105 protein-coding genes and 1 pseudogene are annotated in these 111,566 nt (G+C 67.4%); 44 read left to right on the forward strand and 62 right to left on the reverse strand.

From position 1 onward, the window contains the following. Positions 1-67: 67 nt before the first annotated feature. From A9Z05_RS07860 to A9Z05_RS07870, 3 genes are all read right to left on the reverse strand, one after another. Positions 68-1,288: a DUF1501 domain-containing protein gene (locus A9Z05_RS07860; RefSeq protein ID WP_069617615.1), complete on the reverse strand. Its 1,221-nt coding sequence runs from the start codon at positions 1,286-1,288 to the stop codon at positions 68-70. 67 nt (positions 1,289-1,355) lie between these two features. Then, complete coding sequence (locus A9Z05_RS07865; protein ID WP_069617735.1) at positions 1,356-2,849, reverse strand: DUF1800 family protein; 1,494 nt, start codon at positions 2,847-2,849, stop codon at positions 1,356-1,358. 134 nt (positions 2,850-2,983) lie between these two features. After that, entirely contained in the window at positions 2,984-3,262 is a 279-nt protein-coding gene (locus tag A9Z05_RS07870; RefSeq protein ID WP_006478566.1) for a hypothetical protein, read from the reverse strand. A gap of 258 nt (positions 3,263-3,520) precedes the next feature. On the opposite strand from A9Z05_RS07870, the gene ompR reads away from it, so the two are divergent. From ompR to A9Z05_RS07890, 4 genes are all read left to right on the forward strand, one after another. Beyond that, positions 3,521-4,255 (forward strand): two-component system response regulator OmpR, encoded by a 735-nt coding sequence (ompR, locus tag A9Z05_RS07875; RefSeq protein ID WP_006478565.1) that lies wholly within the window; start codon positions 3,521-3,523, stop codon positions 4,253-4,255. Between the two features lie 41 nt (positions 4,256-4,296). After that, positions 4,297-5,658: an ATP-binding protein gene (locus A9Z05_RS07880; RefSeq protein WP_050013296.1), complete on the forward strand. Its 1,362-nt coding sequence runs from the start codon at positions 4,297-4,299 to the stop codon at positions 5,656-5,658. 189 nt (positions 5,659-5,847) lie between these two features. Next, positions 5,848-6,396, forward strand: coding sequence for a peroxiredoxin (locus tag A9Z05_RS07885; RefSeq protein ID WP_006478563.1), 549 nt, complete (start codon positions 5,848-5,850; stop codon positions 6,394-6,396). A 76-nt stretch (positions 6,397-6,472) separates the two neighbouring features. Continuing rightward, positions 6,473-7,000 carry a carboxymuconolactone decarboxylase family protein gene (locus tag A9Z05_RS07890; protein WP_006478562.1) on the forward strand — a complete coding sequence of 176 codons (528 nt, stop codon included), beginning with the start codon at positions 6,473-6,475 and terminating at the stop codon, positions 6,998-7,000. A gap of 125 nt (positions 7,001-7,125) precedes the next feature. On the opposite strand, the gene ispF is transcribed toward A9Z05_RS07890, so the two are convergent. After that, on the reverse strand, positions 7,126-7,611 hold the full coding sequence (gene ispF / locus A9Z05_RS07895) for a 2-C-methyl-D-erythritol 2,4-cyclodiphosphate synthase (RefSeq protein WP_069617616.1): 486 nt from the start codon (positions 7,609-7,611) through the stop codon (positions 7,126-7,128). A gap of 29 nt (positions 7,612-7,640) precedes the next feature. Beyond that, complete coding sequence (ispD, locus tag A9Z05_RS07900) at positions 7,641-8,351, reverse strand: 2-C-methyl-D-erythritol 4-phosphate cytidylyltransferase (RefSeq protein ID WP_069617617.1); 711 nt, start codon at positions 8,349-8,351, stop codon at positions 7,641-7,643. Between the two features lie 107 nt (positions 8,352-8,458). On the opposite strand from ispD, the gene mfd reads away from it, so the two are divergent. The 4 genes from mfd (at position 8,459) to A9Z05_RS07920 (ending at position 14,911) form a co-directional block, all read left to right on the forward strand. Next, positions 8,459-11,929, forward strand: coding sequence for a transcription-repair coupling factor (gene mfd, locus A9Z05_RS07905; RefSeq protein WP_069617618.1), 3,471 nt, complete (start codon positions 8,459-8,461; stop codon positions 11,927-11,929). Positions 11,930-12,033: 104 nt separating this feature from the next. Beyond that, complete coding sequence (gene argE / locus A9Z05_RS07910; protein WP_069617619.1) at positions 12,034-13,254, forward strand: acetylornithine deacetylase; 1,221 nt, start codon at positions 12,034-12,036, stop codon at positions 13,252-13,254. A 60-nt stretch (positions 13,255-13,314) separates the two neighbouring features. Continuing rightward, entirely contained in the window at positions 13,315-14,334 is a 1,020-nt protein-coding gene (locus A9Z05_RS07915; protein ID WP_069617620.1) for a threonine/serine dehydratase, read from the forward strand. A 142-nt stretch (positions 14,335-14,476) separates the two neighbouring features. Continuing rightward, positions 14,477-14,911, forward strand: a complete 435-nt coding sequence (locus A9Z05_RS07920) for a DUF3574 domain-containing protein (protein ID WP_069617621.1) — start codon at positions 14,477-14,479, stop codon at positions 14,909-14,911. Positions 14,912-14,996: 85 nt separating this feature from the next. On the opposite strand, the gene A9Z05_RS07925 is transcribed toward A9Z05_RS07920, so the two are convergent. Continuing rightward, entirely contained in the window at positions 14,997-17,519 is a 2,523-nt protein-coding gene (locus A9Z05_RS07925) for a penicillin-binding protein 1A (protein WP_069617622.1), read from the reverse strand. A gap of 443 nt (positions 17,520-17,962) precedes the next feature. Between A9Z05_RS07925 and A9Z05_RS07930 the strand changes: the two genes are divergently transcribed. From A9Z05_RS07930 to A9Z05_RS07945, 4 genes are all read left to right on the forward strand, one after another. Then, entirely contained in the window at positions 17,963-18,643 is a 681-nt protein-coding gene (locus A9Z05_RS07930) for a PspA/IM30 family protein (protein ID WP_050013305.1), read from the forward strand. An 88-nt stretch (positions 18,644-18,731) separates the two neighbouring features. Then, positions 18,732-19,910 carry a tetratricopeptide repeat protein gene (locus A9Z05_RS07935; protein WP_069617623.1) on the forward strand — a complete coding sequence of 393 codons (1,179 nt, stop codon included), beginning with the start codon at positions 18,732-18,734 and terminating at the stop codon, positions 19,908-19,910. Between the two features lie 235 nt (positions 19,911-20,145). Beyond that, positions 20,146-20,577, forward strand: a complete 432-nt coding sequence (gene mscL / locus A9Z05_RS07940; RefSeq protein WP_006752022.1) for a large conductance mechanosensitive channel protein MscL — start codon at positions 20,146-20,148, stop codon at positions 20,575-20,577. A gap of 333 nt (positions 20,578-20,910) precedes the next feature. Further along, a complete protein-coding gene (locus A9Z05_RS07945; RefSeq protein WP_006488003.1) occupies positions 20,911-21,357 on the forward strand; it encodes a hypothetical protein in 447 nt (148 codons plus the stop codon). A gap of 66 nt (positions 21,358-21,423) precedes the next feature. Here A9Z05_RS07945 and A9Z05_RS07950 read toward each other — a convergent pair whose 3' ends face one another. Then, entirely contained in the window at positions 21,424-22,317 is an 894-nt protein-coding gene (locus tag A9Z05_RS07950; protein WP_069617624.1) for an NAD(P)-dependent oxidoreductase, read from the reverse strand. 135 nt (positions 22,318-22,452) lie between these two features. Here A9Z05_RS07950 and A9Z05_RS07955 point away from each other — a divergent pair, with 135 nt between their 5' ends. Together A9Z05_RS07955 and A9Z05_RS07960 are read left to right on the forward strand one after the other, a co-directional pair. Further along, positions 22,453-22,662, forward strand: a complete 210-nt coding sequence (locus tag A9Z05_RS07955; RefSeq protein WP_011549586.1) for a dodecin — start codon at positions 22,453-22,455, stop codon at positions 22,660-22,662. A 221-nt stretch (positions 22,663-22,883) separates the two neighbouring features. Next, positions 22,884-23,813, forward strand: a complete 930-nt coding sequence (locus A9Z05_RS07960) for a LysR substrate-binding domain-containing protein (protein ID WP_006478550.1) — start codon at positions 22,884-22,886, stop codon at positions 23,811-23,813. 100 nt (positions 23,814-23,913) lie between these two features. Here the strand turns inward: A9Z05_RS07960 and A9Z05_RS07965 are convergent, their stop codons facing one another. Then, positions 23,914-25,326: an 8-oxoguanine deaminase gene (locus A9Z05_RS07965; RefSeq protein ID WP_069617625.1), complete on the reverse strand. Its 1,413-nt coding sequence runs from the start codon at positions 25,324-25,326 to the stop codon at positions 23,914-23,916. A gap of 508 nt (positions 25,327-25,834) precedes the next feature. Here A9Z05_RS07965 and uraH point away from each other — a divergent pair. Then, the gene (gene uraH, locus A9Z05_RS07970) at positions 25,835-26,188 is read left to right on the forward strand and encodes a hydroxyisourate hydrolase (RefSeq protein ID WP_069617626.1); all 354 of its coding nucleotides are present in this window, start codon (positions 25,835-25,837) and stop codon (positions 26,186-26,188) included. Positions 26,189-26,241: 53 nt separating this feature from the next. Beyond that, on the forward strand, positions 26,242-27,435 hold the full coding sequence (locus A9Z05_RS07975; RefSeq protein ID WP_069617627.1) for a urate hydroxylase PuuD: 1,194 nt from the start codon (positions 26,242-26,244) through the stop codon (positions 27,433-27,435). Positions 27,436-27,537: 102 nt separating this feature from the next. On the opposite strand, the gene A9Z05_RS07980 is transcribed toward A9Z05_RS07975, so the two are convergent. The 3 genes from A9Z05_RS07980 to A9Z05_RS07985 are packed head-to-tail and all read right to left on the reverse strand — an operon-like array spanning position 27,538 to position 28,553. Further along, complete coding sequence (locus A9Z05_RS07980; protein ID WP_069617628.1) at positions 27,538-27,948, reverse strand: ACT domain-containing protein; 411 nt, start codon at positions 27,946-27,948, stop codon at positions 27,538-27,540. 60 nt (positions 27,949-28,008) lie between these two features. Beyond that, positions 28,009-28,152 (reverse strand): hypothetical protein, encoded by a 144-nt coding sequence (locus tag A9Z05_RS36025; RefSeq protein ID WP_256121914.1) that lies wholly within the window; start codon positions 28,150-28,152, stop codon positions 28,009-28,011. After that, positions 28,149-28,553, reverse strand: coding sequence for a RidA family protein (locus tag A9Z05_RS07985; RefSeq protein ID WP_069617629.1), 405 nt, complete (start codon positions 28,551-28,553; stop codon positions 28,149-28,151). The genes A9Z05_RS36025 and A9Z05_RS07985 overlap by 4 nt, the downstream gene beginning before the upstream one ends. Positions 28,554-28,704: 151 nt before the next feature. Between A9Z05_RS07985 and A9Z05_RS07990 the strand changes: the two genes are divergently transcribed. Further along, complete coding sequence (locus tag A9Z05_RS07990; RefSeq protein ID WP_069617630.1) at positions 28,705-29,670, forward strand: LysR family transcriptional regulator; 966 nt, start codon at positions 28,705-28,707, stop codon at positions 29,668-29,670. A gap of 76 nt (positions 29,671-29,746) precedes the next feature. Here the strand turns inward: A9Z05_RS07990 and A9Z05_RS07995 are convergent, their stop codons facing one another. The 11 genes from A9Z05_RS07995 to A9Z05_RS08045 all read right to left on the reverse strand — a co-directional run bounded on the left by A9Z05_RS07995 (position 29,747) and on the right by A9Z05_RS08045 (position 39,966). Beyond that, positions 29,747-30,259: an ureidoglycolate lyase gene (locus tag A9Z05_RS07995; RefSeq protein WP_069617631.1), complete on the reverse strand. Its 513-nt coding sequence runs from the start codon at positions 30,257-30,259 to the stop codon at positions 29,747-29,749. Next, complete coding sequence (gene alc, locus A9Z05_RS08000; RefSeq protein ID WP_069617632.1) at positions 30,256-31,269, reverse strand: allantoicase; 1,014 nt, start codon at positions 31,267-31,269, stop codon at positions 30,256-30,258. The genes A9Z05_RS07995 and alc overlap by 4 nt, the downstream gene beginning before the upstream one ends. Positions 31,270-31,330: 61 nt before the next feature. Beyond that, positions 31,331-31,852: a 2-oxo-4-hydroxy-4-carboxy-5-ureidoimidazoline decarboxylase gene (gene uraD / locus A9Z05_RS08005; protein WP_069617633.1), complete on the reverse strand. Its 522-nt coding sequence runs from the start codon at positions 31,850-31,852 to the stop codon at positions 31,331-31,333. Beyond that, entirely contained in the window at positions 31,849-32,802 is a 954-nt protein-coding gene (gene puuE / locus A9Z05_RS08010; RefSeq protein WP_034207577.1) for an allantoinase PuuE, read from the reverse strand. Before puuE ends, uraD begins: the two co-directional genes overlap by 4 nt. 186 nt (positions 32,803-32,988) lie before the next feature. Next, positions 32,989-33,780 carry an aspartate/glutamate racemase family protein gene (locus A9Z05_RS08015; RefSeq protein ID WP_069617634.1) on the reverse strand — a complete coding sequence of 264 codons (792 nt, stop codon included), beginning with the start codon at positions 33,778-33,780 and terminating at the stop codon, positions 32,989-32,991. A 10-nt stretch (positions 33,781-33,790) separates the two neighbouring features. Continuing rightward, positions 33,791-35,275 carry an NCS1 family nucleobase:cation symporter-1 gene (locus A9Z05_RS08020; protein WP_069617635.1) on the reverse strand — a complete coding sequence of 495 codons (1,485 nt, stop codon included), beginning with the start codon at positions 35,273-35,275 and terminating at the stop codon, positions 33,791-33,793. Positions 35,276-35,424: 149 nt separating this feature from the next. Further along, a complete protein-coding gene (locus A9Z05_RS08025) occupies positions 35,425-36,129 on the reverse strand; it encodes a GntR family transcriptional regulator (RefSeq protein WP_069617636.1) in 705 nt (234 codons plus the stop codon). Positions 36,130-36,438: 309 nt separating this feature from the next. Next, complete coding sequence (ldcA, locus tag A9Z05_RS08030; RefSeq protein ID WP_069617637.1) at positions 36,439-37,377, reverse strand: muramoyltetrapeptide carboxypeptidase; 939 nt, start codon at positions 37,375-37,377, stop codon at positions 36,439-36,441. 94 nt (positions 37,378-37,471) lie between these two features. Beyond that, positions 37,472-38,068: a tRNA adenosine(34) deaminase TadA gene (tadA, locus tag A9Z05_RS08035; protein WP_069617638.1), complete on the reverse strand. Its 597-nt coding sequence runs from the start codon at positions 38,066-38,068 to the stop codon at positions 37,472-37,474. Continuing rightward, positions 38,065-38,466, reverse strand: coding sequence for a DnaJ family domain-containing protein (locus A9Z05_RS08040; protein WP_027784729.1), 402 nt, complete (start codon positions 38,464-38,466; stop codon positions 38,065-38,067). The genes tadA and A9Z05_RS08040 overlap by 4 nt, the downstream gene beginning before the upstream one ends. 276 nt (positions 38,467-38,742) lie before the next feature. Next, the gene (locus tag A9Z05_RS08045) at positions 38,743-39,966 is read right to left on the reverse strand and encodes an MFS transporter (RefSeq protein WP_069617639.1); all 1,224 of its coding nucleotides are present in this window, start codon (positions 39,964-39,966) and stop codon (positions 38,743-38,745) included. A gap of 296 nt (positions 39,967-40,262) precedes the next feature. On the opposite strand from A9Z05_RS08045, the gene A9Z05_RS08050 reads away from it, so the two are divergent. The 9 genes and pseudogenes from A9Z05_RS08050 (at position 40,263) to A9Z05_RS08085 (ending at position 46,485) form a co-directional block, all read left to right on the forward strand. Continuing rightward, the gene (locus A9Z05_RS08050; protein WP_069617640.1) at positions 40,263-41,033 is read left to right on the forward strand and encodes a GntR family transcriptional regulator; all 771 of its coding nucleotides are present in this window, start codon (positions 40,263-40,265) and stop codon (positions 41,031-41,033) included. Beyond that, positions 41,030-42,769 carry a fumarate reductase/succinate dehydrogenase flavoprotein subunit gene (locus tag A9Z05_RS08055; protein WP_069617641.1) on the forward strand — a complete coding sequence of 580 codons (1,740 nt, stop codon included), beginning with the start codon at positions 41,030-41,032 and terminating at the stop codon, positions 42,767-42,769. The genes A9Z05_RS08050 and A9Z05_RS08055 overlap by 4 nt, the downstream gene beginning before the upstream one ends. Before the next feature lie 11 nt (positions 42,770-42,780). Continuing rightward, on the forward strand, positions 42,781-43,026 hold the full coding sequence (locus tag A9Z05_RS08060; protein WP_006490846.1) for a ferredoxin family protein: 246 nt from the start codon (positions 42,781-42,783) through the stop codon (positions 43,024-43,026). A gap of 6 nt (positions 43,027-43,032) precedes the next feature. Next, positions 43,033-43,122, forward strand: a pseudogene (locus A9Z05_RS38360) (ABC transporter ATP-binding protein); the annotation flags it as partial. 39 nt (positions 43,123-43,161) lie between these two features. Beyond that, complete coding sequence (locus A9Z05_RS08065) at positions 43,162-44,157, forward strand: HEAT repeat domain-containing protein (RefSeq protein WP_069617642.1); 996 nt, start codon at positions 43,162-43,164, stop codon at positions 44,155-44,157. Continuing rightward, a complete protein-coding gene (locus tag A9Z05_RS08070; RefSeq protein ID WP_069617643.1) occupies positions 44,154-44,432 on the forward strand; it encodes a gamma-butyrobetaine hydroxylase-like domain-containing protein in 279 nt (92 codons plus the stop codon). Before A9Z05_RS08065 ends, A9Z05_RS08070 begins: the two co-directional genes overlap by 4 nt. Continuing rightward, a complete protein-coding gene (locus A9Z05_RS08075; protein ID WP_371090745.1) occupies positions 44,386-45,423 on the forward strand; it encodes an NAD(P)-dependent oxidoreductase in 1,038 nt (345 codons plus the stop codon). Before A9Z05_RS08070 ends, A9Z05_RS08075 begins: the two co-directional genes overlap by 47 nt. A gap of 49 nt (positions 45,424-45,472) precedes the next feature. Beyond that, positions 45,473-45,946, forward strand: coding sequence for an NUDIX hydrolase (locus A9Z05_RS08080; RefSeq protein ID WP_084044163.1), 474 nt, complete (start codon positions 45,473-45,475; stop codon positions 45,944-45,946). Positions 45,947-46,035: 89 nt separating this feature from the next. Continuing rightward, positions 46,036-46,485: an acetyltransferase gene (locus A9Z05_RS08085; protein ID WP_069617646.1), complete on the forward strand. Its 450-nt coding sequence runs from the start codon at positions 46,036-46,038 to the stop codon at positions 46,483-46,485. Positions 46,486-46,567: 82 nt separating this feature from the next. Here A9Z05_RS08085 and A9Z05_RS08090 read toward each other — a convergent pair whose 3' ends face one another. Continuing rightward, on the reverse strand, positions 46,568-47,155 hold the full coding sequence (locus A9Z05_RS08090; protein WP_069617647.1) for a 2'-5' RNA ligase family protein: 588 nt from the start codon (positions 47,153-47,155) through the stop codon (positions 46,568-46,570). 154 nt (positions 47,156-47,309) lie between these two features. Here A9Z05_RS08090 and A9Z05_RS08095 point away from each other — a divergent pair, with 154 nt between their 5' ends. Further along, positions 47,310-47,927: a PolC-type DNA polymerase III gene (locus tag A9Z05_RS08095; RefSeq protein WP_069617648.1), complete on the forward strand. Its 618-nt coding sequence runs from the start codon at positions 47,310-47,312 to the stop codon at positions 47,925-47,927. A gap of 214 nt (positions 47,928-48,141) precedes the next feature. On the opposite strand, the gene guaA is transcribed toward A9Z05_RS08095, so the two are convergent. The 5 genes from guaA to A9Z05_RS08120 form a co-directional block, all read right to left on the reverse strand. Further along, positions 48,142-49,761, reverse strand: coding sequence for a glutamine-hydrolyzing GMP synthase (gene guaA / locus A9Z05_RS08100; protein WP_069617649.1), 1,620 nt, complete (start codon positions 49,759-49,761; stop codon positions 48,142-48,144). Positions 49,762-49,868: 107 nt separating this feature from the next. Then, the gene (locus A9Z05_RS08105; RefSeq protein ID WP_069617650.1) at positions 49,869-50,468 is read right to left on the reverse strand and encodes a hypothetical protein; all 600 of its coding nucleotides are present in this window, start codon (positions 50,466-50,468) and stop codon (positions 49,869-49,871) included. A gap of 6 nt (positions 50,469-50,474) precedes the next feature. After that, positions 50,475-51,935 carry an IMP dehydrogenase gene (gene guaB / locus A9Z05_RS08110; protein ID WP_006488752.1) on the reverse strand — a complete coding sequence of 487 codons (1,461 nt, stop codon included), beginning with the start codon at positions 51,933-51,935 and terminating at the stop codon, positions 50,475-50,477. A 277-nt stretch (positions 51,936-52,212) separates the two neighbouring features. Then, positions 52,213-53,046 (reverse strand): DUF2182 domain-containing protein, encoded by an 834-nt coding sequence (locus A9Z05_RS08115; RefSeq protein ID WP_069617651.1) that lies wholly within the window; start codon positions 53,044-53,046, stop codon positions 52,213-52,215. 28 nt (positions 53,047-53,074) lie between these two features. Further along, positions 53,075-53,839 carry a DUF899 domain-containing protein gene (locus A9Z05_RS08120; RefSeq protein ID WP_069617652.1) on the reverse strand — a complete coding sequence of 255 codons (765 nt, stop codon included), beginning with the start codon at positions 53,837-53,839 and terminating at the stop codon, positions 53,075-53,077. Between the two features lie 114 nt (positions 53,840-53,953). Here A9Z05_RS08120 and A9Z05_RS08125 point away from each other — a divergent pair, with 114 nt between their 5' ends. The 3 genes from A9Z05_RS08125 (at position 53,954) to A9Z05_RS08135 (ending at position 56,973) form a co-directional block, all read left to right on the forward strand. After that, positions 53,954-55,174 (forward strand): DNA-binding protein, encoded by a 1,221-nt coding sequence (locus tag A9Z05_RS08125; protein ID WP_069617653.1) that lies wholly within the window; start codon positions 53,954-53,956, stop codon positions 55,172-55,174. A gap of 31 nt (positions 55,175-55,205) precedes the next feature. Further along, complete coding sequence (locus tag A9Z05_RS08130) at positions 55,206-55,892, forward strand: glutaminyl-peptide cyclotransferase (RefSeq protein WP_069617654.1); 687 nt, start codon at positions 55,206-55,208, stop codon at positions 55,890-55,892. Between the two features lie 115 nt (positions 55,893-56,007). After that, positions 56,008-56,973, forward strand: a complete 966-nt coding sequence (locus A9Z05_RS08135; RefSeq protein WP_069617655.1) for a DMT family transporter — start codon at positions 56,008-56,010, stop codon at positions 56,971-56,973. 41 nt (positions 56,974-57,014) lie between these two features. On the opposite strand, the gene A9Z05_RS08140 is transcribed toward A9Z05_RS08135, so the two are convergent. Both A9Z05_RS08140 and A9Z05_RS08145 read right to left on the reverse strand, forming a co-directional pair. Then, positions 57,015-57,338, reverse strand: a complete 324-nt coding sequence (locus A9Z05_RS08140) for an RnfH family protein (protein WP_034207647.1) — start codon at positions 57,336-57,338, stop codon at positions 57,015-57,017. A gap of 4 nt (positions 57,339-57,342) precedes the next feature. Then, positions 57,343-57,780, reverse strand: coding sequence for a type II toxin-antitoxin system RatA family toxin (locus A9Z05_RS08145; RefSeq protein WP_006478512.1), 438 nt, complete (start codon positions 57,778-57,780; stop codon positions 57,343-57,345). Between the two features lie 99 nt (positions 57,781-57,879). On the opposite strand from A9Z05_RS08145, the gene smpB reads away from it, so the two are divergent. Continuing rightward, positions 57,880-58,326: an SsrA-binding protein SmpB gene (gene smpB / locus A9Z05_RS08150; RefSeq protein WP_006478511.1), complete on the forward strand. Its 447-nt coding sequence runs from the start codon at positions 57,880-57,882 to the stop codon at positions 58,324-58,326. Between the two features lie 157 nt (positions 58,327-58,483). Here smpB and A9Z05_RS08155 read toward each other — a convergent pair whose 3' ends face one another. The 3 genes from A9Z05_RS08155 to ppsA all read right to left on the reverse strand — a co-directional run bounded on the left by A9Z05_RS08155 (position 58,484) and on the right by ppsA (position 62,495). Continuing rightward, complete coding sequence (locus tag A9Z05_RS08155; RefSeq protein ID WP_059573709.1) at positions 58,484-59,419, reverse strand: SPFH domain-containing protein; 936 nt, start codon at positions 59,417-59,419, stop codon at positions 58,484-58,486. A gap of 33 nt (positions 59,420-59,452) precedes the next feature. Further along, positions 59,453-59,887, reverse strand: coding sequence for an NfeD family protein (locus tag A9Z05_RS08160; RefSeq protein WP_069617656.1), 435 nt, complete (start codon positions 59,885-59,887; stop codon positions 59,453-59,455). Between the two features lie 208 nt (positions 59,888-60,095). After that, positions 60,096-62,495: a phosphoenolpyruvate synthase gene (gene ppsA, locus A9Z05_RS08165; RefSeq protein ID WP_069617657.1), complete on the reverse strand. Its 2,400-nt coding sequence runs from the start codon at positions 62,493-62,495 to the stop codon at positions 60,096-60,098. A 375-nt stretch (positions 62,496-62,870) separates the two neighbouring features. Between ppsA and A9Z05_RS08170 the strand changes: the two genes are divergently transcribed. Next, a complete protein-coding gene (locus tag A9Z05_RS08170; protein WP_006483812.1) occupies positions 62,871-63,686 on the forward strand; it encodes a pyruvate, water dikinase regulatory protein in 816 nt (271 codons plus the stop codon). A 100-nt stretch (positions 63,687-63,786) separates the two neighbouring features. On the opposite strand, the gene A9Z05_RS08175 is transcribed toward A9Z05_RS08170, so the two are convergent. The 16 genes from A9Z05_RS08175 to rpsB all read right to left on the reverse strand — a co-directional run bounded on the left by A9Z05_RS08175 (position 63,787) and on the right by rpsB (position 79,425). After that, positions 63,787-64,569: an RNA methyltransferase gene (locus A9Z05_RS08175; RefSeq protein ID WP_069617658.1), complete on the reverse strand. Its 783-nt coding sequence runs from the start codon at positions 64,567-64,569 to the stop codon at positions 63,787-63,789. Continuing rightward, the gene (gene rnhB / locus A9Z05_RS08180) at positions 64,566-65,210 is read right to left on the reverse strand and encodes a ribonuclease HII (RefSeq protein ID WP_069617659.1); all 645 of its coding nucleotides are present in this window, start codon (positions 65,208-65,210) and stop codon (positions 64,566-64,568) included. The genes A9Z05_RS08175 and rnhB overlap by 4 nt, the downstream gene beginning before the upstream one ends. Beyond that, positions 65,207-66,376, reverse strand: coding sequence for a lipid-A-disaccharide synthase (gene lpxB, locus A9Z05_RS08185; RefSeq protein WP_069617660.1), 1,170 nt, complete (start codon positions 66,374-66,376; stop codon positions 65,207-65,209). The genes rnhB and lpxB overlap by 4 nt, the downstream gene beginning before the upstream one ends. 3 nt (positions 66,377-66,379) lie before the next feature. After that, complete coding sequence (gene lpxA / locus A9Z05_RS08190; protein ID WP_050012895.1) at positions 66,380-67,168, reverse strand: acyl-ACP--UDP-N-acetylglucosamine O-acyltransferase; 789 nt, start codon at positions 67,166-67,168, stop codon at positions 66,380-66,382. Between the two features lie 67 nt (positions 67,169-67,235). Further along, the gene (fabZ, locus tag A9Z05_RS08195; protein WP_006495559.1) at positions 67,236-67,703 is read right to left on the reverse strand and encodes a 3-hydroxyacyl-ACP dehydratase FabZ; all 468 of its coding nucleotides are present in this window, start codon (positions 67,701-67,703) and stop codon (positions 67,236-67,238) included. Between the two features lie 129 nt (positions 67,704-67,832). Next, positions 67,833-68,912 (reverse strand): UDP-3-O-(3-hydroxymyristoyl)glucosamine N-acyltransferase, encoded by a 1,080-nt coding sequence (lpxD, locus tag A9Z05_RS08200; protein WP_069617661.1) that lies wholly within the window; start codon positions 68,910-68,912, stop codon positions 67,833-67,835. Between the two features lie 16 nt (positions 68,913-68,928). Then, on the reverse strand, positions 68,929-69,426 hold the full coding sequence (locus tag A9Z05_RS08205) for an OmpH family outer membrane protein (protein WP_048248617.1): 498 nt from the start codon (positions 69,424-69,426) through the stop codon (positions 68,929-68,931). Positions 69,427-69,490: 64 nt separating this feature from the next. Beyond that, positions 69,491-71,800, reverse strand: a complete 2,310-nt coding sequence (gene bamA / locus A9Z05_RS08210) for an outer membrane protein assembly factor BamA (protein ID WP_069617662.1) — start codon at positions 71,798-71,800, stop codon at positions 69,491-69,493. 61 nt (positions 71,801-71,861) lie between these two features. Beyond that, entirely contained in the window at positions 71,862-73,235 is a 1,374-nt protein-coding gene (gene rseP / locus A9Z05_RS08215; protein ID WP_069617663.1) for an RIP metalloprotease RseP, read from the reverse strand. Between the two features lie 11 nt (positions 73,236-73,246). Continuing rightward, positions 73,247-74,443: a 1-deoxy-D-xylulose-5-phosphate reductoisomerase gene (locus A9Z05_RS08220; protein ID WP_069617664.1), complete on the reverse strand. Its 1,197-nt coding sequence runs from the start codon at positions 74,441-74,443 to the stop codon at positions 73,247-73,249. A 15-nt stretch (positions 74,444-74,458) separates the two neighbouring features. Next, the gene (locus A9Z05_RS08225; RefSeq protein WP_069617665.1) at positions 74,459-75,280 is read right to left on the reverse strand and encodes a phosphatidate cytidylyltransferase; all 822 of its coding nucleotides are present in this window, start codon (positions 75,278-75,280) and stop codon (positions 74,459-74,461) included. Next, a complete protein-coding gene (gene uppS, locus A9Z05_RS08230; protein ID WP_034188847.1) occupies positions 75,274-76,056 on the reverse strand; it encodes a polyprenyl diphosphate synthase in 783 nt (260 codons plus the stop codon). Before uppS ends, A9Z05_RS08225 begins: the two co-directional genes overlap by 7 nt. A 49-nt stretch (positions 76,057-76,105) precedes the next feature. Next, positions 76,106-76,666, reverse strand: a complete 561-nt coding sequence (frr, locus tag A9Z05_RS08235; RefSeq protein WP_006478492.1) for a ribosome recycling factor — start codon at positions 76,664-76,666, stop codon at positions 76,106-76,108. Positions 76,667-76,770: 104 nt separating this feature from the next. Beyond that, complete coding sequence (gene pyrH / locus A9Z05_RS08240; RefSeq protein ID WP_006402648.1) at positions 76,771-77,484, reverse strand: UMP kinase; 714 nt, start codon at positions 77,482-77,484, stop codon at positions 76,771-76,773. Positions 77,485-77,640: 156 nt separating this feature from the next. After that, a complete protein-coding gene (tsf, locus tag A9Z05_RS08245) occupies positions 77,641-78,522 on the reverse strand; it encodes a translation elongation factor Ts (protein ID WP_021159104.1) in 882 nt (293 codons plus the stop codon). Positions 78,523-78,684: 162 nt separating this feature from the next. Beyond that, positions 78,685-79,425, reverse strand: coding sequence for a 30S ribosomal protein S2 (gene rpsB / locus A9Z05_RS08250; protein ID WP_069617666.1), 741 nt, complete (start codon positions 79,423-79,425; stop codon positions 78,685-78,687). A gap of 380 nt (positions 79,426-79,805) precedes the next feature. Here rpsB and map point away from each other — a divergent pair, with 380 nt between their 5' ends. Genes map through A9Z05_RS34320 form a run of 3 tightly spaced genes read left to right on the forward strand, consistent with a single transcriptional unit; the run spans position 79,806 to position 85,012 of the window. Next, positions 79,806-80,621 carry a type I methionyl aminopeptidase gene (map, locus tag A9Z05_RS08255; RefSeq protein ID WP_069617667.1) on the forward strand — a complete coding sequence of 272 codons (816 nt, stop codon included), beginning with the start codon at positions 79,806-79,808 and terminating at the stop codon, positions 80,619-80,621. Between the two features lie 46 nt (positions 80,622-80,667). Further along, positions 80,668-83,244 carry a [protein-PII] uridylyltransferase gene (locus tag A9Z05_RS08260; RefSeq protein ID WP_069617668.1) on the forward strand — a complete coding sequence of 859 codons (2,577 nt, stop codon included), beginning with the start codon at positions 80,668-80,670 and terminating at the stop codon, positions 83,242-83,244. 16 nt (positions 83,245-83,260) lie between these two features. Further along, positions 83,261-85,012: a pseudouridine synthase gene (locus tag A9Z05_RS34320; protein ID WP_084044164.1), complete on the forward strand. Its 1,752-nt coding sequence runs from the start codon at positions 83,261-83,263 to the stop codon at positions 85,010-85,012. An 80-nt stretch (positions 85,013-85,092) separates the two neighbouring features. On the opposite strand, the gene def is transcribed toward A9Z05_RS34320, so the two are convergent. From def to A9Z05_RS08290, 5 genes are all read right to left on the reverse strand, one after another. Further along, positions 85,093-85,626: a peptide deformylase gene (gene def, locus A9Z05_RS08270; protein WP_069617669.1), complete on the reverse strand. Its 534-nt coding sequence runs from the start codon at positions 85,624-85,626 to the stop codon at positions 85,093-85,095. Next, a complete protein-coding gene (gene ligA, locus A9Z05_RS08275; RefSeq protein ID WP_069617670.1) occupies positions 85,623-87,698 on the reverse strand; it encodes an NAD-dependent DNA ligase LigA in 2,076 nt (691 codons plus the stop codon). The genes def and ligA overlap by 4 nt, the downstream gene beginning before the upstream one ends. A gap of 165 nt (positions 87,699-87,863) precedes the next feature. Further along, positions 87,864-89,150, reverse strand: coding sequence for a cell division protein ZipA C-terminal FtsZ-binding domain-containing protein (locus tag A9Z05_RS08280; RefSeq protein ID WP_069617671.1), 1,287 nt, complete (start codon positions 89,148-89,150; stop codon positions 87,864-87,866). 85 nt (positions 89,151-89,235) lie between these two features. Next, positions 89,236-92,748, reverse strand: a complete 3,513-nt coding sequence (gene smc / locus A9Z05_RS08285; RefSeq protein WP_069617672.1) for a chromosome segregation protein SMC — start codon at positions 92,746-92,748, stop codon at positions 89,236-89,238. Positions 92,749-92,887: 139 nt separating this feature from the next. Further along, positions 92,888-93,829 carry a DMT family transporter gene (locus A9Z05_RS08290; RefSeq protein WP_069617673.1) on the reverse strand — a complete coding sequence of 314 codons (942 nt, stop codon included), beginning with the start codon at positions 93,827-93,829 and terminating at the stop codon, positions 92,888-92,890. A 158-nt stretch (positions 93,830-93,987) separates the two neighbouring features. Here A9Z05_RS08290 and dapC point away from each other — a divergent pair, with 158 nt between their 5' ends. The 6 genes from dapC to cls all read left to right on the forward strand — a co-directional run bounded on the left by dapC (position 93,988) and on the right by cls (position 100,204). Further along, positions 93,988-95,220 (forward strand): succinyldiaminopimelate transaminase, encoded by a 1,233-nt coding sequence (gene dapC, locus A9Z05_RS08295; RefSeq protein WP_069617674.1) that lies wholly within the window; start codon positions 93,988-93,990, stop codon positions 95,218-95,220. A gap of 45 nt (positions 95,221-95,265) precedes the next feature. Then, positions 95,266-96,093: a 2,3,4,5-tetrahydropyridine-2,6-dicarboxylate N-succinyltransferase gene (gene dapD, locus A9Z05_RS08300; RefSeq protein ID WP_006478479.1), complete on the forward strand. Its 828-nt coding sequence runs from the start codon at positions 95,266-95,268 to the stop codon at positions 96,091-96,093. Further along, complete coding sequence (locus A9Z05_RS08305; RefSeq protein WP_069617675.1) at positions 96,093-96,461, forward strand: ArsC family reductase; 369 nt, start codon at positions 96,093-96,095, stop codon at positions 96,459-96,461. Before dapD ends, A9Z05_RS08305 begins: the two co-directional genes overlap by 1 nt. An 88-nt stretch (positions 96,462-96,549) precedes the next feature. After that, positions 96,550-97,689 (forward strand): succinyl-diaminopimelate desuccinylase, encoded by a 1,140-nt coding sequence (gene dapE / locus A9Z05_RS08310; protein ID WP_069617676.1) that lies wholly within the window; start codon positions 96,550-96,552, stop codon positions 97,687-97,689. 11 nt (positions 97,690-97,700) lie between these two features. Continuing rightward, positions 97,701-98,609 carry a 50S ribosomal protein L3 N(5)-glutamine methyltransferase gene (gene prmB / locus A9Z05_RS08315; RefSeq protein ID WP_069617677.1) on the forward strand — a complete coding sequence of 303 codons (909 nt, stop codon included), beginning with the start codon at positions 97,701-97,703 and terminating at the stop codon, positions 98,607-98,609. 155 nt (positions 98,610-98,764) lie between these two features. Further along, positions 98,765-100,204, forward strand: a complete 1,440-nt coding sequence (gene cls / locus A9Z05_RS08320; RefSeq protein WP_069617678.1) for a cardiolipin synthase — start codon at positions 98,765-98,767, stop codon at positions 100,202-100,204. Between the two features lie 57 nt (positions 100,205-100,261). Here cls and A9Z05_RS08325 read toward each other — a convergent pair whose 3' ends face one another. Further along, positions 100,262-100,741, reverse strand: a complete 480-nt coding sequence (locus A9Z05_RS08325) for a glutathione peroxidase (protein WP_069617679.1) — start codon at positions 100,739-100,741, stop codon at positions 100,262-100,264. Between the two features lie 136 nt (positions 100,742-100,877). Between A9Z05_RS08325 and A9Z05_RS08330 the strand changes: the two genes are divergently transcribed. Further along, positions 100,878-102,809 (forward strand): ATP-binding cassette domain-containing protein, encoded by a 1,932-nt coding sequence (locus tag A9Z05_RS08330; protein ID WP_069617680.1) that lies wholly within the window; start codon positions 100,878-100,880, stop codon positions 102,807-102,809. Positions 102,810-103,004: 195 nt separating this feature from the next. Here A9Z05_RS08330 and A9Z05_RS08335 read toward each other — a convergent pair whose 3' ends face one another. The 3 genes from A9Z05_RS08335 to alr all read right to left on the reverse strand — a co-directional run bounded on the left by A9Z05_RS08335 (position 103,005) and on the right by alr (position 105,878). Then, positions 103,005-103,271 carry a DUF2866 domain-containing protein gene (locus A9Z05_RS08335; protein WP_050012917.1) on the reverse strand — a complete coding sequence of 89 codons (267 nt, stop codon included), beginning with the start codon at positions 103,269-103,271 and terminating at the stop codon, positions 103,005-103,007. 148 nt (positions 103,272-103,419) lie between these two features. After that, on the reverse strand, positions 103,420-104,796 hold the full coding sequence (radA, locus tag A9Z05_RS08340) for a DNA repair protein RadA (RefSeq protein WP_069617681.1): 1,377 nt from the start codon (positions 104,794-104,796) through the stop codon (positions 103,420-103,422). An 11-nt stretch (positions 104,797-104,807) separates the two neighbouring features. After that, positions 104,808-105,878 (reverse strand): alanine racemase, encoded by a 1,071-nt coding sequence (gene alr, locus A9Z05_RS08345; protein ID WP_069617682.1) that lies wholly within the window; start codon positions 105,876-105,878, stop codon positions 104,808-104,810. Positions 105,879-106,096: 218 nt separating this feature from the next. On the opposite strand from alr, the gene lplT reads away from it, so the two are divergent. Together lplT and thiD are read left to right on the forward strand one after the other, a co-directional pair. After that, positions 106,097-107,404, forward strand: coding sequence for a lysophospholipid transporter LplT (lplT, locus tag A9Z05_RS08350; RefSeq protein ID WP_069617683.1), 1,308 nt, complete (start codon positions 106,097-106,099; stop codon positions 107,402-107,404). Between the two features lie 58 nt (positions 107,405-107,462). Further along, a complete protein-coding gene (gene thiD / locus A9Z05_RS08355; RefSeq protein WP_069617684.1) occupies positions 107,463-108,272 on the forward strand; it encodes a bifunctional hydroxymethylpyrimidine kinase/phosphomethylpyrimidine kinase in 810 nt (269 codons plus the stop codon). A gap of 18 nt (positions 108,273-108,290) precedes the next feature. On the opposite strand, the gene A9Z05_RS08360 is transcribed toward thiD, so the two are convergent. The 4 genes from A9Z05_RS08360 to tsaB are packed head-to-tail and all read right to left on the reverse strand — an operon-like array spanning position 108,291 to position 111,544. After that, on the reverse strand, positions 108,291-109,256 hold the full coding sequence (locus tag A9Z05_RS08360) for a DUF1853 family protein (protein ID WP_069617685.1): 966 nt from the start codon (positions 109,254-109,256) through the stop codon (positions 108,291-108,293). Beyond that, complete coding sequence (locus A9Z05_RS08365; protein ID WP_069617737.1) at positions 109,253-110,293, reverse strand: uracil-DNA glycosylase; 1,041 nt, start codon at positions 110,291-110,293, stop codon at positions 109,253-109,255. Before A9Z05_RS08365 ends, A9Z05_RS08360 begins: the two co-directional genes overlap by 4 nt. Beyond that, positions 110,280-110,780 (reverse strand): ribosomal protein S18-alanine N-acetyltransferase, encoded by a 501-nt coding sequence (rimI, locus tag A9Z05_RS08370; RefSeq protein WP_069617686.1) that lies wholly within the window; start codon positions 110,778-110,780, stop codon positions 110,280-110,282. The genes A9Z05_RS08365 and rimI overlap by 14 nt, the downstream gene beginning before the upstream one ends. Beyond that, on the reverse strand, positions 110,777-111,544 hold the full coding sequence (tsaB, locus tag A9Z05_RS08375; RefSeq protein WP_069617687.1) for a tRNA (adenosine(37)-N6)-threonylcarbamoyltransferase complex dimerization subunit type 1 TsaB: 768 nt from the start codon (positions 111,542-111,544) through the stop codon (positions 110,777-110,779). Before tsaB ends, rimI begins: the two co-directional genes overlap by 4 nt. Positions 111,545-111,566: the final 22 nt, after the last annotated feature.

Consider the following 111,566-nt stretch of genomic DNA (forward strand, 5'->3'; position numbering starts at 1 on the left):
GCGCTGACGCCGATCCGCAAGCTGTGGATCGCGTGGCGCGCGGCGCGCCGTCGCTAAGCCGCGCGCATCACGCCTTCAGCAGCGGCAGCGTGTCGAAACGCTGCTGCAGCACGCGCGTCGCATCGAGCCCCCACCAGGGCCCAAGCACGGTCGCGTAAAGCTGGCGGAAATCGACGGCCACCGGCAGGTTACCGTTGCCGTCGAGCCGCCCGAGCGCCGGCGGTGCGCCGTACAGACCGCCCGCCACGCGGCCGCCCATCACGAAATGCGGCGCGGCCGTGCCATGATCGGTGCCGTTGCTCTGGTTCTCGCGCACGCGCCGCCCGAATTCCGCATATGTCATCACGAGCGTCTCGTTCCAGCGCCCGAGTTCGATCAATGCCGCGCGCATCGCGCCCATCCCTTCCGCGAACTGCTTGAGCAGCGCGGCGTGCTGCCCCGGCTGGTTCTGGTGCGTGTCGAAGCCGTTGAGCGTCAGGCGCAGCACCGCGACACCGTCCTGCGCGCCGGGCCCGGACGCTTCGCACGCGGCCAGCACCTGCATCGCGGTCTTGACCGACGTGCCGAACGCGCCGGCCGGAAAGGCCGTCCTGAATTCGCGCATCCCGCCGCGCGGACGCAGCCGGTCGGCCGCCTTCACGATGTCGTTCTCGACGTCGATGATGTGCGCGAGCGCCGGGTTCTGCTCGCGCAGCGACGACGGTTCGGCGAGCCGGGCCGCACGGATGAACTGCGCGGGATTGACGAGCGCGATCGCGCGCGCGCCGTTCGACAGCGGCCCCATCTCGGCGCTGCCGAGCACGACGCCGTCCGCCGCGAAACCGGGCGGCACGGGCGCCTGCGCGAACGTGCGCGTGAGCCAGCCTTCGTGCAGGTACTGATCCGAGCGCGACGCGGTGTCCCAGATCTCGATGGAACGAAAATGCGACAGGTTCGGCTGCGGATAGCCGACACCCTGCACGACCGCGACCTGACCGTCCCGCCACAGCGGCATCAGCGGCGCGAGCGACGGGTGCAGCCCCGTCTGCGCGTCGAGCTGCAGCACCTGGTCTCGCTTGATGCCGATGCTTCGCCGGAGCGGGTAATACAGCGGATCGGCATACGGCACCACCGTGTTGAGGCCGTCGTTGCCGCCCTTCAGCTCGACGAGGATCAGCACGTTCGCATACCCGGTTGCGGGCTTGCGCCCAGCCTGCGTCGCGGCAGCCGCCATCGCGGGCGCTTGCCACATCGACACGCCGGCAGCCGCCGCGGCGCCTGCGAGCGTCAGAAAATCACGTCGGTTCATCGCACATCCTTTGGTTCGCCGCCCGGCGTCCTTGCCGCGGCGGCTGCCCGCTTCGTCGTCGTTCGCATCATTTCAGTTGATAGGCCGGATCCATCAGCAGCGCCTCGAGATACGCGCTGCCGGTCGAATCGGTGTCGATCGCCGCGACCGGCGAAAGCTGCAGCACCGCGTGCTGCAGCTGCAGTTCGGTCGACAATCCCGCGATCGCCTGCGGCCGTGCACGATACTGGGCGAGCCAGCGTTCGAGGTCGAAACGCAGGCCGCCGCGCGCCGGCTTCGCCGGCATGCCGGCGGCGGACGCCGTGTCGACCACCGGCATCGCCTGCGTACGCGCGTTCGGCGGCGGCGCGATCGCACGGGCAGGCGGCCGCATGCCGACCGTCTCGGTCGCGCGGAACAGCTGCTCGACGAACTGCTTGCGCGACAGCAGCGTGGTGCTGTTGATCCACAGCGCGCCGCCCGGCCAGCCCTTCACGTTCGGCGGATAGAACAGGTTCTGCCCGAGCGTGCGCACGGTGTCCGCGAGCCTCTGCGGATCGCCGTACGCGACGTCGAACAGCCGCACCGAGCCGACGACGAACTCCGCTGGCGACTTGACGAGCACGCCGCGGTTGCGCGGATCCCAGAATGCGTCGGTCGACCACAGCGCGGCAAGCGCCGCGCGAATGTCGTAGCCGCTCGCGCGAAACCGCTCGGCGACCGCATCGAGCGTGCCCGGCTCCGGCGTATCGGACACGAACTCGCGCCACAGCTTGCCGACGATGAAGCGCGCGGTGCCCGGCCGCTTCAGCAGGATGTCGAGAAAACCGTCGCCGTCGAACGGCCCGGTTTCGCCGAGAATCGTCTTGTCGCCGGCATCGTGCCAGTCGGGCCGCACCGCGAAGCGCAGCGTATCGGGATCGACCGTCCAGCCCGTCATCGCGCGCGCGGCTTCCGTCACGTCGTATTGCGTGTAGTGCCCTTCGCCGAGCGTGAACAGCTCCATCACCTCGCGCGCGAAATTCTCGTTCGGCCGCCCCTTGCGATTGCTCGCGCCGTCGAGATACTGCAGCATCGCCGGATCTTTCGCGACCGCATGCAGCAGCGTGCCGAAGTTGCCGAGCGCCTCGCGGCGAAACAGCGCGTTCTGCGCGGCCATCGTCTGCGGGTAAGGCACCTTGTCCTGTCCGGACGTGAAATGCCCATGCCAGAACAGCGTCATGCGTTCGGTCAGCGGCGACGGCGTCGCGACCATCTCGTTGACCCAGGCCGCCCGCAACGCGTCGTAGCGGCGATTGCGCTCGCGCTGCTCGTCGCGCCGCATGTCGGGCGTCAGCGCCTGGCGCTGCGCGCGCGTCGGCGGCGGCTCGGCGAGCCAGTCGGGCCATGTCGTGACGGGCTCGTGTCGCGCACTGCCGAGCGTGTCGGCCACGACCTGCGCGCGCGTCATGCCGACGATGCGCGCGACCTCGGCGGGCGCGGGAGAGAAACCAGTGCGGCTCAAGAAAAACAGCGCGTCGTCGGCATCGAGCGGCGACTGCATGGCAGGCGACGGCGCCGGTGCGGCAGCGTTCGCTTTCATCGTCATGGACTCCGGGAACGCACCGGCGGTGCGGATGCCCGTACAACGGCATTCGGCAGCGGAAAGTTGACGGAAAAAGTGCTACGAATTCTTTCCGCGCGGACATTTCCGCGCAAGGAGAACGACGGCACGCCTCAGCGCTTGTACAGCTCGCGAACGGCGTCTTCGATGTGCTGGCGCAACAGGTGTCGCTCTTCGGGCGTCATGTGCCCGTCGCGGCGGCGCTGTTCGAGATCGGGAGGCACGGCGGAACGGACCGTCATATCGGCGGCGCGATCGGGTTGCGGCGCTTTGCCGCGCGGCAGCTTGCGCGACGATGCGCCCTGCTCGGGGCGCTGCGCATACGCGAAGTTCGACGCATACGGACCGGCAAGCGCGATCGTCAGCATCAGTGCAATCCGGGCAGATCGCATGACCGTCCTCGCTTCTTTGGTCGATTTGTTCCCTTCGTCACGCGGCAACCGGTTACCTCTGGTACTTGAAAAACCCTGCGGAATTCGGGTGTGCAAAGATGAAAGATGGAGTGCAGGGGAGTATCTACCGAATTTCGGCTTCGAGTAAAGGAATCTCTATAGCCTGCCTTTACTCGGCGCGACACTACGGGTAAATTTTGTAACCGACTGTAACGCACGAAAATCCCCGGCCGTGCGTCAATTCCCATTCGCGATAAGATGCCGATCATGGAAACGAAAAACCCCTCCAAGATTCTCGTCGTCGACGACGACCCTCGCCTGCGCGATCTGCTGCGCCGCTATCTCGGCGAACAGGGTTTCAACGTCTACGTCGCGGAAAACGCAACGGCGATGAACAAGCTCTGGGTACGCGAGCGCTTCGACCTGCTCGTGCTCGACCTGATGCTGCCGGGCGAAGACGGCCTGTCGATCTGCCGCCGGCTGCGCGGCAGCAACGACCGCACGCCGATCATCATGCTCACCGCGAAGGGCGAAGACGTCGATCGCATCGTCGGCCTCGAGATGGGCGCCGACGATTACCTGCCGAAGCCGTTCAATCCGCGCGAACTGGTCGCGCGCATTCACGCGGTGCTGCGCCGCCAGGCGCCGGCCGAACTGCCGGGCGCGCCGTCGGAAACCACCGAGGTGTTCGAGTTCGGCGAATTCTCGCTGAACCTCGCCACGCGCACGCTGACGAAGTCCGGCCAGGAAATTCCGCTGACGACCGGCGAATTCTCGGTGCTGAAGGTGTTCGCGCGTCATCCGCGCCAGCCGCTGTCGCGTGAAAAGCTGATGGAACTCGCGCGCGGCCGCGAATACGAAGTGTTCGACCGCAGCCTCGACGTGCAAATCTCGCGCCTGCGCAAGCTGATCGAACCGGATCCGGGCAGCCCGCGCTTCATCCAGACCGTCTGGGGCCTCGGCTACGTGTTCATCCCCGACGGCGCCGCCTGAGCTTTTTCCTTCCCGGTTTCGCCCCGCCCACGGCCCGTCCCATGCGTATCGACCGGCGCCTTTTGCAGCTCGCGTTCGGCGGGCTGTTCTGGCGCACCTTCCTGCTGATCGCGCTGCTGATCTCGGTCAGTCTCGCCGCGTGGTTCCAGAGCTTTCGCGTGATCGAGCGCGAGCCGCGTGCGCAGCGCGTCGCGCTCCAGCTCGTCGCGGTCGTGAAGCTCACGCGCACCGCCCTGCTCTATTCCGATCCCGACTTGCGGCGCGCGCTGCTGCAGGATCTCGAGAGCAACGAGGGCGTGCGCGTGTACCCGCGCGAGAAAACCGACAAGTTCAAGCTGCAGCCCGACGAATCGCTGAACCGCCTGATCGAACACGACATCCGCAGCCGCCTCGGCGACGATACCGTGATCGCGCAGTCGGTCAACGACATTCCCGGCGTGTGGATCAGCTTCAAGATCGACGACGACGATTACTGGGTCGCGCTCGACCGCGACCAGCTCGACAACGTCACGGGCCTGCAGTGGGCCGGCTGGGGGCTGTTCGCGCTCGCGCTGTCGCTGTTCGGCTCCGCGTTCATCACGAGTCTCGTGAACCGGCCGTTCTCGCGACTCGCGCTCGCCGCGCGCCAGGTCGGTTCGGGCCAGGCGCCCGAGCCACTGCCCGAGCGCGGGATGGGCGTCGCGGCCGACACCAACCGCAGCTTCAACCAGATGGTGCGCGACCTCGAACAGCTCGAGGCCGATCGCGCGCTGATGCTCGCGGGCATCTCGCACGACCTGCGCACGCCGCTCGCGCGGCTGCGGCTCGAAACCGAGATGAGCCCGTCCGACCAGGCGACCAAGGACGCGATGGTCGACGACATCGAACAGATGGACCGCATCATCGCGGCCTTCATCGACTACGCGCGCCCGTCGCAGCGCAAGCCCGAGCCCGTCGACCTGTCGTCGGTCGCGCACGAAGTCGCCGCACGCGTGTCGGGCGAGGACGGCGTCGAGATCCGCACGCGACTCGCGCCGAGCGCGATCATCGAAGCCGACGAGACCGACATGCGGCGCGTGATCGGCAATCTCGTCGAGAACGCGCGCAAGTACGGCCAGAGCAAGCAGGACGGCATTTCGCGCATCACGCTTGAGACGCGCGTGTCGCATGCGCGCGTCGAGCTGTCGGTGAGCGACGAGGGCCCCGGTATCCCCGAGGATCAACTGCCGCTCGTGATGCGGCCGTTCTACCGCGTCGACACCGCGCGCACCAAGGCGGACGGCACGGGCCTCGGGATGGCGATCGTGCTGCGGCTCGTCGGCCGCTATCGCGGCGCGCTGCGCCTGCGCAACCGCCACCCGGAAGCCGGCCTCGAAGTCACGCTGGAATTCCCGGGCGCCGGCAAGGCGCGTGCGACCGCGTGACACGCTCGCGCACGCATCTTGCGCGTCACACTATTGACCCGGTTGACAAAAGCTATGAGGGTCGTTAGCCAAAATCTATTGAAGCAACTTACTAATAGTGTTATAGTTTTCCCCATGCTGTCACATCATCGTTGCAGCACCGAGGTAGCTTGACTCAGTCTTCTTCCCAACTCACACAGGAGTATCCGCATGAAAACCGTGGGCGATAAACTCGAAGCTTTCACCGTCGTAGCCGCGAAGCCGGGCTTCAATAATCACGAGGAAAACGGCCAGTCGGCGTTCGAGACCGTCACCGAAGCGTCGTTCCCGGGCAAGTGGAAGATCATCTACTTCTATCCGAAGGATTTCACGTTCGTGTGCCCGACGGAAATCGTCGAATTCGCGAAGCTCACGAAGCAGTTCGAAGAGCGCGACGCCGTCCTGCTCGGCGGCAGCTCGGACAACGAATTCGTCAAGCTCGCATGGCGCCGTGAACACAAGGACCTCGACAAGCTGAACCACTACTCGTTCGGCGACGTCAAGGGCGAACTGATCGACCAGCTCGGCGTGCGCGACAAGGAAGCAGGCGTGGCCCTGCGTGCAACGTTCATCGTCGATCCGGACAACACGATCCAGCACGTGTCGGTGAACAACCTGAACGTCGGCCGCAGCCCGGAAGAAGTCCTGCGCATTCTGGACGGCCTGCAAACGGACGAACTGTGCCCGTGCAACCGCGCAGTCGGCGGCGCAACGCTGTAAGCGTAGCAATGCACGAAGCCCGCGGCGCACGTCCTGCCTGCGGGCTTTTTTAACGGCCAACCCATAGGAGATATCAATGGAATTCATCGACTCGATTAAGGCACGTATCCCCGACTACGCGAAAGACATTCGCCTGAACCTCGACGGCACGATCTCGCGCTCGTCGCTCGAAGGCACCGACGCAGTCGGCGTGGCGCTGGCGGCGGCCATCGCGGCGAAGAGCACGGTGCTCGTGAAGACGATCCGCGAAGCCGGCGTGCTGTCGCCCGAAGAGACGAACGCCGTGCTGACGGCGGCCGCGCTGATGGGGATGAACAACACCTGGTATCCGTATGTCGAGATGGCCGACGACGCCGACCTGAAGACGCAGCGCGCCGAATTGCGGATGGGCGCGTATGCGACGCACGGCGGCGTCGACAAGCGCAAGTTCGAGATGTACGCGCTCGCCGCGTCGATCGTCGGCAAGTGCCACTTCTGCGTGAAGTCGCACTATGCGCTGCTGAAGAACGAGCAAGGGATGACCGTCACGCAACTGCGCGACGTCGGCCGCATCGCGTCGGTGATCAACGCCGCCGCGCAGGTGATCGCCGCCGAAGGCGAATAAGCGGTTGCACAGGGCGCGGCCGTGAGCCGCGCCCGCTCCAAACGAAAATGCCACGCATTCGCGTGGCATTTTTCATTTCGGCGGCGCGACGTGCGGCGCGAACCCCACGCCGCTACGGCCGGACGTCAACCGCCCTGCTTGATCAGCAGCGCAGCCGCCTGCGCTTCGATCCCCTCGCCGCGGCCCAGATAGCCGAGCTTCTCGTTGGTCTTCGCCTTCACGTTCACGCGATCGAGCGGCAGCCCGAGGTCGGCGGCGATGTTCGCGCGCATCCCGTCGATATGCGGCGCGAGCTTCGGCGCCTGCGCGATCACGGTGCTGTCGACGTTCTGGATCGTGAAGCCGGCCGCCTTCACGCGCTCGGCGCACGCGCGCAGCAGCACGCGGCTGTCCGCACCCTTGAACGCCGCGTCGGCGTCGGAGAAATGGCGGCCGATGTCGCCGAGCGCCGCCGCGCCGAACAGCGCGTCGGTGATCGCGTGCAGCAGCACGTCCGCATCCGAGTGGCCGAGCAGGCCGCGCTCGTACGGAATCGTCACGCCGCCGATGATGAGGGGGCGCCCTTCGACGAGCTGGTGCACGTCGTAGCCTTGTCCGATTCTGAAATCCATGCGTAATCCGGTTTGAGATGAGGTGAAAGTCAGGAAGCGTTCGCGGGGCGCGCGAGGATCGCCTCCGCAAGCGCGAAATCTTCCGGGTACGTGACCTTGAAGTTGCGCAGGCTGCCCTGCACGACGCGCGGCGTGTGGCCGGCCCATTCGATCGCGCTGGCCTCGTCGGTCAGGTCGTGCCCTTCGCGCTGCGCCTGCAGGATCGCGTCGCGCAGCATGCCGATGCGGAACATCTGCGGCGTCTGCGCCTGCCACAGCGCGTCGCGCGACTCGGTGCGCGCGATCGCGTCGCCGCCGGCCGGCACGCGCTTGAGCGTATCGGCCACCGGCAGCGCGACGATCCCGCCGACCGGGTCGTCCTTCAGCGTCGCGACCAGTGTGCGGATCAGCGCCGGCGTGATGCCCGGGCGCGCGGCGTCGTGCACGAGCACCCAGTCGTGGTCGGTCGCGCCGAATTCGGCCAGCTCCATCAACCCGTTCAGCACCGACGCCTGCCGCGAGCCGCCGCCGCAGCGGCGCACCGCGAAGCGCAGGCCCGCGAAGCGGCGCGCGTCGAAATGGGAATCGTCGGGCGCGAGCACGACGAGCGTCTGCGCGAACTCGCTGCACGCGTCGAACGCGGCGAGCGTGTAGTGCAGCAGCGCGCGGCCGGCCAGCGTGCGGTATTGCTTCGGCACGGCCGAACCGGAGCGGCTGCCCGTGCCGGCGCAAGGAATCAGGGCGAAAAGTCGGGGAGTCACGAAGGGAAACGCCGGAAAGATGAAATCGAGAAGCGGATTTTATAATAGGTCTTTCGTCTCGACCGGCGCACCGCGCTGCGCCCGTGCACGCCACCCCTGTCGTCCCTATGCCAGATAACGCTTCCACCCCGTTCGCTTCACCCGTTGCCCGCGTCAAGCCCGGCCAGCGTTTCGCCTTCGACGGCGCGCACGGCTCCGCCGACGCGCTCGCCATCGCCCGTTATCTCGCCGACAACCGCCAGGACGTGCCGCTCCTCGCGGTAATCTGCGCGAACGCGGTCGACGCGCAGCGGCTGTCGCAGGAAATCCGCTATTTCTCGCCCGACGCGCGCGTGCGCCTGCTGCCCGACTGGGAAACGCTGCCGTACGACACGTTCTCGCCGCACCAGGACCTCGTGTCCGAGCGGCTGGCCACGCTGCACGACCTGGGCGAGGGCCGCTGCGACATCCTGCTCGTGCCCGCGACCACCGCGCTGTACCGGATGCCGCCCGCATCGTTCATGGCCGCTTACACGTTCGCGTTCGCGCAGGGCGAGCGGCTCGACGAGGCGAAGCTGAAGGCGCAGCTCACGCTGGCCGGCTACGAGCACGTGAGCCAGGTCGTGCGGCCGGGCGAATACTGCGTGCGCGGCTCGCTGATCGACCTGTACCCGATGGGCTCGCCGCTGCCGTACCGGATCGACCTGTTCGACGATCAGGTCGATTCGATCCGCGCGTTCGATCCCGACACGCAGCGCAGCCTGTATCCGGTGCGCGACGTGCGCCTGCTGCCCGGCCGCGAGTTCCCGTTCGACGAAGCCGCGCGCACGGCCTTCCGCAGCCGCTGGCGCGAAACCTTCGAAGGCGACCCGAGCCGCGCGCCGATCTACAAGGACATCGGCAACGGCGTGCCGTCGGCCGGTATCGAGTATTACCTGCCGCTGTTCTTCGACGAGACGGCCACGCTGTTCCACTACCTGCCGCAGGACGCGCACCTCGTGTTCACCGGCGATCTCGAAGCGTCGATCCGCCGCTTCACGGCCGATACGAAGCAGCGCCATGCGTTCCTCGCGCACGATCGCGAGCGGCCGATCCTCGAGCCGCAGCGGCTGTTCCTGTCCGACGAGGATTTCTTCGCGTTCGCGAAGCCGTTCGCACGCGTCGTGCTGCCCGCGCAGCCGGCCGGCGGCTGGGCGACCGCGCTACCCGAACTGACCGTCGACCGCCATGCGGACGATCCGCTCGCATCGCTGCGCACGTTCGTCGAATCGTCGGGCAAGCGCGTGCTGCTGACGGTCGAATCGGCCGGGCGCCGCGAGACGATCCTGCAACTGCTGGCCGAACACCACCTGCGCCCCGCGTCGAACGACGACTTCGCGGGCTGGCTCGCGAGCGACGAACGCTTCGCGCTCGGCGTCGCGCCGCTCGCGAACGGCTTCGCGGTGCCGGGCGAAGGCTATGCGATCGTCACCGAGACCGAGCTGTACGGCGCGCTCGGGCGCCGCGCGGGCCGCCGCCGGCAGGAACAGGCGAGCAACGTCGACGCGATGGTGCGCGACCTGTCGGAGCTGAAGGTCGGCGACCCGGTCGTCCACGCGCAGCACGGCATCGGCCGCTACATGGGCCTCGTGTCGATGGATCTCGGCGAAGGCGAAACCGAATTCCTGCATCTCGAATACTCGGGCGACAGCAAGCTCTACGTGCCCGTCGCGCAACTGCACGTGATCTCGCGCTACAGCGGCGCCGATCCCGACAGCGCGCCGCTGCACGCGCTCGGCTCCGGCCAGTGGGAGCGCGCGAAACGCAAGGCCGCGCAACAGATCCGCGATACGGCCGCCGAGCTGCTGAACCTGTACGCACGCCGCGCGGCGCGCGAAGGCCACGCTTTCTCCCTCGACCCGCGCGACTACGTGAAATTCGCGGAAAGCTTCGGCTTCGAGGAAACGCCCGACCAGGCCGCGGCGATCGCGGCCGTGATCGGCGACATGACGAGCGGCAAGCCGATGGACCGCCTCGTGTGCGGCGACGTCGGCTTCGGCAAGACCGAGGTCGCGCTGCGCGCGGCGTTCATCGCGGTGCTCGGCGGCAAGCAGGTCGCGCTGCTGTCGCCGACCACGCTGCTCGCCGAGCAGCACACGCAGACCTTCGCCGACCGCTTCGCGGACTGGCCGGTGCGCATCGTCGAGCTGTCGCGCTTCAAGACCGCGAAGGAAGTGAATGCGGCGATCGCGCAGATCAACGAAGGCAGCGTCGACATCGTGATCGGCACGCACAAGCTGCTGTCGTCGGACGTGCAGTTCAAGCGCCTCGGCCTCGTGATCATCGACGAGGAACACCGCTTCGGCGTGCGCCAGAAGGAAGCGCTGAAGGCGCTGCGCGCGGAAGTCGACGTGCTGACGCTCACTGCGACGCCGATCCCGCGTACGCTCGGGATGGCGCTCGAAGGGCTGCGCGATTTCTCGGTGATCGCGACCGCGCCGCAGAAGCGGCTCGCGATCAAGACCTTCGTGCGCCGCGAGGAGGAAAGCGTGATCCGCGAGGCGATGCTGCGCGAGCTGAAGCGCGGCGGCCAGGTGTACTTCCTGCACAACGAGGTCGAGACGATCGAGAACCGCAAGGCGATGCTCGAGGCGCTCGTGCCGGAGGCGCGCATCGTGATCGCGCACGGCCAGATGCACGAGCGCGAGCTCGAACGCGTGATGCGCGATTTCGTCGCGCAGCGCGCGAACGTGCTGCTGTGCACGACCATCATCGAGACCGGCATCGACGTGCCGAGCGCGAACACGATCATCATGCACCGCGCGGACAAGTTCGGCCTCGCGCAGCTTCACCAGTTGCGCGGCCGCGTGGGCCGCTCGCACCACCAGGCCTATGCGTACCTGCTGGTCCACGATCCGCAGTCGCTGACCAAGCAGGCGCAGCGCCGGCTGGAAGCGATTCAGCAGATGGAGGAACTGGGCTCGGGCTTCTATCTCGCGATGCACGACCTCGAGATCCGCGGCACCGGCGAGGTGCTCGGCGACAAGCAGTCGGGCGAAATCCACGAGATCGGCTTCCAGCTCTATACGGACATGCTGAACGACGCGGTGAAGGCGCTGAAGAACGGCAAGGAGCCCGACCTCACCGCCCCGCTCGCCGCGACGACCGAAATCAACCTGCATGCACCCGCGATCCTGCCGGCCGACTACTGCGCGGACGTGCAGGAACGGCTGTCGCTGTACAAGCGGCTCGCGAACTGCGAGCACGGCGACGCGATCGACGGCATCCAGGAGGAGCTGATCGACCGCTTCGGCAAGCTGCCGCCGCAGGCGCACGCGCTCGTCGAGACGCACCGGCTGCGGATCGCCGCGAAACCGCTCGGCATCGTGAAGATCGACGCGAGCGAGGTTGCGATCGGCCTGCAGTTCGAGCCGAATCCGCCGATCGACCCGATGCGGATCATCGAGATGGTGCAGAAGCATCGCCACATCAAGCTCGCGGGCCAGGACAAGCTGCGCATCGAGACGCGCTCGCCCGATCTCGCGATCCGCGTATCGACGATCAAGGAAACGCTGCGCGCACTCGGCCCGAAACAGGGCGCGGCCGTCGCGGCTCGGTGACGCAATCCTGACGGGCGCGACGTTGCTGCACCGCACCGCGCCCGGCGAAGGCGGGCCGGCGCGTTTTTGAGTATGATTTCCCATTCATCAGACGGAGTTTTGCCATGTCCACTCTCGACACGACGGCGCCGTCCGCCGCCACCGAAGGCGACGCATCGCTCGTCAGCCTGCCCTGGGTCAAGCAGCTCGTGTCGATGGACACGACGAGCCGCGTGCCGAACCTCGGCCTGATCGAAACGGTACGCGACGCGCTCGCCGCAAAGGGCATCGCGTCGACGATCACGCACGATGCGCGCGAGGGCTGGGCGAACCTGTTTGCCACCGTGCCCGCGCACGACGGTTCGACCAACGGCGGCATCGTGCTGTCTGGCCACACCGACGTCGTGCCGGTCGACGGCCAGCAATGGGACAGCAACCCGTTCGCGCCGGAAATCCGCGACGGCCGCCTGTACGGCCGCGGCACCTGCGACATGAAGGGCTTCATCGGCGCGGCGCTCGCGCTGCTGCCCGAGATGCAGGCGACCAAGCTTGCGAAGCCGATCCATTTCGCGCTGTCCTACGACGAGGAGATCGGCTGCGCGGGCGCGCCGCTGATGATCGCCGATCTCGTGAAGCGCGGCGTGCAGCCGTCGGGCTGCATCGTCGGCGAGCCGACCAGCATGCGGCCGATCATCGCGCACAAGGGCATCAACGCGTACCGCTGCTGCGTGCGCGGCCACGCCGCGCATTCGTCGCTGACGCCGAAGGGGCTCAACGCGATCGAGTATGCGGCGCGCCTCATCTGCCACATCCGCGACATCGCCGAGCGCTTTCGCGCCGAAGGCCCGTTCGACGAACTGTACGACGTGCCGTTCACGACCGCGCAGACGAGTACGATCCAGGGCGGCAACGCGATCAACACGGTGCCGGCCGAGTGCCGCTTCGACTTCGAATTCCGCAACCTGCCGACGCTCGATCCCGAGCAGATCTTCACGCGCATCGAAGCGTATGCGCAGGAAACGCTGCTGCCGCAGATGCTGCGCGAACATCCGAACGCCGCGATCGAATTCTCGAAGATCGCCGCGGCGCCCGGCCTCGACGCGACCGAACAGGCGGCGATCACGCAGCTCGTGCGCGCGCTGACGGCCGACCAGGACAAGCGCAAGGTCGCGTACGGCACCGAGGCCGGGCTGTTCGCCCGCGCGGGTATCCCGAGCGTCGTGTGCGGGCCCGGCAACATCGAGCAGGCGCACAAGCCGAACGAATATGTCGAGCTCGCGCAGCTCGCCGGCTGCGAGCAGTTCCTGCGCAAGTTCATCCGCAGCATGTCGGTCGACGCGCACTGACTGCCTCCCGCCACGCCGGCCCGCGTGTGCGGGCCGGCCCACTCCGCCACCCGCCACGTCATGTCGACTGAACAACAGGGCACAGCCCATACGACGATCGACGGCGAGCCGATTCCGACGCTCGACGAGATTGCCGCCCAGCATTTCGCGTTGTCGCCGTGGGTCGCGCGCACGCCCGTGTTCGAGCGCGCCGACCTGCCTTCGCTCGAAGGCACGCACGTCAACTTCAAGTTCGAGCTGCTGCAAGCGAGCGGCAGCTTCAAGGCGCGCGGCGCGTTCACGCACCTGCTCGCGCTCGACGAAGCCCGCAAGAACGCCGGCGTCACATGCGTGTCGGCCGGCAATCATGCGGCGGCCGTCGCGTATGCGGCGATGCGGCTCGGCAGCAGCGCGAAGGTCGTGATGTTCCATACCGCGAGCCCGACACGCATCGCGCAGTGCAAGCAGTACCGCGCGGAGGTCGTGCTGGCCGGCAGCGCGTCGCAGGCGTTCGATCTCGTGCGGCGCATCGAGGCCGAGGAAGGCCGCTTCTTCATTCATCCGTTCAACGGCTATCACACGATCCTCGGCACCGCGACGCTCGGCTACGAATGGGCGACGCAGACGCCGGACCTCGACGCGGTGATCGTGCCGATCGGCGGCGGCGGGCTCGCGGCCGGCATGGCGACCGCGCTGCGGCTCGCGAACCCGCGCGTGTACGTGTATGGCGTGGAGCCGGAAGGCGCCGACGCGATGAGCCGCAGCTTCGCGGCCAATCACACGATCAAGATGAGCGCGATGCAGACCATCGCCGATTCGCTGATGGCGCCGCACACCGAGGAATACAGCTATCAGCTGTGCCGGCGCCACCTCGATCGCATCGTCACCGTCTCCGACGACGCGCTGCGCGCCGCGATGCTGTTCCTGTTCTCGCACCTGAAACTGTCGGTCGAGCCGGCCTGCGCGGCCGCGCTCGCCGCGCTGCTCGGCCCGCTGCGCGAAACGCTGCAGGGCAAACGCGTCGGCGTACTGCTGTCGGGCACGAACACCGACCCCGCCACGCTCGGCATGCATCTCGCGCACGCGCAACTGCAGCACTGATCGCGCATCGCGCGTGTGCGGACCCTAGGGTTATCCCCAGATTATGTTGACAGCCCTGTTGATAACCCGCCGGACCCGCACGCAAGTGGTTGAGCGCGCAGCGTTTTGCGCGCGCGAAGGTCGATCGTCACGAAATGGGCAAATGCGGCGGGTAGCCGCATGCGCGACGGCGCTCGCGCTGCTCGCCGGATGTGCGGCACCGCCCTCGTCCCCCTCCAGCACGCAACCGGCGGCCTGCACGCATCCGGGCGAAAGCCGCATGCTGCAGGCCGACCTGCTGTTCGGGCGCGACATCGCCGGGCGCGGCCCCGTCACCGATGCCGAACGCGCGGCATTCCTCGCCGATACGGTCACGCCGCGCTTCCCCGACGGCCTCACCTACTGGGACACGCACGGCCAGTGGCGCGACCGCTCGACCGGCGCGATCACGCGCGAAGACAGCTTCGTGATCCGTATCATCGCCGACGATACGCGCGACACGCGCACACGGCTCGCCGCGATCCGGCAAGCGTACGTCGAGCGATTTCACCAGCAATCGGTCGGCATGACCGTCGTGCCGGCCTGCGCGTCGTTCTGATTCGCCGTCTTCCGCTGCCGGCCGCACGCAAAAAAACGGGCGCCCGAAGGCGCCCGTCCATGGATGAAGCACAGCGTCGTACCGCTTACTTGCTCTCGAACATGTCCATGATCTGCTGCTTCTCCTGCGGCGTGACGGGCGGCGGCGCCAGCCCGGCCGCGCCGGCCGAACCGAGTGCGTCGTTCGCGCTGATCGCGTTCTCGGCCGGATTGATGTCGACGTTCGCGACGAAGCCATTGCCCGGCGTGCGATCCGCGTAGTACAGCTCGCCGTCGATCGTCGTCAGGCCGTCCGGCATCGGCATCTGCTGCTCGGGCACGCCGTTCAGCGCGGTACGCATATAGTTCACCCAGATCGGCAATGCGAGTTGCGCGCCGAATTCGCGGCTGCCGAGGCTCTTCGGCTGGTCGAAGCCCATCCATGCGACCGCGACGAGCGATTGCTGATAGCCGGCGAACCAGCCGTCCTTCGCGTCGTTCGTGGTACCCGTCTTGCCCTGCAGGTCGTTGCGGCCCAGCGCATTGGTGCCCGCGCCCGTGCCGCCCGTCGCGACCGAATGCAGCAGGCTGTTCATCACGTACGCGTTGCGGCCTTCGATCGTGCGCGGCGCGGTGCCGCCCGCGACCACCGGCTGCGACTTCTGCAGCGGCTGGCCGCGTGCGTCGTCGACTTCGGCGATCAGGTACGGATCGACCTTGTAACCGCCGTTCGCGAACACCGCGTAGCCGGTCGCAAGCTGCAGCGGCGTCACGAGGCCCGCGCCGAGCGCCATCGGCAGGTACGGCGGAGTCTTCGCCGGATCGAAGCCGAAGCGCTGCGTCACGTACTGCTGCGCATACTGCGTGCCGATCGACGCGAGGATCCGGATCGACACCAGGTTCTTCGAACGCTGCAGGCCGGTGCGCATCGTCATCGGGCCGTCCGGCTGGTCGTCGTCCTTCGGCTCCCACGCGGTGCCGCCCGGCACGCTCGGCGGGAAGTACAGCGGCGCGTCGTTGATCATCGTCGCCGGCCCGAGCCCCTTGTCGAGCGACGCCGAGTAGATGAACGGCTTGAACGACGAACCCGGCTGCCGCCACGCCTGCGTCACGTGGTTGAACTTGCTCTTGTTGAAGTCGAAGCCGCCGACGAGCGAGCGGATCGCGCCGTCCTGCGGCGCGATCGCGACGAGCGCGCCTTCGACCTGCGGCAGCTGCACGACCTGCCAGCCCGTCTTGCCGTCCTTCAGCACGCGCACGACCGAGCCCGGCTTGATGCGCAGCGCGTTGTTCGCGCGGGCCCCGAGCGCGGCCGACACGAAGCGCAGGCCGGCCGGGCCGATCGTCGTGGTCGCGCCGCCGACGAACTGCACCTCGACGGCGTTCGGCGATGCCGACAGCACGACCGCCGATTGCAGGTCGCCGTTGTCCGGGTGGTCGGCGAGCGCGTCGTCGATCGCCTCGTCGCGCTCGTCGCCGGCCGCGGGCAGGTTGATCGACGCTTCGGGGCCGCGATAGCCGTGACGGCGCTCGTAGTCGAGAATGCCGCGACGCACGGCCTGATACGCGGCTTCCTGGTCGGCCGAGTTGATCGTCGTCGTGACGGTCAGCCCGCGCGTGTAGGTTTCGTCCTTGTATTGCTCGTACATCATCTGCCGCACCATCTCGGCGACGTACTCGCCGTGCACCGCGTACTGGTTGCCGGGCGTGCGCACGTGAATCTCTTCCTTGATCGCCTGGTCGTACTGCGGCTGCGTGATGTAGCCGATGTCGAGCATCCGCTTCAGGATGTATTCCTGACGCACCTTCGCGCGCTTCGGATTGACGACCGGGTTGTACGCGGACGGCGCCTTCGGCAGCCCCGCGAGCATCGCCGCTTCCGCGAGCGTGATGTCCTTCAGGTCCTTGCCGAAGTACACGCGCGCCGCGGCCGCGAAGCCGTACGAGCGCTGGCCGAGATAGATCTGGTTCATGTACAGCTCGAGAATCTGGTCCTTCGTCAGGGCCTTCTCGATCTTGTACGCGAGCAGCATCTCGTAGATCTTGCGCGTGTAGGTCTTCTCGCTCGACAGGAAGAAGTTGCGCGCGACCTGCATCGTGATCGTGCTCGCGCCCTGGCGCGCGCCGCCGTGCATCAGGTCGGCCACGCCCGCGCGCAAGATGCCGAGGAAATCGACGCCGCCGTGCTCGTAGAAGCGGTAGTCCTCGATCGCCAGCACGGCCTTCTTCATCACGTCGGGAATGTCCTGGAAGCGCACGAGGCTGCGGCGCTCCTCGCCGAACTCGCCGATCAGCACGTGGTCGGCGGTGAACACGCGCAACGGCACCTTCGGCTGGTAATGGGTCAGCGCATCGAGCGACGGCAGTTGCGGCGCCATCACGACCAGCGCGTAGCCGACGATCAGCGCGCCGACGACCGCCAGCGTCGCGAACAGGCCGACGAACCACAGCGCGACGCGCGAGCCGAACGTGCGGCGGCGCCCTCCGCCACCGCCACTGCGCTGCTGCGCGCGGCGGCCGTCGTCGCGATCGTCGTCATCGGGGTAATAGGCTCCGGACGGCGAACGGCGCAGCGTGTAGTGGGGTTCGTTCCTGTCGGAAGAAGAAGGCGGTCGTTTGATAATTGGCATGTCGGAATGGCGGGCGGTCGTGGCGCCCTCGGACGCATGCGGAAATGCAAGCGGATGATTCAGAGTGGGTGCATCGAGATACGGCTGTCACGTCGACAGACCCCGCCGCGCGGCGATCCGTTCCCGCGACGTGACAGCGCATTTTAATGAAATCGCCCGGGTGCCTTCGCGATTTTTTGTAAAAATTCCCGCAATGCCGTGATTTCCGGCGCGTATTGTCGGCATCCTCGGCCTATGATGGACACGCGATACCGCGCACGCGGGCGATTTTCTTTCAGCCGCGAAAGGTTGGGCGTCCTGATGCGCGAGCCGCTTGAACGCGCGCGTTTAAGCCGTATTTAAGTGAACCGGTGGTGTAATATCCGCCGGCTCACGCGAGCCGGAACCGGCTCGCGACGGGCATTGCCGCGGTCACGCGGCGCCTTTCAACCACGGAGGATTTCATGTCGCTTTTCGACTCTATTTCGCGCACGATCAAAGGCCTGCTGAACGATGCGGCCGATTCGGTACAGGATCCGTCGCGCGACGCACGGCAGATCGTGCGGGAGCTCGACGACAGCATCGGCCGTGCCGAGAATTCGCTGATCGAGATCGAGGCACAGGTCGCCACCCAGCGCAGCAAGCGCGATGCGGCCGACGACAAGGTGAAGAAGTATGAAGACGGCGCGAAGCGCGCGCTGCAGGGCGGCGACGAAGCGCTCGCCCGCGAGGCGCTCGCGGCCCAGTCGAACGCGGAAGCGGAGCGCGATGCGCTCGCGGCCGAGCTAGCGACGCTCGAGCCGTCGGTCGACAAGCTGAAGGGGCAGATCGCCGACATGCGCCAGCGCCGCAACGACCTGAATGCGCGCTCGAACATCCTGCAGGCCAAGCAGGAAATCGCGCAGGCGAAGGACGTGGCCGCCAGCGCGCTGGGCGGCATCGGCGGCAAGAACCTGTCCGAGGATTTTCAGAAGCTCGAGGACAAGGTCGCGCTGCAGAACGCCCGCTCGGACGCGCGCCTCAATTCGGCCGACACGTCGAGCGGCAAGGCGCTCGACGACAAGCTCGCCGCGCTGAACAAGGGCCCGTCGGTCGAGGATCGCCTCGCCGCGCTGAAGAAGCAGCTCGATACGCCTGCGCAGTAACCGCCGCCGGGCCACCGCGCCGCGCCCCGGCCCGGGCGCGCGGCGCGAACCGATCGTCAGGAGACGGGCGCATGCGCCCGGTTCGACCATGAAGAAATCTCTCGCCGCACTCGGCCTCTCGCTGATGTTGCTGTCGTCCGCCGCGTTTGCGGTCCCGTCGCTGCAGCAGGTCGAGCAGTCGATCGCGCAGCGCAACTGGCAGCAAGCCGACACGCAGCTGTCGCAAGTCATCGACGCCCATCCGAACAACGCGCACGCGCGCTACCTGTATGCGCAGGTGCTTGACCGCGAAGGCCGCGCGTCCGACGCGCTCGCGCAACTGCAGCGCGCGAAATCGCTCGATCCGCAACTGCGCTTCACCGATGCGTCGCGCTTCGCGCAGACGGAGTCGCGCATTCGCGCCGACGCCGCGCGCGTCAGCGGCAACACGCCGTCGGCCACGCAGGCCGGCACGCTGCAGCCGGGGCTCGCCCCCGCCGTCGCGCCGGCCGAAAAACACGGCCCGTCCACCAGCATGTGGATCGGCCTCGGGCTGATCGCCGCCGTGATCGCGCTGGTGCTGCGCTGGACGCTGCGGCGCGCGCGCACGGCGGACGACGGCCGCGCCGACGATGAACGCCGTACGCAGCTCAAGCGCGCGACCGACGTGCTGAACGACATCCGGCCGCTGAAGCTCGACGCGAAACTGTCGACGGCGCCCGGCGCCGCGGCGCTGACCGGCGAACTCGAAGCGATCGAGAACGACGCGCGCACGCTCGTCGAGACGCTGTCGAACGGCAAGAATCCGGTGCCGCCGTATCGCGTCGATGAACTCGAACAGCGCCACGCCAGCGTGAAGGCGCGTGTCGAAGGCCGCCCCGACCCGGCCGCGCAGCCCACGGCGCCGGCGAACGGCAGCGGCTCCGTTTATGCGCAGGAAGCCGACCGCATGACGGGCGCCCAAGGCCAGCCGTATCAGCAGCAGCCCTACCCGCCGCAACAACCGTATCCGCAACAGCAGCCGCCCGTCGTGATCCAGCAAGGCGGCGGTTTCGGCGGCGGAATGGGCGGGCTCCTGACCGGCGTGCTGCTCGGCGAAGCGATGTCCGGCGGCCGCGAGCGCGTGGTCGAACGCGACGTGATCGTCGACGGCGAGCACCGCCGGCAGGACGCCGACCCGGGCTTCGACCTGGGCCGCGGCGACGATTCGAACTGGAGCGACGGCAACAGCGGCGGCGGGATGGATCTCGGCAGCAACGACGACGGCTGGACCGACGACAACACCTGAGTACCCGCGCACCGGGCGTCGCCCGCATGTCGACGCCCGGCCACGCACGCCAGGCCCTGCCGCATGAGCGGCCGCGTCGACGCCCGGATTTGTCAATCATTTCAAGATGGGCTACCGGCAACGGGACGCGTTCGTTATCATGCGGCCATCGGCGTGCCACCGACCCTTATTCGACGCAAAGCAATCCTGCGCGTCGCGGCACGCCTCCCCCGCCCCACACAGGAGAAAGCCGCTCATGAGCATCATCAAGGAATTCAAGGAGTTCGCCGTCAAGGGCAACGTGATGGATCTCGCCGTCGGCGTGATCATCGGTGGCGCGTTCTCGAAGATCGTCGACTCGGTCGTGAAGGACCTCATCATGCCGGTCATCGGCGTGCTGACCGGCGGCCTGGATTTCTCGAACAAGTTCGTTCTGCTCGGCACCATCCCGCCGTCGTTCAAGGGTAATCCCGATTCGTTCAAGGACCTGCAGGCCGCCGGCGTCGCCGCATTCGGCTACGGCTCGTTCATCACCGTGGCGATCAATTTCGTGATCCTTGCGTTCATCATCTTCCTGATGGTGAAATTCATCAACAAGCTGCGCAAGCCGGAAGAGGCCGCACCGGCCGCGACGCCGGAAGACATCGTGCTGCTGCGCGAGATCCGCGATTCGCTCAAGCAGCGCTGATCTGGACACGCTCCGCCAGCCAGGCCCGCCCCGCGCGGGCCTTTTTATTGCGCATGCGATACACCGCCGCATGCGGCCCATCTCACTTTTTTGTGACGAGCGAATGCACGCGCGGGAAAAGCAGGTCTATGATGGAGACTAAACGACAGTACGGGCGCCAAGACGCTGGCTGTGTCGATCATGGCGAGCAGGTCGACGGGAGACATTGATCGTCGTACTGCACGAATGCAGCATTTTCGTGTGCTATAAAGGATCGACATGCGGCGTACATAGCCGGGAGTGGGTCGCATGAAAGTGCCGCATTTCTTGCAATTGTTTTTGAGGCGAGTGTTTATGTCCTTCCCGAAAAAACGTCGGCGTGCGCCGCAGGATGGCCAGGAGTCGTTCCTCGCGGTCTTGCGCCACTCGAAACCGTTTGCCCAGCTCGACACCAAGATTGCCCGCGCCCGCGCGCAGGACGAACCCGTCCTCTATGCGCACGTGCTGCCCGGGCTCGACGTGCTTCTGTGCAGCGTACGCGGCGCGCAGCCGCCCTATCCGGCCATCGCCGAGCTGCGCAAGCGCTGCATCGAATCGATCGCCAACGCGCTCGAGCAGCCGCTCGACGGCCTCGAGAACGGCGGATACTGGTACGAAGCGAACGGCTTCGGCTTCCTCGTGTTCGCCAGCCGGGCGCGTGCGCGCATCCTGCCCGAGTTTGGTGCAGGCACGAAGGCGAGCCTGCGCGGCGGCCTCGGCCGCCAGAACGCGGGCGACACCACACCCCGCTCGCTCGGCTGAACCGCCAGTCATTCGATGGGCCGCCTCCAGGCGGCCCATCTGCCATTTACGCGTCCCGCTTGCCCGTCACGATGCCTGCCCACGGCCGTTGTTCGGCCGCACGATGTCGATGAATGCGGCGAAATCGGCGCCGGCGAGCCCCTGCGCGGCGCCGAGCCTCAGCACCTGCTGCACGGTGGCCGATACGGGCATCGCCGCGCCCGTGTCGCGCGCGGCGTCGGCGATTGCGTCGACATCCTTCTGGAACGTACTGAGCGCGCCGATCGGCGGGTGACCACCCGACGTCATGCGCGGCACGAACGTCTGCAGCAGCACCGAATCGGCCCAGCCGCCGGCGAGCGCCTCGGCCAGACGCGCGGCCTCGATGCCGCTCGCCTGTGCGAGGCCGACCGCCTCGGCGATCGCGGTGACCGTCGCGGTGACGATCGCCTGGTTGCACAGCTTCGCCGTCTGGCCGGCGCCCGCGTCGCCCATGTGCGTGATGCGCGACGCGTACGTATCGATCAGCGCGCGCACCGCGTCGAGATCGGCCACGCGGCCGCCGGCCATCACCGCGAGCGTGCCGGCCTGCGCGCCCGGCACGCCGCCGGACACCGGCGCATCGACCCAGCCGACCTCGAGCACGGCCGCGCGCGCCGCATAGTCGCGCGTGGCGGCGGGCGGAATGCTCGAATGATCGACGATGCGCCGCAGGCGGCGCGTGCTCGCGTCACCGGAAAGCAGCCCGTGCTCGCCGAACACGACGTCGCCGACCGCCCGGCCGTCGAGCACGCACACGAACACCGTCTCGACGCGCTCGGCCAGCTCGCGCGGCGTGCCGACCACCTGCGCGCCGTCCTTCACCAGCGCGTCGGCCTTGTCGCGCGAGCGATTCCATACACTGACGCGATGCCCGGCCGTCAGCAAATGCCGAATCATCGGCGCGCCCATCAATCCCGGTCCGCAAAATCCGACTTCCACGATGCGCCTCGTCTCCGATATGGGTTGCAGTTGCCGCCCATCATACCTATCACTCAAGAAGCCGGGCATGCACGGAACCGTAGCGGGACCGCGGTTTGCCCCGCCAACACAGACCGATATCCCAGGGAGCGCATCATGAGCGACCACGTGTACAAGCTGATCGAACTGACAGGTTCGTCGCAACAATCGAGCGACGACGCGATCCGCAACGCAATCTCGAAAGCCGGCAAGACGCTGCACAACCTGCACTGGTTCCAGGTGACCGAAACGCGCGGCCACATCGAAGGCGACCAGGTCGTGCACTGGCAGGTCACGCTGAAGGTCGGCATGCGTATCGACGACTGACGCGCCGTACGCGTCACGCGACGCCCCACCGCGGGATGCGTGCAATGCGCATCCGCGCGGCGCCGTGCTCGCCCGCATTTCGCTCCGTTCGGGCCCCTTGTCGACGCGCGGCCGGCCGGTAGCCGCGGGTATCCATCTCTTGACGCTGATTTTCGTTCATATTAAAAACGATATACCCACCCCATCCCTCGATCAGCCCAGCCATATAAACCGGAGATAACATGAGCCAGCAACGCGAGGCGATCGACACGTACCTCTTGCGCGTCTTGCACACCTTGTTGATGGAGCGCAGCGTCACACGCGCGGCCGTCAAACTGAACCAGTCGCAACCGGCGATCAGCGCCGCGCTGCGGCGCCTGCGCGACATCACCGGCGATCCGCTGCTGGTGCGCGGCAAATCCGGCATGGTCCCGACCGAATACGGGCTGCGCCTGCTCGAGCCCGTGCAGAACGCGCTGCGCGAAATCGAGCGCATCAAGTTCCAGCAGCACAACTTCGACCCGGCCACGTCGATCCGCTGCTACCGGATCGGCTGCCCCGACTACCTGAACGTGCTGTTCGTGCCGACCGTCGTCGAACGCTTCCGCCTGGCCGCGCCGAACGCGACGCTCGAGTTCCACTCGCTCGGCCCCGCGTTCGACTACGAGCTCGCGCTGGAAGACGGCAAGCTCGACATCGTCGTCGGCAACTGGCCCGAGCCGCCCGAGCAGCTGCACCTGTCGAACCTGTTCGTCGACGAAATCGTCTGCCTGATGAGCAACACGCACCCGTTCGCCAAGCGCGGCGGGCTCACGCTCGACCAGTACCTGAACGCGCCGCATCTCGCGCCGACGCCGTACTCGGTCGGCCAGCGCGGCGCGATCGACGTGCATCTCGCGCGCGAACGGCTCAAGCGCCACGTGGTCGTCACGCTGCCGTACTTCAACCTCGCGCCTTACGTGCTCGTGAAGTCGGACCTGATCTTCACGACCACGCGGCTGTTCGCCGATCACTACGCGAAGTTCCTGCCGCTGTCGGTCGTGCCGGCGCCGCTCGACTTCCCGCCGATGCAGTACTACCAGCTGTGGCACGAGCGCTGCCATTACTCCGACGAAGTGCGCTGGCTGCGCAGCCTCGTCGCCGAAGCCACTCGCACGCTGATCGAGGCGTAAGCGCATACGGCGCGCCACGCGCGCGCCGGTCACGCCGTTGCGCGGCAGGTGGTGGCGGCAACGGCCGCGCCCCGTGCGGCGCGGCCTCCCCGCCGACGCGTCAGCGCGACGCCTCCACGAGCGCGTGCGCCAGCGCGTTGTGACGCTCGATCACCGGCGGCAGATCGAGCGTCGCGAGCCGCCCTTCCCGCACCACCACCTTCCCGTTCACCACCGTGTACGCCGTCTGCGATGGCGCGCAGAACACGAGCGCCGCGACGGGATCGTGCAGCGCGCCCGCGAACAACGGCTGACGCAGGTCGAACGCGGCGAAATCCGCGGCCATGCCGGGCTTCAGCGCGCCGATGTCGTCGCGGTTCAGCACCTTTGCACCGCCGAGCGTCGCGATCTCGAGCGCTTCGCGCGCGGTCATCGCATCGGGCCCGAAACCGACCCGCTGCAGCAGCAGCGCCTGGCGTACCTCCGCCACCATCTGCGCGCCGTCGTTCGATGCGGAACCGTCGACGCCAAGCCCGACCGGCACGCCCGCGAGCCGCATCTTCTTCACCGGCGCGATGCCGGACGCCAACCGCATGTTCGAGCACGGGCAATGCGCGACACCCGTGCCGGTGCGCGCGAACAGGCCGATGCCCGCATCGTCGAGCTGCACGCAGTGCGCATGCCACACGTCGTGGCCCACCCAGCCGAGATCTTCCGCATATTCGGCGGGCGTCATCCCGAACTTCTCGCGGCTGTACGCGATGTCGTTGACGTTCTCCGCGAGGTGCGTGTGCAGCGACACGCCGTATTCGCGCGCGAGCACGGCCGCATCGCGCATCAGCCCGCGGCTCACCGAGAACGGCGAGCACGGCGCGACCACCACGCGCAGCATCGCGTAGCGGCCTTCGTCGTGATAGGTCTCGATCAGGCGCTGCGCGTCGCGCAGGATGTCGGGTTCGCGCTCGACGACCGAGTCGGGCGGCAACCCGCCGTCGCGCTGGCCGACGCTCATCGCGCCGCGGCTCGCATGAAAGCGCATGCCGATCCGCCGCGCGGCGCCGATGCTGTCGTCGAGCCGGCTGCCGTTCGGGTAGATGTACAGATGGTCGCTCGACGTCGTGCAGCCCGACTGCAGCAGCTCGGCCATCGCGGTCAGCGTGGACACCTCGATCATCTCGGGCGTCAGGTGCGCCCAGATCCGGTACAGGTTCGTGAGCCAGCCGAACAGTTCGGCGTTCTGCGCGGCCGGCACCGCGCGCGTGAGGCTCTGGTACATGTGGTGATGCGTGTTCACGAGCCCCGGGATCACGAGGTGGCCGCGCAGGTCGAGCACTTCGTCGGCCGTGTCGGGCAGCTCGGCGCTCGGTCCGACCGCGACGATCCGGTTGTCTTCGATGTAGAGTCCCGCGTCGCGCAGCTCGCGGCGCGTGTCGTCCATGGTCACGAGCACGTCGGCGTGCTTGACCAGCAGGGTCGTCGGGCGGGATGAGGAAGGGGTCGGCGCGCGTGCGCCGGCGTGCTGCTCGAGATTCATGCGTTCTCCGCGTCGGTCTGCCTCCAGGGGGCTGCCCTGGAAGCGGTCACACAGCCGTTCGAACGCTGAATCGCGGCACGCCCCGGCGCCTGCGTCCGTTCGAACGCCCTGGCCCGGTTACCCGGCGTGCTCGCCGTCTTCGGGGTGCGCCCGGCCACCGGCCGACGCGCACGGCGGGAGGATCGCCCAAGTGCGCGCCGCGCACAATACGCGATCCCGAATACCCTGCTTCAGGGATCCGGTATGGTACGCCGCCCGATGCCCCGCCGCGTGCCCGACACCGGCGCGCTCAGCCCTGTCCGGCGGGCCGTCGACAGCCGCTCATGCGCGGCGCATTATCTTCGATATCGCGTACGTATTTGCACGGGGAACCTTTTTACAATGCCTGCACGGCGCTCGCTTCACTCTCGCCGACGGGTATGTAGCCACGTGACGTGGAGCCTCGATCCGCCGCACGGTCAATGGATCGAGTCGCCGCCGAACCTCGCATTCACACAAGGAACAACGAATGGGAAAGCTCACTACCCACGTACTCGATACGGCGCACGGCCGTCCCGGCGCCGCCATCAAGGTGGACCTCTACGCGCTGGACGGCGAATCGCGCCGCGCGATCAAGACCGTGCTCACCAATAGCGACGGCCGCTGCGACGAACCGCTGCTCGAAGGCGCGGCGCTCGCCGCCGGCGAATACGAACTCGTGTTCCATGCCGGCGACTACTTCGCGGCGCTCGGCGTGAAGGTGCCCGAACCCCGCTTCGTCGACCGCGTCGTGCTGCGCTTCGGCATCGCCGACGCCGGGTCGCACTACCACGTGCCGCTGCTCGTGTCGCCGTGGTCGTACAGCACCTATCGCGGCAGCTGACAGACGAATCAGCGCCTGCATCAAGACAAACGATCTGAGTCTGGAGGAGTTTCATGGAAGGCTTCATCACCGACTGGCTGAACCTCGCGCTGCGATGGCTGCACGTCATCGTCGCCATTGCGTGGATCGGCGAGTCGTTCTATTTCGTCGCGCTCGACAACAGCCTGAAGCCGCCGACCGACCCGAACCAGCGCAAGCGCGGGGTGTTCGGCGAGCTGTGGCACGTCCACGGCGGCGGTTTCTACAACATGCAGAAGTACACGGTCGCACCGCCGGAAATGCCCGATGACCTGCACTGGTCGAAGTGGCCGTCGTACACGACGTGGCTGTCCGGCTTCACGCTGTTCTTCGTGCTGTACCTGCTTGCCCCGAACACGTACCTGATCGACAAGAACGTGCTCGACATGGGCCCGGTGGTCGCCGTCGCGTCCGCACTCGGCTTCCTCGCGGCCGGCTGGATCGTCTACGACTCGCTGTGCCGCCTGCTCGGCACCAACGACCGCGTGCTCGGCATCTGCGTCGGCCTGTACGTCGTCGTCGCCGCGTACCTCGCGTGCCACATCTTCTCGGGCCGGGCCGCCTACCTGATCGTCGGCGCGATGCTCGCGACGATCATGTCGGCGAACGTGTTCTTCGTGATCATCCCGGGCCAGCGCAAGATGGTCGACAAGATGCTCAAGGGCGAAGAACCGAACCCGATCTACGGCAAGCGCGGCAAGCAGCGTTCGGTGCACAACACGTACTTCACGCTGCCGGTCGTATTCGCGATGCTGTCGAACCACTATGCGATGACGTACACGAACAAGTTCAACTGGGTCGTGCTCGTGCTGATCATGCTGGCCGGCGCGCTGATCCGCCAGTTCTTCGTGATGCGTCACCGCGGCAAGCAGCTGTGGTACCTGCCGATCGGCGGCGTCGCGCTGCTGTCGGGCGCGCTGGTGTGGACGATGCCGAAGCCGGTCGCGCCGGAAGCGCAAGCGGCCAACGCACCGAAGATCGCGATCCACGACATCATGCCGATCCTGCAGCAGCGCTGCGTCGAATGCCACTCGGCGAAGCCGACGCTGATGGGCAGCGCGCCCGCGGGCGTGATGTTCGATACGCCGGACGAAGTGTCGAAGAACGCGCAGCGGATCTACGACCAGGCCGTGCGCCTGAAGGCGATGCCGATCGGCAACGTCACGCACATGACCGACGACGAGCGGACCAAGCTCGCCGCCTGGTTCGAGGGTGGCGCGGTCAGGTAAGCCGCCGCGCGCCGGACGTCATTCGCCGGCGCCATGCTCTCCGTTCGCGGGCCCGGTGACGGGCCCGTTTTTTTGCCCGCGCGGCGGAATGCCGTTCGCGCGTCAGCCGCGCATCGCGTCCCGCTGCAGTGCGATGAGTGCGTCGCGTGCGTGCGGGCCGTCGTCGAACGGCACGAAGATGTGATCGTGGTACGCGGCGGCCATCACGTTGCAGCTGATGCCGGCCGCGCCGAGCGCCCGCGCGAACGCGGCCGTGAGGCCGACGGCCGCGAGGTCGGAATGGACGGTCAGCGTGATCCATGCGGCCCGGAACAGCACCGGCCAGCCGCGACGCGCGGCCGTCTCCTCGTCGACCACGACCGTCAGCCCTTCCGCTTCGCGGAACGTCGCGATCACTTCGGATAACGATACGTCCGCGTCGTGCGGCAGCGCGATGAATGCGAATGCGCCCGGATGCAGTTCGGGCTGCATCGTGCGCAGCAGGACCGCGAGGTCGTTTTCAGGCTGGCTCATCGGAAGATCATGCCCGGAACCGGGCGTCGTGTGGTGGCGATGCGGGCACGATAGCACGCGCTACGCGCACACCATCGCGACTTCGTCCGCGAGCCAGTCGCGGCGCGGATCGTCCTGCATGTGCCGCGGATATACAACGTGATACGCGAGCGCGGGCGCCGCGTCGACGCTCACGTCGAACGGTCGCACGAAGCGTCCGGTCACGCGTCGACCGTCTCCGGCAACCGCGCGATCGCCTTGATCTCGAACTGAAACCCGTACAGCCAGGTCACGCCGACGGCGGTCAGCGTCGGATGCGGTGCGTCGCCCCAGTATTCGGGCACGATCTCCCAGACCCGCTCGAACGTCGCTTCGGGATCGACGAGGAACACCGTCACGTCGACGACATCGTCGAACGTGCAGCCGGCCGCGCGCAGCACCGCATTCAGGTTCTCGAACGCGCGGCGGACCTGCGCGCCCAGTTCGGGCTCGGGCGAGCCGTCCTCGCGGCTGCCGACCTGCCCGGATACGAACAGGAAGCCGTTCGAGCGCAGCGCCGGCGAATAACGGTTGCGGTCGTACAGCGCCTGGCGACCCGGCGGAAAAACTACGCTACGCTTTGCCATTCGACACCTCCATCGGTCTTGTCGGGCGACGTGCCCTTGCATCCACGATGGAGGCACTTTAAGGACCGTTGCGCGACGGATAAACCGGCAACCCTGTCCAACACTGTTTGCGCACTCCAAACAATCTGCGACCGACGCGGAGCCCCGACCGATGGATCGATTCGACGCAATGCAGGCGTTCGCCCGCGTGGTGGAAGCCGGCAGCTTCACGAAGGCAGCCGAAACGCTGCACATGAGCCGCACCACCGTCACGCAACTGGTGCAGCAGCTCGAAGCGCGGCTGCGCGTGAAGCTGTTCAACCGCACGACCCGCAAGGTCGTCGTCACCGCCGACGGCGCCGCCTACTACGAGCGCGTCGTACGACTGCTGGCCGACATGGACGATGCCGAAACGAGCCTGTCGGCCGCGTCGGCGTCGCCGCGAGGGCGGCTGCGCGTGGACGTGCCGACTCCGTTCGCGCGCCTGATCCTGATCCCCGCGCTGCCCGCGTTCCATGCGCGCTATCCGGACATCCAGCTCGACATGGGCGTGAGCGATCGTGTGGTCGACGTGATCGGCGAGAACGTCGATTGCGTCGTGCGCGGCGGCGAACCGACCGACCGCGCACTGGTCGCGCGCCGCATCGGCGACCTGCGGCTCGGCGTGTACGCATCGCCCGCCTATCTCGCGCGCGCCGGCACGCCGTCGCATCCGGCCGAACTCGAGGACACGCATCACCGGGTCGTCGGCTTTCTGTGGGCGCGCACCGGCAAGACGCTGCCGTTCGCGATGGAACGCGACGGCGAGCAGGTCAATGTGCGCGGGCGCTACGTGCTCGCGGTCGACGATGGCAATGCATACCTCGAAGCCGGCCTCGCGGGCCTCGGCATCCTGTGGCTGCCCGACTACATAGCCGCCGCGTATCGCGCGAGCGGCGAGCTGGTGCCGCTGTTCGAACAATGGCAACTCGAACCGATGCCGATGTATGTCGCGTTCCCGCCGAACCGGCATGTCAGCGCGAAGCTGCGCGTGTTCGTCGACTGGGTCGCCGAGCTGATGGCCCGGCATGCGCCGGTTGCGAACCGGCGGCGCGGCGGCAACGGTTCGCGCGATACGCGCAAGGCCGCGTCAACCTGATTCGCGCGCCAGCGAGCGCACATAAAAAAACCCGCGCAGGTTGCGCGGGTGTCGACAGACGAACGATCGGCCTGACTCAGGCCGTCACCGCATCCAGCGCATCCTCCGTGAGCCACAGCGACTCCTGCAGATCCTGCTCGTTCAGGTTCAGCCCGTCGCCGCCGCGATCGACGACGATGAAATCGCTGACGCCACCCAACGCGATCAGCGGGTGATGCCACACGCCCTTCGCATAGTTCACGCCCTGCCAGCCGCTCGTCACGAACGCGCGGATCTTCGCCGGATCGAGCTCGCCCGCGGGTGCGACGACGACGAGATACGGCTGGTCGTTCAGCGGCACGAACGCCTGGCTGCCGAGCGGATGCCGCTCCAGCATCTTCACCTCGAACGGCAGCGTGCGCGGCTGGCCGCGGAACAGGTTGACGAGCGGGCGGCCGCCTTCATCGGTCACGTCGACTTTCGCGAGATCGTGAAAGCGGATCGTCGTGCCGAGGTTGATCGGGATCTGCTTCACCCCTTCCGTTTCGATCACGTCGCCGAACGGCGCAAACGCCTCCCTGGTCAGCGGTTCGATGGCAAGCGTCTTCATTTGTCGAGCGTCCCCCACAGACGCAGGCGCGACACGCCGCCGTCCGGAATGATGTTCAGTCGCACGTGCGTGACGGGGCCGAGCGACGCGATCTCCTGTTCGAAGTAGTGCTGCTTGTCCATCTGCAGCTTCTGTTCGCCGAGCAGCACCGGCCAGAACATCGACTGCGTGATCAGCGAGCTGTCCGTGCCGCCCGACACATACGCGGCCTGGATCGAGCAGCGATCCGGGTAGTTGCCCTTGAAGAACGCGGTATCGACTTCGATCTTGCGGATCACGCCCGGCTGCGCGAGCGCGATGATCGCCCAGTCGTTGCCCGGCTCGCGGCGGCGGCGGGTTTCCCAGCCGTCGCCCATGTTCACGCCGCGGCCCGGCAGCAGAAGGTTCGACGCGACGCCGAAGTGCTGGTTGTTCGCCGCCACCACGTAACCGCCGTTTTCCATCGCCGCGAGGTCGAACTGCTCGGTCGCGCTCGCGCCGGCCCAGTCGAGCTGCGGCTGGCCGTACACGCGCAGGCGCGCGATGCCGCCGTCCGGGTAGATGTTCACGCGCAGATGCGTGAACGCGCGCGCGTCGCCCGCTTCGACGTAGTGATGACTGTTGCCTTGCAGCGTCGTCGACGGGACGATCTCGACCCACTCGGTCGCGTGCGTCGGCGCGCCGTCGGCCACGAACGCGGCCTCGATCGACGCGGCCGGCGGGAAGTTGCCGGTAAAGTGGCTCGTGTCGATGTCGAAGCCCTTGATCACGCCCGGGCGCGCGAGCTTGACGATGCACCAGTCATAGCCGGTCGTGCGCTTGCGGCGCGTTTCCCAGCCGTCCATCCATTTGCCGTGATCGTCATACTTGCCGGGGATGAAGACGGCCGGCTCGGGGTTCAGCATCCGGTCCTTCGGCGCGAAGAAATCGTCGCTCGCCTCGAGCGCCTGCGCACCGAGACGCGGGTCGGCAAGATTCACGTAGCGCCGCGTGAAATCGGGCGCGTTCGGATCGAGAAGCGGAACAGCCATGATGTTTCCTTGTTTCAGTGAGACGATCGGCCGCTGCGACGCAGCGGGCCGTATTGCGGTGTCAGGCGTCGATCAGGTCGTCGAGGCGAAAGCGCGCGATCCGGTAGATCTGGTCGAGGCTCGCGCGCAGTTCCTCGTCGCGCGAATGATTCACGCGTGACTCGAAGTTCGCGATGATGCCGTGGCGGTCATAGCCGCGCACCGCGAGAATGAACGGGAAGCCGAATTTCTCGCGATACGTGCGGTTCAGCGTCAGCAGCTTGTCGAATTCTTCCTGCGTGCACTGGTCGAGGCCCGCACCGCTCTGCTCGCGGGTCGACTCGGCCGTCAGCTCGCCGCGCACGGCGGCCTTGCCGGCCAGCTCCGGGTGAGCGTTGATCAGCGCGAGCTGGCGCGCTTCGCCGCCGGTTTCCACCGCTTCCGACATCGTCTCGTGCAGCGCGTCGATGCTCGCGAACGGCCGCTTGCCCGCGGCGACCTCGGCCACCCACGGCGAATGTTCGAAAATCCCCGACAGCGCCGCGACGAATGCGCTCGGCGCCATCGTGTTCAGTTGTTCCAACGTGTAGCGCATCGCCTTCATGCTTTCCCTTCGTTTCGATGATTGGGCTGATACGGATGATGTTCACGCCAGTGACGCGCGATATCGACACGGCGCGTCACCCACACGCGATCGTGCTTCTCGATGTGATCGAGGAACCGCTGCAGCCCGCGGAACCGGCCCGGCCGGCCGAGCAGCCGGCAATGCATGCCGATCGACAGCATCTTCGGCGCCTCGTCGCCCTCCGCGTACAGCACGTCGAACGCGTCGCGCAGGTAGTGGAAGAAGTGGTCGCCGGTGTTGAAGCCCTGCGGCGTCGCGAAGCGCATGTCGTTCGTGTCGAGCGTGTACGGCACGATCAGTTGTGGCGACGTGCGCCCGCCCGACACCTCGACGTCCATCCAGAACGGCAGGTCGTCGCCGTAGTTGTCGGAGTCGTACAGGAAGCCGCCGTATTCGGCGACGAGGCGATGCGTGTTGGGGCTGTCGCGGCCCGTATACCAGCCGAGCGGACGCTCGCCCGTCACGCGCTCGATCGCTTCCATCCCGAGGCGCATGTGCTCGGCTTCGAGCTCCGGCGTCATGCTCTGGTAGTGGATCCAGCGCCAGCCGTGGCATGCGATTTCATGGCCAAGCTCGACGAATGCACGCGCGAGCTCCGGATGCCGCTCGATCGCCATGCCGACGCCGAATACCGTCAGCGGCAGCCCGCGCTTCTCGAATTCGCGCAGGATGCGCCACACGCCGGCCCGCGACCCGTATTCGTAGATCGACTCCATGCTCATGTGGCGGTCCGGATACGCGGCCGCGCCGACGATCTCGGACAGGAACTGCTCGGAGCCCGGATCGCCGTGCAGCACGCAATTCTCGCCGCCCTCCTCGTAGTTCAGCACGAATTGCACGGCGACGCGGGCGCGCCCCGGCCAGTTCGCCTGCACGGGATGGCGGCCGTAGCCGATCAGGTCGCGAGGATAGTTGGGATCGAGTGACATGGTTCGAAGTGCGGCGAAAACAGGCTGAATGAGCAGGCTGAATGAGCAGGCCGGATGAGCGGGCTCGAATAACGGGTTCGCATCGACTGCGCGGTGCCGGCGGCCGGCCGCGCGAGCCGATGCGATGACGGCCCAGTGTAGCGAAAACGTTGATACGCGCCCATACAGCGGCGCAGATAGTGCATGTCAGACGGTGTGTATGTGCGGTTGCGGCAAATTCGGCGGAGGTTCGGCCGCCTCCCCGTCCGGCGGGCTGAAGCGGGCGAACGCGCCGTCGTAGCGCTTCGCCAGCGGCCGCGCGTAGTCGCCGCGCTTCGCGGTCGCGAGGCGCAGCGCGACGAGCGCCTCGGCCCACTTCACGGCCGCCGTGACGCCCTCGACCACCGGCGCGCCGATCTGCTGCTCGATCTCGTGCGCGAATTCCGCCATCCCCGCGCAGCCGAGCACGATCGCGTCGGCGCCGTCCTCGTCGAGCGCGCGCCGGCATTCGTCGACGATGATCCGGCGCGCGGCCGAGCCGGGCCGGTCGAGTTCGAGCACCGCGACGTCGGTCGCGCGCACGTTGCGGCAGAACCGCTTCATCCCGTAGCGCTCCGCGAGGTGCCACGCCATCCCGCAGGTCCGCGCGAGCGTCGTGACGACCGAGAAGCCCGGCGCGAGCACGCTGGCCGCATGCATCGCGGCCTCGGCGATGCCGATCACCGGCCCGCGCGCAAGCTCGCGCGCCGCGTACAGGCCCGGATCGCCGAAACATGCGATCACGTACGCGTCGCAGCCGTCGCGCTCGCCCCGCGCGACTTCGGCGAGCAGGCCCGGCGTCGCGAGTGCCTCGTCGTAATAGCCTTCGATCGACGGCGGCCCCATCGGCGGGCTCACGGCCACGACCTCCGTGCCGGCAGCCGCGACCTCGCGCGCGCAGCGGCCCATCGCGTCGGTCATCCGCTGCGTCGTATTCGGATTGATCAGTCGGATCTTCATCGCACGCTCCTTACGCGTTCGCGCTCGCGAGCAGCCGATAGAACGCGAAGCCGAGCCCCGCGCCGATGAACCACGAGAAATTCGCGAGGGCCTGCCAGCCCGGCACCATCACGCAGACGACCGCGATCACCGCCGCCGGCAGCAGCGCGGCCAGCGCGCGGCGGTTCACGCCGCCCGTATACCAGTAGGCGCCGCTTTCGGACATCGTGTACAGGTCGTCGCGCACGAGACGGCCGCGCTTGACGAGGTAGAAGTCGGCGATCAGCACGCCGTACAGCGGGCCGATGAACGCGCCGAGCACGTCGAGCGTGTAGTGGATCACGGCCGGGTTGTTGAACAGGTTCCACGGCGTGATGAAAATCGACGCGACGGCCGCGAGCATCCCGCCCGCGCGCCAGCTGATCAGGCGCGGCGCGACGTTCGAGAAGTCGAACGCCGGCGACACGAAGTTCGCGACGATGTTGATGCCGATCGTCGCGATCGTGAAGGTCAGCGCGCCGAGGATCACCGCGGTCGGATGGTCGATGCGGCCGACCGTCGCGACCGGGTCGGTGATCAGTTCGCCGAACACCGGCAGCGTCGCGGCGGTGGTGATCACCGTGACGAGCGAGAACGCGAGGAAGTTGACGGGCAGCCCCCAGAAATTGCCGCGTTTCACGTCGCCGAACGAGCGGCAATAGCGCGAGAAATCGCCGAAGTTCAGCATCGGCCCGGAGAAGTACGACACGACGAGCGACACGGCGGTGATCATCACCGGAATCACTTCCGCGCCGTGATACTTGACGCCGCCGAGGTTGATGCCGATGTTGCGCCAGCCCGCGCGCCACACCATGTAGCCGGCGAGGATGAACATCACGACATAGACGGCCGGGCCCGCGAAGTCGATGAACTTCTTGATCGTCTCCATCCCGTTCCAGAACACGAACGCCTGGAGCACCCACAGCAGCATGAAGCCGGCCCAGCCGACCGCCGACAGCCCGAGGAAGCCGTAGCGATGAACGTCCGCATACGGCAGCCATTGCGGGAAGAATTTCAGCACGACGATCACGAGCGCGCTCGATGCGAGATAGGTCTGGATGCCGTACCACGCGATCGCGATCAGCCCGCGGATCACCGCCGGCACGTTCGCGCCAAGCACGCCGAACGTCGCGCGGCACGCGACCGGATACGGTACGCCGATCTGCTGGCTCGGCCGCGCGATCAGGTTGCACAGCGCGTTCACGAGGCCGATGCCGACGATCAGCGCGATCAGCACCTGCCAGCTCGTCAGCCCGAGCGCGAAGAGGCTGCCCGCGAATACGTAGCCGCCGACGCTGTGCACGTCGGACATCCAGAACGCAAAGATGTTGTACGAACCCCATGTCTGATTTTTAAGGGGTGCCAAATCTTCGTTGTACAGACGTTCGCTGTAACCATCCCGCAGTGCGGGACCGCCGCCCTCGCCGCCTTCTTCCGCCGGATAGGCGCTGTCGTGCGCCACACTGAACTGAGCCATGACTTCTCCTTGACGCGGCCGACAGGCCGCTCCACCGTCATCGATATCGCTCCGGATCATCGCCCGGAGTCGGACCCGCGGCCCGCGGCAAACACCGCAGGCCTGCATTGCGCTCGTCGTGTGGCGCGCGGCCGGGTTCGCGTCGCCGCTCAGGCGCCGCCGAACACTTCGCGCAAATCGACCTGCCCTTGCGCGGGCCGGTCCAGCATCTTCAGTTCGACATGCTGCAGGTGGCGCGCCATCAGCGTCACCGCCTGCTTAGGATCGCCCGCCTCCAGCGCGGCGAGGATCTCGTCGTGGTCGTCGCACGAGCACGGGCTGCGCCCGTGCGATTCGTACAGCGCCGACATCAGTGTCGAGCGTGCGACGAGCCCTTCGAGGCACTCGCTGAGCGTCGCATTGCCCATCAGCGTCGCGAGCGCCGTATGGAATTCGCCCGACAGCCGGATCCACGCCGCGAAGTCGTGCCGCTCGAACGCCTTGCGTTCCTTGTCGATCAGCGCCGCGACGCCCTTCAGCCGCCTGGCGCCGGGGCCGGTCGCGAGCCGCTCGACGACGGCAAGCTCGATGATCCGGCGCATCTCGAACACTTCGTGCACGTCCTGCAGCGTCGGGCTCGCGACGAATGCGCCACGGTTCGGCTCGAGGTCGACCAGCTTGTCGGTCGCGAGCTGAGCGAGCGCCTGGCGGATCGTCCCGCGCTTCACGCCGAACACGTCGCAGAGCTGCGCCTCCGTCAGCTTCGCGCCGGGCGCGAGCCGATGCTCGAGGATCGCGGTGCGGATCCGCTCGGCGATCGCTTCGGGGCTGGTCGCACCGGACGGGGAGGAATCGGGCTCGTTCATGATCTGCATCGTGTGATGGTCCTCATCCTAGGGTGGACATAAAGATTGTCAACAATTCTTTTGAAGTATTTCGCACAATCGATGTGCGCGAGCGGTGTTCCTATTCGGTGCAATGCGCACAACATCCAAGCAATACAAGCCTGACAGGCAAGATGGAGGCCCCTCTCGTCGTATGCCCGCCCGCTTATTTTGTTGACAAAATTGGTGCAAAAACGGGCGAAGCGCCCGTAGGCGCCAACGAAAAATATTGACCGTTAGTTGCGTATATGAATAAAGAAAAAGGCGGGAAACCCCGCCTTTCGATCGATCGCGCCGGCATCAGCCGAGATGCGGATAGTCGGACAGCGTGAGCCGGAATCCGTGCGCATTCGCGACCAGTTGCGCGTGGGCGCCGAACGGCAGCGTCAGCAGATCTGGCACATGGCCGAACTGGAGCCCCGTGACGACCGGGATGCCGACCACCGCGCGCACCTGGTCGATCATCGCCTGCATGTCGTAGCCGTTGTCGTACTCGAACGGCCGTGCGCCGGTGAACTGGCCGAGCACGAGCGCCTGCTGCCGCGCGAGCAGCCCCGACAGGTGCAGTTGATAGATCATCCGCTCGATCCGGAACGGCTGCTCGTTGACGTCTTCGATGAACAGGATCCCGCCTTCGATATCGGGCATGTACGGCGTGCCGACCAGCGACGTGAGGATCGCGAGGTTGCCGCCCCACAGCGTGCCGGTCACGTTCACCGCCTGCACCTGCGGTGCGTCGGCGACGATCGTCGTGCTCGACTGCGTCAGCGTCTGCCAGAAATGCTGCATCGTGAAGTCGCTCGGCGTTTGAGCGCCGAAGTCGGCCGACAGCATCGGGCCGCCGAACGTCTTGATGCGCGCCTTCGCGTAGAGCGCCAGTTGAATCGCCGTGAAGTCGCTGTGACCCACGAGCGCGACCGGCTGGTCGCGCAACCGGCGTTCGAGCCCGCGATAGTCGAGGCCGTGCAGGATGCGCGCGGCGCCGTAGCCGCCGCGCACTGCGAGCGCGATGTCCGGCAGCGGCCGCTCGGGATCGGCGAGCCGGTTCAGGTCGCCTGCCCGCTCGCCGTCGGTGCCGCCGAAACGCTGGAAGCGCCGCTGCGTCGCCTCGATGTTCTCGATGCGTTGCTGCGCGGTGCTGAGGCGCTCGAGCGCGCGGTTGATCGCGTCGGGGTCGTGCGGATAGCCGGACGGCGCCAGCAGGCGGATGGTGTAGGACGCGGCGGGCTGGAAGGACATGGCGAAGGGTGTCGGGGTCGTCAAACCTGCTTAGAGGGCCTGAACCGTGTCCGGTTCACGAAAACCGTGCACGCCGGGCGCGGCGGGACGCAGCCTATGACGCGCCGGATTCGGCGTCGCGGGCGAGCCGCGCGTCGCGCAGCGCGCGACGGCGCTCGGCGAAGAACGACTTCAGCGCGGCGCCGCATTCGTCGGCGAGCACGCCGCCGGTCACTGCGGTGTGGTGATTCAGCTGCGGATTCGCGAATGCGTCGATCACGCTGCCGCACGCGCCCGTCTTCGGGTCGGCCGCGCCGTAGACGACCCGCGCGATGCGGGCGTGCATGATCGCGCCTGCGCACATCAGGCACGGCTCGAGCGTCACGTACAGTTCGCAGCCGGGCATCCGGTAATTCTGCAGATGCTGCGCGGCCATGCGCAACGCGGCCATTTCGGCATGCGCGGACGGGTCGTGTCCGCCGATCGGATGGTTGAAGCCGCGGGCGATCACTTCGTCGCCGCGCACGAGCACCGCGCCGACCGGCACTTCACCGGCCGCGCGCGCCTCTTCGGCGGCGGCCTGCGCAAGACGCATGAAATGCAGGTCCCGCGCCGAGACGGGCGCGGTTTCGGGAACGGGAGAATCGGCGGCGGGGTCAGCGGCCGCGGCGGCTGCCGAGCGTGCTGCGTCGTGCAGCGCGTCAGACGTCACATCGTCCCCGCTTCGGCGGGCGCGTCGTCGAGCCCGCGCTCGCACAGGCGCTCCGCGATGCGTCGGCAGTAATCGCGCGGCATCACCATCGGGCCGCCGCGCAACGATTCGAGCGCCATGTCGAGCGCAAGGATCTTCGCCTGCAGCCGGCAGCGCGCGGCACGGTCGCTGACCGCCTGCACTTCGTCGTGCAGGTTGCGCAGCGCGCGCAGTTGCTCGACGGCTGGCGGCACGAAGCCCGCGTTCTTCAGGATACGGTTGGCCACGCGCACCTCCTCGGGCACGAGCAGGTCGTCATCCAGCGCCTGTGGCGCGCCGGTACCCGGCAAATCGTCGAACTCGCCCCGCGCGGCGGCGGCGGCAATACGTTGTTCGACCAGGGCGTCAAGCAATCTCATCAGTCAATCGGAACAATGCGGCAGGCCGAATTCTAGCAGGGTGACGCCGGTATGACAGGCCCTTCGAATACATGCTCGATATTGTGTTTTTAGGGGCCGAATCGCCGCGCATGCGTGCCGATCGCCGTCAGTTGCCGCTCTGCTGCGCCGCAGCAGGCTGAGCGCGGTTTGGACGCGTGCAAATGGAACGCGTATCCGGACCCATTTCTTATCCCGCCGATGCAGCCGACCGCTGTCGACGCGGTGAAAACGCCATGCGCATCCCCCGCTGCCCGATCACGCAGCCGCCGTTTCCGGCCGCGCCTTCGCGAACGGGCGGAACATCGTCGCGATCAGGAACGCGCCGATCCCGATCACGAACGAGCCGAGGTACAGCCAGCCGTAACTGCCGAACGCATCGACGATCAGCCCGCCGGCAACCGGGCCCGTGGCCATCCCGAGGCTGCCGGCCATCGCGCAGCCGCCGATCACGGTACCCATCATCCGCAGCGGGAAATTCTCGCGCGCGAGCACCGAATACAACGGCATCACGCCCGCATAGATGAAACCGAACAGCGTCGCGACCGCGTAGAAGCCGTCGAGCGTGCGCACGAAGTAGTAGCCGAGCGCGCCCAGCGCTTGCGCGAGCAGCCCCGCCACCAGCATGCGCTTCGCGCCGAGCCGATCGCCGAGGATCCCGAACGCGATCCGGCCGCCCATGCCCGCGAGCCCTTCGACGCTATAGATCGACACGGCGACGATCAGCGGAATCCCGCAAGTTACCGCGTAGCTGACCGTATGGAAGATCGGGCCCGAATGCGTCGCGCAGCAGAAGAAGTTGGTCAGCACGAGCACCATGAACTGCGGCGAGCGCAGCGCATCCGCGACCGACATCGCGGCGGGCGCGGCGGCAGACGCAGGCGCAGCCGCCGCGTGCATGGATCCAGCATCGAGCGCGGGCGCCCGGCGCACGAGCAGCGATACCGGAATCATCACGACGGCCGCCAGCGCGGCGATCAGCAGCATCGACGTGCGCCAGTCGCGAACCGACACGAGCCACGCGGCCAGCGGCGCCATCGTCATCGGCGCCATCCCCATGCCGGCCGACACGAGCGACACCGCGAGGCTGCGGTGCGTATCGAACCAGCCGGTCACGCACGCCATCATCGGCGCGAATATCGCGGCCGTCGCGCTGCCGACGGCCAGGCCGAAGGTCAACTGGAACACGAGCAGCGACGGCGCGCGGCTCGCCAGCGCGAGGCTCGCCGACAGCAGCACGGCGCCCGCGATGACCACCGGCCGCGTGCCGACGCGGTCCGACAGGCTGCCCCACGCCATGCTTGCGAACGCCATCGCGATGAAACCAAGCGTCATCGCGGCGGAAATGCCGGTCATCGACCAGCCCGTATCGCGCGCGATAGACCGTAGAAACACCGGCAACGAAAACATCGCGCCGATCGCGACGCAGCCCATCAGGCCGCCCGCGGCGACGATCACCCAGCGGTATCGGGAATCCGGCATGTGGCGTGTCATGTGGCCTCTCCTGGTTCGTTGCGCCATTTGCGGAAACCGGCTGCCGGCCGCATGGCGCGGCACACTGCCCGGTCGATATCGATACGACGGGCGACGCATCGGGAAATCGACATGCGAGGCGCGTGGTCCGCGGATTTTTATTGTCGGCGATTGCGCGCGGCTCGCAAGGGTCGGATCGCGCGCCCCACTTTTCCTCAACGGGAAATTCGAAATCAGAAATCGTTGGTTGGGGCACGCACTCGTGCTGGCTACACTCGCCCCATCTTGTTATAACAAGTTGACCGATGAACCCGCCCAACGTCGTGCCGCTGTCCGCGGCCCCGCTCTACGTGCAGATCAAGGACACGCTGCGCGCGCGCATACTCGACGGCACCTACGCGCCGCACAGCCGGATGCCGTCCGAGCACGCGCTCTGCGCGATGTTCGACGTGAGCCGCATCACGGTGCGCCAGGCGCTCGGCGATCTGCAGAAGGAAGGCCTGCTGTTCAAGCTGCACGGCAAGGGCACGTTCGTGTCGAAGCCGAAGGCGTTCCAGAACGTGACGTCGCTGCAGGGCTTCGCCGAGGCGATGTCGTCGATGGGCTACGAGATCGTCAACCAGTTGCGCAGCCTGCGCACCGTGAAGGCCGATCGCCATCTCGCGACGAAGCTGAACGTGCCCGAAGGCGCGCCGCTCGTCGAGATCCATCGCGTGCGGCTGCTGAACCGCGAACCCGTGTCGCTCGAACAGACCTGGGTGCCGGAGGCGCTCGGCAAGCGCCTCGCCGGCGCCGATCTCGCCACCCGCGACATCTTCCTGATCCTGGAGAACGACTGCGGCATCCCGCTCGGTCATGCCGACGTGTCGATCGACGCGATCCTCGCGGACGACGAAATCGTCGACGCGCTGCACGTCGAGGAAAGCAGCCCCGTGCTGCGCATCGAGCGCCTCACGCACGACGCGTCGGGCGCGCCGATCGACTACGAATACCTCTACTTCCGCGGCGACGCCTTCCAGTACCGGTTGCGCGTCGACCGGCAAAAGGCGCGCAAACCTGCAAGGAACCCGCGATGAATACCCATGTGCACGAATACGACATCGTCGTGGTCGGCGGCGGCACGGCCGGCCCGATGGCGGCCATCAAGGCGAAAGAGCGCGATCCGTCCCTGCGCGTGCTGCTGCTCGAGAAGGCCAACGTCAAACGCAGCGGCGCGATCTCGATGGGGATGGACGGCCTGAACAACGCGGTGATCCCCGGTCATGCGACGCCCGAGCAGTACACGCGCGAGATCACGATCGCCAACGACGGGATCGTCGACCAGGAAGCCGTGTACGCGTACGCGACGCACAGCTTCGCGACGATCGAGCAACTCGACCGCTGGGGCGTGAAGTTCGAGAAGGACGGCACCGGCGACTATGCGGTGAAGAAGGTCCACCACATGGGCTCGTACGTGCTGCCGATGCCGGAAGGCCACGACATCAAGAAGGTGCTGTACCGGCAACTGAAGCGCGCCCGCATCGCGATCACGAACCGGATCGTCGCGACGCGCGTGCTGACCGACGCGCAGGGCCGCGCGAGCGGCGTGCTCGGCTTCGACTGCCGCACCGCCGATTTCCACGTGATCCGTGCGAAGGCCGTCATCCTCTGCTGCGGCGCGGCCGGCCGCCTCGGCCTCCCGGCGTCGGGCTACCTGATGGGCACGTACGAGAACCCGACCAACGCGGGCGACGGCTACGCGATGGCCTATCACGCGGGCGCCGCGCTCGCGAACCTCGAATGCTTCCAGATCAATCCATTGATCAAGGACTACAACGGCCCGGCGTGCGCATACGTGACGGGGCCCCTGGGCGGCTTCACCGCGAACGGCAAGGGCGAACGCTTCATCGAATGCGACTACTGGAGCGGCCAGATGATGTGGGAGTTCTACCAGGAACTGCAGAGCGGCAACGGCCCCGTGTTCCTGAAGCTCGACCATCTCGCTGAAGAAACGATCCGCACCATCGAGCAGATCCTGCATACGAACGAACGGCCGAGCCGCGGCCGCTTCCATGCGGGGCGCGGCACCGACTACCGCAGCCAGATGGTCGAGATGCACATCTCCGAGATCGGTTTCTGCAGCGGCCACAGCGCATCGGGCGTGTACGTGAATGCGCGCGCGGAGACGACCGTGCCGGGGCTGTACGCCGCCGGCGACATGGCGGCCGTCCCGCACAACTACATGCTCGGTGCGTTCACGTACGGCTGGTTCGCCGGACAAAACGCGGCCGACTACGTAGCCGGCCGCGAGCACGCACCAGTGGACGATGAACAGGTCGATGCCGAACGCACCCGCGTGCTCGCGCCGCTGCAGCGCGAGCGCGGCCTCGCGCCGGCTCAGGTCGAGTACAAGCTGCGCCGGATGGTGAACGACTACCTGCAACCGCCGAAGGTGACGCGCAAGATGGAAATCGGGCTGCAACGTTTTGACGGCATTACTGAGGACATCAAAGAAATAAAGGCGAACAATCCGCACGAACTGATGCGTGCGGCCGAAGTGCGCGCGATCCGCGACTGCGCGGAAATGGCTGCGCGCGCGTCGCTGTTCCGCACCGAGAGCCGCTGGGGGCTGTACCACCATCGCGTCGATTTTCCGCACCGCGACGATGCCGAATGGTTCTGCCACACGTGGCTGCGCAAGGATGCCGCGGGCGCGATGCGCAGCGAGAAGCGGCCGGTCGAACCCTACGTCGTGCCGCTCGCCGACGACGAACGCGGCGCCTACGCGCAGTTGCGCATCCGCGAACCGGCCGCGCTCGCGGCCGCCCTGTAAGGAACCTTGCCATGCCCCATACCCCGCACGACATCTTCCAGCGCAGCAGCGCGCCCGTGACGATCGACGAGTCGCTGTGCATCGCCGACAAGGGCTGCACCGTGTGCGTCGACGTGTGCCCGCTCGACCTGCTTGCGATCGACGTCACCAAGGGCAAGGCGTACATGCAGTTCGACGAATGCTGGTACTGCATGCCGTGCGAACGCGACTGCCCGACCGGCGCGGTCAAGGTCGATATTCCGTACCTGCTGCGCTGACACGGCGCGCGGCCCGGCACCGACGACAGCACGACCGAGCCCGTATTCATCGACATCAAGCGCCGCTGTCTCGCGCTGTTGCGCAACGCCGCCTGAGCGCGCGTACTGGCCCATTCACCGCACCGACTTTGCTCCATGACCGCTTCTTCCCCCGCTTTCCCGTCGCCCGGCGTGCCGGCCGCCGATCAGGCCGCGCTCGTCGCGCGCCTCGCCGCAGCCGATGCGTCGGTGCGCCGCATCGCACTGCTCGAACTCGCCGATCTCGAAGCGCCCGAACTCGTGCCGTCGTTCGTCGCGGCGCTGCGCGACGACCCGTCGACCGACGTGCGCAGCGAGGCCGCACGCGTGCTCGGCGCATGGGAGCAACCCGATGTGGTCGACGCGCTGTGCCACGCGCTGCTCGATCCCGACGACGGCGTGCGCGCGACCGCCGCGCACAGCCTGTCCGATCTGAAGGACGCGGCATCGGGCGCCCTGCTGTGCCGGTGGGCCGACCGACCCGAGCCGTTCGTGCGCGCCGCCGTGCTGCGCGGCTTGCGCGAGTTGCGCGACCCCGACGCGTTCGCGCCCGCGCTGCGCGCGCTCGACGCGAGCGCCGCTGCCGTACGCGCGGAAGCGGTCGTCGTGCTCGGCTGGCTCAAGGACGGCCGCGCGCTGTCGCCGCTCGCGCGCATCGCGACCACGGATGCCGATGCCGACGTGCGGCGCGCGGCGGTCGGCGCAATCGGATTTGCATCGGCGGGCGATGCGGCCGTCGTCACCGCGTTGCTCGCGGCGCTGCACGACGCCGAATGGCAGGTGCGCGAGGAAGCGGCGGCCACGCTCGGCAAGCTGCGCGCCGCCGTTGCGCGCGACCCGCTCGTCGCCGCGCTCGACGACGATTACTGGCAAGTGCGCGTGCGCGCCGTGCGTGCGCTCGGACAATTGCGCGATGCGGCCGCGGCATCGGCCGTCGTCGCGCTGCTCCCGCATGCGATCAGCAATCTGCGCAAGGAAGCCGCCCTCGCGCTCGGCGAATTGCGCGACCGGGCGACGCTGCCCGCGCTGCACGACGCACTCGGCGATCGCGACCCCGAAGTCCGCAAGGCCGTGCGGATCGCGATCGGACAGATCGACGACGCATCGCGATGATCGCGCCGACCGACATCGCACTCGATCACCCGGCGCACGCACTGACGCTGCGCTGGCCCGACGGCGCCACGCAACGTATCGGCTATGCGCGGTTGCGCAGCGACTGCCCGTGTGCGGAATGCCGAAAGGTCCGGCTCGACGGCGGCCATATCGACGCGCGGCCGGGCCTGACACTGGACGGCGTGGAAGCGCTCGGCTACGGCGTGCGCTTCCTGTTCGGCGACGGTCATGCACGCGGCATTTATCCGTGGCCGTATCTGGCGAACCTTGCGTAGCGGCGATGACGCGGCTTCCCCGCTCGCGTGGGCCACATGGCAAGCATGCGAAAACGCTGCGATACTGACTTCCACGATCGTCACCAGCTACCGTGGGAGCAGCACCATGCAAACCGCAGTCGGATTCATCGGTCTCGGCGTGATGGGCACGCCGATGGCGCTCAATCTCGCGCGGGCCGGCACGCCGCTCGTCGTGTGGAGCCGTTCGCACGGCAACGACGATGCACTGCGCGACGCCGGCGCGCGCGTGGCCGGGGACATCGACGACGTATTCGGGTCCTGCCGCACCGTGATTTTGATGCTCGCGAACGACGCGGCGATCGATGCCGTCCTCGCGCGCGGCACGCCCGGTTTTGCCGCCCGGGTCGACGGACACACGATCGTCAACATGGGCACGAATGCGCCCGAATACTCGCGCGCGCTCGCCGATGACATCGCCGCCGCGTCGGGCCGCTACGTCGAGGCGCCGGTGTCGGGCTCGCGCAAGCCGGCCGAAGCCGGGCAGCTCGTCGTGATGCTGGCCGGCGCGCCAGACGACGTCGATGCCGTCCGCGCGCTCGTGAAGCCGCTGTGCCGCGACAGCTTCGTGTGCGGCGACGTGCCGTCGGCGCTGACGATGAAGCTCGCCGTCAACCTGTTCCTGATCACGATGGTCACCGGTCTCGCCGAAGCCACGCATTTCGCGCAACGTCACGGTATCGACCTCGCGCGCTTCGCCGACGTGCTGAATGCCGGCCCGATGGCCAGCGACGTGTCGCGCGTGAAGCTCGGCAAGCTCGTCGCGGACGATTTCTCGGTGCAGGCCGCGATTACCGACGTGCTGAAGAATGCGCGTCTCGTCGCCGAATCCGCGCGCGGCATCGGCATCGCGTCGCCGCTGCTCGACATCTGCCACGCGCTTTACGGCGAGACCGAGCAAGCCGGACACGGCGCGGCCGACATGGTCGCCGTGATTCGTGCGATCGAACGGCGTACCGGGGACGCGCGATGAGCGGTGTGCACGTGCACGCGTTCGTTCCCATCGACGGGTAGGAGCGACCATGTCCGCAACCGACAACGCTGCTTGCTTGCGCCCCGTTCCCGCCGTGATCGGCATCGTGCTGCGCGAACGCGACGTGCTGCTCGTGCGCCGCGCGAATCCGCCCGACGCAGGCTGCTGGGGCTTTCCCGGCGGCAAGATCGAACCGGGCGAGCCGCTCGCGGATGCGGTCGTGCGCGAGATCGCCGAAGAAACGACGATCGACGTCGAGGCGCTCGACACCTTTACCGCGCTGGATGCGTTCGATTACGATGCGCACGGCGCCGTGCGCCAGCATTTCGTCATGATCGCGGTGCTGTGCAGATGGCTGCGCGGCACGCCGGCCGCCGGCGACGATGCGCTCGACGCGCGCTGGTTCGGCATCGACGAACTCGACCGCGACGATTTGCCGATGAGCGCGGGTGTGCGGGAGGTCGCGCGACGGGCGATGGAGCGGGCTGCAGCGCTGGCGCACGCGCGGCGGCCATCCGACTGATACATCGCCGTCGCTTGCGCATCCCGCGACGCGTTCGCTCCGTCATGGAGCCGCCACCCGCCGAGCACCGAATCATCACGCATCGAACCATGATCAGAATTCGACAATCCACCGAGGCCGACGGCACACGCGTGCTGGATATCTGGCGCCATGCCGTCGACGCCACGCATCACTTCCTGAGCGATGACGACCGTCGCACGATCGAATCCGAAGTCGTCGCGTTTCTGCCCGGCGCGCCGCTCGATGTGGCCGTCGACGAGCGCGATCGTCCGATCGGCTTCATGCTGCTCGACGGCAGCCACATGGAAGCGCTGTTCGTCGATCCCGCCCACCATCGCGCGGGTGTCGGGCGGTTGCTCGTCGAAGAGGCGCTCAAGCGCCACCCCGGCCTGTCGACCGACGTCAACGAACAGAACGACGCGGCGGCGAGATTTTATGAACGACTCGGATTCGAGCGCTGCGGGCGATCGGAGCGGGATGGACAAGGGCGGCCTTATCCGCTGATTCACCTTCGTTATCGCGGGCGTGGTCGGGACTGAGCCGGAGGCCGGGCAGGAACGGAACACCGGCACCGGGCAGGCCTGGATGCGCTGAAACGACACCGCCCTTGCGGTATCGCGGTTATCCCGCGGCGTTGCCGGCCGTCAACGGCCAGCGCCCCAACACGTCGTAGTGCGACTTGCCGAGCCAGCTATCGATCAGGACGAAGTCGAACACAGTCCAAGTAATCGGCTCGATCCGATACTCGTCGGGCCTCTGTGCGCCATACAGCAGCGTCACGTGCGGGGTAAAACTCGACGGAAAAACGGGCACACCTGCCCGTTTCAACGCGTCTCGCAACTGCCGTCGAAAATCGATCAAGTCTTCCAGACCGGCCTTCCCCGTCAGGACCAGCGGCTGACGACCGGACCGCCTGTTGAAGCTGATGATCTTGTCGAACCTCACGGAGAAAGACGGTACATCCATGCGATCCGCGACCGCGCGGGCCCGCGCAAGCTTAGCGTCGGGAACATAAGCGAAGTCCCCCAGAGAACCCAGCGTGATGTGCAGACGCTCGGTGCTCACCGAGCTGTCCTTCTCCAGAAGCATGCTTTCGGCAAGGCCAGTAATGCGCGCCGCCGTGGCCGGGTCCGGCATTACGGCGAAAAAGAAGCGGTGCACGGGAACCGGCGGCGGTACGTCGAAGCCGGGTAGCGTCAGTTGAGTCACGACAGCATGTCCGACAGGCCTGGAGCGGAATTTTCATTATCGTCAATGGGAAGCCTGTTCGCTCGCCGCGCGACGAATCCGCCGTTCGCGCGCCCGAAGATGCTACCCTCTCGGCCACACTCGACATCCTCTGATGAAGCCCCCGAATTCAACCATGCAAACCGTCGCGGTACTCGACTTCGAAACAACCGGGCTGTCGCCGAATCTGGGCGACCGCGCAACCGAAATTGCCGTCATCCTGCTGCGCGACGGGCAGGTCGTCGACCGTTTCCAGAGCTTGATGAATGCCGGCCGACGCATCCCGTCCGATGTCGTTGCGCTCACCGGTATCACGAACGACATGATCGCGGCAGCGCCGCCCGCGTCCGAAGTCATGAAGGAAGCGGCGGCGTTCGTCGGCAAACATGCGGTCGTCGCCCACAACGCCGGCTTCGACAAGCGCTTCTGGCAGTCGGAACTGGGGATGCTCGGCATGTCGGCCGACCATGCGTTCGCGTGCACGATGCTGGTGGCGAGACGGATCTACCCGGACGCGCGGAGTCACCGCCTGTCGAGCCTCGCCGAGATGCTGCGGTTGCCGCAAACGGGCCGTGCGCACCGCGCGATGGTCGATGCCGAGATGGCCGGGCATCTGTGGTGCCGGTTGCAGCAGGATATTTCGCGGACTTATGGGCTGGATCGGATCGATCACGCGTTGATGTCGCGGGTGCAGGCGACGACCAAGGCGAAGGTGCCGATGTATTTGCGGTCGCTTGGGCGGGCGCATGCATGACGTATCCGGTCCCGGAACGGGAAACACGGCGCGCGCTGACTGACTGCACGCGTTAACGCAAAACGGCCGGGCAATGAATTGCCAGGCCGCTTCTTGCTCCCGCGTGAGCCGGGGCAGCAAGCCAACCGAACCGACAATCCGCTTGCGAACTATCGCGACATCGACCGATGCGCGACGACACAAGCGGAATCGAACGCCGATTCAGCGGGAATGCTCACTCCCACTCGATCGTCGCCGGCGGCTTCCCCGAGATGTCGTACACGACCCGATTGATCCCACGCACTTCGTTGATGATCCGGTTCGACGCGCGGCCGAGCAGCGCATACGGCAGATGCGCCCAGTGCGCGGTCATGAAGTCGGTCGTCTGCACCGCGCGCAGCGACGTCACATAGTCGTACGTGCGGCCATCGCCCATCACGCCGACCGACTTCACCGGCAGGAACACCGCGAACGCCTGGCTCGTCAGGTCGTACCAGCTCTTGCCGACATCGGCCTCGCCGCACAGGCCGGCCGCCGCATCCTGCGCGGTCGCGACCGTGCCGCGCAGTTCCTCGATGAAGATCGCGTCCGCGCGGCGCAGCAGGTCCGCGTACTCGCGCTTCACTTCGCCGAGAATCCGCACGCCGAGGCCCGGGCCCGGGAACGGATGGCGGTACACCATCTCCGGCGGCAGGCCGAGCGCGACGCCCAGCTCGCGCACTTCGTCCTTGAACAGGTCGCGCAGCGGCTCGAGCAACTTCAGGCCGAGCGTTTCCGGCAGGCCGCCGACGTTGTGGTGGCTCTTGATCGTCGTCGCCTTCTTCGTCTTCGTGCCGCCCGACTCGACCACGTCCGGGTAGATCGTGCCCTGCGCGAGCCACTTCGCCTTCGACAGCTTCTTCGCCTCGGCCTGGAATACCTCGACGAACTCGCGGCCGATGATCTTGCGCTTCGCTTCCGGATCGGTCACGCCGGCCAGGTGGCCAAGGAACTGCTCGGACGCGTCGACGTGCACGACCTTCGCATGCAGGCGGCCCTCGAACATGTCGAGCACCATCTTGCCTTCGTTCAGGCGCAGCAGGCCGTGATCGACGAACACGCAGGTCAGCTGATCGCCGATCGCGCGATGGATCAGCGCGGCCGCGACGCTCGAATCGACGCCGCCCGACAGGCCGAGAATCACTTCCTCGTCACCAACCTGCTCGCGGATCTTCGCGACGGCTTCCTCGATGTGGTTCTTCATGATCCAGTCGGGCTTCGCGCCGGCGATCTGCAGCACGAAGCGTTCGATGATCTGGCGGCCCTTCACCGTGTGCGTGACTTCCGGGTGGAACTGCACCGCGTAGTAGCCGCGCGCCTCGTCGGCCATGCCGGCGATCGGGCAGCTCGGGGTCGACGCCATCAGCGCGAAGCCCGGCGGCAGCTCGGCCACCTTGTCGCCGTGGCTCATCCAGACCTTCAGCATGCCGTGGCCTTCGGCCGTCGTGAAATCCTCGATGCCGTCGAGCAGGCGCGTATGGCCGTGCGCACGCATTTCCGCGTAGCCGAATTCGCGGTGGTCGCTCCACTCGACCTTGCCGCCGAGCTGCACGGCCATCGTCTGCATGCCGTAGCAGATGCCGAGCACCGGCACGCTGAGATCCCACACGGCCTGCGGCGCGCGCAGTTGATGGTCTTCGTACGTGCTCGCGTGGCTGCCCGACAGGATCACCGCCTTCGGCGCGAACTCGCGGACGAAGTCGTCGGACACATCGTTCGGATGAATTTCGCAGTAGACGTGCGCTTCACGCACGCGGCGCGCGATCAGTTGGGTGACTTGCGAACCGAAGTCGAGAATCAGGATTTTGTCGTGCATGGCTGCGGACGGGATGAAGAGAATAAGAAAAGCAGCGCACGAAGCGCTGCGTCAAAAGCATGGACAGCGGCGTCGGGCGGCAGGCGGCTCGCGCGACGCATTGCCGGTCAATCCTGCGACGGCGGGCGCGCGTCGAACGCGACGCTGCCTGACGCGCGCTCGGAAACGGCCGATGGGGCTGCCGCGGCCGGCGCCGAAGGCGCCACCGGACGGCTGACGACCGGCTCGACCCGCGGCTGCACTGCGGAGGCCGGCGCCGGTTCGACCGGACGCTGCGCGTCCCGGCCCTCGAGCGCCTGCGCTTTCTCGCGCCGGCGCACGGCCGATGCGAGGCGCACGCCGCCGAGGCCGAGCAGGATCAACGCGACCCCGGCCACCGCCGACAACACCCGGCCGGCGGCCGCGAGCGCGGGCCCGCTGCCGGTACCGATCGACCACACGACGGTCAGCACGCCGGTCAGCCAGTACACGTGGCCGACCGCCCGTGCGACGGGCGCCGTGAGGTCGCCGTTGAACGCCGCATGAAACGCGAGCCACGCGAGCCCGAGCAGCGCGATGCCGAACGCCTGGCCGAGCATCGCCGGCTGGATGTTCGCCAGTTGCAGCGCGTTGAACAGCGCCTGCCAGGGCGTCAGCACGAACAGCACGCCGAACGCCAGCAGCAGCACGGCATCGACGATCAGCACGGCTCGCAGCAGCGGTTTCATCGGCGATCAGTCCACGTGGTAGTTCGGCGCTTCCTTCGTGATCTGCACGTCGTGCACGTGCGACTCGCGCATGCCCGCCGCGGTGATCTGGACGAATTCGGCCTTCTCGTGCAGCTCGTCGATCGTCTTGCAGCCGCAGTAGCCCATGCTCGCGCGCACGCCGCCGACCAGCTGGAACAGGATCGCGTTGACCGAACCCTTGTACGCGACGCGGCCTTCGATGCCTTCAGGCACGAGCTTGTCGATGTTCGCCGAGTTGTCCTGGAAGTAGCGGTCTGCCGCGCCGTCCTTCATCGCACCGACCGAACCCATGCCGCGATACGACTTGTACTGGCGGCCCTGATACAGGAACACGTCGCCCGGCGCCTCTTCGGTGCCCGCGAACATGCTGCCCATCATCACCGCGTTCGCGCCGGCCGCGAGGGCCTTCGACACGTCGCCCGAGAAGCGCACGCCGCCGTCGGCGATGCACGGCACGCCGGTGCCCTTCAGCGCTTCCGCGACGTTCGCGATCGCGCTGATCTGCGGCACGCCGACACCCGCGACGATCCGCGTCGTGCAGATCGAGCCCGGGCCGATACCGACCTTGACCGCGTCCGCGCCGTATTCGACGAGCGCCTTCGCGGCGGCGGCCGTCGCGATGTTGCCGCCGATCACCTCGACGTGCGGGAAGTTCTGCTTGACCCAGCGCACGCGCTCGAGCACGCCCTTGCTGTGACCGTGCGCGGTATCGACGACGATCACGTCGACGCCGGCCTGCACCAGCAGCTCGACGCGCTCTTCGTTGTCCGGGCCGACGCCGACCGCCGCGCCTGCGCGCAGCTTGCCGTGTTCGTCCTTGCACGCGTCCGGGTGCTCGGTCTGCTTCGTGATGTCCTTGACGGTCATCAGGCCGCGCAGTTCGAACGCGTCGTTGACGACCAGCACGCGCTCGAGGCGGTGGCTGTGCATCAGCGCCTTCGCTTCGGCGAGCGGCGTGCCTTCCTTGACCGTGACGAGGCGCTCGCGCGGCGTCATGATCGACTTGACCGGCTCGTCGAGGCGCGTTTCGAAACGCAGGTCGCGGTTCGTGACGATGCCGACGAGCTGCGGACCTTCGACGACCGGGAAGCCCGAGATGCCATGCTGGCGCGACAGCGCGATCACGTCGCGCACCTTCATTTGCGGCGGCACGGTGATCGGGTCGCGGACGACGCCCGACTCGAAACGCTTGACCTTCGCGACTTCGCGGGCCTGCTCGGCCGGCGTGAGGTTCTTGTGGACGATACCGACGCCACCCTGCTGCGCCATCGCGATCGCGAGGCGACCTTCGGTGACCGTGTCCATCGCGGCGGACACGAGCGGCATGTTCAGGGAGATGTTGCGGGTCAGCTTGGTCTTGAGGCTGGTGTCGCGCGGGAGAACGTCGGAGAAGGCGGGAACGAGGAGCACGTCATCGAAAGTGAGTGCTTTTTGGATCAGACGCATGGCAAATCCTATGGGCGCAAAAGCGAATTATACGCGAAGCGCCGTGAATTTTCACAACACGAACAACGGCTTAGCCGGTTTCGGCCGTTCGGGGGCCGAATCGTTCGGATCGCCGTTCGGTTCGTTTTCGATCGCTTTTCGTTTCACGGCCGCGTCGAACCATTCGCGCAAGGGCTGGCCGGGCGGCACGTGCGCGTGTCGCGCCGAGGCCACACGGGCGCGACGACAGCGGCCGCGCACGGCCCGGCGCCACACAGCCGAAGCGGCTCTGCCCGCCTCACGCCAGCCCGGCCGCGCGGGCGACCATCGCGATGCCTGCCACCACCACGCCGCACCCGACGATCCGCGCGACGCGCCCGCCGGCCGGCGCCAGGCGTTCGGCGGCGATCGCCCCCGCGACGGCGGCCATCACGCGCAGATCCATCATGCCGGCCGCCAGCGCGACCGCCATCAGGTTTCCGCAACACGCGCCGCATCGGATCGCGGCATGCACGCCGTACCGCCATGCCGTGGCGGCCGCCGCCCGCGGCCGGTGTCCGCCTTGCACCGCCGCGTGTCGGCAGCACGCGAGCTGGCGCGCCTTCCACCCGGAGAATTGCAGCCCGCCCGCGGCCAGCACGACGGCGCCGGTCGCGAACGGCATCGTCCGGGCGAGCGCCGGCAGCCGCGCGGCGGCCGTCGTCAGCGCGGCGCCGGCCGGAAACACCAACGCGCCGAGCGCGATCCAGACCGAGAAGTAGCCGGCCCCCGCGACGACGACGAGCCAGGCCGGCCGCACCGCCGCATAGGGGCCGATGCGCTGCCGGTAATACCAGAGCTGCGGCGCGAGCACGGGCAGCATCATCGTCACCGTCATCGCGCCCCACATTCCGGCGAACGCGGCGAATGCGCGTCCGGCGCCCTGCCCGCACGGTCGCAGCCAGGCGGCCGACGCGATCCAGCCGCCGGGCATCGGTTCGCCGCCCATCTCCGCCATCGACGCGTGCTGCGCCAGCAACGCCATCGCGGCGACCGCGAACACGGCCGCGATCGCCGCGCCGAACACCCGCGGATCGGGGGCTGTCTCGCCGGTTACCGGCCCGGTTTTCAGCCCGGTCGTCGTTCGTGTCATTGCGCATGCCCACCCGTCGCCGGCCCGCTCAGCCGCGCGCGTACTCGTCGTGACGACGCCACCACGGGCCGGCCTCGTTGCGCCCGCGCGGCGCGCGATCGAGCCACTGGTACATCCCCCACAAGCCGTCGAGGCCGCGTGCGTAGGTCGAATACGTGTGATAGACGGCGCCGTCCTCGCGCACGAACGCGCTCATCCCCGGCCGGTCGAGCGAATACGTGAGCGCGTCGGTGCCGCACGTGGCCGCGAACTGCACGACGGGCGCCGGCGGCGGATCCATGTCCATCGCGTGGCCGGCCCGCGCATAGTTGTATTCGACGTCGCCCGCGCGCTGCTGCGTTTCGGTGAACGACACATTGAAGTCGAAGTTGAAATCGCTGCCGACCGACGACGCCCACGGGAACGTCCACCCCATCCGCTGCCGGTATGCGAGCAGTTTCGCGAGCGGCGCGCGCGACACGGCCGCGAGCGTCACGTCGTGGTGCGCCAGATGCACGGCGAAGCCGTCGAAGCCGTCGGCGAGCGCCGAGCACGACGGGCAGCCGGCCTTGTAGTCGGGGCCGAACATGAAGTGATAGACGAGCAGTTGCGAACGGCCGCGAAACAGGTCGTCGAGCGTCGTCTGGCCGTCCTCGGTATCGAACCGGTAAGTCTTGTCGACGCGCACCCACGGCAGCGCCTGGCGCCGCCGCGCGAGTTCGTCGCTTTGCCGCGTCAACGCCTTTTCCGCGTCGAGCAGCGCGCGGCGTTCGGCCAGCCATTCGTCGCGGGTTCCGGTGAGATGGGTCGTCATTGCAGGTTCCTCCTTCCGATGGGTATCCGGGCACGGCATCCGGAGCCGTGTGCGTGGTGCTAGATTAGTGGCCGGCATCGGACCGCAGGGAGTGACAAGTGTGTCGGGATTCGGATGGATTCGCTGATCACGGCGGCCGCGCGCGCGCTCGCGGCCGGTGACGCGCTCGGCGCGTTGAACCGCGTCGCGCTGCGCGACGATGCGCCGGCGCTCGCGCTGCGCGGCATCGCGCTCGCGCAGCTCGGCGATTTCGAACGCGCGCGTTCGCTCGTGCGCGGCGCCGCACGCGCATTCGGCGCGAAGGAAGCGGTCGCGCGGGCGCGCTGCGTCGTCGCGGAAGCCGAGATCGCGCTCGCGTCGCGCGACCTGCATTGGCCGACGCGCGCGCTCGATGCTGCCTGCGCGACGCTCGACGCGCACGGTGACCGTGCGAACGCCGCGCATGCACGCTATCTCGGCGTTCGCCGCTTGCTGCTGATCGGCCATCTCGACGAGGCCGAGCGGCTGCTCGCGCATCTCGATCCCGCGCCGCTGCCGCCCGCATCGCGCGCCGCCCATGAATTGATCGCGGCCGGCATCGCGATGCGCCGCATCCGTACGCACGCGGCCCGTGCGGCGCTCGACCGTGCGCGGACAGCCGCCCGCGCCGCCGGCATCGCCGCGCTGACGGCCGAGGTCGACACCGCCGCGCGCGTGCTCGACGCGCCGGCCGCTCGGCTCATCGCGCGCGGCACGTCGCGGCTCGTGCCGCTCGACGAAGTCGAGACGCTGTTCGAGTCGAATGCGCTGGTCGTCGACGCATGCCGCCACACGGTGCGCGATGCGCGCACGACCGTGTCGCTCGCGCGGCGTCCGGTGCTGTTCGTGCTCGCCCGTGCGCTCGGCGAAGCGTGGCCGGCCGACGTGTCGAGAAACGCGCTCGTCGCCGCCGCGTTCCGCGCGAAACAGGCCGACGAATCGCATCGTGCGCGGCTGCGTGTGGAGATCGGCCGGCTGCGCGCGGTGCTGCGCCCGCTCGCGAACGTCGTCGCGACGCCGCGCGGCTTCGCGCTCGAACCGCTCGGCGTGCGCGAAACCGTCGTCCTCGCGCGCCCGGTCGACGATCGGCACGCGGCCGTGCTCGCGCTCCTCGCCGACGGCGAAGCGTGGTCGAGCTCCGCGCTGGCGCTCGCGCTCGGCGCCAGCCAGCGCACCGTGCAGCGCGCGCTGGATGCGCTCGCGGAAACCGGCAAGGTGCAGGCGCTCGGCCGCGCACGCGCGCGCCGCTGGATGACGCCGCCGCTGCCCGGATTCGCGACGACCTTGTTACTCCCGGTTGCGCTGCCGGGCGATTAGGATGGCCTCATCGAACGACGAGGTAACGAACATGAAACGCTCCACTGCAGACATCCTTCACGAGTACGGCCCGTTTCCGGGCGTCGACGGCGTGCACGGCGTCACGTTCGACGGGCAGCACGTGTGGTACGCGTCCGGCGACAAGCTGAATGCGCTCGACCCCGAGCGCGGCACGATCGTCCGTTCGCTCGACGTCGCCGCGCACGCGGGCACCGCGTTCGACGGCCACCACCTGTTCCAGATCGTCGAGGACCGCATCGAGAAGATCGACCCCGAATCGGGCCGCGTGCTCGCGACGATCCCGGCGCCCGGCGGCGGCGCCGATTCGGGGCTCGCGTGGGCGGAAGGCACGCTGTGGGTCGGCCAGTACAGCGAACGCAAGATTCATCAGGTGGATCCGCAGTCGGGCGCCGTGCTGCGCACGATCGAATCGAACCGCTTCGTCACGGGCGTGACGTGGGTCGACGGCGAGCTGTGGCACGGCACGTGGGAAGCCGACCGGAGCGACCTGCGGCGCATCGATCCGCGCACGGGGGAAGTACTCGAGCAGATCGACATGCCGGCCGGTGTCGGCGTGTCGGGGCTCGAATCCGACGGTCACGACCGCTTCTACTGCGGCGGCGGCAACAGCGGCAAGCTGCGTACCGTGCGGCGCCCGGCGCGCACGCGTGCCGCCGGTGACGGCGCGGCGGCGACACCCGATTCGGCAAAGGACTGATTCGCCGCCCGTCGAAACCGCTCGACGCCATGCCCCGAGTGCAGGAATGAACAAGACGCCGCCGCGACGGCATCGCTAACATGCGCCCACTTCAGTCATTCGTTCGGAGCGGTCGATGCAGCGCGGCGTGGTGTACGGTGTCCTGGCAGGCGCCCTGTGGGGCATGGTGTTTCTCGTGCCGCGGCTGCTGACCGATTTCTCGCCGCTGCTGCTGAGCGCCGGCCGCTACACGATGTACGGCCTCGTGTCGCTCGTGGCCGCCTTGCCGGCCGCGCGCTCGCTGCTCGCCCGGCTGACCCGCGAGGATCTCGTCGCCCTCGTGAGGCTCGCCGTCATCGGCAACGTCGCGTACTACATGCTGCTGTCCGGCGCCGTGCACCTGATCGGCATCGCGCCCAGCTCGCTGATCGTCGGCGTGCTGCCCGTGACCGTCACGCTCGCGGGCCTCGGCGACCACGGCGCCATGCCGCTGCGGCGGCTTGCCGCCCCGCTCGTGCTGGTGATCGCGGGCATCGTCTGCATCAACGTCGATCTGTTTACGTCCGAAGCCGCGCACGCGACGACGCTCGCCCAGAAGCTCGCGGGCATCGCCTGTGCGGTGGGCGCGCTCGCGAGCTGGACCTGGTATGCGGTGGCGAACACACGCTACCTGCAGCGCCATCACCACTTCGGCGGCAACGAATGGTCGGTGCTGTGGGGTGTCGTGACGGGCCTGATCGGCGGGCTCTGCTGGCTGGCGATCCTCGCGCTGCCGGCCGGCACCGTGCAGGCGGCCGTGCCCGCATCGCGCTGGCAGTTGTTCTGGCTGCTGAACCTCGTGCTCGCGATCGGCGCGTCGTGGCTCGGCAACGGGCTGTGGAACGCCGCGTCGAAGCGGCTGCCGCTGACGCTATCGGGTCAGTTGATCGTGTTCGAAACCGTGTTCGCGATGCTGTACGCGTTCGTGTACGACCGGCGGATGCCGCATGCGCTCGAGATCGCCGCGCTCGTGCTGCTGCTCGCCGGCGTATACGGCTCCGTGCGAAAGCATGGCGACACGCCGGGCGGCGCGCCGACAAACGCAAACGCCGCGGCCCACTGAGCGCCGCGGCGTTTGACCGCCCCGTCAGCGCGAACGACGCGTCAGCGCGCGTCCTTGTGCATCCACTTGCGGCCCTCGATCGAACCGTCGCGGCGGGACTTGTCGACGCGCCGCTGGCGCGCGAGCTTCGGATCGACGATCAGCGGACGGTAGATCTCGACGCGATCGTGGTCGACGAGCGGCGTATCGAGCGGCGCGAGCTTGCCGTACACGCCCGTCTTCGCGTGCGCGAGATCGATCTCCGGGTGCAGCGCGAGCACGCCGCTCGCGTCGATGGCCGAGCGCACGGTCGCCCCTTCGGGCAGCGACAGCGGAATCAGCGTCTGGCGATCCGGCAGTGCATAGCAGACTTCGATCGACAGCATCGCGTCACCCCTTTCCGTAGCGCTGGTCCGCGCGCTTCACGAACGAATCGACGAACGTGTTCGCGATGTGGCTGAACACCGGCCCGATGATCTTCTCGAGCAGGATGCTCGAAAACTCGTAGTGCAGCGCGAATTCGATCTTGCACGCATCGGCGCGCAGCGGGATGAAGCGCCACGAACCCGTGAACTTCTTGAACGGCCCGTCCGCGAACTCCATGTCGATGCGTGTCGGACGCTGCTGCGTGTTGCGCGTCGCGAAATGCTGCTTGATACCCTTGAAGTTGATGTCGATGCGCGCTTCCATCCCGCTCTCGTCCTGACGGCGAACCTCGACACCGCCGCACCAGGGCAGGAAATTGGGGTAGTCGGCCACGTCGGTGACGAGGTCGAACATCTGTTCCGCCGAGTGGCGGATCAATACGGTTTTCTGGACATCTGCCATAAATCGCGCGGCATCGCTGAAAGGGGGAACGCCAAGCCGGGCGATTCCCGCCCCGCTTTGCTAAAATCGTGATTTTAAACGAGTTGGCCCGATCCTTTCATGAGCATCATCGACAACAGGAAAGCGCACTTCGATTATCACATCGAGGAACGCTACGAGGCGGGGCTCGTGCTCGAGGGCTGGGAAGTCAAGGCGCTGCGCGCCGGACGCGGCCAGATCAAGGAAGGCTACGTCGTGGTGAAGAACGCCGAGATCTTCCTGATCGGGACCCATATCAGCCCGCTGCCCGAAGCCTCGACGCACATCAAGCCCGACCCGGTCCGCACGCGCAAGCTGCTGCTGCACCGCGAGGAAATCAAGAAGCTGATCGGCAAGGTCGAGCAGCGCGGCTATACGCTCGTGCCGCTGAACTTCCACTACAAGGGCGGCCGCGTGAAATGCGACATCGCGCTCGCGAAGGGCAAGAAGCTGCACGACAAGCGCGAAACCGAGAAGAAACGCGACTGGGAACGCGAGAAGGCGCGCATCATGCGCGCCGGCACCTGACGCGCACGCCATCATCGCAAACGACACGGCCCGCTCGAAGCGGGCCGTGTTGCTTTGGACTACCTGAATCGCGCGTGCCGTTTGCCCGGCTGCGCGACGATTCGCCGCATGACGAGCGCAACGGGCGACCGCGCTGGCATCGGGCGGACCGTCGGGCTCAGCCCTTAGCGCCGGACGCCGCCCCCGCGCTCTTGACGATCGTCAGCGCCGACGAGATCGCGGTGCCGAGATCCGACAGGTTCGACGGCACGATCAGCGTGTTGCCTTGCTTCGCGAGATTCGCGAATGCGCCGACATACTGCTCGGCGACCTTCAGGTTCACCGCGTCCATCCCGCCCTGCGACTGGATCGCGCTCGCGATCTTCTGGATCGCCTGCGCGTTCGCCTCGGCCACCGCCAGAATCGCGGCGGCTTCGCCCTGCGCCTGGTTGATCGCGGCCTGCCGCTCGCCTTCGGACTTCTGGATCGCGGCTTCGCGCGCACCCGACGCGAGATTGATCTGTTCCTGCTTGCGGCCTTCGGATGCGGCGATCAGCGCGCGCTTTTCGCGCTCCGCGGTGATCTGCGCCTGCATCGCGTGCAGGATCTCCTTCGGCGGCGTCAGGTCCTTGATCTCGTAGCGCAGCACTTTCACGCCCCAGTTCGCCGCCGCCTGGTCGAGCGCCGACACGATGTTGTGGTTGATGAAATCACGCTCCTCGAACGTCTTGTCGAGTTCGAGCTTGCCGACCACGGAGCGCAGCGTGGTTTGCGCGAGCTGGGTGATCGCCAGCACGAAGTTGCTCGATCCGTAGGACGCCTTCATCGGATCGGTTACCTGGAAGTACAGCACGCCGTCGACCTGCAACTGCGTGTTGTCGCGCGTGATACAGACCTGGCTCGGCACGTCGAGCGGAATTTCCTTCAGCACGTGCCGGTACGCGATGCGATCGACGAACGGCAGCACGATATTGAGACCGGGAGACAACGTCGCGTGGTAGCGCCCGAAGCGCTCGAGCACCCATGCATGCTGCTGCGGCACGATCTTCACCGTCTTCGACACGATCACGATCGCGATGACGAGCAGGACAACCCAGATGATCAGCGAATCCATGAAATATTCCCTCCTTGTTGTATCAGCGGACAATCAGCCCGCGGGTTTCGCCACGACCACGAGGCAATTGCCCCGCACGGCGCTGACCTGGTACACGTGCGCATCGTCGCGCTCGCCGTGCGCGAGCTCGACGTCCCAGTCGGCCCCGCGATACTGCACGCGCGCGCGGCCGTCACGCCACGCGTCGACCGTGACGGTCGAGCCGATATCGAGATTGACGTCGGGATTCGTCGACGTGTCGCGCTTCTGCTTGCGGCCGAGCCCCGAGCGGCGCAGTACGATCATCGCGACGATCGCGACCGCGGCCGCCGCGCCGAACTGCACGTGCGGCGCGAAACCGGCCAGTTGCAACAGTCCGCCCGCGAGAAAGCCGAGCGCGATCATCAGCAGGTAGAACGTGCCCGTCAGCAACTCCGCGACGACCAGCACGCCCACCCCGACCCACCAGAACAGATGCCCCGACATCATTGTGGTCTCCAGAAAAACGTCTCCGATGCTCACTCTATTCGCTGCGTGCACAACTGTACGAAGCGGTCGGCACGCTGGAGATCGCCGCGCGTACCGACGAAAAAAAACACCCCGGTGCTTACCGGGGTGTTTATAGCACGAACCTTGCATTTTGCCTTCAACGAAAGCACGGCGGACCGCCCTTTCGCCGAAGTTGCATGACCGACCGTTACTTGCGGTTGGCGAGCGCCTGCCACGTATCGATGATCGTGTCGGGGTTCAGCGAGATCGACACGATGCCTTCGTCGGTCAGCCATTGCGCGAAGTCCGGATGATCGGACGGGCCCTGGCCACAGATCCCGACGTACTTGCCCATCTTGCGGCAGGTATCGATCGCACGCTTCAACAGGAACTTGACGGCCGGATCGCGTTCGTCGAAGTCGACGGCCAGCAGTTCCATGCCCGAATCGCGGTCGAGGCCGAGCGTGAGCTGCGTGAGGTCGTTCGAGCCGATCGAGAAACCGTCGAAGTGTTCCAGGAACTCTTCGGCGAGGATCGCGTTGGTCGGGACTTCGCACATCATCACGAGGCGCAGGCCGTTTTCGCCGCGCTTCAGGCCGAACTTCTCGAGCAGGCCGACGACGCGCTCCGCCTGCTTCACGGTCCGCACGAACGGCACCATGATCTCGACGTTGGTCAGGCCCATCTCGTCACGCACGCGCTTCAGTGCACGGCATTCCATCTCGAACGCCTGCGCGAAGTCCTCGGCGATGTAGCGCGACGCGCCGCGGAAGCCCAGCATCGGGTTTTCCTCGTCCGGCTCGTAACGCGAACCGCCGATCAGCTTCTTGTACTCGTTCGACTTGAAGTCGGACAGACGCACGATCACGGGCTTCGGATAGAACGCCGCCGCGATCGTCGCGACGCCTTCCGTCAGCTTGTCGACGTAGAACTGACGCGGCGACGCGTGACCGCGCGCGACGCTCTCGACCGCCTTCTTCAGGTCCTGGTCGATGTTCGGATACTCGAGAATCGCCTTCGGGTGAACGCCGATGTTGTTGTTGATGATGAACTCGAGACGCGCGAGACCCACGCCGCCGTTCGGCAGTTGCGAGAAGTCGAACGCGAGCTGCGGGTTGCCGACGTTCATCATGATCTTGACCGGGATTTCCGGCAGTTCGCCGCGCTGCACCTCCGTGACTTCCGTCTCGAGCAGCCCGTCGTAGATCTTGCCTTCGTCGCCTTCCGCGCACGACACGGTGACGAGCGCGCCGTCCTTCAGCACGTCCGTTGCATCGCCGCAGCCGACGACTGCCGGCACGCCCAACTCACGCGCGATGATCGCCGCGTGGCAGGTACGGCCGCCACGGTTCGTGACGATCGCCGCCGCCCGCTTCATCACCGGCTCCCAGTTCGGGTCGGTCATGTCGGCCACCAGCACGTCGCCCGGCTGCACGCGTTCCATTTCCGACGGATCCTGGATCACGCGCACGGGGCCCGCGCCGATCTTCTGGCCGATCGCACGCCCCGTCGCGAGCACCTGCGACTGGCCCTTCAGCTTGAAGCGCTGCTCGGCCTTGCCGCTCGCCTGGCTCTTCACCGTTTCCGGACGCGCCTGCAGGATGAAGATCTTGCCGTCGCGGCCGTCCTTGCCCCACTCGATGTCCATCGGACGCTGGTAGTGCTTCTCGATGATGACCGCGTACTTCGCCAGCTCGATCACGTCTTCGTCGGTGATCGAATAGCGGTTGCGCTGCTCGTGCGGCACGTCGACCGTCTTCACGCGGCCCGGCTCGCCCGGCTGCGTGAATTCCATCTTGATCAGCTTCGAGCCGATCGAGCGACGGATGATCGGGTACTTGTCCTGCGCGAGCGTCGTCTTGAACACGTAGAACTCGTCCGGGTTCACCGCGCCCTGCACGACGGTTTCGCCCAGGCCGTAGCTCGACGTGATGAACACGGCGTCCTTGAAGCCCGATTCGGTATCGATCGTGAACATCACGCCGGCCGCGCCGACGTCCGAGCGGACCATGCGCTGCACACCGGCCGACAGCGCGACTTCGGCGTGCGTGAAGCCCTTGTGCACGCGGTACGAGATCGCGCGGTCGTTGTACAGCGACGCGAACACGTGCTTCATGCGGTCGAGCACGTCGTCGATGCCGACGACGTTCAGATACGACTCCTGCTGGCCGGCGAACGACGCGTCGGGCAGGTCTTCCGCGGTCGCGGACGAGCGCACGGCGAACGACAGTTCGTTCGGCGAGCCGTTCTTCAGCACGTCGAACTGCGCGCGGATTTCCTGCTCGAGGCGCGCCTGCAGCGGCGCGTCGACGATCCACTTGCGGATTTCGGCACCGGCTTCGGCGAGCGCCTTCACGTCGTCGATGTCGAGCGACTCGAGACGCTTGGCGATGCGATCGGTGAGGTCGTTGTGCTTGAGGAAATCGCGGAATGCGAGCGCGGTCGTGGCGAAACCGGTGGGTACGCGAACGCCTGCTTCGGAAAGCTGGCTGATCATCTCGCCGAGCGACGCATTCTTGCCGCCCACGATCTCCACATCGGTCATCCGCAACTGCTCGAACGGAATTACATACGCCTGGTCCTTTGCGACGTTTGCTGCGTTAGTCATACAAGCCCCTAAGTGTGAAAAAAATGCTCGATCGCGCAAGTGGGCTCGGACGCGGGCGCTTGCAAAAAGGCGCGGCGCGTCTTGCGCAACCTGTTAGATAAACACTCGCAGCGGCGAAAATCTTCCGACCCGATTTGCAAAAATCCCGGCAGAAGGGCGATATTTGCAGACAAATCGCCAGACTTGCCGGGAATTCTCGAATCTCGCGGCCAAGTCGCGGGCACCGTTCGCGCCCCGCCCCCGCAATTGCTTATCCAACAGGTTGCCGCTATTCTACCGTGCCGGCTGCCGGATGTGGCGCGACCTTGTCACTGGGTGTGGAGGCGTGCCTCCAGCCGCCCGCGCAACTGCCCTTCACGCTCGACGTCCAGATTCATGCTGCCTACCGTATTCATCGTCTCCGACGGCACCGGGATCACTGCCGAAACCTTCGCGCACTCGATCCTCTCCCAGTTCGACCAGAAATTCCGCCTCGTGCGCGTGCCGTTCGTCGACTCGCTCGACAAGGCCTATGCGACCGTCGAGAAGATCAACGAGGCCGCCGTGCACGACGGCCGCCGCGCGATCGTGTTCACGACGCTCGTCGACAGCGAGTCGAACGACATCGTCAAGCGCTCGAACGCGCTCGTGCTCGACATGTTCCAGCGCTTCGTCGAACCGCTCGAGCAGGAGCTGGAGCTCAAGTCGAGCCACGCGATGGGCCGCGGCCACCAGAATGCGGACACCGAGGAGTACAAGACGCGGATCGAGGCGATCAACTTCTCGCTCGCGCACGACGACGGCCAGTCGAACCGCAACCTGTCGGAAGCCGACGTGATCCTGGTCGGCGTGTCGCGCAGCGGCAAGACGCCGACGAGCCTGTACCTCGCGATGCAGTACGGCGTGAAGGCCGCCAACTATCCGCTGATTCCGGAGGATTTCGAACGCGGCAAGCTGCCGTCGGCGCTGTCGCCGTACAGCGAGAAGCTGTTCGGGCTGTCGATCGACCCGCAGCGCCTGTCGGAGATCCGCAACGAGCGCCGGCCGGGCAGCAAGTACGCGGCGCCCGAGAACTGCCGCTACGAGATCAACGAGGCCGAGGCGATGATGCGCCGCGAAGGGATCAAGTGGCTGTCGTCGACGCACAAGTCGATCGAGGAAATCGCGACGACGATCCTGCAGGAAATCCGCCTCGACCGGCAGTCGTACTGAGCGCGAGAGCGCAGGCGGCCGTCCGGCCGTCGCCGAAAACAACAAGGCCGCGTCGAACGCGGCCTTGTTTCGTTTTACCGCACATGCAACGCGTGCGGCGTCACGCCGGCCGCTGCTGCCGTACCTGCTCGAACAGGCACACCGCTGCCGCAGCAGCAACGTTCAGCGACTCCATCCCGCCCGGTTGCGGAATCGTCACCCGATGCGTGGCCGCGTCGCGCCAGAACGCCGACACGCCGGCGCCTTCGTTACCGAACACCCACGCGACGGGCCCCGACAGGTCGCAGTCGTAGACGGCCTGCGCGCCGTGCGAGTCGGTCAGCGCGACCGGTACGTCGAGGCGTTCGGCCAGCGCCGCCGCTTCGACGTCCTCATGGATCGACAACAGGAAATGCGCGCCCATGCCCGAACGCAGCACCTTCGACGACCACGCATGGGCCGTCCCCGGTGCGCAGAACACGTGACGCACGCCGGCCGCCGCCGCGCTGCGCAGGATCGAGCCGACGTTGCCGGCATCCTGCACGCCGTCGAGCACGACCGACGTATGCGTGACGCGCCCGGGCAGCGGTTGCGCCGGCCGGTCGACCAGCAGCAGGAAGCCGACGCCGTTGACGACGTTCGACAACTGCCCGAACAACGCGTCCGGCAGCGTGACGATCCGCTGCGCGTCGATGCGCGCGACGATCGCCTGCGCCTCCGCGTGGCCGAGCGCGCCTTCGGTCGTCACGCACAGTTCGGGCGCCGCACCCGTATCGAGGTACGCGCTCGCGAGGTGGAAACCTTCGAGCAGCGCCTGGCCGCTGCGGCGCTGATGGGGCGTCGAACCCGCGAGCGCCTTCAGGCGCTTGTACAGCGGGTTGTCGCGGGAAGTGATGCTTTTCATCGAATCAGGTCGAGCGCCTCGCGCACGGGGGCAAACGAGCGCCGATGCACTTCGCACGGGCCGTGCTCGCGCAGCGCGGCAAGATGTTTCGGCGTGCCGTACCCGGCATGCACGTTGAAGCCATATACGGGGAAGCGCTCATGCAGGTCGACCAGCATGCGGTCGCGCGTGACCTTCGCGAGGATCGACGCGGCCGAGATGCTCGGCACGAGCGCGTCGCCGCTGACGATCGCCTCGGCACGTACCATCAACGTCGGGCAACGGTTGCCGTCGATCTGCGCGAGCGTCGGCAGCACCGACAGCCCTTCGACCGCCCGTTTCATCGCGAGCATCGTCGCATGCAGGATGTTCAGCGTATCGATCTCGTCGACGCTCGCCGACGCGACGCAGTACGCGCGCGAACGCGCGACGATCAGGTCGTACAGCATGTCGCGCTTTTTCGCGGACAGCGCTTTCGAATCGTCGAGCCCGTCGATCGGCTGCGCCGGATCGAGAATCACCGCGGCGGCCACCACCGGCCCGGCGAGCGGGCCTCGGCCCGCTTCGTCGACGCCGCAGACGATCTCGTCCGGGCGGCTGAAGTCGAAACCGCCCTGCACGTCGCTCGGCGCGCGGCGGCGCGGTGCACGGACGGCGGTCATGCGCCCCCCTTGCGTTGTTCGAGCACGCGCACGACGGCCTCGGCCGCCTTCGCGGCCGTATTCTGCCGCAGCGACAGATGCATTTCGGTAAACACTTCGGTCAGCGTGCGGCGGTTCGCGTCGTCGCGCAGCTGTGTGAGCGTCGCATCGGCGAGCGCCTCGGGCGTCGCGAAATGCTGCAGCAGCTCCGGCACGACGAAGCGCCCCGCCAGGATGTTCGGCAAGCCGACATACGGCAGGTAGCCCTGCCGACGCATGATCTGCCCGGTCAGCCAGGGCACCTTGTACGAGATCACCATCGGCTTTTTCAGCAGCGCGGCTTCCAGCGTGACGGTGCCGCTCTTCACGAGGATCGCGTCGGCGGCCGTCATCGCGACCTGCGAACGGCCGTCGGTGATCGTCAGCGCGAGCTGCGGATGGGCGTCGACGAGCGGCTGCAGCAGTTCGCGCAGCGCGGGCGTCGCCGCCGGCATCACGAACCGCACACCGGGCTCGCGCTGCTGCATCAGCGCCATCGCCGCGAAGAACGTCGGGCCGATCAGCGCGATCTCCGAGCGCCGGCTGCCCGGCAGCACCGCGATCACGGGGCCGTCGGCCGGCAGACCCAGCGCGATGCGCGCGCCGTGCGTGTCGGGTTCGAGCGGAATGTCGTCGGCCAGCGGATGACCGACGTACGTCGATGCGACGCCAGCCTTGTCGAGGATCGCCGGTTCGAACGGGAACAGGCACAGCATGTGATCGACGGACTTCGCGATCTTCTTGATCCTGCCGCCGCGCCACGCCCAGATCGACGGGCACACGAAGTGGATCGACGGGATGCCCGCGTCGCGCGCCGCCTGTTCGACGCTGAAGTTGAAATCGGGCGCGTCGACGCCGATGAACGCATCCGGCCGCTCGGCGAGCAGCTGGCGCTTGAGTTCGCCGCGAATCCGCAGGATCTCGGGAATCTGGCCCAGCGCCTCGACATAGCCGCGCACGGTCAGCTTGTCCATCTGCCAGTGCGAGTCGAAGCCCTGCGCGATCATGCGCGGCCCGCCGATCCCGTAATACCGGGCCGCTTCGGGCAGTCGCTCGCGCAGCCCGCCGAGCAGCGACGCCGCGAGCAGGTCGCCCGACGGCTCGCCGGCCACCATCGCGAGCCGGAGCTGATGGGTCGTGAGCGGCATCGCTTAGCGGATGATGCCGCGTTGCGACGCGTCGATGAACTCGACGAGCGCCTTCACCGGTGCATCGCCGTCGCCGCCCGCTTCCGCGAGCTCGCGCAATTGCACCTTCGCTTCCTCGAGCGACAGGCCGTTCTTGTACAGCAAGCGGTACGCGCTGCGCAGCGCCGAGATCGCGTCGGCCGAGAAGCCGCGCCGGCGCAGCCCTTCGACGTTGATCCCGTGCGGCTCGGCCTTGTTGCCCGCCGCGATCACGAACGGCGGGATGTCCTGCACGAGCGCCGACGCGCCGCCCAGCATCGAATGCGCGCCGATGCGCACGAACTGGTGCACGCCCGACATGCCGCCGACGATCGCGAAATCGCCGATCTCGACGTGGCCGGCCATCTGCGCGTTGCTCGACAGGATCACGTTGTTGCCGACGCGGCAGTCATGACCGATATGCACGTAGGCCATGATCCAGTTGTCGTCGCCGAGCGTCGTCACGCCGACGTCCTGCACGGTGCCCGTGTGGATCGTCGTGAATTCGCGGATCGTGTTGCGGTTGCCGATCACGAGCTTCGTCGGCTCGTCCTTGTACTTCATGTCCTGCGGACGGCCGCCGACCGACGCGTAATGGCCGATGCGGTTGTCCTCGCCGAGCGTCGTATGGCCCTCGATCACGCTGTGCGAGCCGATCGTCGTGCGCGCGCCGATCGTGACGTGCGGGCCGACGATCGCGTACGGGCCGATCTCGACCGATTCGTCGATCTGCGCGCCCGGCTCGACGATCGCGGTAGGATGAATCCTGGTCATGCGCCGTTGCCTCTCGATATGATGTGTCGCGTTGCTCGCGTTATGTTATCCATGCGTGCCGCGTCGCTCAGGGCGCCGCGTCGGCCGTCTTGACCGTGCACATCAGTTCGGCTTCCGCCGCCACCTTGCCGTCCACTTCCGCCACCGCCTTGAATTTCCAGATGCCGCGGATGTAGCGCTCGAACGTCACGTTCAGGATCAGCTGGTCGCCCGGTTCGACCACGCGCTTGAAGCGGGCGCCGTCGATCCCGACGAAGTAGTACAGCGTGTTCTCCGGATCCTTCGGCTGCTCTTCCGCGAACGTCAGCAGCGCCGCGGCTTGTGCGAGCGCCTCGAGGATCAGCACGCCCGGCATCACCGGCCGCTTCGGGAAGTGCCCCTGGAAGAACGGCTCGTTGATCGACACGTTCTTCAGCGCTTTGATCCCTTTGTGCGGTTCGAGTTCGAGCACGCGGTCGACGAGCAGAATCGGGTAGCGATGCGGCAGCAGCGTGAGGATCTTGTGGATGTCGAGATTGATTTTTTCAGTGCTCATGATGGTTCGTCTCACGCAGAGGCTGCGCGGTGGTGATGCAAAGGCTGAAGCGGGCCGCCGCGCGGCCCAGTCTGGCAAACCGGGCCGGTTGCGCTGGCCGTGCCCGGTTCGTGGTCTCGCATGACGCGCTCAGGCGCCCGCGCCGCCCTGGGCGGCGAGCGCGGCTTCGAGCGCCTTGATGCGCTCGCGCAGCTTGTCGAGGTTGCGCACGAGCGCGGCGCTCTTGTTCCATTCGCCGTGGTCGACGGCCGGGAACGCGCTGGTATAGATGCCGGCCTTCGGCAGCGACTTCGATACGCCCGACTTCGCGGTAATGATGACGTAGTCGCCGAGCGTCACGTGGCCGGCGATCCCGGCCGCGCCGCCGATCATGCAATGGCGGCCGATCGTCGTACTGCCCGCGATGCCGGCGCTGCCGGCGATCACCGTGTACGCGCCGATCCGGCAGTTGTGGCCGATCTGCACCTGGTTGTCGATCTTCACGCATTCCTCGATGACGGTATCCGCCATCGCGCCGCGGTCGATCGTCGTGTTCGCGCCGATTTCGACGTCCGGGCCGATCGTCACGCCGCCGACCTGCGGGATCTTGACCCAGCTGCCGGTGCGCGCGTCGCCGTCGCCGACGAAATCCGGTGCGAAGCCGAAGCCGTCGGAGCCGATCACGGCGCCCGAATGGACGATCGCGCGCGGGCCGATCTTGCAGCCGTGGTACACCGATGCGTTCGGATAGAAATGCGAGCCGGCGCCGATCGTCGTGCCGCGGCCGACGAAGACGTTCGCGTCGAGCTGCACGCCGTCTTCGATCACCGCGCCGGCTTCGACCGTCACGTGCGGGCCGATCACCGCGGTCGCGGCGACCTGCGCGGCCGGATCGATCGTCGCGCTCGGATGCACGCCGGCCGCGCGCGGCGGCGTGGCGAGATCGATGAACATCTGCGCGACGCGCGCGAAATACGCGTACGGATTCGGCGTCACGATGAAATTGCGACCCTTCGCGGCCGCGCCCAGCTTTTCCAGATCCTTCGGCGCGATCAGCACCGCGCCGGCGCGGGTCGTGTCGACCTGCGACAGGTACTTCGGGTTCGCGAGGAACGCGAGCTGCTGAGGGCCTGCCTGATCGAGCGGCGCGAGGCCGCTGACCGTGCACTGGGCGTCGCCGGCGATCTCGCCGCCGAACCGCTTTACGAGTGCCTCAAGCGTCAATGCCATTCGTCGTCTGCTCCGTTCAGTTCGTCGAGCCGGACGCGAGCGCCTTGAGCACCTTGTCGGTGATGTCGATGCGCGGGCTGACGTACACGGCTTCCTGCACGATCAGGTCGTAATTCTGCTGCTCGGCGATCTGCTTGATGACCTTGTTCGCCCTTTCCAGCACGGCCGCCAGCTCTTCGTTGCGACGCTGGTTCAGGTCTTCGCGGAACTCGCGCTGCTTGCGCTGGAAGTCGGTGTCGAGCTGCGCGAGATCGCGCTGCTTCTGCGCGCGATCGGCCGCCGACAGCGACGTGCCGTTCTTGTCCAGCGAATCGGACATCGACTTCAGGCGCGCCGCCAGGTCCTGCAGATCCTTGTCACGCTTCGCGAACTCGGCTTCGAGCTTCGTCTGCGCCGCCTTCGCGGGCGCCGACTCGCGCAGGATCCGATCCGAATTGACCGCCGCGATGCGGGCGACGTCCTGTGCGTGCACCGTTGCCGCGCCCAAGGCCAGCGCAACGGTCAACGCGCACATCACTCGTTTCGAAAACTTACCGGTTAGCAAAATTACCCTCTCGTTGCTGTTGTCATGCGTTCGGTCAGAACGCCGTCCCGATCTGGAACTGGAATTTCTGGTACTGGTCGCCTTCGTGCTTCTGCAGCGGGAAGCCGAGGCTCAGCTTCAGCGGGCCGATCGGCGAGATCCACGCGAGACCCACGCCGTAGCCGTAGCGCAGGCCGTTGGCGCCCGTACTCGTGCCGCCCGGCGCGTTACCCCACACGTTACCGCCGTCGAGGAACGTGAACACGCGCAGCGTGCGGTCGTAGCCGGTACCCGGCAGCGGGAACGTCAGCTCGATGTTGCCGACCAGCATCTTCGAACCGCCGATCGGGTCGTTCGTCTTCGTGTCGCGCGGGCCCAGCGAGCTCGGCTCGTAGCCCCGCACGGAGCCGATACCGCCCGCGTAGTAGTTCTTGAAGATCGGGTACGGGTTGCCGATACCGTTACCGTAGCCGCCTTGCAGGTTCAGGCCCAGGATGAAGCCGCGCGAGAACGAATAGTAGTACTGCGCCTGCAGGTCCGCCTTGTAGTACTGGATCTTGCCGACCGGCACGCCGTACTCCATGTTCGCCTGCGTGAAGTAGCCGCGGCTCGGAATCAGCGCGCTGTCACGCGCGTCGCGCGACCATGCGACCGTCAGCGGCACCGTGTTCGACACGCGGCCGAACTGGTTCACGTAATCCTGGTAGCTCTGCGGCGTGTTCGAATCGACGTCGAGGCGGTTCTGCTCGAAGCCCGCGCCGAAGTAGACGGTGTCGACTTCCGAGAACGGAATGCCGAACTTCAGGTTGCCGCCCGCGCTGATGATCCGGAAGCTCGAGCTCGTCGAATAGTAAAGCGGCTGGTACGTGCGGTAGAACACGTCGGTGATCCGCTTGATGCCGTCGACCGTGAAGTACGGATCGACCTGCGTGACGGTCAGCGTGCGGTAGCTCTTCGCGGTGTTGACGTTCACCGACAGGCTCGTGCCCGAACCGAACACGTTGTCCTGCGACACGCCGGCCGACAGCACGACCTTGTCCGTCGACGAGAAGCCGGCGCCCAGCGTGATCGCGCCGGTCGGCTTTTCGTCGACCTTCACGTTCACGTCGACCTGGTCGTTCGTGCCTTCGACCGGCACCGTCGTCACGTCGACGTTGGTGAAGTAGCCGAGGCGGTTCACGCGGTCCTTCGACAGCGCGAGGCGGTTCGAGTCGAACCACGAGCTTTCGAGCTGGCGCATTTCGCGGCGCACCACTTCGTCGCGCGTGCGCGTATTGCCGACCACGTTGATGCGGCGCACGTACACGCGGCGGCTCGGATCGACGACGAGGTTCAGGTTCACCTTGTGGTTCGCCTGGTCGATGTCCGGCTGCGCGTTGACGGTCGCGAATGCGTAGCCGTATTCGCCGAGCTTGTCGACGATCGACTTGGTGGTCTGCTGCAGCTTTTCGGCCGAGAAGCGGTCGCCCGGCTTGATCTTGATCAGCTTGTTGAGTTCGGCCTCGCGATCGAGCAGGTTGCCCGACAGCTTGATGCCCGACACCGTGTACGGCTCGCCTTCATGCAGCGTGACCGTCAGGTACATGTCCTTCTTGTCCGGCGAGATCGACACCTGGGTCGACTCGATGTTGAACTCGAGGTAGCCGCGGTTCAGGTAGTACGAGCGCACGGCCTCGAGGTCGCCCGTGAGCTTTTCCTTCGAGTACAGGTCGTTCTTCGTGTACCAGGAGAACCAGTTCGGCGTCGACAACTGCATCTCGTCGCGCAGCGTGCTGGTGCTGAATGCCTTGTTGCCGATGAAGTTGATCTGGCGGATCTTCGCGCTCGGGCCTTCGGCGACCGCGAACAGGATCGACACGCGGTTCGCGTCGACCGGCGTGACCGTCGTCTTGACCTCGGCCGCATAGAAGCCGCGCGTCAGGTACTGGCGCTTGAGCTCCTGCTCCGCCTTGTCGACGAGCGCCTTGTCGTAGTAGCGGCCATCGGCCAGGCCGACCGCGCGCAGCGCCTTCGTCAGGTTGTCCTTGTCGAATTCCTTCGTGCCGGTGAAGTCGATCGACGCGATGGCCGGACGCTCCTGCACCTGCACGATCACGACGTTGCCCTGCGTGGCGATGCGCACGTCGTTGAAAAAGCCCGTCGCGTACAACGCGCGGATTGCTTCGGATGCCTTGTCGTCCGTGAAGGTATCGCCCTGCTTGATCGGCAGATAGGCGAACACCGAACCCGCTTCGACGCGCTGCAGCCCCTCGATCTTGATGTCTTGCACCACGAACGGTGCCGCTGCATGCGCCGCGAGGCCGTACGCGGCGAGCGCGGCCGCTGCAACTGTCTTAGGTACAAAGCGATGAGGTTTGAACAACATGCATCCCCAATATTTAGCTGCATCAAATCAGGCGGCTGACCACCGGCCGCCGCCTGACGCTTCAGAAATGGATTAACCGAGCCAGATCATTGAACAGCGCGATCGCCGACAACGCGACGATGCAGATCAACCCGGCTCTTTGCAGAATCAGCTGCCAGCGCTCCGAGACGGCTTTCCCGGTCGCGGCTTCAACCGCATAATATAACAGATGCCCCCCGTCCAAAACGGGAATCGGCAACAAGTTCAGGACGCCAAGGCTAATGCTGACAAGGGCGAGGAACGACAGGAAGGCCGACGGACCGAGCCGCGCGCTCTTGCCCGCGTAGTCGGCGATCGTCACCGGGCCGGACAGGTTCTTCAGCGACGCGTTGCCCGTGATCATCCGCCCGAACATCTTCAGCGAATACACGGAAATGTCCCACGTGCGATGCGCGCCGAGCCGCAGGCTCTCGATCGGCCCGTAGCGCACGTCCACCGATGGCGCGTGCATCGACAGCGCCGCGCCGATCCGGCCGACCTGCTGCCCCGATTCGTCGTCGCGCTGCATCTGCGGCACGATCGGCACCGTCTGCGCGGCGCCGTTGCGCTCGATCCGCAGCTCGAGCGGCTGGCCCGCACGGTGCTTCACCGCATCGATGAAGCGCGACGCGCCGCCGATCGGCTTGCCGTCGAGCGCGACCAGCTTGTCGCCGACCTTCAGGCCGGCCTGCTCCGCCGCGCTGCCCGGCTGCACCGACGCGACCGACAACGTGCCGCCGCCGGCCTCGAAACCCAGATGGGCCATGAAGTCGTCGTCGAGCTGGCTGTCGGGGACGTTGCGAAGGTCGACGCGGAAATCGAAGGTCGCATTGCCGTCACGCGCGCCGAGCACGACCTCGCGATGGTCGAACGCGGCCGACAGCAGCTTCCAGCGCAGGTCCGACCACGATCGCACCGGCTCGGACTCGCCGCCCTGCGCATTGCGGATCGACACGACCGTCTCGCTGCCGTCGAAGCCCGCACGGGCCGCCGCCGTGCCGGCGGCCGGCGGCGCGACGATCGCGGCCGGCTCGGTCACGCCGGTGGCGAATACCAGGGAAAACAGCGCGATTGCCAGCAGGAAGTTCGCAATCGGGCCGGCCGCGACGATCGCGATGCGCTTGTAGACCGACTGGCGATTGAATGCCTGGCCGAGCTCGTCGGGCGGAATGCCACCCGGGCCCGGATCGCGCTCATCGAGCATCTTCACGTAGCCGCCGAGCGGCAGCGCGGACAGCGTCCACTCGGTGCCCGTCCTGCGGCTGACCCAGCGCGCGACAGGCTGGCCGAAGCCGATCGAGAAACGCAGCACCTTCACGCCGCACCAGCGCGCGACGCGATAGTGTCCGTACTCATGCACGACGACCAGTACCCCGATCGCCACCGCAAACGCGACCAGTTCGACCAGCACGTTCATGAGCACCTCATTCAGACCGTACGCTCCACGCGTGGCGCAGGCGCTTTTGCAATGATCGCGGCGGCGAGGCGGCGAGCCTCGGCATCCGCCGCGAGGACGTCGTCGAGCCCGTCGGGCGCGCGGTTCGGCAGCGCGTTGAGCACCGCATCGACCGTCGCCGCGATCGCCATGAAGCCGATCCGGCGCTCGAGAAATGCTTCGACTGCCACTTCGTTCGCCGCGTTCAATGCGGCGCTCGCGATACCGCCCTCCTCGAGCGCCTTCAGCGCGAGCGCGAGGCACGGGAAGCGCGCGTAATCGGGCTTCTCGAACGACAGCTGGGCGATCTGCGCGAGATCGAGCTGGTCGACGCCCGCGTCGACGCGCTCGGGGAACGCGAGTGCATGTGCGATCGGCGTGCGCATGTCGGGGTTGCCGAGCTGCGCGAGCACCGAGCCGTCGCGGTACGACACGAGCGAATGGATCACGCTCTGCGGATGGATCAGCACGTCGATGCGGTCGCCCGGCAGCCCGAAGATCCAGTGCGCCTCGATCACCTCGAGGCCCTTGTTCATCATCGTCGCGGAATCGACCGAGATCTTGCGGCCCATCACCCAGTTCGGGTGCTTGCACGCCTCGTCCGGCGTCACGTCGACGAGCGTGGCCGGTTCGCGCGTGCGGAACGGGCCACCCGATGCGGTCAGGATGATCTTCGAGATCCCGCCGTGCTCGGCCGCGTCGCGCGGCATGCACTGGAAGATCGCGTTGTGTTCGCTGTCGACCGGCAGCAGGATCGCGCCATGGTCGCGCACGGCGTCCATGAAGATCGCACCCGACATCACGAGCGCTTCCTTGTTCGCGAGCAGGATCCGCTTGCCGGCGCGGGCGGCCGCCAGGCTCGGCGCAAGGCCGGCCGCGCCGACGATCGCCGCGACCACCGTGTCGCAGCCGTTGCTCTTCGACACGTCGACGAGCGCCTGCGGGCCGTGCAGCACGACCGTCTTGCTGCCCGCCGCGCGCAGTTTCGCGTCGACGTGCGCGGCCGTCGCGGCATCGCCGACCACCGCCACTTCAGGCGCGAAGCGCAGACACTGCTCGACGAGCTTGTCGCCGTTGCGGTGCGCGGTCAGCGCGTAGACCGAGAAGCGCTCGGGATGGCGCGCCACCACGTCGAGCGTGCTGTCTCCGATCGAGCCCGTGGAACCGAGCAATGTCAGACGTTTTTGCATAACAGAAATAATGGTTTAACCAAGCAGCAGCATCGCGAGCGGCAGCACCGGCAGCAGCGCGTCGACACGATCGAGCACGCCGCCGTGGCCCGGCAGCAGTCCGCTCGAATCCTTCACGCCCGCCTGCCGCTTCAGCAGCGACTCGAACAGGTCCCCGATCACGCTGTACGCGACCAGCAGCGTCAGCGCGGCCCACGCGCCGGGCATCCCGTAGCGCGCGGCGAATGCAGAAAACAGGGTCGGTTCGAACGCATGCATGGCCATCGCGACACCGCCGACGACCATCACCGCGAACCAGCCGCCGATCGCGCCTTCCCAGCTCTTGCCGGGGCTGATCGTGATGGCCAGTTTACGCTTTCCGAAGGCCTTGCCCGCGAAGTATGCGCCGATATCGGCCAGCCAGACGACCAGAAGCAGTGACAGCACGAACGGCACGCCCTGCGCGCGGGCTGCAACGAGCGCGTGCCAGCAGGCGGCGAACACGACAAGGCCGGCGGCCAGCAGGAACGGCCGCCAGACGCCGCCCGCGAGCGTGGGCTTGCGCCGCAGCGCGAACGGGCCGACCAGCAGCCAGAACACGCCGGCCGCCATGAAAAGGGGACGGGACGAAGCCGCATCGACGCCGAACGGGGCGGTGGCCCCGAGCGCGAGCGCCGCGACGCCCGCATAGACGATCGGAGCGGCACCACCGAGCTTCAGCAGGCGCGCCCACTCCCACGCGGCGAACACGAGAACGACGCCGATCAGCGCGCCAAACCCGGCGAGCGGCGCGAACAGCGTCACCGGCAGCAGCACCGCCAGCATCACGATCGCCGTGATCACACGGGTTTTCAGCATGAAAGGGAGTCGGCGTTCTGCGATTGCGGTTCGAGCTGTGCACTCGTGCGCCCGAAACGGCGCTCGCGCTCGGTATACGACGCCAGCGCGTCGGCCAGTGCCGCGCCGTCGAAATCCGGCCAGTACTTGTCGGTGAAATAGAATTCGGCGTACGCGAGCTGCCACAGCAGGAAGTTGCTGACGCGCTGCTCGCCGCCGGTACGGATGAAGAGATCGGGCTCCGGCGCGTAAGCCATTGCCAGGTGCGGCGCGAATGCGTCCTCGGTCACTTCGACCTCGCGACCTTCGCGCACCGCCTGCTCGACGAGTTTCTTCGTCGCCTGCAGGATGTCCCACCGGCCGCCGTAGTTGGCCGCGATGGTAAGCGTCAGACGGGTATTGCGCGCCGTCTTGGTCTCGGCGCGACGAATCAGCTCGCGGATGCGCGGCTCGAAACGGTCGAGATCGCCGACGACGCGCAGGCGGATCCCGTTCGCATGCAGCTTGCCCACTTCGCGCTCGAGCGCGGTGATGAACAGCCGCATCAGGAACGACACTTCGTCGTTCGGCCGACGCCAGTTTTCCGAACTGAACGCGAACAGCGTCAGGTATTCGACGCCGGCGCGCGCGCAGCCTTCGACCACCGCCCGCACGGCATCGACGCCGCGGGTGTGCCCCGCGACGCGCGGCAAGCGGCGTTCGGTCGCCCAACGGCCGTTGCCGTCCATGATGATCGCGATGTGACGCGGCACGACGCCGACGTCAGGCACGCGAACGGTAGAGCTGGTATAGGTCATGGCCGTTGAGACAGTAATGCGGGAAGAAGACGGCGCGCGAGGACGGTCGTCAGACCGTCATGATCTCGGCTTCCTTGGTCTGCACGAGCTTGTCGATTTCGGCAACGTGCTTGTCGGTCAGCTTCTGCACGTCGTCGCTCGCGCGGCGCTCGTCGTCTTCCGAGATTTCCTTGTCCTTCACGAGCTTCTTCAGCGCTTCGTTCGCGTCGCGGCGCAGGTTGCGGATCGCGACCTTGGCCGTTTCGCCTTCGCTCTTCACGACCTTGGTCAGCTCGCGGCGGCGCTCTTCCGTCAGCGCGGGCATCGGCACGCGGATCAGGTCGCCGGTCGTCGCCGGATTCAGGCCCAGATCGGCTTCGCGGATGGCCTTCTCGACCTTCGCGACCATGTTCTTTTCCCACGGCTGCACGCCGATCGTGCGCGCGTCGACGAGCGTCAGGTTCGCGACCTGCGAGATCGGCACCATCGAGCCGTAGTAGTCGACCTGCACGTGATCGAGCAGACCGGTGTGTGCACGGCCCGTACGGATCTTGGCCAGATCGTTCTTGAACGCTTCGATCGAGCGCTGCATCTTTTGCTCGACGCCCTTCTTCACATCAGCGACACTCATTTCAACCTCCGAACCTTCAAACCTTCAAAGAACGCGGGCCCCGCCCGACGCACGTCGCGCGCCGCGGCCGGCAACCCGCGCCGGTCGCCCGCATCCGCGGGAGTTTACACGTGGACGAGCGTACCTTCGTCCTCGCCCAGCACGATGCGCTTGAGCGCGCCCGGCTTGTTGATCGAAAACACGCGAATCGGCAGCTTCTGGTCGCGGCACAGCGCAAACGCCGTCGCGTCCATCACCTGCAGGTTGCGGCTGATCGCCTCGTCGAAGCTGATCGTCGTGTAGCGCGTGGCCGACGGATCCTTCTTCGGATCGGCAGAATATACGCCATCGACCTTGGTCGCCTTCAGCACGACTTCGGCGCCCACTTCCGAGCCGCGCAGCGCGGCGGCGGTATCCGTCGTGAAGAACGGGTTGCCGGTGCCGGCCGCGAAGATCACGACGCGGCCTTCCTCGAGCTGACGGATCGCGCGGGGCCGGATGTACGGCTCGACGACCTGGTCCATGCGCAGCGCGGACTGCACGCGCGCCTCGATGCCGGCGTGGCGCATCGCGTCCTGCAGTGCCAGCGCGTTCATCATCGTCGCCAGCATCCCCATGTAGTCGGCCGTCGCGCGATCCATGCCGGCCGCGCCGCCCGCGACGCCGCGGAAAATATTACCGCCACCGATCACGACCGCGAGCTGCGTCCCGAGACGCACGACTTCGGCGATATCGGCCACCATCCGTTCGATCGTCGCGCGATTGATGCCGAAGGCATCGTCGCCCATCAGCGCTTCGCCGGAGAGTTTGAGGAGGACGCGTTTATAGGCATTGGACATAGGGGCTTCCGAGCGACGAGAGGATGACAACCACGAACTGTAGGGGCGAAATACTGATTCGGGCAAGCGCCGACGACCGGACCGGGGTTCCCGGCCGGCCGGCGGCGCCGCCGGCCGCGGCGGAGCGGACGCCCCGCCGCGGATACTGCGAACTGCTTACTGCTGCTTGGCTGCTGCGACTTGCGCGGCCACTTCGGCGGCGAAGTCGTCCTGGCGCTTCTCGATGCCTTCGCCGACGACGAACAGCGCGAACTTCTGCACTGCCGCATTCGCCGCCTTCAGCATCTGCTCGATCGTCTGCTTGTCGTTCTTCACGAACGTCTGGTTCAGCAGCGACACTTCCTTCAGGTACTTCTGGACGCTGCCGTCGACCATCTTCGCGACGATTTCAGCCGGCTTGCCCGATTCGGCAGCCTTCTGCTCGGCGACGCGGCGTTCCGTCTCGATCAGTTCCGCCGGCACGTCGGCCGACGACAGCGCGACCGGCTTCATCGCGGCGATGTGCATCGCGACGTCCTTGCCGACCTGCTCTTCCGCGCCCGTGTACTCGACGATCACGCCGATACGCGCGCCGTGCAGGTACGTCGCGATCTTGTTCGCGGTTTCGAAACGGACGAAACGGCGGATCGACACGTTCTCGCCGATCTTGCCGATCAGCGCCAGACGCACTGCGTCGACGGTCGAGCCTTCGAGCGGCAGCGCCGACAGCGCGGCCACGTCGGCCGGGTTCTGCGTCGCGACGAGTTCTGCCACCGTCTTCGAGAACGCGAGGAAGTCGTCGTTCTTCGCGACGAAGTCGGTTTCGCAGTTCAGCTCGACCAGCGCGCCTGCGTTGCCGCCGACGAACGATGCGACGACGCCTTCTGCCGTCACGCGCGATGCGGCCTTGCTCGCCTTGTTGCCGAGCTTCACGCGCAGCAGTTCTTCAGCCTTGGCCAGATCGCCGTCGGCTTCCGTCAGCGCCTTCTTGCACTCCATCATCGGTGCGTCGGTCTTCGCGCGCAGTTCTGCCACCATGCTTGCGGTAATTGCCGCCATCATTCGCTCCTTGAGTCTGTATTCACAACGCCGCCCGCTTGGACGCGAACGGCCGAGATTCGTTTCCGGACCCGCGCCGATTCGGCGCGATCAGGTCCGGCGCACAAGCTTAAAAAAAGGGGGCCTGTTGAGAGCCCCCTTTTTGCGCCGGCTCGGGGCCAGTTACGCGTTTTCCTCGACGTATTCGTCGTCGCCGCGTGCGGCCTGGACCACTTCGTTGACCGCGTTCGCACGGCCTTCGAGGATCGCGTCGGCCACGCCTTCGGCGTACAGCGCGACTGCCTTGCTCGAGTCGTCGTTACCCGGGATCACGTAATCCACGCCTTCCGGCGAGTGGTTCGTATCGACCACGGCGATGACCGGCACACCCAGCTTGTTCGCTTCCGTGACGGCAATCTTGTGGTAGCCGACGTCGATGACGAAGATCGCGTCCGGAATGCCGCCCATGTCCTTCACGCCGCCGATCGACTTCTGCAGCTTGGCGATTTCGCGTTCGAACAGCAGCGCTTCCTTCTTGCTCATCTTCTCGGTTTCGCCCGCTTCGACGGCCGCTTCCATGTCCTTCAGGCGCTTGATCGACACCTTCAGCGTCTTGAAGTTGGTCATCATGCCGCCGAGCCAGCGTGCGTTGACGTACGGCATGCCCGCACGTTGCGCTTCCTGGGCGATCGTGTCACGCGACTGGCGCTTCGTGCCGACGAACAGGATCGTGCCGCGGTTCGCTGCCAGCTGACGCACGTACTTCTGTGCGTCCGTGAACATCGGCAGCGTCTTTTCGAGGTTGATGATGTGAATCTTGTTGCGGTGACCGAAAATGAACGGTGCCATCTTCGGGTTCCAGAAGCGCGTCTGGTGACCGAAGTGGACACCCGCTTCCAGCATTTGGCGCATCGTAACTGCCATGTAAATTCTCCACGAGGGTTGGGTCTTAAGCCGGCTGCCGTACCGCCGCGCGAACCCGCCTTGAAAGGGCGGGGATTCCGCACGGACGGCACCCTGGTTGCGCCGGCTTGCGATTCGGCACGTGCAAAACGCCCGTGCCGTAAGCCTTTCACCGCGATGCCGCCCCAAGATGGGGCACGACGGCAAATTTGGATGTCGACTTAGCCAAAGAGTATAGCACGCGGATTTGTCGGCTCTCAAGTCGCACGGCACTTTCGCTTGCCGCGCGGCCGCGGGCCGGACAATCCTCGAAAACCCGCATCCGCGCGGCCCGCAGGGGCTGCGAGGCCCGCCATAAGGTGCGATAATCCGTCAATTCACCGCATTCCAGGCATACCTCGATGGCTATTACGCTCAAAAACGAACACGATATCGCGGAGATGCGCGTCGCCTGCCGTCTCGCCAGCGAAGTGCTCGACTTCATCACGCCGCACGTCGTCGCGGGCGTCACGACCGCCGAACTCGACCGCCTCTGCCACGAGTTCATGCTCAACGAGCAAGGCACGATCCCCGCGCCGCTGAACTATCAGCCGCCCGGCTACCCGCCGTACCCGAAGGCCACCTGCATTTCGGTCAACGACGTGATCTGCCACGGCATTCCCGGCGAGAAGGTGCTCAAGAACGGCGACGCGCTGAACATCGACATCACCGTGATCAAGAACGGCTATTTCGGCGACACCAGCCGGATGTTCATCGTCGGCGAGGGTTCGATCCTCGCGAAGCGTCTCGTGCAGACCACCTACGAATGCATGTGGCTCGGCATCGACCAGGTCAAGCCCGGCGCGCACCTCGGCGACATCGGCTACGCGATCCAGAAGCACGCGGAGGCGCAGGGCTACAGCGTCGTGCGCGAATACTGCGGCCACGGCATCGGCACGGTGTTCCACGAGGATCCGCAGGTCGTCCACTACGGCCGCCCGGGCACCGGCATCGAACTGAAGGCCGGGATGATCTTCACGATCGAGCCGATGATCAACGCCGGCAAGCGCGACATCCGCACGATGCCCGACCAGTGGACGGTCAAGACGCGCGATCGCAGCCTCTCCGCGCAGTGGGAGCACACGGTGCTCGTCACCGAAACCGGCTACGAAGTGCTGACCGTGTCGGCCGGCACGCCGGCGCGCCCCGTGTTCGCGCAACCGGCCGCCGCCGTCTGAGCGCCGTCGCGCCAGCCCGCCCCGCCCCGCACCTGAACGGTCGCCCATGAGCGCTCACGCTGCCCCCTCGCCCGAAGCGCTGTCGCGGCGCGCCGAATTCAAGGCCGCCAAGACGGCGATGCTCGAGCGCTTTCGCCGCGCGGCGAACGTCGCGTCGCTGATGCACGCGCTGTCGAAACTCACCGACGACGCATTGAAGCGCGTGTGGGACGAATGCGGGCTGCCCGCGACGCTCGCGCTCGTCGCCGTCGGCGGCTACGGGCGCGGCGAACTCGCGCCCTATTCCGACGTCGACATCCTCGTGCTGCTGCCCGATGCGCATGACGCGGCGCTCGACGCGCGCATCGAGCGCTTCATCGGCATGGCGTGGGACCTCGGCCTCGAGATCGGCAGCAGCGTACGTACCGTCGCACAGTGCATCGAGGAGGCGTCGCAGGACGTCACGGTGCAGACCTCGCTGCTGGAAGCGCGCCGCATCGTCGGCAGCACCGCGCTGTTCGAGCGCTTCACCGTGCGCTACCACGAAGCGCTCGACGCCCGCGCGTTCTTCACCGCGAAGGTGCTCGAGATGCGCCAGCGCCACGCGAAGTGCCAGGACACGCCGTACAGCCTCGAACCGAACGTGAAGGAAAGCCCCGGCGGGCTGCGCGACCTGCAGACGATCCTGTGGATCGCGCGCGCGGCCGGCTTCGGCAGCAGCTGGCGCGAACTCGACACGCGCGGCCTCATCACCGACCGCGAAGCGCGCGAGCTGCGCCGTAACGAAGGCTTCCTGAAAACGCTGCGCGCGCGGCTGCACGTGATCGCCGGGCGCCGCCAGGACATGCTCGTGTTCGACCTGCAGACGCAGGCCGCCGAGAGCTTCGGCTACCAGCCGACGCAGGCCAAGCGCGCGAGCGAGCAACTGATGCGCCGCTACTACTGGGCCGCGAAAGCCGTCACGCAGCTCGCGACGATCCTGATCCAGAACATCGAGGCGCAACTCTTCCCCGCGACGAGCGGCATCACGCGCGTGCTGTCGGCCGATCGCTTCGTCGAGAAACAGGGGATGCTCGAGATCGTCGACGACGGCGTGTTCGAACGCCACCCCGACGCGATCCTCGAAGCGTTCCTGCTGTACGAAACGACGCGCGGCGTGAAAGGCCTGTCCGCCCGCACGCTGCGTGCGCTGTACAACTCGCGCGAAATCATGAACAACACGTGGCGCCGCGATCCGCAAAACCGCGCCACATTCATGCGGATCCTGCAGCAGCCCGAAGGCATCACGCACGCGTTCCGGCTGATGAACCAGACGAGCGTGCTCGGCCGCTACCTGCTGAACTTCCGCCGCATCGTCGGCCAGATGCAGCACGACCTGTACCACGTGTACACGGTCGACCAGCACATCCTGATGGTGCTGCGCAACCTCCGCCGCTTCGCGGTGGCCGAACATGCGCACGAGTATCCGTTCTGCAGCCAGTTGATCGGCAATTTCGAGCGCCCGTGGGTGCTGTATGTCGCGGCGCTGTTCCACGACATCGCGAAGGGCCGCGGCGGCGATCACTCGACGCTCGGGATGGCCGACGCGCGGCGCTTCTGCCGCGAGCACGGGATCGCCGGCGACGACGCCGCGCTGATCGTGTGGCTCGTCCAGCATCACCTGACGATGAGCCAGGTCGCGCAGAAGCAGGACACGAGCGACCCCGAAGTCATCAAGCGCTTCGCCGAGGTCGTCGGCAACGAACGGTACCTGACCGCGCTCTACCTGCTGACCGTCGCCGATATCCGCGGCACGAGCCCGAAGGTGTGGAACACGTGGAAGGGCAAGCTGCTCGAGGATCTGTACCGCATCACGCTCGCGGTGCTCGGCGGCGCGAATCCCGATGCGCATTCGGAACTGAAGTCGCGGCAGGAGCAGGCGCTCGCGCTGCTGCGCCTCGAAACCGTGCCCGACGATGCGCACCGTGCGTTGTGGGATCAGCTCGACGTCGGTTTCTTCCTGCGTCACGACGCGGCCGACATCGCGTGGCAGACGCGCGTGCTGTACCGGCACGTGAACGCCGAAACGGCGATCGTCCGCGCGCGGCCGTCGCCGATCGGCGACGCGCTGCAGGTGCTCGTGTACGTGAAGGATCGCCCCGACCTGTTCGCGGGCATCTGCGCGTATTTCGACCGCAACGGGCTGTCGGTGCTCGATGCGCGCGTCAGCACGACGCGGCACGGCTACGCGCTCGACAACTTCATCGTCACGCAAACCGAACGCGACGTGCGCTACCGCGACATCGCGAATCTCGTCGAGCAGCAGCTCGCGACGCGGCTCGCCGAAACCGCAACGCTGCCGGAGCCGTCGAAGGGCCGCCTGTCGAGGCTGTCCCGGACGTTTCCGATCACGCCGCGCGTCGACCTGCGGGCCGACGAGCGCGGTCAGTACTACATCCTGTCCGTGTCGGCCAACGATCGGCCGGGCCTTCTCTATTCGATCGCGCGCGTACTCGCCGAACATCGGATCGGCGTCCATGCGGCGCGGATCAATACGCTCGGCGAGCGCGTCGAAGACATCTTCCTGCTCGCGGGCGCCGGCCTGTCCGACAACCGCCTGCAGATCCAGCTCGAAACCGAATTGCTGCGTGCGATCGCAGTCTGAATGAATCCCAGCGTTTATGCGCACCAAATTAACCGTCAAGAATCCGAAGCCGGCGTCGCCGACCCGCGCCCCTGTCCGCTCCGGCAGCCTCGTCGCCCGCAAGGCGGTGCGCCCCGCCGCGCCGCCCGCGGGGGATAAACCGGCCCGCCCGAAGAAGGCGCCCGCTGCAGCCGCCGCCACCGGCGAGCGTGCGTTCAAGCCGCGCGGCGCCGCCGGCGCAGAACGCCCGGGCGCGGATCGCGCACCGGTCAAGCGTGCGCCGCGTGACGGCGGCGCCGAACGCGGCACGCGCGCGCCGTATCGCGACAATGCAGCCGGCGAAGGTGCGAAGCGCAGTTTCGGCGACCGTCGCACGTCGTCGGAGCGGCCGCCGCGCCGTAGCGACGATGATGCACGGCCGCGTCGTGCCGGTGGCGACGAGGGCAAGCGCCCGTCCTACCGCGACAAGGCAGCCGGCGAAGGCGCGAAGCGCAGCTTCGGCGACCGCCGTACGTCGTCCGATCGCCCTGCCCGCCGCAGCGATGACGATGCACGTCCGCGTCGCGCAGCAGGTAGCGACGAAGGCAAACGCCCGTCCTACCGCGACAAGGCAGCCGGCGAAGGCGCAAAACGCAGCTTCGGCGACCGCCGTACGTCGTCCGATCGTCCGCCGCGCCGTAGCGACGACGATGCACGGCCGCGTCGTGCCGGTGGCGACGAAGGCAAACGCCCGCCCTACCGCGACAAGGCAACCGGCGAAGGCGCGAAGCGCAGCTTCGGCGACCGCCGCCCGTCGTCCGATCGCCCTGCCCGCCGCAGCGATGATGATGCACGTCCGCGTCGCGCAGCAGGTAGCGACGAAGGTAAACGCCCGTCCTACCGCGACAAGGCAACCGGCGAAGGCGCGAAGCGCAGCTTCGGCGACCGCCCGGCCCGCCCGGCGCGCGACGGCGAGCGCCGTTCGTTCGGTGCGGTGAAGACCGCGCAGCCGGTCAAGCGCGCGGCGGCCGACGTCGACTACGGCGACGAAACGGGCCTGATGCGCCTGTCGAAGCGGATGTCCGAACTCGGCATGTGCTCGCGCCGCGAAGCCGACGAATGGATCGAAAAGGGCTGGGTGCTCGTCGACGGCGAACGCATCGACACGCTCGGCACCAAGGTGCGCGCCGACCAGAAGATCGAGATCGACGAGCGCGCGAGCGCCGCGCAGGCCGCGCAAGTGACGATCCTGCTGCACAAGCCGGTCGGCTACGTGTCGGGCCAGGCGGAAGACGGCTACGAGCCGGCGGCCGCGCTGATCACGCGCGCGAACCGCTGGAGCGGCGATCATTCGCCGGTGCGCTTCTCGCCGCAGCACCTGCATGCGCTCGCGCCGGCCGGCCGTCTCGACATCGACTCCACCGGCCTGCTCGTGCTGACGCAAAACGGCGTGATCGCGAAGCAGCTGATCGGCGAACAGTCGGACATCGACAAGGAATACCTGGTGCGCGTGCGCTTCGGCGAACGACTGATCGACATCGACCAGCACTTCCCGGCGGAATCGCTCGCGAAACTGCGCCACGGCCTCGAACTCGACGGCGTCGCGCTGAAGCCGGCGCTGGTGAGCTGGCAGAACGGCGAGCAGTTGCGCTTCGTGCTGCGCGAAGGCAAGAAGCGCCAGATTCGCCGCATGTGCGAACTGGTCGGCCTCGACGTGATCGGCCTGAAGCGCGTGCGGATGGGCCGCGTGATGCTCGGCGCGCTGCCGCAGGGCCAATGGCGTTACCTGTCCGCCGACGAGACGTTCTGACCGCAAGCGCACCCTGTGCGCCATGCAATGAAAAAGCCCGCTTCAAGCGGGCTTTCTCATTTCTGCGCGAGAGCGTCCGATCAGTCGTCGTCGGCCGGGTCGAGCCCCGGGAACAGCACCTCGGTGAAACCGAAGCGCGTGAAGTCGGTGATCCGCATCGGGTACAGCTTGCCGATCAGGTGGTCGTATTCGTGCTGGACCACGCGCGCGTGGAACCCCTCGGCGATGCGGTCGATCTTCTCGCCGAACTGGTCGAAGCCGCTGTAGCGCACCTTCGCGTAGCGGCTGACGACGCCGCGCATGCCCGGCACCGACAGGCAGCCTTCCCAGCCCTCTTCCATGTCCGGCGGCAGGTACTCGACCTTCGGGTTGATCAGCACGGTCTCCGGGACCGGCGGCGCATCCGGGTAGCGGTTGTTGTTGCCGAAGCCGAAGATGATGATCTGCAGCCCGATGCCGATCTGCGGCGCGGCCAGCCCGGCGCCGTTCGCGTGGTGCATCGTCTCGAACATGTCCGCGACGATCTCGTGCAGCTCGGGCGTATCGAACCGATCGACCGGTTCGGCGACTTCGAGCAGGCGCGGATCGCCCATCTTCAGGATCTCGCGAATCATGGCGTATTGCCCTCCAGGAGTTGGTGCAGACCGTCTTCGTCCAGCACGGGGATGCCGAGTTCCTCGGCCTTCGCGAGCTTGCTGCCGGCTTCGGCGCCCGCGACCACGTAATCCGTCTTCTTCGATACCGAACCGGCCACCTTGGCGCCGGCCGCTTCGAGCATCTCCTTCGCCGCATCGCGCGTGAGATTCGGCAGCGTGCCCGTCAGCACGACCGTCTTGCCGGCCAGCACGCCCTGCGGCGCCTTCGGCGCGGGCGGCCCTTCCGGCCACGTGACCTTGCCCGGCGCGCGCAACTGCTCGATCACCGTGCGGTTGTGCTCTTCCGCGAAGAACTGGTGAATCGACTCGGCGACGATCGGCCCGACATCGTTGACTTCGAGCAGCTCCTCGATCGACGCATCCATGATCGGCGTCAGCGAACCGAAATGCTTCGCGAGATCCTTCGCGGTCGATTCGCCGACATGGCGGATGCCGAGCCCGTAGATGAAGCGCGCGAGCGTCGTATGCTTCGCCTTCTCGAGCGAATCGAGCAGATTCTGCGCGGACTTCTCCGCGAACCGGTCGAGCTCGGCCAGCGTCGCGAAACCGAGATTGAACAGGTCGGCCGGCGTACGTACGAGATTCAGCTCGACGAGCTGGTCAATGATCTTCTCGCCGAGGCCGTCGATGTCGAGCGCGCGGCGCTGCGCGAAATGCCACAGCGCCTGCTTGCGCTGCGCCGGGCAGAACAGCCCGCCCGTGCAGCGCGCGATCGCCTCGTCCGGCAGGCGCTCGATCTTCGAGCCGCACACCGGGCATTCGGTCGGCATCACGAATTCGGCCGCGTCCGGCGGGCGCCGGTCGAGCAGCGCACCGACGACTTCCGGAATCACGTCGCCCGCGCGGCGCACGATCACGGTGTCGCCGATCCGGATGTCCTTGCGGCGCACTTCGTCCTCGTTGTGCAGCGTCGCGTTGGTCACGGTCGCGCCGCCGACGAACACCGGCTCGAGACGCGCGACCGGCGTGATCGCGCCGGTGCGGCCGACCTGCACGTCGATCGCGACGAGCTTCGTCAGCGCTTCCTGCGCGGGGAACTTGTGCGCGAGCGCGAAGCGCGGCGCACGCGACACGAAGCCGAGCCGCTCCTGCTCGTCGCGCCGGTTGACCTTGTAGACGACGCCGTCGATGTCGTACGGCAGCGACTCGCGCTTCTCGCCGACCTTGCGGAAAAAGTCGAGCAAGCCTTCGGCGCCGTGCACGACCGCACGCTCGCGGTTCACCGGCAGGCCGAACGCCTCGTACCAGTCGAGCAGCGCGCTGTGCGTGTCGGGCATCGGCATTCCGTCGAGCACGCCGATCCCGTACGCGAAGAACGACAGCGGCCGCTGCGCGGTGATCTTCGAGTCGAGCTGGCGCAGGCTGCCGGCCGCCGCGTTGCGCGGGTTCGCGAATTCGCGCTGCTCGGCCGCGCGCTGGCGTTCGTTCAGGCGTGCGAAATCGCGCTTGAACATCAGCACCTCGCCGCGCACGTCGAGCACGGTCGGCACGTGCTTGCCCTTCAGCTTGAGCGGAATCGAGCGGATCGTGCGCACGTTCTCGGTCACGTCCTCGCCCGTCGTCCCGTCACCGCGCGTCGCGGCCTGCACGAACACGCCTTGCTCGTAGCGCAGCGAAATCGCGAGGCCGTCGAACTTCAGTTCGCACGCGTATTCGACGGGGTCCGTCACCGAGCCGGCGAGATCGGTCGTCTTCGCGAGCGCGTCGGCGATGCGCTTGTCGAACGCGACGATGTCCTCGTCGGCGAAGCCATTGTTCAGCGACAGCATCGGCGCATCGTGGACGACCGGCGTGAAGCCGCCGGCCGCTTCGCCGCCGACGCGCTGCGTCGGCGAATCGGGCGTCACGAGTTCGGGATGGTCGGTTTCGAGCTGCTGCAGCTCACGGAACAGCCGGTCGTATTCGGCATCGGGCAGATCCGGCTGGTCGAGCACGTAATAGGCGTAGTTCGCCCGCTCGAGTTGGTCGCGCAGCCACGCGGCACGCGCGTCGGGCTGGCTGGCTGGCGGTTCGGCTTGGGTTCGGGCCATGCTGGCGGCAGAGTCGGTCTGAAAAAATCGGATGTCCGATTATCTCAGTTTGACGCCGCGGCGGGGCACGCAATGCGGGCCCGATGACGTGCTGCGGCGCACACCGAGCGGTGTGCGCCGCGGCGGCGAACGACGGCGCCAAGGCGCGCCGTCCGCGCCATCGCGTTACTGGCTGAACAGGCGGCGCGTGACCGGCGAACCGGCCGGAATGCCGGCTTCCTCGAGCTTCGCGTACAGCTTCATCAGCTGCTGCTCGATCGCGAGCAGCGTCGACTCCGGCAGCGGCCGGCGCGAATCGTCGACGACGCGCGCGCCGATCCGCTCGGACAGCGACTTCGCGTAATCGCACATCAGCCGGAACGGCAGGATGTCCTCTTCCGCCACCGGCACGTCGAGCACCAGCGTGATCATGTTGCCGCCCTTGTACGTCAGGTCGTCGCGCAGGAAGTTCGTATCGCCGAACTGCAGCATGAATACCGGATTCTGCTTCGCGTCGAGCTTCACGAAGCGCGTGCCGTCGCGCGACAGCAGCAGCCCGTCCTGCGACGCGACCGCCTGCACGTAGTTCGCGGACCACGGCGCGCCGTCCGACATCACGTTGATCGACAGTTGCGCGTCGCACTGCGCGGCAAACGCGTCGAGCTCGCGCGCCATCGCGACCGTCTCCATCATGTCCGGGAATTCCGGCGCGCCGTCGATCGCGTCGGCGAACTGCTGGACGCCCGTCACGAATTCGGAGAATTCGAGCTCGTTCAGCGCACCGCCGCGGTTCGCAAGCTGCGCGGCCGCGCGCAGCTCTTCGTAGCGCACGCCGTTCTGCAGCAACTCCCACTGGCCGCCTTCCGGCTTGCCTTCGATGTGCACGGGCTTGCTGCCCGCGCGGCGCAGCCGCTGCGCGACCGGCAGGATCTTGTCGCCCGGCAGCGGCCCGGTGAGGCGAATCGGCACGATGCAGTCGATCCGGCGATCGACGATCGCGGGCGGCGCCGACGAGACCGTCGTCGCGGCCGGCATCACCGGTTCGGTCGGGCCGGCCGGTTCGGCCGCCGCCTCGTGCGTCGCGGCGGGCACGGCTTCTTCGCCGGCAGCCGGTTCGATCGATTCGGACGACGTGTCGACGCCGGTCGCCTCGGCCTGCAGGTCGGCCGGCGTATCGGCCGGCGCCGCGCCGCTGGCGGCCCCGCCGAACGTCGGCTCGACGTGCGCGGCTTCGGTCGCTGCTGCCGCCGCCGCGACCGGTGCCGCGGGCTCGCGGCGCACCGGCTGACGCACCGGTTCGATGAACGGCAACTCTTCGTCACGCTCGGGGCGGTTCATCGCCTCGGCCGCTTCCTCCGGCATCGGGCGCGGCATCCTGCGCCGCACTTTCGCGCCCTGCCATGCGTTGTAGACCACGACGCCGCCCACCACGACGGCGCCGGCGCCGATCAAACCGAGTGTCAACTCGTCCATGCACGCTCCATCAGCAATTCTTTTTCGTCGGAACCGCGAACGGGCGCCCATGCGCCGCGCGAACGCGGTCCGGTTTCGTCAAACGTCAATTCTGGGCAAAACCCGCGGCGGTTTCCATGTCCACCGCGACGATCCGCGACACGCCCTGTTCCTGCATCGTCACGCCGATCAGCTGCTGCGCCATTTCCATCGCGATCTTGTTGTGCGAGATGAACAGGAACTGCGTCTTGTCGGACATCGCGCGCACGAGATTCGCGAAACGCTCGGTGTTCGCGTCGTCCAGCGGCGCGTCGACCTCGTCGAGCAGACAGAACGGCGCGGGGTTCAGCTGGAACATCGCGAACACCAGCGCGGTCGCGGTCAGCGCCTTCTCGCCGCCCGACAGCAGGTGAATCGTCGCGTTCTTCTTGCCCGGCGGCTGCGCCATCACCTGCACGCCGGCGTCGAGAATCTCGTCGCCCGTCATGATCAGCTTCGCCTGGCCGCCGCCGAACAGGCGCGGGAACAGGTCGCTGAAATGACGATTGACTTCGTCGAAGGTGCCCTGCAGCAGCGTGCGGGTTTCCTGGTCGATCTTGTGGATCGCGTCTTCGAGCGTCGTGATCGCATCGATCAGGTCGGCCGACTGCGCGTCGAGGAACACCTTGCGCTCGCTCGCGGCCTTCAGCTCGTCGAGCGCGGCCATGTTCACCGGGCCGAGCGCGTTGATCGCGTTGTTCAGGCGCGTGACTTCGCCCTGCAGGTAAGAAGGCTTGAGATCCGGCGTCAGCTTCGCGGCCAGCGCGACCTCGTCGACCTCGGCGGTCGCGAGCTGCTCGGCGAACTGCTCGACGGACAGGCGCGCGGCCTGCTCCTTCAGCTGCAGCTCGGTAATGCGGTCGCGCAGCGGCTGCAGCGAACGCTCGGCGACGAGCCGCTGCTCGTCCGACGCACGCAGCTTCGCGGTGAGATCGTCGAGCTCGATCCGCGCCGCCTGCAGCGCTTCTTCCTTCACCGCGCGAATCTCAAGCGCGTCCTGCAGGCCCGTGTGCGCGGTCTGCTCGTTGATCGTCTCGAGTTCGGCGCGCGCGTCTTCGAGCGACGCGGCGACGCGCTCGCTCTGCTCGTGCGCGACCTGGATCGTGCGCTTGAGCTCGTCGATCCGGGTCACCGCGTTGCGTGCGGCGAAGCGCGCGTCGTTCGCGCCGCGCTCCAGGTCGCGCGCTTCCTGACGCGCCTGCGTCAGCGATTCGTCGAGCGCCTCGAATGCGAGCTGGTTGTCCTCGAAGCGCGCCTGCAGTTCCGCGAGCTCGCCGTCGAAGCGCTCGAAATTCGCTTCCGACTCCGCGCGCAGCGCACGCTGCTCTTCGATCTGCGCGCCGATTTCCTCGAGTTCCTCGCGGATCTGCGTGCTGCGCTGTGTGTAGCGTTCGTGCGCCTGCGCGAGCTTCAGCACGTCCATCTGCAGCGCATGCACGCGCTGCGTCGCGCGTTCGGCCTGCGCGCGCACGTCGCCGAGCGCCTGCGTGGCCTGCGTGTGCGCGGCTTCCGCCCGCACGGCGGCCGTGCGCGCCTCGTCGGCGAGCAGCGCCTGCGCGCGCACCTGGCGCGTCAGGTTTTCGATTTCCTGCTGGCGGGCCAGCATCCCGGCCTGCTCCGAATCGGCCGCGTACAACTGCACGCCGACCCGCGTGACGATATGGCCGGCCTTGACGACAAACGCGCCGCCTGCCGGCAGCTGCGCGCGCGTCGCGAGCGCCTGCGCGACGTCGTCGGCGACGTACACGTTGCCGAGCCAGTCGTTCAGCACCGCACGGATACCCGCGTCGTCGATGCGCACGAGCGACAGCACCGGACGCAGCCCGGCCACCGCGGCGGGCGGCTCACCGGCCGCGGGCGGCGCGTAGAACGCGAGCTTCGCGGGCGGCGCATCGGTCGCGAATGCCTTCACCCAGTCGAGATTCGACACTTCGAGGGCGGCGAGACGCTCGCGCAGCACGGCCTCGAGCGCCGCTTCCCAGCCGGCCTCGACGTGCAGCTTCTTCCACAGACGCGGCAACGCGCCGAGCTCGTGCTTGTCGAGCCAAGGCTGGATCTTGCCTTCGGTCTGCACGTTGTCCTGCAGCTGCTTCAGCGCGGCGAGGCGCGCTTCGAGCTGGTGGATCTGCGCGGCTTCGGCCTGCACGCGCTCCTGCGCGGCGCGGCGTTCGCCGTCGAGGCGCGGCACCGTTTCCTGCGCGTCGGCGAGACGTGCCTGCGCTTCCGCGAGGATCTCTTCCTGCTCGGCCAACTGCATGCGCAGCTCTTCGAGCTGCGTCTCGTCCGGCGCGTCGAGCCCGCCCGCTTCGCTCTTCAGGCGCTCGTGGCGCTGCTGAAGCTGCTGGAGCTGCTGGTCGGCGTTGCGCTGATGCGCGGCTTCGAGCTTGAGCGACTGCTCGGTCTGCGCGATCCGCGCGCGCTCGTCGTTGAGCTGCGCCTGCGCGTCGCGCCACTTCGCTTCGAGCGCCGGCAGCGCATCGTGCTTCGCGGCCGCGTTGTCTTCCGCGAGCGCGGCCTTCTCGTCGGCCATCGCGCGCGCCTCTTCGGCTTCCTCGAGCTCGTCCTGGGACTTCTCGGCCTGCGCGCGCCACTGCTCGCGCTGCGCGTTCAGCGCGGCGATCTGCGCCTGCACGCGATTGCGCGATTCGACGATGAACTTGATCTCGGCTTCGAGGCGGCTCACCTCGGCGTTCGCTTCGTAGAGCGCGCCCTGCGCGCCCTGCATCGCGTCGCTCGCCGAGTAGTGCGCGACACGCAGCGTCTCGAGCTGCGCCTCGACTTCGCGCAGCTTCGCCGTCTGCGCCTCGAGGTCGATCTGCGCCTGTTCGATCGCGCGCTGCTGCTTCTGCTGCTCGCCGGCAGCCTCGTTCTTGCGCAGCAGCCACAAGAGGCGCTGCTTCTCCTCGCCGTCGGCGACGAGTTCCTTGTACTTGGTCGCGACCACCGCCTGCGCCTCGAGCTTTTCGAGGTTCGCGCCGAGTTCGCGCACGATGTCCTCGACGCGCGTCAGGTTCTCGCGCGTGTCGTGCAGGCGGTTCTCGGTTTCGCGGCGGCGTTCCTTGTACTTCGACACGCCGGCGGCTTCCTCGAGGAACACGCGCAGCTCTTCCGGCTTCGCCTCGATGATCCGAGCGATCATGCCCTGCCCGATGATCGCGTACGCGCGCGGCCCGAGGCCGGTGCCGAGGAAGATGTCCTGGATGTCGCGGCGGCGCGCCGGCAGGTTGTTGATGTAGTAGCTCGACGTGCCGTCGCGCGTCAGCACGCGCTTCACGGCGATTTCGCCGTACTGGCCCCACTGGCCGGCCGCGCGGCCGTCGGAGTTGTCGAAGATCAGTTCGACGCTGGCCCGGCTGCCGGGCTTGCGGGCGGTCGAACCGTTGAAGATCACGTCCTGCATCGACTCGCCGCGCAGCTCGGACGCGCGCGACTCGCCGAGCACCCAGCGCACGGCATCGATGATGTTGGACTTGCCGCATCCGTTCGGGCCGACCACGCCGACAAGCTGGCCCGGAACCTGGAAATGCGTGGGATCGACGAAGGATTTGAAGCCAGCGAGTTTGATCGAGCTCAGACGCACGGCGGTATCGGATGTGAAGAAGGTGTGAAACGGACGGGGCCGCGCGACGCGGGGCCGGAAAGCCCCTGCGCGCCACGCGCCCCGGAATTCAAAAACGGGGCCGCGCGCATCCAGCGTTGGGCCCCGCAAACGGCTTCCATCATACCATCGCGCGTGAGCCGTCCCGACCGTCGCCGGGTTTGTCCGGTGCCGGCGCGGCACGATGGACCCGGCTCGACAGCAGCGTCGCGAGCACGATGCACGCGCCGCCCGCCCACTCGCGCGCGGTCGGCAGCTCGTTCGCGAACACCCACGCGGACAGCGCGGTGATCACGATCTCGAACAGCATGATGATCGACGCGCGGTTCGCCGGCACGCGCGCGAGGCCGTACTGGACGAGCAGGTTGTTCGACGCCATCGTCACGCCGATCGCCGCGATGATCAGCACGGCCACGCCCAGCTGGCCGCTCGCCGGCACGGCCGGCAGTCCCTCGAACAGCGACGCGATCGCGCCGAACACGGCCGCGCCGCCGAACAGCGTCGCGGTGCGCATTTCGGCGCGCATGTCGGGTAGCTCGCGGCTCGCCTTGATCACCAGCACGTTGCTCATCGCGAAGCTCAGCCCGGCCGCGAGACCGGCCCATTCGGCCGGATTGGCCGGCAGCGGCAAGCCGAGCGCCGGCGACCACAGCATCAGCATCGCGCCGCCGATCGACAGCGCCGCGAGCCCGGCGCCGGCCCAGGTCAGCCGCTCGCGCAGCAGGAAGTGCGCGTAGATCGCGGTCCAGGCCGGCGTCAGGTAGAACAGCAGCATCACGCGCAGCACCTCGCCGTGGATCGTGCCCCATACGAACCCGAGGTTCGTCACGCCGGCCGTGACCGCGATGGCCGGCAGCACCCAGTGCCAGCGCAGCGTCGCGATCGTCCGGTGCCGCGCGACGATCACGAACAGGAACGCGACGAGGCTCGTCAGCGCGCTGGCCAGCGTGCCCGTCACGCCGAGCGACGCGAGGATCCGCAGCGGATACCAGATCAGGCCCCATACCGACGCGCCGATCAGGATGGCCAGCGTCGGCAGGCTGCCGCGTACCGCGTTGTTCATTTGGTTCGATACCCTTTGTTCGAGCGGCCCGGCCGCCGCTCCGGCTGGCCGTGACCGCATTCCGTCACGCTATAATCGTCCGTTGCGACCCGCGCGCCCCGGCGCCCGTTCGCAGCCGTGCGGCGCGCCCGCCGCTTCTTTCGCTCCAACCGGCCGCGATGGCCGCTTCGCCCGTGAACCCTCGACTCGACTCGCTCCAGCCCTATCCCTTCGAAAAGCTGCGCGCCCTGTTCAAGGACGTGACGCCTTCCGGCGACCTGAAACCGATCAGCTTCGGCATCGGCGAGCCCAAGCACGCGACGCCGGCGCTGATCCGCGACGCCGTGGTGGCCGCGCTCGACGGCCTCGCGTCGTATCCGGCCACCGCCGGCTCGGATGCGCTGCGCACGTCGATCGCGCGCTGGCTCGAACGCCGCTACGGGCTGCCGGCAATCGATGCGGCCACGCAGGTGCTGCCGGTGTCGGGCTCGCGCGAGGCGCTGTTCTCGCTCGCGCAGACGGTGATCGACGCGCGCCCGGCCGCGGACGGCAAGAAGGCGATCGTACTCTGTCCGAATCCCTTCTATCAAATTTACGAAGGCGCGGCGCTCCTGGCCGGTGCCGAACCCTATTTCGCGAACAGCGACCCGGCCCGCAACTTCGCATGCGACTACGCGGCCGTGCCCGACGAGGTGTGGGCACGCACGCAGCTGCTGTACGTGTGCTCGCCCGGCAACCCGACGGGCGCCGTGCTGACGCTCGACGACTGGCGCGAGCTGTTCGCGCTGTCCGACCGCCACGGCTTCGTGATCGCGTCCGACGAGTGCTACTCGGAAATCTATTTCGACGAAGCGGCGCCGCCGCTCGGCGGCCTCGAGGCCGCGCACCGCCTTGGCCGCGGCTTCGAGCGGCTCGTGATGCTCTCCAGCCTGTCGAAGCGCTCGAACGTGCCGGGCATGCGCTCGGGCTTCGTCGCCGGCGACGCCGCGCTGCTCAGGAAATTCCTGCTGTATCGCACGTATCACGGCGCCGCGCTGTCGCCGGTCTGGCAGCACGCGAGCATCGCCGCGTGGAACGACGAGGCGCACGTGCGCGAGAACCGCGCGCTGTACCTGCAGAAGTTCAATACGGTCACGCCGATGCTCGCCGACGTGATCGACGTGAAACTGCCCGACGCCGCGTTCTACCTGTGGGCCAACGTCGCGCGCACCGGCCTGTCGGACACCGCGTTCGCCCGTCGCCTGTACGCCGACTATAATGTGACGGTTCTGCCCGGCTCGTACCTGGCGCGCGATGCGCACGGCACGAACCCGGGCCGCGATTTCATCCGGATCGCGCTCGTCGCGGGCACCCCCGAATGCGTCGAGGGCGCGCAACGCATCGTCGATTTCTGCCGCTCTCTCGCGCGGTAAGACGTCCATCCCGATCAATTCCATCCATTTCCTGCGAAAACGAACATGTCGCAACAACTTCAGCAAATCATCGATACCGCCTGGGAAAACCGCGCCGAGCTGTCGCCGAAGGCCGCGCCCGCCGACGTCCGCGAGGCCGTCGCTCACGCAATCGAGCAACTCGACAAGGGTGCGCTGCGCGTCGCCGAGAAAATCGACGGCAACTGGACGGTCCACCAATGGCTGAAGAAGGCCGTGCTGCTGTCGTTCCGCCTGGAGGACAACGCGCCGATGCCGGCCGGCGGCTACTCGCAGTTCTACGACAAGGTGCCGTCGAAGTTCGCGAACTACACGGCCGAAGACTTCGCCGCGGGCGGCTTCCGCGTCGTGCCGCCGGCCATCGCGCGCCGCGGCTCGTTCATCGCGAAGAACGTCGTGCTGATGCCGTCGTACACCAACATCGGCGCGTACGTCGACGAAGGCACGATGGTCGACACGTGGGCGACGGTCGGTTCGTGCGCGCAGATCGGCAAGAACGTGCACCTGTCGGGCGGCGTCGGCATCGGCGGCGTGCTCGAGCCGCTGCAGGCGAACCCGGTCATCATCGAAGACAACTGCTTCATCGGCGCGCGCTCGGAAGTCGTCGAAGGCGTGATCGTCGAGGAAAACTCGGTGATTTCGATGGGCGTGTACCTCGGCCAGAGCACCAAGATCTACGATCGCGAGACCGGCGAAGTCAGCTACGGCCGCATCCCGGCCGGCTCGGTCGTCGTCGCCGGCAACCTGCCGTCGAAGGACGGCTCGCACAGCCTGTACTGCGCGGTGATCGTGAAGAAGGTCGACGCGAAGACGCGAGCGAAGGTCGGCCTGAACGAGCTGCTGCGAGGCGACTGATGGCGAAGCCGCACACCGTGGTCGTCTACGGCATTCCGAACTGCGACACCGTGAAGAAGGCCCGCGTGTGGCTCGACGATCACGGCGTCGAGTTCGAGTTCCACGATTTCAAGAAGCTCGGCGTCAGCGCGCCGCTGATCGAAGACTGGCTGAAGGACGTGTCGCTCGACGCGCTCGTGAACAAGCGCGGCACCACGTGGCGCGGCCTGGACGACGCGATGAAGGCGGCCGCCGAAACGAAGACCGGCGCGGTCGCGCTGATGATCCACAAGCCGTCGATCATCAAGCGTCCCGTGCTCGTCGTCAACGGCCGCGTGAAATCGCTCGGCTTCGTGGCCGATCAATACGCGGCGCTGTTTGCCGCATAGGGCCGCCCGCGCTGCGCCTGCGCTGCACACGACGCCCTGTCGCTGCCGGCCACCGCGCCGGCATTTTTTATCGAAAGTGGTCCGAACCATGTCCGCCACCCTAGCCCTTACCGAACAGCTGATCGCCCGCGCGTCCGTGACGCCCGACGACCAGCACTGCCAGCAGATCATGACCGAGCGCCTCGCCGCGCTCGGCTTCGAATGCGAGACCATCGCGTCGCACGGCGTGACCAACCTGTGGGCCGTCAAGCGCGGCGCCGACGGCCGCGACGGCAAGCTGCTCGCATTCGCGGGCCACACCGACGTCGTGCCGACCGGCCCGCTCGAACAGTGGACGTCGCCGCCGTTCATCCCCGCCCATCGCGACGGCAAGCTGTACGGCCGCGGCGCGGCCGACATGAAGACGTCGCTCGCGGCGTTCGTCGTCGCGTCCGAGGAATTCGTCGCGGCCCATCCCGACCACCGCGGCGCGATCGCGTTCCTGATCACGAGCGACGAGGAAGGCCCGGCCACCGACGGCACCGTGAAGGTCGTCGAGTTGTTGCAGGAACGCGGCGAACGTCTCGACTACTGCATTGTCGGCGAGCCGACGTCGACCGCCGAGCTCGGCGACGTCGTCAAGAACGGCCGCCGCGGGTCGATGTCCGGCGAACTGGTCGTCAAGGGCGTGCAGGGCCACATCGCGTATCCGCACCTCGCGAAGAACCCGATCCACCTGCTCGCGCCGGCGCTCGCCGAGCTCGCCGCCGAGCAATGGGACGCCGGCAACGAATACTTCCCGCCGACCACCTGGCAGGTGTCGAACCTGCACGCCGGCACCGGCGCGACCAACGTGATTCCCGGCCACGCCGACCTGCTGTTCAACTTCCGCTTCTCGACCGCGAGCACCGTCGAAGGCCTGCAGGCCCGCGTGCATGCGATCCTCGACAAGCACGGCCTCGAATACACGCTGAAGTGGTCGGTGAGCGGCCTGCCGTTCCTCACGCCGCGCGGCGAACTGTCGGGCGCGCTGGAAAACGCGATCCGCACCGAAACCGGCATCACGACCGAGCTGTCGACGACGGGCGGCACGTCGGACGGCCGCTTCATCGCGCGCATCTGCCCGCAGGTGATCGAATTCGGGCCGCCGAACGGCAGCATCCACAAGATCGACGAGCACATCGAAGTGCGCTTCGTCGACCCGCTGAAGAACGTGTACCGACGCGTGCTCGAACAACTGATCGCCTGACGGAGCCTCGCATGACGACACCTTTTGCCACAGTCCGCGACCTGCTGCGCTACGCGGTCACGCGCTTCTCGAAAGCGAAGCTCGCGTTCGGCCACGGTTCCGACAACGCATACGACGAAGCGGCCTACCTGGTGCTGCATACGCTCGACCTGCCGCTCGACACGCTCGAACCGTTCCTCGACGCGCGCCTCTTGCCCGACGAAATCGCGGCCGTGCTCGCGGTGATCGAACGACGCGCGGCCGACCGCGTGCCGGCCGCGTACCTCACGCATGAAGCGTGGATGCATGGCCACCGCTTCTACGTCGACGAACGCGTGATCGTGCCGCGCTCGTTCATCGGCGAACTGCTCGACGACGGGCTGCAGCCGTATGTCGCCGATCCCGAGCAGGTCGGCGCGGTGCTCGAACTGTGCACCGGCTCCGGCTGCCTCGCGATCCTCGCGGCGAGCGCGTTCCCGAACGCCGAGATCGACGCGGTCGACCTGTCGGACAAGGCGCTCGAAGTCGCGGAAATCAACGTGCGCGACTACGGCCTCGAAGACCGCATCGGGCTGCACTGCGGCGACCTCTACGCCCCGCTGCCCGCGTTCCGCACCGATCCCGACTCGCGCTACGACGTGATCCTGACGAACCCGCCGTACGTGAACGGCGCGTCGATGGCCGCGCTGCCGCCCGAGTACCGGCACGAGCCTGAGATGGCGCTCGCCGGCGGCGACGACGGGATGGACATCGTGCGACGTATCGTCGCCGACGCGCACCGCTGGCTGCATGACGACGGCGTGCTCGTCGTCGAGATCGGCAACGAACGCGAGCACGTCGAAGCGGCGTTCGGCGGCCTCGAGCTCACGTGGCTGCCCACCAGCGCGGGCGACGACGCCGTGTTCCTGATCCAGGCGTCGGACCTGCCCCGCAAGGCCTGAGCGTTCCGGCCGGCCCGCCGTGCGGCGCACCATTGCGCCGCACGGTTGGGTAAGATGCGCGTAGGCGGCCGCCTGGCCGCACGTTCTCCGGAACTCCCTCGCGAGCGCGCTCGGAAGTCCGCTCGGGAGTCCGCTCGGAAGTCCTTTACGCGCCCATGACCCTCGACTGGCTACATCTCGGCACCCTGATCCTGACCATCCACGTGCTCGGGATCGTCGCGGCATGCCACGCAATCATGAACACGCGCACGTCGCAAGGCGCGATCGCGTGGGCCGTCTCGCTCACGGCCATGCCATACCTGACGCTCGTTCCGTATCTGTTCCTCGGCCGCAGCAAATTCTCCGGCTACGTCGACGCCCGGCGCCACGAGCTCGAAATGTTGCGCACGCACACACCGCGTTCGCCGTGGCGCGCGACCGACGCGACCGACGGGCCGGCCGCCGACGCGCTGGGACAGGCTGCCGTGCTCGCGCTCACGCGGCTCGGCGGCATGCCGTTCCTCGGCGGCAATTCGGTACGCACGCTCGTGAACGGCGACGCGACGTTCTCGGCCATCCTGTCGGCGATCGACGCCGCGCGCGACTACGTGCTCGTCCAGTTCTTCATCGTGCGCGACGATGCGCTCGGCCGGATGCTGCGCGACTCGCTGCTCGCACGCGTGGCTGCCGGCGTACGCTGCTGCGTGCTGTACGACAGCATCGGCAGCTTCGACCTGCCGCACAGCTACGTCGACGCATTGCGCCGCGGCGGCGTCGAGGTCCATCCGTTCGCGACCAACCGGCAATTCGTCAACCGCTTCCAGCTGAACTTCCGCAACCATCGCAAGATCGTCGTCGTCGACGGCAATTGCGCGTTCGTCGGCGGCCATAACGTCGGCGTCGAATATCTCGGCGCGAATCCGCGCCTGTCGCCATGGCGCGACACCCACATCGAGATACGCGGCCCCGTCGTGGCGAGCATCCAGTACGTGTTCGCCGAAGACTGGCACTGGGCGACGCAGAAACTGCCGCCCATCGCGCTGCCGCCGCCCGCGCAGCCCGGCGACGGCATGCATTGCCTCGTGGTGCCGATGGGACCCGCCGACAAGCAGGAAACGGGCTCGCTGTTCTTCGCCGAATCGATCAATGCCGCCCGCGAGCGGGTCTGGATCACCACGCCGTATCTCGTTCCCGACGAAGCCGTGGTCTCCGCGCTGAAGCTCGCCGTGATGCGCGGCGTCGACGTGCGCATCCTGATTCCGAGCCGGCGCGACCACTACGTCGTATTCGAGGCCTCGAAGCTTTATGCGCGCGACCTCGTCGATGCGGGCGTGAAGGTGTTCCGCTACCGGCCCGGTTTCCTGCACCAGAAGGTCGTGCTGATCGACCGCATCGCTGCGGCGATCGGCAGCGCGAATCTCGACAACCGTTCGTTCCGCCTCAATTTCGAGGTCATGGTGCTGACCGTCGATCCGGCATTCGCCGACGAGGTCGAGACGATGCTCGACGCCGACTTCGCGCAGGCGTACGAGGTCGACGCGGACGAATACCGGCAGTCGCCCGCCTGGCGGCGCATCGCGATGCACGTCGCACGGCTGTTCGCGCCGATCCTGTAACGGCCGCGCCGACCACCGCCCCGCACGATCCGCACCGGCGCTGCGCACGCCGCGCCGTCACAGCAGCTTGTCGATGTCCGCCGCGATTTCGTCGGGCTTGGTGGATGGCGCGTAGCGCTTGACGATGCGCCCGTCGCGGTCGATCAGGAATTTCGTGAAATTCCACTTGATCGCCTTGAGGCCGAGAATGCCGGGCGCCTCGTCGGTCAGGTAGCGATACAGCGGATGCGCATGGTCGCCTTTCACGTCGATCTTCGCGAACATCGGGAACGTGACGCCGTAGTTGCGTTCGCAGAACGCACCGATCTGCTCGGCGTCGCCCGGCTCCTGCTTGCCGAACTGGTTGCACGGAAAGCCGAGCACGAAGAAGCCGCGCGCCGCGTACTGGTCGTACAGCTTCTGCAGACCCGCGTACTGCGGCGTGAAACCGCACTCGCTCGCGGTATTGACGATCAGCAGCACCTTGCCGCGATACGCGTCGAGCGATACCGGCGCACCGGCGAGCGTCTCTGCGCTGAACGAATACAGGGTGGACATCGGGCACTCCTTTTACGAAACCGGATCGACGTCGAGTCTAGGCGAAATTGCGCCGTTGCGGCATCCGCCGAACGGCCGATGCCCGGCGGGATCGGCGCGCGGTCTAGAATAGCGGTTTTGGCCAGTCATTTCCGCCGTGATCCGTTTCAATCAGTTCAGCCTTGCGCGCGGCACCAAGCCGCTGTTCGAGTCGACCTCGTTCGTGCTCAATCCCGGCGAGAAAGCCGGCCTGATCGGCGCGAACGGCGCCGGCAAGTCGACGCTGTTTTCCGTCCTGCGCGGCGAGCTGCATTCCGACGGAGGCGATTTCTCGATGCCCCCGTCGTGGCGGATCGCCCACGTGTCGCAGGAAACGCCCGCGGTCGATCGTTCCGCGCTCGACTACACGCTCGACGGCGATACCGCGCTGCGCGAGATCGAGGCCCGCATCGCCGCCGCGTCGGCCGCGCATGACGGCGCCGCCGAAGGCGACGCGCACGCGGCGTTCGCCGACGCCGACGGCTACACCGCGCCGGCCCGCGCCGAAGCGCTGCTGCTCGGCCTCGGCTTCACGCTCGCGCAAACGCGCGAATCCGTCGCGAGCTTCTCCGGCGGCTGGCGCATGCGCCTGAACCTCGCGCAGGCGCTGATGTGCCGCTCCGACCTGCTGCTGCTCGACGAACCGACGAACCACCTCGACCTCGACGCGATCGTCTGGCTCGAAGACTGGCTGCACCGCTACCCCGGCACGCTCGTCGTGATTTCACACGACCGCGAATTCCTCGATTCGATCTGCAACGTCACGCTGCATCTGGAAAACCGCCAGGTGAAGCGCTACGGCGGCAACTACTCGCAGTTCGAAGTGCTGCGCGCGCAGCAACTGGCGCTGCAGCAAAGCGCGTACGAAAAGCAGCAGAAGACGATCGAGCACCTGCAGAGCTTCGTCGACCGCTTCAAGGCCAAGGCGACCAAGGCCAAGCAGGCGCAAAGCCGGATGAAGGCGCTCGAGAAGATGGAGCTGATCGCGCCCGCGCACATCGCGTCGCCGTTCACGTTCGAATTCCGCACGCCCGATGCCGCGCCGAACCCGATGATGGTGATGGAAGACGTCCGCTGCGGCTACCACGCCGACGACGGAACGGACATCGCGATCGTCGAGCGCGTCGCGCTATCGATCCAGAACGGCCAGCGCATCGGCCTGCTCGGCGCGAACGGTCAGGGCAAGTCGACGCTGATCAAGACGCTGGCCGGCACGCTCCCGCCGCTGTCGGGGCACGTCCGCGACGGCAAGGGACTGACGATCGGCTATTTCGCGCAGCACCAGCTCGAAACGCTGCGCGAAGACGATTCGCCGCTCGCGCATCTGGCGCGGCTCGCGCCCGACACGCGCGAACAGGAATTGCGCGACTTCCTCGGCGGCTTCAATTTCTCGGGCGACATGGCGACCAGCCCGGTCGGGCCGTTCTCGGGCGGCGAAAAGGCACGGCTCGCGCTGGCGCTGATCATCTGGCAGAAGCCGAACCTGCTGCTGCTCGACGAACCGACGAACCACCTCGACCTCGAAACGCGCCATGCGCTGACGATGGCGCTCGCGCAATTCGAGGGCACGCTGATCCTCGTGTCGCACGACCGCCACCTGCTGCGCGCGACGACCGACCAGTTCATGCTCGTCGCGAAGCACCGGCTGCAGCCGTTCGACGGCGACCTCGACGACTACCGCGACTGGCTGCTGCAGCATGCGGCCGAGCAGCGCGCGGCCGCGAAGGCCGACAGCGCGGCAGCCGCGGGCGCCGATCCGGGCGTCAACCGCAAGGACCAGAAGCGCCAGGCGGCCGAAGAGCGCCAGCGGTTGTCGCAATTGAAGAAACCGCTGCAGAATCGCATCACGAAGCTCGAAAAGGAAATGGAAGCGCTGCACGCGGAGAAGGCGCGCCTCGACGCGTTCGTCGCCGATCCGGCCAGCTACGAAGCCGCGCGCAAGACGGAACTGACCGACGCGATCCGCAAGCTCGGCGAGGTCACGACCCGGCTCGAGACGGCCGAGGCAGACTGGCTCGCCGTGCAGGAAGAACTCGAGCAGATCGGCTGAACGCGACCATCGGCGCCGTCAGCCGACGAGCGCGTCATCGGCGGCGCAGCGCGTGGGGTGCTGACACCCCACGAACCCGCCCGGCCGCTGCGGCCCCGGAAACGACGAGGCCGGGCACCCTGGCCCGGCCTCGTTGTCTCGGCTGCGTTCGACGTGGCTGCGTCGGCCGGCCCGTATGCCCGCCGCGCCATCCTGTCAGCGGCGCGGCAGCGTATCGCGCGGCATCTGCTCGTCGTCGTCCATCAGGTACCGGCGCCCTTCGGTCGGCCGGCGGATCGCCGCGGCGACTTCCGCTTCCGTCACATCCTCGGACACGACCTTGCGCGCCAGGCGCCCCTCTTCGTCGATCCACTCGACGATCCGGCATCCGCCGCCCCACGGCTGGCGAATCGGCTCCGATACGCGGCAGCCGCGCAGGTTGTAAAGGCGTCCGCCAGGCGCTTCCCCATACGATTTCAACATAGGTTCCCTTCGCATTGCGCGGTTCGACAATCCGGCAAAGGATAGGGAAAAGCGATGTCCGGCGGGTTACATCAGCCTACATATTCTTTACAGCGAATTACGCGACAGATCGCCCGGCGACGCACGGCCCGTGCGCGCGCCGGGCCGCTCATTCAAGATCGCGCACGCGGTCGATCGCCTGCTCGAGCCGCTCGACGGCCATCACGTTCAGCCCTTCGATCGGCTGTTTCGGCGCATTCGCCTTCGGGATCAGCGCGGACGTGAAGCCGAGCTTCGCCGCTTCGCGCAGCCGTTCCTGCCCGCGCGGGGACGGCCGGATTTCACCGGCCAGCCCCACTTCGCCGAACACGATCAGCCCTTTCGGCAGTGCCTTGTTGCGCATCGACGAGTGAATCGCGAGCAGCACCGCGAGGTCGGCGGCCGGCTCGGTGATCTTCACGCCGCCCACCGCGTTCAGGAACACGTCCTGGTCGAAGGCAGCGATGCCCGCGTGGCGGTGCAGCACCGCGAGCAGCATCGCGAGCCGGTTCTGTTCGAGGCCGACCGCGAGCCGGCGCGGGTTCGGCACGTGGGCCGTATCCACGAGCGCCTGGATTTCGACGAGCAGCGGGCGCGTGCCTTCCTGCGTGACGAGCACGCACGAACCGGGCACGACCTGCTCGTGCTGCGACAGGAACAGCGCGGACGGATTGGCCACGCCGCGCAGCCCGCGCTCGGTCATCGCGAACACGCCGAGTTCGTTGACCGCGCCGAAGCGGTTCTTGAACGCGCGCACCAGCCGGAACGACGAATGCGTGTCGCCCTCGAAGTACAGCACCGTGTCGACGATGTGCTCGAGCACGCGCGGGCCGGCCAGGTTGCCCTCCTTCGTCACGTGGCCGACCATGATGATCGCGGTGCCCGACTGTTTCGCGATGCGCGTGAGCTGCGCCGCGCACTCGCGCACCTGCGCGACCGAGCCCGGCGCCGACGTCAGTGCTTCGGAATAGACGGTCTGGATCGAGTCGATGACAGCCACGTCCGGCCGCTCCGCGTCGATCGCGGCCTGGATCTTCTCGAGCTGGATCTCGGCAAGCAGCTTCAGTTCGGCCGCCGGCGCGCCGCCGTCGAGCAGCGCGAGCCGTTGCGCGCGCAACGCGATCTGCGCGGCCGATTCCTCGCCGCTGATATAGAGCGCGCGCCGCGCGTTCGCGATATCCGCGAGCGACTGCAGCAGCAGCGTCGACTTGCCGATGCCCGGGTCGCCGCCGATCAGCACGACGCCGCCAGGGACGAGCCCGCCGCCCAGCACGCGGTCGAATTCGCCGATGCCGGTCGAGAAGCGCGGTACGTCGGCGGCCTCGATGTCGGCGAGCCGCTGGACCGGCGCCCGCTTCGCGAGCGACTGGAACCGATGGGCGGCCGGCGACTCGGCGACCGATTCGACGAGCGTGTTCCACGCCTGGCACGACGGACACTGGCCCTGCCACTTCGGGGTCTGTCCGCCGCACTCGCTGCAGACGTAAACGGTTTTCTGTTTGGCCACGCGCGACGCCCTTATTCCGCTCGCACCGGCACGCGGGCAGCGACCGCGCACATCAACTCGTAGCCGATCGTCCCGCAATGGCGCGCGACGTCGTCGATCGGCAGCGCGTTGCCCCACAGCTCGACGCGCGCGCCGACGCCGGCCTGCGGGCACGGCGTCAGGTCGACGGTGATCATGTCCATCGACACGCGACCGACGATCCGCGTGCGAATGCCGTCGACGATCACGGGCGTGCCTTCCGGCGCCACGCGCGGATAGCCGTCCGCGTAGCCGCACGCGACGACGCCGATCCGCATCGGCGCCTGCGCCGAAAACGTCGAGCCATAGCCGATCGCCTGCCCCTTCCCGATCGTCTGCACCGCGATCAGCTCGGACGAGAGCGTCATCGCGGGCTTCAACCCCGTATCGGCGATATCGGACGACAGCCCGGACGGCGACGCCCCATACAGCACGATCCCCGGCCGCACCCAGTCGAAGTGCGTATCCGGATGCCACAGTACGGCCGCCGAATTCGCGAGACTGCGCGCGCCGGCGATGTTTTCCGCGCCGCGCTCGAACGTCGCGAGCTGCTCGGCGACGCCGCGCTCGTTGTCCGCGTCCGAAAAATGGGTCATCAACGTGATCTGGCCGATGCCGGGGCATGCGCGGGCGCGCTCCCACGCGGCACGGTATTTTTCCGGCATGTAGCCGAGCCGGTTCATCCCGCTGTTCATCTTGAGCTGCACGTTGACGGGCTTCGACAGCCGCGCCGTTTCCAGCATCCGCATCTGCTCGTCGTTGTGGACGGTCGTGGTCAGGCTGTAGCGGTCGATCACGTCGATGTCGGTCGAGCGGAAGAAACCTTCGAGCAGCAGGATCGGGCCGGCCCAGCCGAGCTCGCGCAGCTTCACGGCCTCGTCGAGGTCGAGCAGGCCGAAGCCGTCGGTACCGCGCAGGCCCGGAAACGCACGGGCGAGACCGTGGCCGTACGCGTTGGCCTTGACGACCGCCCAGACCTTGGACGGGCCGGCAAAGCGGCGGACGACGGAGAGATTGTTCGCGAGAGCGGCGGTGTGGATGGTGGCGGAGATCGGGCGCGGCATGGGAAATTTACGTAAAGACGCTTGCGAATCATCAGCTTACCGCGCCTTTTGAGCACCGAAGCCGACAATTTGCGGAACGATCGGGGAATCTTGCTAGTCCGAATTCGCGTATTTTCATGTTATAAAGCCGTGCGCACAACCCATTTCGAACGGAATAAGCCGATCGCATACTAGGCGGCCTACGCGGCCCTGCCGCAGCGACGAAAGCATCGCATCAGATGAAAAAAGGTTTTTACACCATCATGGCCGCGCAGTTTTTCTCGTCGCTGGCCGACAATGCGCTTCTCATCGCCGCCATCGCCCTGCTGAAAGACCTCCACGCCCCCAACTGGATGACACCGCTGCTGAAGCTGTTCTTCGTGTTGTCGTATGTGGTGTTGGCGGCGTATGTCGGTGCGTTCGCGGATTCGCGTCCGAAGGGCCGCGTGATGTTCATCACCAACTCGATCAAGGTGATCGGCTGCCTGATCATGCTGTTCGGCGCCCATCCGCTGATCGCGTACGGAATCGTCGGGTTCGGCGCGGCGGCCTACTCGCCCGCCAAATACGGGATTCTCACCGAGCTGCTGCCGGCCGACCGGCTGGTCGCCGCGAACGGCTGGATCGAAGGCACGACCGTCAGCTCGATCATCCTCGGCACCGTGCTCGGCGGCGCGCTGATCAGCCCGCACATCGCGGCGCACGTGATCGCGCACACCCCTGCCTGGATCGGCACGCCCGCCGAAGCCGCGATGGCGATCATCATGGCGATCTACGTGGTCGCCGCACTGTTCAACCTGCGCATTCCCGACACGGGCGCCCGCTATCCGAAGCAGGAACGCGGCCCGGTCAAGCTGCTCACCGATTTCGCCGACTGCTTCATGGTGCTCTGGCGCGACAAGCTCGGCCAGATCTCGCTCGCGGTCACCACGCTGTTCTGGGGGGCGGGCGCGACGCTGCAGTTCATCGTGCTGAAGTGGGCCGAGGTGTCGCTCAACATGTCGCTGTCCGAAGGCGCGATCCTGCAGGCCGTGGTCGCGGTCGGCGTCGCGGCCGGCGCGATCGCCGCGGCCGCCCGCATTCCGCTGAAGAAGTCGCTGACCGTGCTGCCCGTCGGCATCGTCATGGGCATCGCGGTGATGCTGATGGCGTTCTACACGCGCGACCTGTTCCCGTCGCACTGGGCCGTGCATTTCGGCCATCTGCGCCTGCCGTTCTACCTGATCGTCGCGTACATCTTCCTGATCGGCGTCGGCGCGCTGTCCGGCTACTTCGTCGTGCCGATGAACGCGCTGCTGCAGCATCGCGGCCACGTGCTGCTGTCGGCCGGCCATTCGATCGCGGTGCAGAACTTCAACGAGAACCTGTCGGTGCTCGTGATGCTGTGCCTGTATGCGGTGCTCGTGTGGCTCGACGTGCCGGTCGGCGTCGTGATCGTGCTGTTCGGCACGTTCGTCTGCCTGACCATGTGGCTCGTGATGCGCCGCCACCAGGCGAACCAGCGTCAGTTCGACTCGGTCGCGCTGATCGGCGAATCGCGGCACTGACGCTACACTTTCCGTTTTCGTCCGCCGGCGCCGGCCCTCGAACCGGCGCGTTGCCCTCATGACGCACCCGATACCCAACCTCCTGACGATCGCCGGCTCCGATTCGGGCGGCGGCGCAGGCATCCAGGCCGACCTGAAGACGTTTTCCGCGCTCGGCGCGTATGGCGCGAGCGTGATCACCGCGCTGACCGCGCAGAACACACGCGGCGTGACCGGCGTGCATGCGCCGGACGCCGCGTTCGTGACCGCGCAACTCGACGCGGTGTTCGACGACATCCGCATCGACGCGGTCAAGATCGGGATGCTTGCGAACGCGGCGATCGTGCAGGCGGTGGCCGACGCGCTGCGCCGTTACGCGCCGCGCTTCGTCGTGCTCGACACGGTGATGATCTCGAAGAGTTCGCACGCGCTGCTCGCACCCGATGCCGTCGCCGCGCTGCGCGACACGCTGCTGCCGCTCGCGACGGTCGTCACGCCGAATCTCCCCGAAGCGGCCGCGCTGCTGAACGTTGCGCCCGCCACCACCGAAGACGACATGGTCCGGCAAGGCCAGGCGCTGCTGCAGACGGGCGCGCGCGCCGTGCTGATGAAGGGCGGCCACCTGCCCGACGCGTCCGCGAGCCCCGACTGGCTCGTCGAAGCGACCCGCACGGTGCGGCTCGACGGCGCGCGCGTGCCGGTCAGCAACACGCACGGCACCGGCTGCACGCTGTCGTCGGCGATCGCCGCGCTGCTGCCGCAGCACCCCGATCTGGAAAGCGCGGTACGCGAGGCAAAGACCTACCTGACCGGCGCGATCGCCGCGAGCGGCCACCTCGACGTCGGTCACGGCGTCGGCCCGGTCCATCACTTTCATCGCTGGTGGTGAGCGGCCGCTGACGCGACGTCAGCGATCCTGCGCGGCGAACGCCTGCGCGCGCGCCGGCCAGTCGTCGGGCACGACGAAACCGCGCGCCGTCTCGCGCCACGTGCCATCGCCGCCCTTTTCATGGATGCCGATCAGGTCGGGCGCCTGGCGCGTCGCCAGTACGGGCGGCAGTTCCGGTGCGCTCGCCAGCGGGTCGGGCGCGAACCCCGCGCCGGCGGCGACACGTCGCGGCGCCAGCCACGCCAGCCGCGGCAATACGCTCCATGCCGCGCCGTCACGCTGCGCGGCCGCCCACGCCGGCCACTGCGCATGCGTCAGCCAGAACCCGCGCGGGTGATCCGGCGCGATTTCGGCGGACACCGACGGCACCGGCGCACCGTGCGGATGGAACAGCCAGCCCTTGATGAACATCTGCGCGTCGGACGGCGCGCCGTAGCCGAGCCGGGCAAAGCCGTCGTGTTCGCCGAGCCGCAACTGATGGTTGAGCAGCCGGCTGCGCTTGCGGTCGAACCGGTCGACGAGATTGGGGCCGACGAAGTCGGCGAGCGACGCGCCGTCGCTGACCGGCGCGCACAGATAGCACTTCACCGCGAGTTCCCAGTGCAGGCGCCGGCCGTCCGGCGCATCGACGAGAAAATCGACCTCGCCAAGCGTGCGGCCGTTGCTGCGCAAGGGGAGATTGGCCGCGACGAGCCGCAGCGACGGCCCGTGCGTCAGGAAGTATTCGAGCAGGCATTCGGCGTAGCGGCCGAGCCGGGTGGGCCGACACCCGTCGAGCGCGCGATGCAGCGGCCCGGGCTGCGCATCGAGCGCGGCGAGCCAGGCTTCGACGGCCGCCTGGCCCGCCGCATCCGGCCATGGGCGCGCGAGCGGCGCGCCCGGCACCGCGGTGAGCAGGCTCGGGCTGGCCAGCAGCCAGCCCAGATCGCGCACCGCGGCGTCATGCAGCGTATCGACGAACGCGCACGCCGCGCCGGTCGTCATGACCCGGCCGGACCGTTCGCGTCGGCGCCGTCCGCGCGCTTGAACGTGTCGCGCGCGAGGCACAGGTCGGCCCACGCCTTCGACTTGTCCTGAAGGCTGCGCAACAGGTAGGCCGGGTGGTAGGTGACGATCACCGGCACGCCCTCGTACGCATGCACGCGGCCGCGCAGCGACGCGATGCTCGCATCCGTCTTCAGCAGCGTCTGCGCGGCAAAACGGCCGAGCGCGACGATCAGCTTCGGCTTCACGAGCGCGACCTGGCGCTGCAGATACGGCTCGCAGCTTGCGACCTCGTCCGGCTCCGGGTTGCGGTTGCCGGGCGGCCGGCACTTGATCACGTTCGCGATATACACGTTGTCGCCGCGCTTGAGCGACAACGACTGCAGCATGTTGTCGAGCAGCTTGCCGGCCTGGCCGACGAACGGCTCGCCCTGCTTGTCCTCGTTCTCGCCCGGCGCTTCGCCGATCAGCATCCAGTCCGCTTCGCGGTCGCCGACGCCGAACACGGTGTTGGTCCGCTTCTCGCACAGACGGCACAGCGTGCAGTCGGCCACGCGCGCGGCCAGCGCATCCCAGTCGAGCGCGGCGACCGGCGTGCCGGCGGGGCGCGATTCGGTGAGCGGCACGGGCGCGGACTCGGCCGGCGGCGCCGCGTCGAACCAGGCGAAATCGTCGTCCGCTGCAGCCGGCGCATCATCCTTCGGTGGCATCGTATCGGGCGATGCGGCCGATACAGCTCGCGCAGCCCGGCGATCGCCCTCGTCGACACCCTGCGCCGACACCGCTGACACCGCCGACTCGCGAGCCGCCGAGGCGCCGGCCGCGCCACGCGCGACGGCCGCCAGCGCATCGTCCTGCACCGGTGTACGCGCTGCACGCACCGGCCGATCGGCCCCGACGGCGGAACCGTCATCGGTCGCGGCGGTGTGCGCGACCGCAGGCGCGTCGGCTGCCGCGCCTTCGTCCGCGCGCTGCCCGCGCCGCACCCAGATCTGCGCGAGGCCCAGTTCCTCGAGCGCCGCTTCAGCCCACGCCATGCGCATCCCCCTCGTCCTTGTTCAGCGTCAGACGCATCACGATCGCGTCTTCCCGGCTGCGATGCTTCGCCGGATAGTAGTTCTTGCGCCGGCCGATCGTCACGAAGCCGAAGCGCTCGTACAGATGGATCGCGCGCGGGTTGGACGGCCGCACCTCGAGCAGCACGCCGTCGAGCCGCTCCGCGCGCGAAATACGCACCGCCTCGCGCAGCAGCGCGAGGCCCGCGCCCGCATGCTGCGCGGCCGGCGCGACGCACAGGTTCAGCAGATGCATCTCGTCGATCACGGGCATCAGCACGCAATAGCCGACGAGCGAGCCCGTCACGTGCCGCAGGCACACGCCGAGATAGCCGTTACGCAGCGAATCCTCGAAATTGCCACGGCTCCACGGGAATTCGTACGCGACTTGCTCGATCGCGACGACCTCGTCGAGATCGGCGTCCGTCATCGGCGCCAGATAGCGGTCGCTCAGCAGCACGCCCGTCATCCCTTCGCTCCGCCCGTCTGCGCGGCCCGGGCGGCGAGGCGCTCGGCCGTGGTCTGCGCGACCTTGTCGCGCACGTATTCGGGCGCGGCCTGATCGGCCGGCACCGCCCGCCCCGCGCGGAACGCCCGCAGCGCGGCATGCGCGACCGCCAGCGCATGCGGCAGCGCATCGCCGTCGATCGCGGCGGCCCGCGCGGCAGCCGGCAATTGCGCGCCGAACGCCGCGGCCGCGTTGCCGGCGAGCGTGAACGGCGCGTCGGGTACGCCGACGGCGCCCGGTGCGTCGAGCGACGCCGGATGCAGCGTGCGCCATTCGCCGACGCTGTCGTCCCATTCGAAATCCGCCCAATAGGCTTCATCCATCCGCGCGTCGAGCGCGGCGAGCACGCGGGCCGTGCCGGGCGCGCGCAGCCGTGCATGCTCGGCGCACGCGAGCAGCGTGCCGATCGGCACGACCGGCAGCCCGCCCCCGAACGCGAGACCCTGGGTAATGCCCGTCGCGGTACGCAGGCCCGTGAACGAGCCGGGGCCCGCGCCGAACGCGATCGCGTCGCAGTCGGCGAGCGTCAGCCCGGATTCGGCGAAGAGTTCCTGGATCGCCGGCAGCACGCGCGTGCTCGACACGGCGCCCGTCAGCTCGTGACGGACCCAGGTTTGCGGAGTGGAAACGGCGTCATCGGCCGGGGCCGAGCGCAGCAGCGCGACCGAGCAGTATTCGGTCGACGTGTCGATGGCGAGGAGCACTGTTTGCGTCATGGCCGACATTGTAATGCGCCGCCCCGCTCCC

It is taken from the genome of Burkholderia sp. A2, from assembly GCF_001729305.1.
GTDB classification, from domain to species: Bacteria; Pseudomonadota; Gammaproteobacteria; order Burkholderiales; family Burkholderiaceae; genus Burkholderia; species Burkholderia sola.

What these genes read in the sequence shown, in the direction of transcription:
- A9Z05_RS07860 (WP_069617615.1), bottom strand. Translation starts at nt 1,288, where the DNA reads ATGAACCGACGTGATTTTCTGACGCTCGCAGGCGCCGCGGCGGCTGCC.
- A9Z05_RS07865 (WP_069617735.1), bottom strand. Translation starts at nt 2,849, where the DNA reads ATGAAAGCGAACGCTGCCGCACCGGCGCCGTCGCCTGCCATGCAGTCG.
- A9Z05_RS07870 (WP_006478566.1), bottom strand. Translation starts at nt 3,262, where the DNA reads ATGCGATCTGCCCGGATTGCACTGATGCTGACGATCGCGCTTGCCGGT.
- ompR (WP_006478565.1), top strand. Translation starts at nt 3,521, where the DNA reads ATGCCGATCATGGAAACGAAAAACCCCTCCAAGATTCTCGTCGTCGAC.
- A9Z05_RS07880 (WP_050013296.1), top strand. Translation starts at nt 4,297, where the DNA reads ATGCGTATCGACCGGCGCCTTTTGCAGCTCGCGTTCGGCGGGCTGTTC.
- A9Z05_RS07885 (WP_006478563.1), top strand. Translation starts at nt 5,848, where the DNA reads ATGAAAACCGTGGGCGATAAACTCGAAGCTTTCACCGTCGTAGCCGCG.
- A9Z05_RS07890 (WP_006478562.1), top strand. Translation starts at nt 6,473, where the DNA reads ATGGAATTCATCGACTCGATTAAGGCACGTATCCCCGACTACGCGAAA.
- ispF (WP_069617616.1), bottom strand. Translation starts at nt 7,611, where the DNA reads ATGGATTTCAGAATCGGACAAGGCTACGACGTGCACCAGCTCGTCGAA.
- mfd (WP_069617618.1), top strand. Translation starts at nt 8,459, where the DNA reads ATGCCAGATAACGCTTCCACCCCGTTCGCTTCACCCGTTGCCCGCGTC.
- argE (WP_069617619.1), top strand. Translation starts at nt 12,034, where the DNA reads ATGTCCACTCTCGACACGACGGCGCCGTCCGCCGCCACCGAAGGCGAC.
- A9Z05_RS07915 (WP_069617620.1), top strand. Translation starts at nt 13,315, where the DNA reads ATGTCGACTGAACAACAGGGCACAGCCCATACGACGATCGACGGCGAG.
- A9Z05_RS07920 (WP_069617621.1), top strand. Translation starts at nt 14,477, where the DNA reads ATGCGGCGGGTAGCCGCATGCGCGACGGCGCTCGCGCTGCTCGCCGGA.
- A9Z05_RS07925 (WP_069617622.1), bottom strand. Translation starts at nt 17,519, where the DNA reads ATGCCAATTATCAAACGACCGCCTTCTTCTTCCGACAGGAACGAACCC.
- A9Z05_RS07930 (WP_050013305.1), top strand. Translation starts at nt 17,963, where the DNA reads ATGTCGCTTTTCGACTCTATTTCGCGCACGATCAAAGGCCTGCTGAAC.
- A9Z05_RS07935 (WP_069617623.1), top strand. Translation starts at nt 18,732, where the DNA reads ATGAAGAAATCTCTCGCCGCACTCGGCCTCTCGCTGATGTTGCTGTCG.
- mscL (WP_006752022.1), top strand. Translation starts at nt 20,146, where the DNA reads ATGAGCATCATCAAGGAATTCAAGGAGTTCGCCGTCAAGGGCAACGTG.
- A9Z05_RS07945 (WP_006488003.1), top strand. Translation starts at nt 20,911, where the DNA reads ATGTCCTTCCCGAAAAAACGTCGGCGTGCGCCGCAGGATGGCCAGGAG.
- A9Z05_RS07955 (WP_011549586.1), top strand. Translation starts at nt 22,453, where the DNA reads ATGAGCGACCACGTGTACAAGCTGATCGAACTGACAGGTTCGTCGCAA.
- A9Z05_RS07960 (WP_006478550.1), top strand. Translation starts at nt 22,884, where the DNA reads ATGAGCCAGCAACGCGAGGCGATCGACACGTACCTCTTGCGCGTCTTG.
- A9Z05_RS07965 (WP_069617625.1), bottom strand. Translation starts at nt 25,326, where the DNA reads ATGAATCTCGAGCAGCACGCCGGCGCACGCGCGCCGACCCCTTCCTCA.
- uraH (WP_069617626.1), top strand. Translation starts at nt 25,835, where the DNA reads ATGGGAAAGCTCACTACCCACGTACTCGATACGGCGCACGGCCGTCCC.
- A9Z05_RS07975 (WP_069617627.1), top strand. Translation starts at nt 26,242, where the DNA reads ATGGAAGGCTTCATCACCGACTGGCTGAACCTCGCGCTGCGATGGCTG.
- A9Z05_RS07980 (WP_069617628.1), bottom strand. Translation starts at nt 27,948, where the DNA reads ATGAGCCAGCCTGAAAACGACCTCGCGGTCCTGCTGCGCACGATGCAG.
- A9Z05_RS07985 (WP_069617629.1), bottom strand. Translation starts at nt 28,553, where the DNA reads ATGGCAAAGCGTAGCGTAGTTTTTCCGCCGGGTCGCCAGGCGCTGTAC.
- A9Z05_RS07990 (WP_069617630.1), top strand. Translation starts at nt 28,705, where the DNA reads ATGGATCGATTCGACGCAATGCAGGCGTTCGCCCGCGTGGTGGAAGCC.
- A9Z05_RS07995 (WP_069617631.1), bottom strand. Translation starts at nt 30,259, where the DNA reads ATGAAGACGCTTGCCATCGAACCGCTGACCAGGGAGGCGTTTGCGCCG.
- alc (WP_069617632.1), bottom strand. Translation starts at nt 31,269, where the DNA reads ATGGCTGTTCCGCTTCTCGATCCGAACGCGCCCGATTTCACGCGGCGC.
- uraD (WP_069617633.1), bottom strand. Translation starts at nt 31,852, where the DNA reads ATGAAGGCGATGCGCTACACGTTGGAACAACTGAACACGATGGCGCCG.
- puuE (WP_034207577.1), bottom strand. Translation starts at nt 32,802, where the DNA reads ATGTCACTCGATCCCAACTATCCTCGCGACCTGATCGGCTACGGCCGC.
- A9Z05_RS08015 (WP_069617634.1), bottom strand. Translation starts at nt 33,780, where the DNA reads ATGAAGATCCGACTGATCAATCCGAATACGACGCAGCGGATGACCGAC.
- A9Z05_RS08020 (WP_069617635.1), bottom strand. Translation starts at nt 35,275, where the DNA reads ATGGCTCAGTTCAGTGTGGCGCACGACAGCGCCTATCCGGCGGAAGAA.
- A9Z05_RS08025 (WP_069617636.1), bottom strand. Translation starts at nt 36,129, where the DNA reads ATGCAGATCATGAACGAGCCCGATTCCTCCCCGTCCGGTGCGACCAGC.
- ldcA (WP_069617637.1), bottom strand. Translation starts at nt 37,377, where the DNA reads ATGTCCTTCCAGCCCGCCGCGTCCTACACCATCCGCCTGCTGGCGCCG.
- A9Z05_RS08040 (WP_027784729.1), bottom strand. Translation starts at nt 38,466, where the DNA reads ATGAGATTGCTTGACGCCCTGGTCGAACAACGTATTGCCGCCGCCGCC.
- A9Z05_RS08045 (WP_069617639.1), bottom strand. Translation starts at nt 39,966, where the DNA reads ATGCCGGATTCCCGATACCGCTGGGTGATCGTCGCCGCGGGCGGCCTG.
- A9Z05_RS08050 (WP_069617640.1), top strand. Translation starts at nt 40,263, where the DNA reads ATGAACCCGCCCAACGTCGTGCCGCTGTCCGCGGCCCCGCTCTACGTG.
- A9Z05_RS08055 (WP_069617641.1), top strand. Translation starts at nt 41,030, where the DNA reads ATGAATACCCATGTGCACGAATACGACATCGTCGTGGTCGGCGGCGGC.
- A9Z05_RS08060 (WP_006490846.1), top strand. Translation starts at nt 42,781, where the DNA reads ATGCCCCATACCCCGCACGACATCTTCCAGCGCAGCAGCGCGCCCGTG.
- A9Z05_RS08065 (WP_069617642.1), top strand. Translation starts at nt 43,162, where the DNA reads ATGACCGCTTCTTCCCCCGCTTTCCCGTCGCCCGGCGTGCCGGCCGCC.
- A9Z05_RS08070 (WP_069617643.1), top strand. Translation starts at nt 44,154, where the DNA reads ATGATCGCGCCGACCGACATCGCACTCGATCACCCGGCGCACGCACTG.
- A9Z05_RS08075 (WP_371090745.1), top strand. Translation starts at nt 44,386, where the DNA reads ATGCACGCGGCATTTATCCGTGGCCGTATCTGGCGAACCTTGCGTAGC.
- A9Z05_RS08080 (WP_084044163.1), top strand. Translation starts at nt 45,473, where the DNA reads ATGTCCGCAACCGACAACGCTGCTTGCTTGCGCCCCGTTCCCGCCGTG.
- A9Z05_RS08085 (WP_069617646.1), top strand. Translation starts at nt 46,036, where the DNA reads ATGATCAGAATTCGACAATCCACCGAGGCCGACGGCACACGCGTGCTG.
- A9Z05_RS08095 (WP_069617648.1), top strand. Translation starts at nt 47,310, where the DNA reads ATGCAAACCGTCGCGGTACTCGACTTCGAAACAACCGGGCTGTCGCCG.
- guaA (WP_069617649.1), bottom strand. Translation starts at nt 49,761, where the DNA reads ATGCACGACAAAATCCTGATTCTCGACTTCGGTTCGCAAGTCACCCAA.
- A9Z05_RS08105 (WP_069617650.1), bottom strand. Translation starts at nt 50,468, where the DNA reads ATGAAACCGCTGCTGCGAGCCGTGCTGATCGTCGATGCCGTGCTGCTG.
- guaB (WP_006488752.1), bottom strand. Translation starts at nt 51,935, where the DNA reads ATGCGTCTGATCCAAAAAGCACTCACTTTCGATGACGTGCTCCTCGTT.
- A9Z05_RS08115 (WP_069617651.1), bottom strand. Translation starts at nt 53,046, where the DNA reads ATGACACGAACGACGACCGGGCTGAAAACCGGGCCGGTAACCGGCGAG.
- A9Z05_RS08120 (WP_069617652.1), bottom strand. Translation starts at nt 53,839, where the DNA reads ATGACGACCCATCTCACCGGAACCCGCGACGAATGGCTGGCCGAACGC.
- A9Z05_RS08125 (WP_069617653.1), top strand. Translation starts at nt 53,954, where the DNA reads ATGGATTCGCTGATCACGGCGGCCGCGCGCGCGCTCGCGGCCGGTGAC.
- A9Z05_RS08130 (WP_069617654.1), top strand. Translation starts at nt 55,206, where the DNA reads ATGAAACGCTCCACTGCAGACATCCTTCACGAGTACGGCCCGTTTCCG.
- A9Z05_RS08135 (WP_069617655.1), top strand. Translation starts at nt 56,008, where the DNA reads ATGCAGCGCGGCGTGGTGTACGGTGTCCTGGCAGGCGCCCTGTGGGGC.
- A9Z05_RS08140 (WP_034207647.1), bottom strand. Translation starts at nt 57,338, where the DNA reads ATGCTGTCGATCGAAGTCTGCTATGCACTGCCGGATCGCCAGACGCTG.
- A9Z05_RS08145 (WP_006478512.1), bottom strand. Translation starts at nt 57,780, where the DNA reads ATGGCAGATGTCCAGAAAACCGTATTGATCCGCCACTCGGCGGAACAG.
- smpB (WP_006478511.1), top strand. Translation starts at nt 57,880, where the DNA reads ATGAGCATCATCGACAACAGGAAAGCGCACTTCGATTATCACATCGAG.
- A9Z05_RS08155 (WP_059573709.1), bottom strand. Translation starts at nt 59,419, where the DNA reads ATGGATTCGCTGATCATCTGGGTTGTCCTGCTCGTCATCGCGATCGTG.
- A9Z05_RS08160 (WP_069617656.1), bottom strand. Translation starts at nt 59,887, where the DNA reads ATGATGTCGGGGCATCTGTTCTGGTGGGTCGGGGTGGGCGTGCTGGTC.
- ppsA (WP_069617657.1), bottom strand. Translation starts at nt 62,495, where the DNA reads ATGACTAACGCAGCAAACGTCGCAAAGGACCAGGCGTATGTAATTCCG.
- A9Z05_RS08170 (WP_006483812.1), top strand. Translation starts at nt 62,871, where the DNA reads ATGCTGCCTACCGTATTCATCGTCTCCGACGGCACCGGGATCACTGCC.
- A9Z05_RS08175 (WP_069617658.1), bottom strand. Translation starts at nt 64,569, where the DNA reads ATGAAAAGCATCACTTCCCGCGACAACCCGCTGTACAAGCGCCTGAAG.
- rnhB (WP_069617659.1), bottom strand. Translation starts at nt 65,210, where the DNA reads ATGACCGCCGTCCGTGCACCGCGCCGCCGCGCGCCGAGCGACGTGCAG.
- lpxB (WP_069617660.1), bottom strand. Translation starts at nt 66,376, where the DNA reads ATGCCGCTCACGACCCATCAGCTCCGGCTCGCGATGGTGGCCGGCGAG.
- lpxA (WP_050012895.1), bottom strand. Translation starts at nt 67,168, where the DNA reads ATGACCAGGATTCATCCTACCGCGATCGTCGAGCCGGGCGCGCAGATC.
- fabZ (WP_006495559.1), bottom strand. Translation starts at nt 67,703, where the DNA reads ATGAGCACTGAAAAAATCAATCTCGACATCCACAAGATCCTCACGCTG.
- lpxD (WP_069617661.1), bottom strand. Translation starts at nt 68,912, where the DNA reads ATGGCATTGACGCTTGAGGCACTCGTAAAGCGGTTCGGCGGCGAGATC.
- A9Z05_RS08205 (WP_048248617.1), bottom strand. Translation starts at nt 69,426, where the DNA reads ATGTGCGCGTTGACCGTTGCGCTGGCCTTGGGCGCGGCAACGGTGCAC.
- bamA (WP_069617662.1), bottom strand. Translation starts at nt 71,800, where the DNA reads ATGTTGTTCAAACCTCATCGCTTTGTACCTAAGACAGTTGCAGCGGCC.
- rseP (WP_069617663.1), bottom strand. Translation starts at nt 73,235, where the DNA reads ATGAACGTGCTGGTCGAACTGGTCGCGTTTGCGGTGGCGATCGGGGTA.
- A9Z05_RS08220 (WP_069617664.1), bottom strand. Translation starts at nt 74,443, where the DNA reads ATGCAAAAACGTCTGACATTGCTCGGTTCCACGGGCTCGATCGGAGAC.
- A9Z05_RS08225 (WP_069617665.1), bottom strand. Translation starts at nt 75,280, where the DNA reads ATGCTGAAAACCCGTGTGATCACGGCGATCGTGATGCTGGCGGTGCTG.
- uppS (WP_034188847.1), bottom strand. Translation starts at nt 76,056, where the DNA reads ATGACCTATACCAGCTCTACCGTTCGCGTGCCTGACGTCGGCGTCGTG.
- frr (WP_006478492.1), bottom strand. Translation starts at nt 76,666, where the DNA reads ATGAGTGTCGCTGATGTGAAGAAGGGCGTCGAGCAAAAGATGCAGCGC.
- pyrH (WP_006402648.1), bottom strand. Translation starts at nt 77,484, where the DNA reads ATGTCCAATGCCTATAAACGCGTCCTCCTCAAACTCTCCGGCGAAGCG.
- tsf (WP_021159104.1), bottom strand. Translation starts at nt 78,522, where the DNA reads ATGGCGGCAATTACCGCAAGCATGGTGGCAGAACTGCGCGCGAAGACC.
- rpsB (WP_069617666.1), bottom strand. Translation starts at nt 79,425, where the DNA reads ATGGCAGTTACGATGCGCCAAATGCTGGAAGCGGGTGTCCACTTCGGT.
- map (WP_069617667.1), top strand. Translation starts at nt 79,806, where the DNA reads ATGGCTATTACGCTCAAAAACGAACACGATATCGCGGAGATGCGCGTC.
- A9Z05_RS08260 (WP_069617668.1), top strand. Translation starts at nt 80,668, where the DNA reads ATGAGCGCTCACGCTGCCCCCTCGCCCGAAGCGCTGTCGCGGCGCGCC.
- A9Z05_RS34320 (WP_084044164.1), top strand. Translation starts at nt 83,261, where the DNA reads ATGCGCACCAAATTAACCGTCAAGAATCCGAAGCCGGCGTCGCCGACC.
- def (WP_069617669.1), bottom strand. Translation starts at nt 85,626, where the DNA reads ATGATTCGCGAGATCCTGAAGATGGGCGATCCGCGCCTGCTCGAAGTC.
- ligA (WP_069617670.1), bottom strand. Translation starts at nt 87,698, where the DNA reads ATGGCCCGAACCCAAGCCGAACCGCCAGCCAGCCAGCCCGACGCGCGT.
- A9Z05_RS08280 (WP_069617671.1), bottom strand. Translation starts at nt 89,150, where the DNA reads ATGGACGAGTTGACACTCGGTTTGATCGGCGCCGGCGCCGTCGTGGTG.
- A9Z05_RS08290 (WP_069617673.1), bottom strand. Translation starts at nt 93,829, where the DNA reads ATGAACAACGCGGTACGCGGCAGCCTGCCGACGCTGGCCATCCTGATC.
- dapC (WP_069617674.1), top strand. Translation starts at nt 93,988, where the DNA reads ATGGCCGCTTCGCCCGTGAACCCTCGACTCGACTCGCTCCAGCCCTAT.
- dapD (WP_006478479.1), top strand. Translation starts at nt 95,266, where the DNA reads ATGTCGCAACAACTTCAGCAAATCATCGATACCGCCTGGGAAAACCGC.
- A9Z05_RS08305 (WP_069617675.1), top strand. Translation starts at nt 96,093, where the DNA reads ATGGCGAAGCCGCACACCGTGGTCGTCTACGGCATTCCGAACTGCGAC.
- dapE (WP_069617676.1), top strand. Translation starts at nt 96,550, where the DNA reads ATGTCCGCCACCCTAGCCCTTACCGAACAGCTGATCGCCCGCGCGTCC.
- prmB (WP_069617677.1), top strand. Translation starts at nt 97,701, where the DNA reads ATGACGACACCTTTTGCCACAGTCCGCGACCTGCTGCGCTACGCGGTC.
- cls (WP_069617678.1), top strand. Translation starts at nt 98,765, where the DNA reads ATGACCCTCGACTGGCTACATCTCGGCACCCTGATCCTGACCATCCAC.
- A9Z05_RS08325 (WP_069617679.1), bottom strand. Translation starts at nt 100,741, where the DNA reads ATGTCCACCCTGTATTCGTTCAGCGCAGAGACGCTCGCCGGTGCGCCG.
- A9Z05_RS08335 (WP_050012917.1), bottom strand. Translation starts at nt 103,271, where the DNA reads ATGTTGAAATCGTATGGGGAAGCGCCTGGCGGACGCCTTTACAACCTG.
- alr (WP_069617682.1), bottom strand. Translation starts at nt 105,878, where the DNA reads ATGCCGCGCCCGATCTCCGCCACCATCCACACCGCCGCTCTCGCGAAC.
- lplT (WP_069617683.1), top strand. Translation starts at nt 106,097, where the DNA reads ATGAAAAAAGGTTTTTACACCATCATGGCCGCGCAGTTTTTCTCGTCG.
- thiD (WP_069617684.1), top strand. Translation starts at nt 107,463, where the DNA reads ATGACGCACCCGATACCCAACCTCCTGACGATCGCCGGCTCCGATTCG.
- A9Z05_RS08360 (WP_069617685.1), bottom strand. Translation starts at nt 109,256, where the DNA reads ATGACGACCGGCGCGGCGTGCGCGTTCGTCGATACGCTGCATGACGCC.
- A9Z05_RS08365 (WP_069617737.1), bottom strand. Translation starts at nt 110,293, where the DNA reads ATGGCGTGGGCTGAAGCGGCGCTCGAGGAACTGGGCCTCGCGCAGATC.
- rimI (WP_069617686.1), bottom strand. Translation starts at nt 110,780, where the DNA reads ATGACGGGCGTGCTGCTGAGCGACCGCTATCTGGCGCCGATGACGGAC.
- tsaB (WP_069617687.1), bottom strand. Translation starts at nt 111,544, where the DNA reads ATGTCGGCCATGACGCAAACAGTGCTCCTCGCCATCGACACGTCGACC.